This window comes from Actinomadura opuntiae, assembly GCF_030283205.1.
GTDB lineage: Bacteria > Actinomycetota > Actinomycetes > Streptosporangiales > Streptosporangiaceae > Spirillospora.
This window is the reverse complement of sequence record NZ_JASNWF010000024.1, coordinates 57,672-153,783: the sequence shown is the minus strand read 5'-3', so window position 1 is coordinate 153,783 and position 96,112 is coordinate 57,672. Positions and strand designations below refer to the sequence as shown.

Sequence of the window (96,112 nt, the reverse complement as noted above, 5' to 3'; positions counted from 1 at the left end):
GTGTTGGGGTTGGTCGTTCGGTGGTTATGGCGGAGGGGAAACACCCGGTCCCATTCCGAACCCGGAAGTTAAGCCCTTCAGCGCCGATGGTACTGCATGGGAGACTGTGTGGGAGAGTAGGACGCCGCCGGACTCATATTATGGAAGGCCCCGCCGTTTTCGGCGGGGCCTTCCGCATTTCTGGGCCATCATGCGCCGTGCGCGCGGTGAAGGCCGGCGCGATCCGTCATGTAGACGAGAGTGTTCGTTAGAGTAGGGTGGCTCTCCGACTCTTCCGACGTCCGCCTCCAGTGAGGACGACCGCCGACCATGACCCAGCCGCAGCAACCAGGTCAGCCGCAATGGACGACTCCGCCTCCGCAGCCGAGCCGGAACCCGCCGGCAGGACATCATGGGCGGCCGTTCGGCCCACCAGGAATGCCTCAGGGCGTGCCCCCGGGAACACAGTGGGGGCCGCAACCTGGAGGTCCGCCAGGGCCCGGGTACCCGGGAATTCCCTACCAGCACCCCGCTCCGTACGTGCCGGCGGGTGGTCAGGCGCCACGCGGGCGCGGGATGAGCTGGCTCGGCCTGGTGGTCGCGGGGGCGGCGGTTCTGCTGCTGGTCTCAGCGGTCCTGCCGTGGGTGAAGGTGACGTTGCAGGCGGACGGGCTCACCTCGGGGGCCGCCCACTCTCTGGACAGGTCGTTCAACGGTTTCGAAGGCGCCGTCGGCTGGGGTTACCTGACGCTGGTGTGCGCTCTGGCCGCCGGTGCCCTCGGTGTACTGGGCGCGGTTCTCCGGAATGGACGGCTCGTCGGTGCGGCGACGATTCCGGGATTGCTCGGCCTGCTTTCCGTGGGTCTCGCCGCCACGCGCCTCGACTCCGCCAAGTCCACGGTTCTCGACGGTCAGCCCCGCGCCCTTCCGCCCGTGGTCCGGGTTCTCCTCGGAAAGCAACTGCACGCCTCGTTGGACATCGGCTGGTTCGTGGCGCTGCTGATGACCCTGGTGATCATCGGCGTGGGCGTTGCGGCGTTCGCGGCCGCCGTTGGACGGTCGTCCGGCCCGGTGCGGCAGCCGCCATTGCCGCGGCAATGATCGAGGTCATTGTTTCTCGCTGATGTTTGCGTGACAATCGTGAGGCTCGGGGCGCTGGTGGAGTAGAGGCGCAGGATCGGGCGCGGGGGACGCCGGCCGGTGGTGATACGGGCCGGGTCGTGATCGGAGAGACATGCTCAGGCGTACTTTGGTCGGCGCGTCCGTCGCCGCGCTCGTCGTCGGGGGAACGGTGACCTATCTGGTCTCCGACGGGTCGGACGCCACGACGTCCGCGACCGTCCGGCCGGGCCCGGGCCCGGGACGCGTGAGCCAGCACGCGTTGCGGGACCTGACGGCCGGTACCGCGGCGAAGAAGGTGGCGGGTCTGCCCGCCGCGTCCACCGAGCGGTTCAGCCTGCTCGGCGTGACGTGGGATAAGCCGCGGTCGGAACTGCGCGGGACGGTCCGGGTCCGGACCCGGGACGCCGCGTCCGGACGCTGGTCGGGATGGCGCGACGTCGAGCCGGAGACCGAGGACGCCCCCGATTCCCGCGAGAGCGCGGGCCCGGGGAGCCGCGGCGGGACGAGCGGCCTGTGGGTCGGTCCCTCCAACGGCGTCGAGGTGCGGGTGACCGGGCATGGCCGCACCCTCCCGGCCGGGCTGCGCGTCGACCTCGTCGATCCCGGCGACGGATCGGGCGGGAGCGGGACGTCCCGTCCGCGAGCCGCGGGTGAGGGCGGCACCGATGTCCGGCTCGCGGCGGCAACCGAGCCGGTCGACTCGCCCGCGCCGGACGCCTCGTCGAGCCCGACTCCGGAACCGTCCGCCTCCACCAGCGCGGAACCGGCCGAACCTCCGTCGCCGTCGCCGTCAGCATCGACGAGCACGGCTCCGTCGCCGTCGCAGCGCGCGGCGGTCTCGGCCGCGGTCACCGCGCCGAAGCCGGCGATGGTGTCGCGGGCGGCGTGGGGAGCCGACGAGTCGCTGGTCAAGGAGCCGCCGGAGTACGACACGTCGGTGAAGGCGGTGTTCGTCCACCACTCCGACACCGGCAACTCCTACACGTGCGCGGAGTCGCCGTCGGTGGTGCGGTCGATCTTCCTGTACCACGTGAAGAGCGAGGGCTGGAACGACATCGGCTACAACTTCCTCGTGGACAAGTGCGGCACCGTGTACGAGGGCCGCGGGGGCGGCGTCGACCGTCCGGTGCACGGCGCCCACACCTACGGGTTCAACACGGACACGGCCGGGATCGCCGTGCTCGGCACTTACACGAACGCGAACGAGACCCCGGCGGGCGTCGCGCCGACCCAGGCGGCGCTGAACGGCGTCGCCAAGGTGGCGGCGTGGAAGCTCGGCCTGACGGGCGTCGACCCGACGGGGAAGACGACCCTGACGTCCGCGGCGCCGAACGGGACCGGCGGGAAGTACCCGTACGGGCAGAAGGTGTCGTTCAACACGATCTCCGGGCACCGTGACGGGTTCGCGACGGCCTGCCCGGGCGCGCAGCTGTACGCCAAGCTCGGCGACATCCGCACCGCCGCGAAGAAGCTCACGACTCCGGCGGTGGCCGTCACGCTGACCGGCGCGGCGAACGTGGGCGGGCGCTACTACACCAAGAGCGCGGTGACGGTCGGGTGGAAGCCGGTCGAGTCGGCGACGTACCAGGTCCGCGTGGACGGGACCGTCGCGGCGACGCCGGCGCCGGGCGCGTCGTCAGCGGCGCTGACACTGCAGCCGGGTACGCACAGCGTCGTGGTGCACGCCACGTACGGCGACGGCAGCACGGCCGACTCGCCGGCGTCCACGGTCGTCGCGGACGTCACCAAGCCCGTCTTCGCGACGCCGCCGGCGCTGTCGCTGCGGCGCGCGACGGTCAGCACGACCGCCGTTCCCGTCACGCTCGGCTGGAAGGCCACCGACAACGCGCTGCTCACCTCGGTCAAGGCGACGTCGCCGGCCGCCAAGACGTTCGCGGGCACCGCGACGAGCTGGGCGGCGACGGCGAAGCCGGGCGCGGCGCAGTCGTGGTCGCTGACGGCCGCCGACGCCGCCGGGAACACCGCGGCGTCCGGGATCTCCCGGAGCGCCGCCCTCATGCCGGAGGGCCAGTCGAAGCGCACCGGGACCTGGAAGAAGACGACGAACAGCTCCTACCTCGGCGGGTACGGGCTCTACAGCGCGAGCAAGGGTGCGAGCGCGAGCTGGACGTTCACCGGGCGGGAGGCGGGCCTGGTCGTCAAGCGGCAGTCGAACGTGGGCGCGGTCGTCGTCTACGTGGACGGCGTGAAGGCGGGCACCCTCGACACCCGCGCCTCCACGCTCGCGTACCGGCAGCTCGCCTGGACGCGGTCGTGGAAGAGCAGCGGCCAGCACACGATCAAGGTCGTCGTCGCGGGGACGTCCGGGCGGCCGACCGTCTGCATCGACGGGATCGCCTACCTCCGCTGACGGGGCGGACACCGAAGGGCCCGGCGTGCGCGACGCCGGGCCCTTCGGCTTCGGATCCCGGGCTCAGATCTCCTCGCCGGCCAGGACGGCGTCGGCGTCGACGATCCGGTACGCGTAGCCCTGCTCGGCGAGGAACCGCTGCCGGTGCGCGGCGTAGTCCTGGTCGAGGGTGTCGCGGGCCACGACGGCGTAGAAGCGGGCGCCCTTCCCGGACGCCTTGGGCCGCAGCAGCCGGCCGAGGCGCTGCGCCTCCTCCTGCCGCGACCCGTACGCGCCCGACACCTGGACGGCGACGGTGGCCTCCGGCAGGTCGATGGAGAAGTTCGCGACCTTGGAGACGACCAGCACGTTCAGCTCGCCGGACCGGAACGCGTCGAACAGCCGCTCGCGCTCGCGGACCCGCGTCTCGCCCTTGATGACCGGCGCGTCCAGCAGCGCGCCGAGCTCGTCGAGCTGGTCGATGTACTGGCCGATGACGAGGGTCTGCTCGCCCCGGTGCCGGTCGACGAGCGCCTGGATGAGCTTGGTCTTGGTGTCGGTGGTGGCGCAGAAGCGGTACCGCTCGTCGGGTTCGGCGGTGGCGTAGGCGAGCCGCTCGGAGTCGGTGAGGGTGACGCGGACCTCGACGCAGTCGGCGGGCGCGATCCAGCCCTGCGTCTCCATGTCCTTCCACGGCGCGTCGTAGCGCTTGGGGCCGATCAGGGAGAACACGTCGCCCTCGCGGTCGTCCTCGCGGACGAGGGTGGCGGTGAGGCCGAGGCGGCGGCGGGCCTGCAGGTCCGCGGTCATCCGGAAGATCGGCGCGGGCAGCAGGTGCACCTCGTCGTAGACGACCAGGCCCCAGTCGCGGGCGTCGAACAGCTCCAGGTGCGCGTAGGCGCCCTTCCGGCGCGTCGTCATGATCTGGTAGGTGGCGATGGTGACCGGCCGGATCTCCTTCTTCGTGCCGGTGTACTCGCCGATCTCGTCCTCGGTGAGCGAGGTGCGCCGGATCAGCTCCTGCTTCCACTGGTGCGCGGAGACGGTGTTGGTGACCAGGATCAGCGTGGTCGCCGCGGCGCGGGCCATCGCGGCGGCGCCGACGATGGTCTTGCCGGCGCCGCACGGCAGGACGACGACGCCGGACCCGCCGTGCCAGAACGCGTCGGCCGCGTCGCGCTGGTAGGAGCGCAGCTCCCAGCCGTCCTCGACCAGGGAGATCGGGTGGGCCTCGCCGTCGACGTAGCCGGCCAGGTCCTCGGCGGGCCAGCCGAGCTTGAGCAGCGCCTGCTTCAGCGAGCCGCGCTCGCTCGGGTGCACGACGACGGCGTCGTCGGAGACCCGGTCGCCGAGCATGCCCTTGATCTTCCTGGCGCGGAGCACCTCCTCCAGGACCGACCGGTCCGAGGAGGACAGCACCAGCCCGTGCACGGGGTGCTTCTCCAGCCGCAGCCGCCCGTACCGCGCCATCGTGTCGGCGACGTCCACCAGCAGCGCGTGCGGGACGGGGTAGCGGGAGTACTTGATCAGGGTGTCGACGACCTGCTCGGCGTCGTGCCCGGCGGCGCGGGCGTTCCACAGCGCCAGCGGCGTGACCCGGTAGGTGTGGACGTGCTCGGGCGCCCGTTCGAGCTCGGCGAACGGGGCGATGTCCTTGCGGCAGGCGTCGGCCAGGTCATGGTCGACCTCCAGCAGCAGGGTCTTGTCGGATTGGACGATGAGCGGACCGTCGGTCAATGCAGAAGCCCCCGTCGATGATGGCGATGGCTCGTCCGGACGCCGTGCACGCTACCCGAGGCGTGCCGGCGCGTCGCGCGTTCCGGGCGGGACCGCAGGGTTCAACGCCCGGACCGCCCCCGATATTGCGTCGGCCCCCTCCGGCGCGCCGGGCCGGCCGGCGCCGCGGCCGGTCAGACGCCGCCGGACGAGGTGTAACCCGGGTCGCTGGTGGCGATGATCGCGAAGTACACGACCGCGAGGATGATGCCGATCAGGATGGACGCGGCGAACAGCGACCAGCTCCAGATCGTCAGCCTCCGGGCGGACGCCGGGTCGGTGTTCACCCGGCCGAGCGCCAGAGCGCCGGTGATGATGCCGGGGATGGCGACGATGTTGCAGCACAGCACCGCCACGACGCAGTTGCACACGAGGGCCGCGATGGTGGAGCCGTTGCTCGGGCGCGCGTGCGGCACGCCGGGAGGCCCGTAGGGGTAGCCCTGCTGGCCGTACGGGGGTCCCTGCGGGCCGTAGGCGCCGGGGTCGTCCCAGCCCGGCGTGCCGCCGTAGCCGCCATAGCCGCCGTAAGGGTCCTCCCAGCCCGGCGGCCGCCCTCCGTATCCGCTCACCCGAAGCCTCCTCGTGCTCGAGGGCACGCTACCCGCCCGACACGACACTTGGTTGGACAGAACGGACGTCCCGCCGGTTCCGTCCGGACCGGAGCCGGGCCGGAGCCGGGCCGGAGCCGGGCCGGAGCCGGGCCGGAGCCGGGCGGGTCAGGACGCGCCGGGCTCCTCGTCGAGCTCGGCGACGCCGGTGATGCGGTGCAGGGCGAAGCGGTGCACCGCCGCGCGGGTCGCGTCGTAGCCGGTGAGGAACCCGCCCTCCACCCGGACCGGCTCGACGATCCGGCTGGACGCCTGGCCCTGCTGGTCGAGGTAGCCGATCCAGACCCGGCCGCCGCGGTCGACGGCGCCGCGCAGCCGCTCGATCGTCGCCATCGCCGGGGACCGGGGCGGCTCGCCGGACGGGGCGTCCGCGCGCAGCCGGGCCTGCTCGGCGCCGTGCCGGGACGCCTCGTCGCCGGCCCGCAGCGCGCGCACCGCCGCGGAGATCATCGAGGCGTCGGCGGTCTCGTCCGGCCGCAGCCGGACGATCTCGGCGGTCGGCGGCGGCTCGGCGCGCTGCGCGTCCGGCCGGGTCACGATCACCCCGCCGCCGGGCGACTCGGCGACCGGCGCCAGGCCCATCGCGCGCAGCCCGTCGAGCAGCTCGGCGCGGTGCAGGCCGGACGCCAGCACGGTCGGGGCGAGCCGGTGCAGCCGCAGCGCGTCCGAGCGCCGGTCGGCGAGGATCTCGTCGAGCGTGCCGGCGGAGTCCGTGCGCACGTAGGAGGCGAGGGACCCGACCCGCAGGTGCCCGTGCCGGCGCGCGACGTCCTCGATGAGGTAGGTGAGCGGCTGCGGCAGCGGCGTCGCCGAGTGCCGGGCCAGCAGGCCGGTGACGTCGGCGGCGGTGCGCCCGGCGTCCAGGGCGCGGCGGACCGACTCGGGCGTGAACCGGTACACGGTGGCGCCGCCGGTCGACTCGACGTCGGCGGCGAGCGCCAGCTCCCGGCTCAGCTCGGTGACCAGCGGGCCCGGCGCCACGGCGGTCAGGTCGGCCTGGATGAGGATCCGGTCGACCGGCTCGGGCAGGTACTTCTCCAGGCCCGGCTCGGGATCGTCGCCGGCGAGCAGGTCGCGGGCGAACGGCGCCAGCTCGCCGAACCCGGTGAGGCCGAGCACGGCGGCCTCCCGCAGCGTCCAGCCGGCGAGCCGGTCGCGGACCGGGCCGCCGCGGCGAGGACGCAGCCACGCCAGCCGGGCGCGCAGCGCGTCGGCGTCCACGGCCGCGCCGCGCTCCGCCCCAGCGAGGACCTCCAGCACGGCGCGGCGGGTGGCGGGCGCGCTGCCGCGCACCATCGCCTCGCTCAGCGCGTTGATCAGCCGGTCCCGGTCGTCGCGCTCGCCGGCGAGGCCCGCGGCCCGGTCCGACTTCAGCCAGCCGCGCGCCAGCTCCGTCCAGCGGCCGGCGGTGTCGCGCATCAGCCACAGGTCGTAGGCGGGGGTCGGCAGCCATTCGCCGTCCAGGTCGCCGCTGCGGGTCAGCAGGCCCGCCGCGTACGCGACCTCGACCAGCAGCGCCGCCTTCCATTCCGGGACGTCCAGCAGCGTCGCGGCGTTGCGCAGGTCGCGGACGGCCAGGCCGCCGCTGCGCAGCACCGGCGGCGGCTCCAGGCCCCAGCGCTCCAGCAGCTCCTCGGTGAGCCGGACGGCGTTGAACGCCTCCCCGGCGGCGGCGCGGACCACCATGTCCTCGCCGCGCGGGGTGCCGGACGGCCGCGCGCCGAGCGGCGGCGGCTCGGCGGACAGGTCCTGGAACAGCCGCCCGCCGCGCAGGTGCAGCGCGACCTCGCGCGGCAGGGTGACCGTCCGGTCGTCCTCGGCGGCGAGGAGGCCGCGCGCGAGGAGCCGCTCGATCGGGGTGGCGGCGGTGTCGATCCGGACGGGCCGGCGCGCGTCGGCGACCCGCCCGACCGGCGGGCCCCAGGCCAGCGCGTCCAGCGCGGCGCGCGCCTCGGGACCGGCGTCCTCGACCAGCGGCGCCGGGTCGGCCAGCAGCTCGGCGAGCCGGCGCAGCAGCCGCGCCGCGTCGGCGAACCCGCGAGGCGCCTCGCCCTGCAGGTCGGTGACGAGCGCGGTGAGCCGCTCGACGGGGTACCCGGCGAACACCTCCTGGACCGGCGGGCCGAGCCCGGCCGGATGCGGCAGGCCCTGCCGGACGCCCGGGGCCGCGGTCAGCGTGCCCTCGCCCTCTCCCGGGCCCGCGCCGCTGATCCACACCAGCCCGAACCGCAGGAGGAGGTCGACGGCGTCGCGGGCCTGCTCGGCGGTGGCGTCGAGCGCCGCGGCCAGGGTCTCCGGCAGCACCGGCGGCGGCAGCACCAGCACCGCCTCCAGCACCGCGAGCGTGAACCGGTCGAGCCGGTCGAGCGCGCGGGAGACCGCGGCGGGCGTGGCGGCGCGGGCGGCGAGCGCGGTCAGGTCGGCGGGGACGGGCGCGAGCAGCTCGGGACGCGCGGACAGCAGCGCGCGCAGCTCCTCGTCGCCTCGCGCGCGCAGCCAGTCCGCATACGAATCCATGCCGTTCGCCACCTTAGTGTCGCGTGCGCCCTGCCCCGCCGCGCCCCGGCGGCGGCGCGTCCGCGCACGTCGGACGCCGCGGGCGGGAGACCCTCCCAGCGTAGGAGGCGGCCTGCCGGGGCCGGTGCGGTGCCGCGGCCCGGGGAGGAACGCGCGCCGGACGGGCCGTCCGGCGCGATGAGGGGGCCGGCCGAGGCGCCGGTCAGGCTAGGTCGCCGGGGTGCGCTCCAGGTCGACCAGCCCGAGCCCGAGCCGGGCCCAGCTCTCCACGAACCGCTTCTCGTCGATCCGCGTGGGCGGCTCGTACATCGACTCGTTCGCCAGCCAGTAGTTGACCACCGCGCCGCCGAGGATGGAGGCGACGGCCGCCCAGTCCTCCTCGGCGCCCGCGTACTCCGGCTGCTGCGACAGCCAGGTCGCGATCCCGTCGTACAGCGGGTTGACGATGCCCTCGCGCATCTCGGCGACCAGGTGCGGGAACTGGTCGAGGTCGCGGAACAGCACCCGGATCAGGTCCTGCTCCTCGCGCATCTTGGCCAGGCCCGCCTGGCAGGTCATCCGCAGCCGCACCTCCAAGGGGCGGTCGGCGAACACCTCCGCCTGGTCCAGGACCGTGCTGATCTGCCGGCGGGTCCGCTCGATGTGCTCGCGGATGGCGGAGGCGAGCACCTCCTCCTTGGACCGGAAGTGCCGGTACAGGCCCCCCGCGCCGGGCGACAGCCCGGCCGCCGCCTCGATCTCGGCCACCGAGGTCGCCGCGTAGCCCCGGTCGGCGAACAGGCGGAGCGACTCGGCCACGATCCGCTCGCGCGTAGATGTCGTCATGGTGATGAATTCCTCCGCAAGAACAGTAAGGCATCCTGGACCTGCGGGGCCCTGCCGCGGCCCGGCGCGCCCGAATTCGTGACCCGTCTCGCCCCGCGCCGGGTGCGGCTAGAGTTCGTTGCCCCGCGCCCCTGTGCCGGAAGGGGCGTCCCCGGAAGGGTCGACATGTTCATGTCTCCGCGGAAGGCGGCCGACGGGGCCTTCCTCCCCGAGGACTTCGTGGTGCCCACTCTGGTCGCCGGACCCCGCTTCCAGATCCGCCCGATCACCGTGCACGACGTCGTGAAGGACTACGGCGCCGTGATCGGCAGCCTGGACCGGCTCGCCGGCCGGTTCGGGCCGGAGTGGGGCTGGCCGGACCGCGAGTTCACCTTCGAGCAGGCGCTGGTGGACGTGGCGTGGCTGCAGAAGGAGGGCCAGCTGCGCCGCTCCTTCAGCTACGTGGTGAACACCCCGGACGGGGAGCGCCAGCTCGGCCGCATCCACGTCGCGCCGTCCGACGACCCCGGCGTGGACGCGGTCGTGGTGTTCTGGGTGCGCGCCGACGAGGAGGACACGGCGCTGGAGAAGGACCTCGAGGACTTCGTCCGCGAATGGGTCACCACGGCGTGGCCGTTCGAGGTCGTCCGCTTCCCAGGCCGATAGCCCTCCCGCCGGCGGCGCCGGTTCAAACCGTGCCGGTTCAGGTCGAGCCGGTTCAGGTCGAGCCGGTTCAGTGCGTGCCGGTCAGGCCGCCGCGCGGCGGACGGCGCTCACGATGACCCGTCCGACGACGAGGTAGACCAGCGCGGCGAGACCGTAGTTGACGGCCACGTCGGCCTTGGCGTTGTCGGGCTGGAAGACGTCCTTGAACTGCCAGGCCAGATCGTCCGCGCGGGCGCCGAACCAGTGCACGATGTCGTTGCCGGTGTTCGCCTCGAACACCACGAACAGGATGTGCACCGCCAGGATCAGCACCACGACCGTCGTCACGACCGAGATCACGGTCGCGAGGAGGCCGACGGCGCGCTTGCGGGTCGCCGCGCCGGACCCGCCGAACCGCCGCCGGGCGCGGTGCTCGCCGGGGTCGACGCGGGTCCCGGTCATGGCGTGCCGCGCGGTCGCGCCCGTCCCGGCGGGTTCGGTCCGTCCGGGACCCGGGTTGTTCACCGTGCGGTCGTGCTCGTCCGCCCTGTCATCCGCCCTGTTTTCCGTCATGGGGGGCGCCCTCCTTCGCCGGGCCGGCCTGCGGCTGATCGTCCTTGGGGTGGGGGTGGCTCGTTCGAGCCCTACGTTTTTCCTGGTCAGAAGGTTTTCGGTAGGGGGTGCGGGCATAACCACGGCACGGGCGGCCGCCCGGGACCCGGCAGACCAGACCGGGCCGGGGCATCCAAGGCTCCCGCGCCAAGAGTTCCCGCGCTCTCCTACTCGGATCCCGTCGCATCGCCACTACCGGGAGAGCGCGGGTACTTGCGTCCGGGGCCGGTCCGAAGCCGGCCGACCCGGGACCGTCCCGCACGTTACGCGGCACTGGCGATCGCTCCATACCGGACCTTTACCCTGTTGGGCGTGCTGGACCTTGATTCGCCGAAGATTCCCCGTCCGGATGGTGCCGGATTCGCCGTCGGCTTCGACCTCGACCTGACGCTGGCCGACACGCGTGCCGCCATCGGGGCGGTGTACGCGGCGCTCGCGGCGGAGAGCGGCGTCCCCATCGACGTCGACACCGTGGTCAGGCGGCTCGGGCCGCCGTTGGAGGTGGAGCTGGCGTACTGGTTCCCGCCCGAGCGGATCCCCGCGATGGCGGACCGGTACCGGGCGCTCTACCCGGACGTCGCGCTCCCGGCGACCGAGGCGATGCCGGGCGCCGCCACGGCGCTGGCGGCCGTCCGGGCGGCGGGCGGACGGGTGGTCGTGGTGTCCGGCAAGAACCAGCGCGACACCGAGCGCACCGTCCGCTTCCTGGGCCTGGACGTGGACGCCGTCGTCGGCGGGCTGTTCGGTGCCGACAAGGGGACCGCGCTGCGCGCGCACGGTGCCGGCGCCTACATCGGCGACCACACCGGCGACGTGGACGCCGCCCGCGCCGCGTCCGCGGTGGCCGTCGGGGTCGCGACCGGCGCGTTCGACTCCGCCGCCCTCACCGCCTACGGCGCGGACGTGGTCCTGCCCGATCTGCACGCGTTCCCGGAGTGGCTGTCGGGGTTCCGGGCGGCCTGATATCGAGGTGCCGCGGGGCGGGGGTCCGGGATAGCTTCATCCCGTTGTCCCAAAGGGCTTCGCGGGCGTCCCGGCGTGTTCACCGGTCCCCGCCGAGGCACTAATCTTGGGGTCGATTCAGGACGATTACCGAACGAGGTCTCCCGTGCCGACTGGCAAGGTCAAGTGGTACGACTCCGACAAGGGATTCGGCTTCCTCACCCGCGACGACGGCGGTGAGGTCTTCGTGCACTCCTCGGCGCTGCCGGGCGGGGTGACGACGCTCAAGCCTGGCCAGCGCATCGAGTTCGGCGTGGTCGAGGGACGGCGCGGGCAGCAGGCGCTGCAGGTGCGCGTCCTGGAGAGCCTGCCGTCGGTCGAGCGGACCATCGCCAAGCAGCGGCGCAAGAAGCCGGACGAGATGGTCGTCATCACCGAGGACCTGATCAAGCTGCTGGACGGGATCTCCAACACCTACCGGCGCGGCAAGCACCCGGCCCCGGCGGAGGCCAAGAAGATCGCCACGGTGCTGCGCGCGGTCGCCGACGACATCAACCCGTAGCCGACGACGTCGACCCGTAGCCGCCCGCCTCCCGCCCGGGGCGGGCGGTCAGGCGCGCATCTCGGGGTGGGCGTCCTTGATCGGGGCGCTCGCGCGGGAGCGGACGCGGCGGTGCGCGCCCGCCCGGCGGGTCAGCAGCAGCGCCAGCGACAGCGCGAGCGCCGCCGCGACGATCGCCAGCGCGACCCGGCCGTCCGCGACGATCGACATGCCGAGGCCGAGCAGCCCGCCGACCACCCAGGACAGCTGGTGCAGCGTCTCGGTCACCGCGAACGTGGACGAGCGGACCTCCTCGCCGATCTCCCGCTGGACGACCGCGTCCATCGACAGCTTGCCGAGGACCTGGCCGAGCCCCGCGGCGAGCGAGACGGCGAGCGCGGCCCACAGCCCGAAGAACAGCGCGGACACGGCCGTGACGGCGGTGACGGCGGCGAGCGTCGCCGACACGATCAGCCGGGGCGCCCGCGCCTTCATCCAGGCGCCGAGCGCGGTGCCGGCCAGGCCGCCGGCGCCCGCGAACGCCGCGAGCAGGCCGAGCGCGACGTTGTGCGACACCGGGTCGAACCGCTCCTCGCGCAGCAGGAACGCCAGGTAGAGCACCAGGAAGCCGGACAGCGCGCGCAGCACCGCGTTGGCCTGCATCGCCTCGGCGACGACCGGGCCGACGCGCGGCAGCGTCCGCCAGTGCCGTCCGGCCGGTCCGGCGGGCGGCCGCGCCTCGTCGGCGGGCGCGCCGTCCGCCGTCTCCGGGGCGGGGACGGCCGGGGCCTCGCCGGTGTCGGGGACGTCCACCCGCTTGGGCAGCCGCATCGCGAACACGATCCCGAGCAGGAACATCGCCGTGCCGATCCGCAGCACCCAGCCGGGCCCGACCAGCACGGCCAGGCCCGCGCCGGCCGGGGCGGCGATCGACGAGCCGACCAGCCCGGCGAACGAGGCGCGCGCGTTCGCCGTCACCAGCGTGATCTCCTCGGGCAGCAGCTGCGGCGTCACCGCCGCCCGCAGCACCCCGTAGGCCTTGGACACCACCAGCACGGCGAAGGCGGCCGGCAGGAAGGTGATCGGATCGTTGTGCGCGACGGCGCCCGCCATCCCCCAGCACAGCAGCCCGCGGATCGCGAACGTGCTGGCCAGCGCGTACCGGCGGACGTGGCGCATCCGGTCCAGCGCCGGGCCGATCAGCGGCGCGACCAGCGCGAACGGCGCCATCGTCACCAGCAGGTACAGGGCGACCTGGCCGCGCGCCTGGTCGATGTCCAGGCCGAAGAACAGCGTCCCGGCGAGCGCGACGGTGACCATCGCGTCCCCGGCCGAGTTCAGCGCGGACGCCTCGATCAGGACGCCGAGCCCGCTGCGCCCGGCGCCGTGCGCGTGCGTGACGCGCCGGGTGAGCCGCCCGGCCCCGCACAGCGTGGAGCGCACGCCGCGCAGCGTCCGGCCCGCGCCGCCCACACCGGCGCGCACGGAGCGTCGCAGTCCCATCGCGCCCTGATCTTCTCCTCGCGGGGTCGTGGCCGTGGCCGCGGTCCCGGGCCCGCCTCGTCGCGGATCCGGCCGCCTGATTGAGGGTACGTTCCCTTCTGGCGGGCCGGATCACCTCGCGCCGGGCGGGAGCCCGTGTGTCGGGTCATCCCCCGTGATGCGCGAGAATCGAGATGTGAGCCCAACGCGTCAGTCCAGCCCCGCGCGTCCCGCCGCCGCGCGCGCCATCTCCGGGCCCGCCCGCCGGACCCGCCCGCCCGCCGTCGACGCCGCCTGCGCCGAGGCCGTCGACCTCGCGCGGACGGCCGCCGAGGAGACCGCCCATCCCGCGCCGGTCGGCGAGCACCTCGGCCTGCGCGCCGAGGGAGACCGGGTGGTCACGCACTATTTCGCCGCGCTGGACCCGGCCTACACCGGGTGGCGCTGGGCCGTCACGGTCGCCCGCGCCGCCCGCGCCAAGATCGTCACGGTGAGCGAGTGCGTGCTGCTGCCCGGCGACGACGCGCTGCTCGCGCCGCAGTGGGTGCCGTGGCTGGAGCGGCTGCGCCCCGGCGACCTCGGCCCCGGCGACCTGCTGCCGACCGCGCCCGACGACGTCCGGCTCGCGCCCGGCTACACGCAGATCGACGACACGGTCGAGCGCGAGGCGCAGTGGGAGCTCGGTCTCGGGCGGGTCCGGGTGCTGTCGCGCGAGGGCCGGGACGAGGCCGCGGCCCGCTGGTACGACGGCGTCGCGGGGCCCCGCGCGCCGATCGCCGCGTCCGCGCCCGCCCAGTGCTCGACCTGCGGGTTCTACGTCGCGCTGGCGGGTGAGCTGCGGCAGGTGTTCGGGGTGTGCGCCAACGAGTACGCGCCCGACGACGGGCGCGTGGTGTCGGCCGACCACGGCTGCGGCGCGCACTCCGAGGCCGTCGACATCCCGGCCGCGTCCGAGCACAACCCGCCGGTGATCGACGAGCTGGGCTACGACGTCGTCCCGTCCGCGGTCGAGGACGTCGAGCCGCTGGACGACGAGGCGCTCGGGCACAGCTGATCTACGAGGCGGCCGGTCCGGGGCGTCGGGGTGCTCCCTCGGCGGGCCCGGTCCGCGCGCGGCGAGGGTGGTGACGGCGGTGGTCGGTGACCCGTTCGGCACGGGGGTGCTGCGCGAGCGCGTCCTGCGGGCCTGGGGCGAGTCCCCGGCGCGATTCCGCGAGGACGCCAACACCGAAGAGGACCACGCTCTCGGCGGCTACCGCGACCGCGTGGTCATCGAGCTGGCGCAGAACGCCGCGGACGCCGCGCTGCGCGCCGGCGTCCCCGGTCGGCTGCGCCTCACCCAGGGCACGGGCACGGCGGTGCTGGCGGCCGCCAACACCGGCGCGCCGCTGGACGCCGCCGGAGTGGAGGCGCTGTCGACGCTCCGGGCGTCCGCCAAGCGCGACGACGCGGGCGCGGTGGGCCGGTTCGGTGTCGGTTTCGCCGCCGTGGTGGCCGTTACCGGCAATCCGTCCATCGCCTCCGCTACGGGCGGGGTGGAGTGGTCGGAGGAGCGGGCTCGGGAACTGGTTCGGGATCTTCCGGCCGTGGCGGGGGAGCTGGCGCGGCGGGAGCGGCGCGTTCCGCTGCTGCGGCTGCCGTTCGCGGTGGACGAGCCGCCGCAGATACCGGACGGGTTCGACACCGTCGTCCGGTTGCCGTTGCGGGCGGGCGCGGTCGAGTCGGTGCGGCGGCAGCTGGAGCAGGTCGACGCGGCGTTGATGCTGGCGCTGCCCGCGTTGGAATCCGTCGAGATCGACGTCGACGGTGACGTGCGGGTGCTGTCCGCCGGGCGGCGCGACCCCGGGACGGTCGTCGTCGACGGGCGGGTGTGGCAGACCGTCGAGGCGCATGGGGCGACGCCTGCGGAGCTGCTGGAGGACCGGCCCGTGGAGGAGCGGGCGCGGGCGTCCTGGCAGGTGCGGTGGGCGCTGCCGGAGGACGGGCTTCCGGAAGGGATGCCCGCCGTCGTGCATGCGCCGACGCCCAGTGACGAGCGGCTCGACTTTCCAGCCTTGCTCATAGCGTCGTTTCCGCTCGCGCCCGATAGGCGGCACGTCGCGCCCGGTCCGCTGACCGACTTCCTGGTGGAACGGGCCGCCGATGCCTATGTGGCCCTCCTGAAGGTGCGCCCGGCCGATCCGCGATTGCTCGACCTCGTGCCCGGCCCGGTGGGCGCCGGTGAGCTTGATGCGCGGCTGCGGCGGGCCGTCCGCGAGCGTCTTCCCGAAGCGGCACTGCTTCCCGTGCCGGACGACCCGGACGGCCACCGCATGCGCGGCCGCGACGCGGTGGCCTTGGACGCCCCGGCGGCGTTCCTGGACCTCCTCGCGGGACGCGCCGGCGAGGAGCCGGTGGTCGGCGGGCTGCTGCCGCCCGGCTGGCCCGCGCGCAGCCCCGCGCTCGGCGCGCTCGGCGTCCGCCGCGTCGAGCTCGCCGACGTCGTGGACGAGCTGGCCGCTGTCGACCGCGGACCGCGCTGGTGGCACCGGGTCTACGAGGCGCTCGCCGAGGCCGCCAGGGACGCTCTGGGGGCGCTTCCGGTGCCGCTGGCCGGCGAGACGGGCCGGACGGTGCGCGGCCCGCGCGGCCTGCTGGTCGCGGACGGCGTCGATCCCGCGGGCCTGGACGCGCTCGGGCTGCGGTTCGTCCACCCGGACGCCGTGCATTCGCTGCTGCTCAGGCTGGGCGCGGTCGAGGCGGGCCCGCGGGCGGTGCTCGCCGATCCGGCGGTGCGGGCGGCGGTGGAGAACTCCTTCGACGCCGACGACCCCGACGCGGTCGCCGAGGCCGTGCTGGGCCTGGTCGCGGCGGCGCGGCTCGATCCGGGGGAGGAGCCGTGGCTGGCGGAGCTGGCGCTCCCCGGCGACGACGGCGATCTCTACGCAGCCGGTGAGCTGCTCCTCCCCGACAGCCCGCTGCGGTCCGTGATGGCCGAGGACGCGCCGTTCGGCGTCGTCGCGTCCTCCACGCTGGAACGGTGGGGCGCAGAGACCCTCACGGCGGTGGGCGTCCTGGACGGCTTCGCCCTCGCGCGCGCGGAGGATGTGAACCTGTCGGGCTTGGTGGACGAGGCCGAGACCCTGCATCTCGACGACGAGGACCGCTGGGCCGACGACGTGCTCGAACGGATCGGCCCGCAGGAGCTTCCGCCGCTCGTGCCGGAGTTCCAAGCCGTCCGCGACCTGGAACTGGTGGACGACTGGCCCGCCGCGCTACGGCTGCTGGCCGCGCCGCCCTGGCGCGCTGCCATCGTGGAGCCCGCACATGTCGCCCTCTATACGGGACGCCGTGCGGTAGTGCCCTCGTACACGGCGTGGTGGCTGAGTCGGCGTCCCGTCCTGGACGGCCGCAGGCCAGGCGAGTTCCGGCTACAGGGCGACGACGCGCTCGCCGGGCTTTACGACATCGCGCCTGCGGGATTCGACGAGCAACTGTTGCTGGCCTTGGGCGTCCGCACGTCACTGGCCGACCTCCTGGACGAGCCCGGTGGCGCGCAAGAACTCCTCGACCGGATGGGCGATCCGGAACGCGCCGTCAGCCGCGCCCAGCTCGGCGGACTATGGACGGCCCTCGCCGACGCCGACGTCACGGTGGAACCACCCGAACACGTGCGCGCGGTCGTGGACGGCGCCGTCGAGGTGGTGGACGCCGCGGACGCCCTCGTCCTGGACAGTCCCGACCTTCTCCCGCTGCTCGCCGGGCAACCCCTCGTCATCGCCGCGCAAGGACGCGACGCCCGCCTCGCCGAACTGCTCGACCTGCCCCTGGCCGGTGACGAGGTGCCGGGCGTGGTCGAAACGGCGGGAGAGAAGCGGCCCGTACCGGACGCCGTCCGTGCCGTGCTGCCCGACGCCCCGGACACCTACCTCGCGCACGAGCGGCTCGTAGTGGACGGCCAGGAGATCCCGTGGTGGACGGGAGACGGCGAGATCCACGCCGACGGCACCGGCGGCCTCGCGCGCGCGCTCGCCTGGGCCTGCGGGGACTGGGCGGCCCGGCTCCTCGCCGAGGCCGTCCTGCGCGATCCCGATGCCCTGCCCGTCCTGCTGGCCGAGGACGACCTGGAGCCCTAGACGTCCGCTTCGGAGATCCTGGCGGCGTCCTCGCGCGTGACGCCCGGGGGTTCGGGCTCGGAGGGCTGCGCGGCGTCCTCGACGGCGGCGGTGCGGCGGGCCTCGCGGGCCGCCTCCTGCCGCTCCCGGCCCGCCTGGAGCCGCGGGATGTACCAGACCCCGAAAACGCCGGTCACGACGCCGGTGACGCACACCCACAGCCACCAGTGGTCCCCGGACGGAGTCCCGGCGACGAGCAGCACGACGAGCGCGACCGCCCACACCACGGTGCCCACGAGGGCCACCCGGACGTCGTTCGTCCGCATGGGCGGCGGATCCGGGCGGCGCGGAGGGGTCATGCGCTCAGGTTACGCGGCGGGTCGGGGAGAGGGACGTCACACCCTGGGCTGGGAGAAGCCGGAGGTGAGGACGGTGATGAGGCGCTCGTAGCTGGCCTCCAGGTCCTCGGGGAGGCCGAAGCCGCCGGCGGCCTCCAGGATGGCGAAGCCGTGCACCGCTGAGCGCAGGCAGCGGGCCGCGTGGACGAGCTCCGGGCCGTCGAGGCCGTAGCCGCGCAGCACCGCGTAGATGACGCCGAGGAGGCGTTCGGCGGCGGAGTCGCCCGCGTGTTCCCGTTCCGCGGCCTGCTCCATGGACGCGTAGCGGCTAGGGTGCTCCACGACGTAGCCGCGGTAGGCGCGCATCAGGGCCGCCACGGCGTCGTCGCGGGAGCGGCCCATGGCGGCGGTTCCGAGCCGGTCGGCCAGCTCGTCGAGGATTCTCTCCGTCACCAGGCGTCGCAACTCGGCCAGGTTGCGGACATGCTTGTAGAGGGAGGGGGTCGCGACCCCGGCCCGCCCGGCGACCGCCGCGAGCGTGAGGGCGCCGGGTCCGCCGGCGTCCACGACGGCGATGGCGGCGTCCACCACCGCGTCCGGTGACAGGCCCGCGCGCGGCATCCCGATCCCCTCACTGTCGACTACTTAATAGCCAGAAAGCTAATAGCATTAGCCGATCGTGTCAAGGAGCGGGCGTAGCAGCATGGGGCACCAGCACGGGAGACCGATGACGATGACGACGCCACCGGCCGGCGGCCGGACCACCGCGCCCCCGGGGCTGGCCGAGGAGCTGCGCATCTCGATCGCGCGGCTGTCGCGCCGGCTGCGGCACCTGCGCCCGCCGGCGCCCGACGGCGGGCCGAACCCGCTGTCGCTCACCCAGTTCGCCGCGCTCGCGGCCATCGAGCGGCACGGCGCCATGACGCCGCGCGAGCTGGCCGACCACGAGAAGGTGCAGCCGCCCTCGATGACGCGCGTCATCGCCTACCTGGAGGACCGCGGGCTCGTGGTGCGCAACCCGCACCCGACCGACGGGCGCCAGGTGGTGCTGAACGCCACCGAGGACGGCTCCTCGCTGCTGCGCGCCGAGCGCCGCCGCAAGGAGGCCTGGCTGTCCACGCGGCTCGGCGAACTGACCGAGGACGAGCGCGAGATCCTGCGCCGCGCAGCGCCCATCATCGACAAGCTCAGCCGCTCCTGACGCCCGCGCGGCGGCGGGTCCGGGGGCGGGTTCCGGGGCCGCGCGGGGGTGCGGTTGCCGGAATAGGGCCCGCGCGATTATCGTTAGCCTTGATAATGACTTCTGCTAACGATGGTCCTGATGAACCGGAGGGCGCCCCGGCGCGCGGGGCCCGCTCCGGACGGCCCGCCCGTCCCGGGGCCGCGCTGCCCGTCGTGCCCCGGGCGCGCCGTCGCCGCCCCGTCCCCCGCACATCGCCCCATTCCCCGCATTCCCCCTTCCATCCGGCAGGGCGCTCCGACGCCGCCGGGCCGCCGCCGCACGTCGAGGACGTCTCGCGTGGCCAGCGCGCCGGGACCCCGGCTGGAGCGGTCCAGAAGGCGGACGGCGAGACCCCGGCCGAGGCCGTCGCCGTAGCCCGCGAGACCGGCTCCGCCGTCGAGCCGCCGCAGGACGCCGCGCCGTCCGAAGAGGCTCCCGAAGAGGCATTTGAAGACGCCGAGGAGCAGGGACGCGGCGGGATGTTCCGCTCGTTGCGGACCCGCAACTACCGGCTGTACGCCACCGGCCAGGTCGTCTCCAACACCGGCACCTGGATGCAGCGCGTCGCGCAGGACTGGCTCGTCCTCGACCTCGCCCACAACAACGGCACCGCGCTCGGCATCACCACCGGCCTGCAGTTCCTGCCGCTGCTGCTGTTCGGCCTGTGGGGCGGAGTGATCGCCGACCGCTACCCCAAGCGCCGCGTCCTGATGATGACGCAGGTGTCGATGGGCGCGCTCGCGCTGATCCTCGGCGTCCTCACCGTCACCGGCAACGCGCAGGTGTGGCACGTGTACCTGCTGGCGTTCGGGCTCGGCCTCGCCACCGTCGTCGACAACCCGACCCGCCAGTCGTTCGTGGTCGAGATGGTCGGCAAGCGCGACCTGCCCAACGCCATCGCGCTCAACAGCGCCACCTTCAACGGCGCCCGGCTGCTCGGCCCCGCCGTCGCCGGCGTGCTGATCGCCGTCATCGGCACCGGCCCGGTGTTCCTGGTGAACGCGGCCTCGTTCGGCGCCGTCCTGCTCGGCCTGTACGCGATGCGAGAGAGCGAGCTGCACGCGGCGGGCACCGTCAAGCGCGCCAAGGGGCAGCTGCGCGAAGGGCTGCGCTACGTCCGCGGGCGCCGCGACCTGGTCCTCGTCCTGGTGATGGTCGGGTTCGTCGCGACGTTCGGCATGAACTTCCAGATGACGACCGCGCTGGTCGCCAAGGAGGTCTTCCACACCGGCGCGTCCTCGTTCGGCCTGGCGTCCAGCATGCTGGCGCTCGGCGCGCTGACCGGCGCGCTGCTGGCCGCGCGGCGGGTCGCCAGGCCCCGGCTGCGGCTGCTGATCCTCGCGGCGATGACGTTCGGCGTGATGGAGACCGCCGCCGGGCTCGCCCCGACGTACTGGTCGTTCCTGGTGCTGCTCGTGCCCGCCGGTATCGCGCTGATGACCTTCACGACCTCGGCGAACGCGACGATGCAGCTCGGCGTGGCGCCCGAGATGCGCGGCCGGGTGATGGGCCTGTACATGTTCGTGTTCATGGGGACGAACCCGCTCGGCGCGCCGACCGTCGGCTGGATGGCCGAGCAGTTCGGGCCCCGGCTCAGCATCGTGCTGGGCGGCCTGGTCTCGATGGCCACCGCGGTCGTCGTGGCGGCGCTGGCGGCGCCGCGCGGCTCGATCCGGCCCGCGCTGGCCCGGCTGCGCCGCGTCCCGGCCGCCGGCAGGTGACGCCCGGCCGCCGCGGCAACCGGCGCCGATGGCGCTGCGCAACCGCGTGACAACGGGTGCCGTCTGCTGGAAAGCTGTTGTGGTGGCTCTCCGGACGTTTCCATGAGGCTTTTCGTGGCGCTCGTACCGCCACCGGACATCCTGGACGAACTCGAGGAGGCCGTCCTTCCGCACAAGGACGACATTCCCGGGCTCAAATGGATCCGGCGGGAGCTGCTCCACGTCACGCTGGCCTTCCTCGGCGAATGCGACGACCGCACCGTCGACCGGCTGCTCCCCCGCATGGAGCGCGCCGCAGGGCGGCACGAGCGGATGACGCTGTCCCTCGCGGGCAGCGGAGCGTTCCCCGGCAACGGCGCGCACGCCCGCGTCCTGTGGACGGGCCTGTACGGCGACCGGCGCGACCTGGCAAGGCTCGCGGCGTCCGTCGCCGCCGCCGGACGCCGCGCCGGGACCCCGCCCGACAAGCACCGCTCGTTCCGCCCGCACATGACGCTCGCCCGGTCCCGGCAGCCGATCGACGTCCGGCCGCTCATGGAGGCGCTGTCGGCGTTCGCCACCGGCTCCTGGACGGCGGACGCCGTCCAGCTCATGTGCAGCCACCTGCCGGGCAAGCAGTACGACCAGCTGACCTACGAGCCGCTGAAGACCTGGTCGCTGCGTCAGAGCTCCGGCGGCGGAGGCGCGGGCAGGTCCGCGTCCGGCGGGCCCCAGGGGACGCCGTAGCGCTCGCAGGCGCGGCGCAGCTCGTCCAGGTCGGGCGGGAACGTCACCTGCCGCAGGACGCGCCCTGACGGACCCCAGACGACCAGCCGCGGCAACCGCTCGGACGCCTCGTCGATGCCGACGCCGCCGATGCGGTCGCGGGCCAGGTCCCATTCGACCCTGCCGCGCCGCGTGACGACCGCCAGCCCGGCCGGCGACACGCGCAGCTGCGGGCGGTTGCGGTCGTAGAGCCAGTACCCGGCGAGGCCGATCAGCAGGCCCGCCGGCACCGACCAGCTCGCCGTGGCGCCGAACCCGCCGAGGTCCGGCCCGAGCCAGACCGCGCCGATCAGCGCGACCGCCTCGCACAGCAGCACGCTCATCCCGTAGGTGCCGACGCGGGAGCGCCGCGTGGCGTCCAGCAGCGCACCCGGCGCGGTCACCGGGCTCGGCCGCTCCAGCGCCGGGAACGCGAACTCCGGCTCGCCGGACGGCCCGTCCGGCACCTGGGCCGCCTCCCGCGCGCCCTCCCGCCCGGGCTCCGGCCTCGGACCCGGCCCGGACTCGGGCGCGGTGCCCGGCGCGGGCAGCGACGCCGTCGCGCGGGTCTCCGGCTCCGGCGGCGCCGTCAGCGTCGACATCGCCGAATGGAAGGCGGCGCTGAGGTAGGCGTCGTACTCCGCGTCGTTCACCGGCAGGCCGGCCCGCCGCGCCGACTCCCGCAGGTCCGTGCGGGAGATCCGCAGCGCCGACAGCGGCGCGGCGAAGAACTCGTCGCCGTCGCCGTCGTAGAGCCGCACCCACGCGTGCCCGGCGATCGTCAGCAGCTCGATGCCGCCGATCCGGTCCTCCGGCATCTTCAGCACCACGTCGCCCGCCGCGTCCGCCCAGCCGAGCCCGCCGTCGGCGACGACCAGCCGGCCGCCCGGCACCTGCGCGAAGATCTCCGGCAGCCCCTCCAGGCCGTACTCCGGCCGGCGCGGCGCCCGCGCCCCCGGCGTGATCACGTGGTAGCCGTGCTCGTCCAGCGCGTGCGCGAGCTGGAACCCGTCCAGGCCGTGCGCGGGCAGCCGCGCGACCAGCTCCATCCGGTGCCCGAACGCCAGCGCCGCCAGCTCCGCCCGGCGCGGCTCCCCGCTCAGCGGATCCAGCCGCAGCCCCGGCCCCACCACGACCGCCGCCACCTTCTCCGACGGCAGGTCCTGCAGCCGGCGGCGGCCCGGCCGGGCCCGCACCAGCAGCCGGTCCGCGGTGATCGTCCAGCGCACCCGCGCCGCCCGCAGCAGCCGCCGCCGCGCCGCCAGCACCCCGGTGATCGCCGCCAGCGCCCAGCAGCCCGCGGCCAGCCGCGCCTCGAACCCGCCCGCGCCCTGCACCGCGATCCGCAGGATCATGACCGCGCCCAGCACGCCGGTGAGGGTGCCCAGCAGCGCCACGCGGCGCCGCCCCGGCAGCGGATCGGGCGTGTCGAGCCGGAACTCCCCGCGCCCCGCCTCGGCCCCGGCCGCCTCGCTCGCCCGCGGCGCCTCGTGCGCCGCCGCGAGCAGCGCCGCCTCCTGGTCCAGCAGCCGCTTCTCCGCAGCGTGGTCGCGCGGCAGCGGCCCCGCGGGGAACCCGCCGCCCGGCACGTCCCCGTCCCGGCCCGGCAGCCGCAGCGCCTCGTCCAGCGCGGGATCGAGCAGATCACCGGCCTCGCCGTCCAGGACGTGCATCGGGATGCCCAGCCGCCGCGCCGTCACGAACACAGCCAGCGGCTCCAGCCCCATCGCCGTCAGCCCGCCGACCGCCGTACGGCCGAACCGGTGGAACACCGTCAGCACGCCGTCGCCGGTCGTGATGGCCAGGCCGTCGATCCGCTCCCGCTCGTAGCGGACCATGCTCAGCCCGCCCTTGCCGATCCGCTCCAGCCCGGCCGCCGACAGCCGCCAGTACGGCCGCGGCCGCCGACGGCGCACCTCCGGCGCCGCGCCCAGCACCCACGGGAACACCGACACCACCGCGATCAGCAGCGCCCACAGCCACACCGGACGGATCGGCAGCAGCGCCAGCGCCACCGCCATCAACGCGAACGGCCCCGCCGCGACCGGCCGCCACCGCCCCCCGGCCCCCGAAAGCCCGACCAGCTCTGTGTTCATTGCAGTGCCCTTGGCGTCAGGCCCTGGAGGGCCTTCCTTCGGCGGGCACTGCGTGCGATCGCTGCATCGCTTCGACTCGGCCCTGGGGGCCTCGCTGCGCGATCAAGTTCTCGCAAGCTCGAACTTGGCTTCGCTCGCGATCGCGACGGGGCAGGTGTCGGGGGTTGGGGGTTTCGGGTGGTGGTAGTGGGTCTCGTGTCGGGGGAGGGGATGTCGTCACCCTTGGGCATTCGGTGCCCTCCTTCGGCGGGCGGCTGGGCGAACAGGGGGGACGCTTCGGCTCGCTTCGCGGTGGAATTCTCGCAAGCGGGATGCGGGCTTCGCAGACGTTCCGGGGGACGCGGAGGAGACCCTGGCGCCGCGGTCAGGTTTCGTGCCGTCACGGCTGTCACACGAGTCGCAGGAGTCATCCGCGTCTCCGGAACAGGCCGTATCCGACCAGGGCGGCGATGGCGAGCGCGATGATCAGGCCCGTGCGGGTGCTGCTGGGATCCCGGTGGCCCTGGTCGGCGTTGTCCTTCTTCTCGGCCTTCGTGGTGGCGGTGATCGACGGCGATGACGACGGCCCGGCCGTGCCCGGCACCGGGACCTTGTAGACGGGCTGGTCGTCGCCCTCCGACCCGGCGAGGAAGTACTTCCCGTCGGCCGTATAGGTGATCGACTCGCCCTGCGGCTGGAACGGCAGCGACACCGAGCCCAGCGACTTGCCGGGACGGCCGTCCGGCTTCACGGCGTACATGCGGGCGCCGAAGTAGGTGCGGATGACGCAGGTCCTGCCGTCCGGGGCGAACGCGCCGTCCGTCGCGATCGCGGGCGCCTTGCCGACCTTGTGCATGACGTTGTAGCCGGACGTGCGCAGGTGCTTCGGCCCCTCGTAGACCGCGCCGCCGAACAGCTTGCTGGCGATGTAGAGCCGGTTCGTCCGCGGGTTGATCATCATTGTCTCGGCGTTGCGCGGCCCGTCCGCGTACTTGATCCTGAATTTCGTGGCGCGGATGGTCTGGCTGCGGATCCGCGCGGGCTCGGGGATCTTGTAGACGGTGACATAGGGCCAGGCGCCGCCGAGGTTGTCGCCGATGTCGCCCACGTAGATCGCGGGACGGCCCCGCTCGTCCTTGCCGAGCGCCATCGCCTCCCAGTCGCGCGCGCCCGCGCCGCCGAGCGTCAGCACGGCGAGCACCCGACCGTCCGGGCCCAGCGCGTAGATCTTCGGGACGCCGCCGGAGTCGTTGTGGGTGTAGACGACGCCCGGGTGCGCGGTGCTGGCCGCGAGCCCGCTGGACTCGCTGATCCGCGGGTCGTCGATCTTGAAGGCGACGGTGTCGCCGGATGGTGCTGACGATCCGCCCGGTGCTGACGATCCGCCCGGTGCTGACGCGGCCGTCGCGGCGGGCGCCGGCCAGGCCGTGGCCGCGGCGCCGAGCGCCAGTGCGGCGGCCGCGCGGACGGCGGCACGCGCGGGCAGCGGACGCACTGACATCTCGTGATCAACCCCGTTCCCCCGCCCGGTCGATCATACGACGCGCCCCCGTTGCCGGGGCCGCTCCCGCGGTCAGCGCAGCAGTGCGCCGACGACCACGGCCAGGATCAGCGCGGTCAGCACGGTGGGGAGCAGCCATTGGGGCGCGCGGTTCACGCATCGAGCTTATGCGGCGTCGCGGGCGGCGCGAACCGGACGGCGATGATCTGCATCTCATCTGGCATGTGCGGTTTGTTCGGGGTGGTGCGCTCGCCCTTCGCCGACGATCCCGGCCGGGCGTCGGACGTGTTCGTGGCGCTGGGCGCGCTGGCCGAGGAGCGCGGCACCGACTCGGCCGGGGTGGCGCTCATCGGCGGCTGGCCGGGGCTCGGGAACGACGGCTGCCGGGTGGTGAAGGGCCGCGGCCGGTTCTCCGGCGTCTGGCGCAGCGAGCTGCTCGCCGAGCTGGACCGGGCGCCGGTCGCGATGGGCCACACCCGCTGGGCGACGCAGGGGTCCCCGGCGGAGGCGGCGAACGCGAGCCCGATGCTGGTCCCCGGCCCCGGGCCGAAGTCGGCGGGCCTGGTCGGGACGCACAACGGCGACGTCGACGCCCGCGGGCTGCGGGCGCGGTTCGCGCTGCCCGTGCCGTCCGGGACCACCGACAGCGAGGCGATCTTCCAGCTGCTCGCCGGGCGGCGCGGCCCGTCCGGCGTCACGGGCGTGCTGGAGGCGCTGGTAGGGCGCGCCGCGCTCGCCTGGGTTGACCGCGAGCACCCGACCCAGGTGCACCTGGCGCGCGCCGCGCTGAGCCCGCTGGCCGTCGCCGTCGACGCCGAGCAGAACATTTACTGGGCGTCGAACCCGCGCTGGTTCCGCGTGGCGCAGCGGTACACCCGGGTCCGGTTCGCGACGATCGTCATGGTCCGCGAGGGCACCTACATGCGGGTCGGGATGGAGCGGGCGCCCGGGCGCCGCGACCGGCCGCAGGTGCTCGCGGCCGCGTCCTTCGTCCCGACGGCCCGTCCCGCCGACCGCGACGACCGGGTCTGGACGGGCTTCACCGACGCCGACCGCCGCCAGGACCGCGCGACCCTCCGCCACCGCCTGACGACCCCGGACACACCCCCGGACCTGGCCCCCGTCGCCTGACCCCGGGGCCGAAGCCCCGGGGACGGGCCCACCTCAGTCAACGACCGAGGGCAATGCTCAGCCCATTCGCTCGACGACGTAGTCGATGCAGGTGGTGAGGGCCTCGACGTCGGCGGGGTCGATCGCGGGGAACATGCCGATCCGCAGTTGGTTGCGGCCGAGCTTGCGGTACGGCTCGGTGTCGACGATCCCGTTGGCGCGCAGCGCCTTGGCGACGGCCGCCGCGTCGACGTCGTCGTTGAAGTCGATCGTGCCGACGACCTGCGAGCGCTGCGCGGGGTCGGCCACGAACGGCGTCGTGTACGAGGTCTTCTCGGCCCAGGTGTACAGGCGCTGCGAGGAGTCGGCGGTGCGGGACGTCGTCCAGGCCAGGCCGCCCTGCGCGTTCATCCACTCGATCTGCTCGGCGAGCAGGATCAGCGTGGCGACGGCGGGGGTGTTGTAGGTCTGGTCCTTGGAGGAGTTGTCCCGGACGGTCTTCAGGTTGAAGAACTCCGGCACGTACCGGTCGGACGAGGCGATCTCGTCGATCCGCTCCAGCGCGGCGGGGGAGGCGAGCGCCACCCACAGGCCGCCGTCGGAGGCGAAGCACTTCTGCGGCGCGAAGTAGTAGACGTCGGTCTCGGTGACGTCGACGGGCAGGCCGCCCGCGCCGGACGTGGCGTCCACCAGGACGAGGCCGTCGCGCGCGGTGGTGCCGGCGGGACGCTTGATCGGCATGGCGACGCCGGTCGAGGTCTCGTTGTGGGTGAGCGCGTAGACGTCGACGTCCTCCTCGGCGGACGCCTCGGGGTGCGTGCCGGGCGGGCCGTCGATGACGGTGGGGTTCCCCAGCCACGGCGCGCCCGTGGTGACCTTGGCGAACTTGCTGGAGAACTCGCCGAACGTCAGGTGCTGCGAGCGCTGCCGGACGAGGCCGAACGCGGCGGCGTCCCAGAACGCGGTGGTGCCGCCGTTGCTGAGCAGCACCTCGTAGCCGTCGGGCAGGGAGAACAGCTGCGCCAGGCCCTCGCGGACCCGGCCGACCAGGGACTTGACCGGCTTCTGCCGGTGCGAGGTGCCCATGTACGTCGAGCCCGACTCGGCGAGCGCGGCGAGCTGCTCGGGACGGACCTTGGACGGCCCGCATCCGAAGCGGCCGTCCGCGGGCTTGATGTCGGCGGGAATGGCTATGGCTGGATTCGCGCTTTCGGTCACTCGCAGAAGGCTACTTGACCCGCCGTACGGCCCAGGTAAGCAGGGCCGCCAGCGTCACCGCGCAGGCGGCGGCGACGACCCCCGGCGGGTAGATCCAGTTGCGGCCGTGCGCGTGGTGGTCGATGGCCGCGCGGACGGCGTCGTAGGTCAGGTACGCCAGCAGCGCGGCGCACAGGACGGCGGCCACGCGCCCGGACAGGGCGTTGGTGCGGCGGCGGCGCTCCTCGCGCTCGGCGGCGTACCGGCGCATGTCCTCGGCCGGGTCGGTCTCCGGTCCGGCCGGGCGGACGGCGCCGGCGGCGGGGCCGATGTCGCCTTCCAGCGGCTCGTCTGGGTCCTCGGTCACGCGCCCATGATGGCAAACCCGTGCAGGTGAGGGCACATCGCCCGGACTTGAGAGGGCGCCGAATTACCGCGACCCGTCCGGGAATCTTGGAAATTTTCGATCCATTTCGCGGTACATGACGTCCAATGTCCAATAGGGCGCGTGCGGGAGGCGCGGCCGGAACGACGAGGCGCCGGGGGGACGAGGGCGAGAGCGAGGGGTTTTCCATGCCGGGCGACGGCGACCGGGTCCTGTCGGAGGATCGGCTCCGCGGGGTGCTCGACCTGTTCGAACGGCTGCGGGAGCGGCCGCCGTGGCGCTGGCGCGAGCGGCTGCGGCCGCTGCTGCTGCTGCTCGGCCCCCAGGCGGCCGCCGCGCACGTCGCGGAGATGTTCAAGAACCGGTGCGAGCAGGAGCGGGCGCCCGTCTCGCACATCGCCGCCGACACGCCCGCGACCGACGTCGCCGGGGTGCTGCGCGAGGCCAAGCGGGAGCTGTCGCAGCCGAGCAGCCGGGCGCGCGGCGAGCCGCCGCTGCGGTTCCCGCTGCTGGAGATGGCGCTGTGGCTGCGGGACCTGCGCGAGATCCGGCTCGCCGGCGACCAGTCGCCGCCCCGGTACGCCTCCTCGTCGGAGCGGGAGAACTTCCAGCTGGTCCGGCGGCTCACGCATCCGCCGGTCGGCGACAACGAGAACGCGCGGCGCCGCGAGCTGAACCGGGTGATCCGGCGGCGCGGCCGGGACGTGCTGCGCGACCTGGAGGAGCCGCCCAGCCGGACCTCGACCTTCCTGTCGTTCCTGGAGCAGATCGCGCCGATCGGCGTGGCGGTCGTCGCGCTGATCAGCGCCGGGACGGCCGCCGCGCTGGACCTGGCGTCCGCGGTGCTGGCCGCCGCCGTCGGGCTGGCGTTCGTGACGGTCCAGATCGTCGCGCGGACGCGCGGCTGGTACGGGGTGCGGCGGTTCGGCTGGTTCGTCGGCCAGCCCTACCTGCAGCGCGACTCCACCGGCTTCCTCGGGTTCGCGCTGAACGTGTTCGACCCGCGGCCCGTCGAGCCGGACGACCACGCCGAGCAGCTCGACCTGCTGCTGGTCGCGGCGTTCCTGGAGGACCTGCGGCGCAACTACCGGCGCGACTACCGGCGGGCGGCGTGGGCGCGGGTCCGCTACCCGGTGCTGATCTTCGAGCATCTGGCGCCCGGGCATCCCGGCGTGCGGGTGATCGAGTACATCGAGCACGTCCGCGCCGACAGCGGCGACGGCGCCGCGCCCCCCGGCTTCGACCCGCTGGTCGTCACCGCGGGCGTCGACCCGACCGCGCCCGCCGAGGGCGGGCCGGCCGGCGCGTCGGGGCCCCGGCTGGTGGACCGGCTGGCGCAGGCCGTCCGCGTCGACCTGTCGTCGGGGGAGCCGCAGAGCGTGTTCGCGGCGCGGGCGCTGTGGGACCGGTACTGGCGCGAGCAGCGGCGCGTCGGGGTCCTCGGGTCGCGGCGGGAGCTGCGCGTCGACATCACCCGCGACCCGGGCGGCGACATCCCGCCCGTCCGGCCGGTGCGGGGCCGTCCGCGGATCGCGCACCCGGCGCTGCCGTGGATCGTCATGGTCGCGGTCGCCGCGGCGTCGATCACGGTCATCTCCGTGCAGGTGGACCGGTACTGCTCGCCGTTCGGGATCAAGCGGACGGCGTCCGGCGAGTGCATCGGGATCACCGACGGGTCGTTCAAGTTCGGCGAGGTCAGCGACGGCGAGAACAACGACAACCGGCTGTCGCCGGTGCTGGGGCGGCTGAAGGAGCAGAACGACGCGGTCATGCGGTCGCGCAAGCCGTACGCCACGATCGTCTACCTCGGGCCGATCACCGCCGACCCCGCCATCCAGAACCGGCAGCTCGACCTGCTCGCCGGCGCGGAGGGCGAGCTGGTCGGGCTGGCGATGGCGCAGGAGGAGTTCAACGCCGCGAGCCAGAGCCTGCGGATGCGGGTGCTGGTGGCCAACGCGGGCGCCCGGTTCCAGCACGCCCGGCAGGTCGCCGGGCAGATCCGCGAGCTCGCGCTGAAGGACCGGTCGGTCGTCGCGGTCGTCGGGTTCGAGCAGAGCCGCGCCGAGACGCAGGTCGCGATCAAGGTGCTGTCGAAGTCGGCGCTGCCGATGGTCGGCACCGCCAACAGCTACAACGAGACGGGGATGCTCGACCGCAACGCGGGCTTCTCCCCGTACTACTTCCGCCTCGCGCCGCCCAACCGGCGGCTCGCGCAGCACGCCGCCTACTGGGCCAGCCACGGGCAGGCCGGCGGCAAGCGGGCCCGCACCGTGGACGTCATCTACAACGCCGACCCCCACGACCTGTACAGCAAGGACCTGGCCGCGTCCTTCACGAACGCCTTCACCGGGTACGTGAAGGGCGGGCGGGTCGTCGTCCGCGACTACGACAGCCCCGGGAACCTCGACAAGACGGTCCACGAGCTGTGCCAGAAGCCGCCGGACCTGTTCTACTACGCGGGCCGGTCGGACGAGTTCCGCACCTTCACCAACGTCCTGCAGCACACCTGCCCGAGCGGGCAGGTCGTCCTGGCCGACGACGAGATCGCCAAGTACGTCAGCGACAACGCCCCGCAGATCGGCCGCGTCGCCACCTTCCGGCTGTTCTACATGCCGCTCGCCGCGCACGAGGCGTGGACGGACGCCTGGGTCGGCGACCGCCGCAACGTGTTCTTCAACGCCTACCCCGGCGCGGTCGACTCGATCATCGGCGCGAAGGCGCCGCGGGACCTGCGGCCGTCGGAGACCCGGGCCGCGGTCAGCTACGACGCCGCCTCGATGATCGGGTTCGTGGCGAACCAGGTGTTCACCGCCCAGGCGGCGCCGCCGACCGCGGGCGGGGTGTTCGCGGCGCTGGACGACCCGGGCGAGGGCCCGCTGTGGAACGGCGCGAGCGGGGTCCTGCAGTTCACCGGCCGCGACGAGGGCCACGTGGTGCCGGACAAGCCCGTCCTGCTCGCCACCGTCCGCCCGGACGGCGCCGTCGAGGTCCAGGAGGTCTGCGGCCGCCTCGTCACCGGGCACCAGGCCCGCGCCGACTGCCCGCCCGGGGACGGCGCGGAGCCCGAGCCGTCCCGGTGAGGCCGCCCCGGTGAGGACGCACGAAGCCCCCGGTTCCCTGCGAACCGGGGGCCTCAGGCGCGTTCTCGGCGGGGCGGGCGCCGGCCGGCTCAGCCGGCCGGGCGGTCAGGCACCGCGCTTGAGGACCTCCGCCGCGCCCCGCACGTCCTCGATGGAACGGGTGCCGGGGCCGGTGTAGCGGGCGCTCGGCCGGACGAGGCGGCCGGTGCGCTTCTGCTCCAGGATGTGCGCGGCCCACCCGGCGGTGCGGCCGCAGGTGAACATCGCGGGCATCATCGCGGTCGGGACCTCGGCGAAGTCCAGGATGACCGCGGCCCAGAACTCCACGTTGGTCTCGATCGGACGGTCCGGGCGGCGCTCGCGCAGCTCGGCGAGGGCGGCGTCCTCCAGGGCCTTGGCGGCCTCGAAGCGCGGCGCGTTCAGCTCCCTGGCGGTGCGGCGCAGCACCCGGGCGCGCGGGTCCTCGGCGCGGTAGACGCGGTGGCCGAAGCCCATCAGCCGGTCGCCGGAGTCGAGGATGTCGGTGACGACCTTGCGGGCGTCGCCGAGCTGCTCGACCTTCTCGATCATCGGCAGGACGCGGGCCGGGGCGCCGCCGTGCAGCGGGCCGGACATCGCGCCGATCGCGCCGGAGATGGCGGCCGCCACGTCCGCGCCGGTGGAGGCGATGACGCGGGCGGTGAAGGTGGAGGCGTTCATGCCGTGCTCGGCGGCGGAGACCCAGTAGGCGTCGATGGCCGCGACGTGCTTGGGGTCGGGCTCGCCGCGCCAGCGGACCATGAACCGCTCGGTGATGGTGCCGCCCTCGTCGATCCGGCTCTGCGGGACCATCGGGACGCCGATGCCGCGCGCCGACTGGGCCACGAACGACAGCGCGGTCACCGACACCCGGGCGAGGTCGGCGCGGGCCTGCTCGTCGGAGATGTCCAGCAGCGGCTTCATCCCGTACGCGGGGGCGAGGGTGGGGAGCGCGCTCTGCACGTCCACCCGGACGTCGCCGGAGGTGACCGGCAGGACGTGCGGGTCGGCGGGGGCGAGGCCCGGATCGAAGCTGTCGTCGACCAGCAGGCCCCAGGCGTCGCCGAAGGAGACGCGGCCGACGAGCTCCTCGATGTCGACGCCCCGGTAGCGGAGGGCGCCGCCCTCCTTGTCCGGTTCGGCGATCTCGGTCTCGAAGGCCACGACCCCCTCAAGACCGGGTTTGAAGTCGGACATGTCGTCCTGCCTTTCGTCCCCAAGAGTGATAAGGCGGTGCCGTGCCATTGAACCCTGTCCGCCCTACTGACCAGTACCCAGGTCCATGTGAGATGCACAAACCCCAGGTGAGAGGCTCAGACGCTGTGGATTCCCCAACGCCCGACCCCGCACGGCTCCGCAGATCCTACGAGGGGGGCGAACTGGCGGAGTCGTCCGTCCCCGCCGATCCGCTGGCGCTGTTCGCCGCCTGGTTCGCCGACGTGCACGCGTTCGGGCTCCCGGAACCGAACGCGATGGTGCTGGCCACGGCGTCCGCCGACGGGATGCCGAGCGCGCGGACGGTGCTGCTCAAGGGGTACGGGCCGCACGGGTTCCGGTTCTTCACCAACTTCACCTCCGACAAGGGCCGCGACCTCGCGGAGAACCCGCGCGCGGCGCTCGTCTTCCCCTGGCATCCGATGCACCGGCAGGTGCGGGTCGCCGGGCCGGTGTTCCGGCTGCCGCCGGACGAGTCGGAGGCCTACTTCCGGACCCGGCCCTACGGGTCGCGGCTCGGTGCGTGGGCCAGCGAGCACCAGTCCGGTGTGATCCCGGACCGCTCGGTGCTGGAGCGGCGGTTCGCCGAACTCGCCGAGCGGTGGCCGGATCCGGCCGCCATGCCGGGCGGCGAGGCGGTGGCGGAGGCGGACGCGGTGCCGCTGCCCGACTTCTGGGGCGGGTACCGGGTCGTCCCCGCGACCATCGAGTTCTGGCAGGGCCGCCGCGACCGGCTGCACGACCGCATCCGGTACCGGCGGGCGGCGCTGGACGACCGGGGCATGCCGCTGGACGCGGACCCGGACGCGGCGGACCGGTGGGTGACGGAGAGACTGTCTCCGTGACACCGGAACAGCAGCCACCCCCCGCCTTCACTCCTGACACCCCCGAGACGAGCGCTCCCGAGACAGGCACCTCCGAGGCCGGCGCCTCCGAGACGGGCGCGTCCGAGACGGGCGCCGCCGAGGCAGCCGCCGACGAGCCCGAGCATCCCGAGCCGCCCCGGCGGCGGGGGCTCGTGCGCCGCCTGGCGATCGACACCCGGCCCCTGCGCCACCCGCCGTACCGGCGGCTGTGGCTAGGGCAGGGCGTGTCGTTCGTCGGTTTCCAGGTCACCGCCGTGGCCGTGCCCGTCCAGGTCTACGACATGACCGGGTCGTCGTTCTGGGTCGGCGTGCTCGGGCTGGTCAACCTCGTCCCGCTGATCGTGTTCGGGCTGTGGGGCGGCGCGGTCGCCGACCACATGGACCGGCGCCGGCTGCTGTTCTCCGCGTCCTGCGTGATGTGGTTCGCGACGCTGCTGCTGCTCGTCCAGGCGCTGCTGCACCTGGAGAGCCTGCTGCTGATCATGATCGTGGTGGCGGTGCAGGCGACCGGGTTCGCGGTGTCGTCGCCGACCCGCAGCGCGATCATCCCGCGGCTGGTCGACAAGCCGCTCGTCCCGGCGGCCAACACGCTGAACTTCACCGCCAGCCAGGTCGGGATGCTCGCCGGCCCGCTGTTCGCCGGCGTGATCCTGGCCCGCTGGAGCTACGGCGCCGCCTACGGGCTGGACGCGGCGCTGTTCACCGTCGGCCTGTACGCGGCGCTGCGGCTGCCCGCGATCCCGCCGCTCGGCGACATCACCGGCACGCCGGGCCTGCGGTCGGTGATCGACGGGCTGCGCTACCTCGGCACCCAGCCGGTGCTGCTGATGTCGTTCGTCGTCGACATCATCGCGATGGGCGTCGCGATGCCGCGCGCGCTGTTCCCCGAGCTGGCCGAGACGCGGTTCGGCGGCGAGGGCGCGGTCGGCTACCTGTTCGCCGCGATCGCGATCGGCGCGTTCCTCGGCGGCCTGATCTCCGGCTGGATCGGCCGCGTCCACCGGCAGGGGATCGCGCTGGTGGTGTCGATCGTCGTGTGGGGCCTGGCCGTGGCCGCCGCCGGGCTCGCCCACCAGCTGTGGCTGGCGGTCGTGCTGCTCGCCTTCGGCGGCGCCGCCGACCTGGTGTCGTCGGTGTTCCGGCAGACGATGCTCCAGACCTACGCGCCGGACGAGATGCGCGGCCGCCTCCAGGGCGTGTTCACCGTCGTCGTCGCGGGCGGCCCCCGCCTCGGCGACCTGCGCGCGGGCGCGGTCGCGAGCGTCGCCGGCGCCACCGCGTCCTGGGTCGGCGGCGGCATCGCCTGTGCCGTCCTGGTCGTCGTGGTCGCGCTCCTCGTCCCCGCCCTCCTCCGCTACGACAGCCGCACCGCCGAGACCGTCCCCACGGCCTGACCGAACCACGTTCACTTGCGGCGAGTCGTTGTTACGAGCCGCTTCATAACAACGACTCGCCGCATGTCAACGGAGGGCTTGGGCGGCGATCTTGAGGTCGTCGAGGAGGCCGGCGTACGCGGCGTCGCGGTCCTCGGCGCGCAGGACGGTGGACGGGTGGATCGTCGCGAGCAGCCGGGTGTCCGCCTCGCCCGGCGGGGTCTCGTCGATCTCGCGGCCGGCGGCCGGGGTGCCGATCGTCTCCAGGTCGGGCAACGCGAGCAGCCGCCCGCGCAGCTTCGTCACCCGGAACGAGGAGCCCAGCAGCGCCTTGCCGGCGGTCGCGCCCAGCGCGACGACCACGTCCGGGTCGAGGATCCGCAGCTCGGCCAGCAGCCACGGACGGCACGCGCGCATCTCGCCCGCGTTCGGCGCCTCGTGGATGCGCCGCTTGCCGCCCGCCGGCCGCTTGAACTTGAAGTGCTTGACGGCGTTGGTGATGTACACGTCGCCGCGGTCGATCCCGGCCTCCTCCAGCGCCCGGTCGAGGACGCGGCCGGCGGGGCCGACGAACGGGTGTCCCTGGCGGTCCTCCTGGTCGCCCGGCTGCTCGCCGACCAGCACGACGCGTCCGCCGGCGGAGCCCTCGCCGAACACCGTCTGCGTCGCGTTCTCGTAGAGGCCGCAGCCCTGGCAGCCCGCCGCGGCGTGGCGCAGCGCGTCCAGATCGGAGCGCTCCTTGGGGGAGTCCGGGAGGTACGGCTCGGCGCCCTGGGAAGTTTTCGCGTTCATCTCGCGTTCCCCCGTACCCGCCGTCCGGGGGATATTCGCGCGGTCCGGCGGCAGGGGCCCATAGCAAGTAGACTTCAAGGCCATAAGACTGGAGGGAGCTGTGACCTCACACGGCCTGATCGATACCACGGAGATGTATCTCCGGACGGTGTTCGAGCTCGAAGAGGAGGGGATCATCCCCCTCCGCGCGCGCATCGCCGAGCGGCTCTCCCAGAGCGGCCCGACGGTGAGCCAGACGGTCGCGCGGATGGAGCGGGACGGGCTGCTGCGGGTCGAGGGTGATCGGCACCTCGAACTGACCGACAGCGGCCGCGGCCTCGCCACCCGCGTGATGCGCAAGCACAGGCTCGCCGAGTGCCTGCTGGTCAACGTCATCGGACTGCCCTGGGAGGACGTCCACATCGAGGCGTGCCGGTGGGAGCACGTGATGTCGGAGGAGGTCGAGCGGCGGCTGGTCGCGCTGCTGGACAACCCGACCACCTGCCCGCACGGCAACCCGATCCCCGGCCTGGACGAGCTGGGCGGGCACGGCGACGCCGCCGCCTCCGCGCCGCTGTCGGTGATGACCGCGGTCGCCAGCGCCGCGGGCGCCGCCGCCGTCGTCCGGCGGATCAGCGAGCAGGTGCAGATGGACAGCGACCTGATGCTTAGACTCAAGCAAATAGGGATACAACCGGGACGAGAGGTGACTCTCCGGGCGACCGATGACGGGGTGCGGGTGACCTGTGACGACGAGGCCGACGGTGCTGCGACGGAGCTGCCGCGCGACATCGCCGAGCACGTCTTCGTCAGCAGGCGCTGACACGGTCGGCGTGCCGCCCCCCGCCCCCGGCTCGACGGTCTATACCGAAGATCTCCACACCATCGCGCCGTTAGGGCGTATCCCGGCGGCGGGTTCGTCGTTCAATACGACGAGGCAGACACGTACGCGGTCCGTGCCGCGACGCCCGGTGGTCCTCGCGGCGGGCGTCACCGGCCGGCCGCGCGGAGGCGAGGCGGTCACCGGCGGGACCGCGACTGTTATCGGGATGGGGAGATGAAGCGTTGGGGGGAAGCGTCCTTCGAGGCGCATCTGCCACCCGAGACCGTCCTCAACCAGATGGAGATGGCGGTCATCGTCTGTGACCGCTTCAGCAACGTCATCTACGGCAACGCGTTCGCGCGGCAGCTGTTCGGCTTCGGCGGCGACGAGATCATCGGGCACTCGGTGCTGTCCCTCGGCATCGCCGAGGAGGACCACGAGCAGGCCACCGAGCTCGCCAGGCACGTCCTGAAGGGCGGCGTCTGGGAGGGCACCTTCTGCAACCTGCGCGCCGACGGCACCACCGTCTACACGCGCGCGCACGCCGTCCCGCTGCGGCACCCGTCCGGCGCCGTCGACGGCGTGGTGATCTTCGCGCGGGAGGCGCTGCGCTCCAACCAGCGCGACCAGGAGCGCTACGGGCTGCTGGAGCGGATCGGCGAGCGGCTCGCCGGGTCCCTCGAACTGGAGGCGACGCTGCGGCGGGTCGCCGACACCCTCGTCCCGCAGTTCGCCGACCACTGCTTCATCGACCTCTACAGCGGCGACCGGCTGTACCGGCGGGTGTCCCGGCACGCCGGCGGCTGGGAGCCGCCGCCCGGCACCTGGGCCGAGGTCGGCGAGCCGGTCTCCTACCCGCCCGGCCACTTCAGCGCCAAGGCGATGGCGCGCCGCGACGCCGTCCTCGTCGAGGACATGGTGCAGCACCGGTTCTCCGCGCCGAGCGAGTCGTCGCTGCGGCTCGGCGAGTCCATGGGCGTCACCTCGGTGATCTCCGCGCCGCTGCTGGTGCGCGGCGAGATGCTCGGCGTGATGAGCCTGGCGCTGTCCAACCTGTCCAAGCGGCCCGACCCGCACTACGACGGCTTCGACCGCGACCTGCTCGGCGCCATCGCCAGCCGCGTCGCGCTCGCCGTCGACAACGCGATGCTGTTCGAGGAGGAGCGCGAGACCGCGCTGGCCTTCCAGAAGCACCTGCTGCCCGGCGACCGGCCGCCGCACCTGGACGGCCTGCAGATCGCCTGGCGGTACGAGCCGGCCCGCCCGCTGGAGGCGCACGGGCACGGCATCCAGACCCAGGTCGGCGGCGACTGGTACGACGTGATCCCGCTGTCGGCCGGCCGCGTCGGCCTCGTCATCGGCGACGTCGAGGGGCGCGGCGCCCGCGCCGCCGCCGTGATGGGCCAGCTGCGCGCCGCGCTGCGCGCCTTCGCCCAGGACGACAAGTCCCCGGCCGACATCCTGCGCAAGCTCGACGAGTGGGTCCGCACGATGACCCGGCCCGAGCGGATGCGGTCCGGCTGGAACAGCGACGACCTCGTCCGGCCGCCGCTGGTGTCGTGCACCTACTTCGTCTACGACGCGTGGTCGCGGGTGCTGGAGTTCGCCAACGCCGGCCACGACCCGCCGCTGCTCATCGTGGACGGCGAGGTCGTCGAGCTGGAGTTCGAGAGCGAGGGCGCCATGCTCGGCGTCCGCGCCCCCGGCATGGGCGGCGAGATCCTGTTCAACGAGGAGCGGACCGAGCTCAAGCCCGGCTCCACGCTGGTGCTGTACACCGACGGCCTCATCGACCGGCGGCCCAAGGACGACGGCGAGTACTACACGCGGGAGGAGTCCCGCGAGATGGTCCGCGCGGCCGTCCAGCGGGTCGCGCGCGGCGGCGTCGAGGCCATCGCCAACGCCGCCTACGACGCCGTCCCCGGCGACATCGACGACGACGTGGCGATCGTGGTGATCCGCACCGCCGGCGACGAGCTGGCCGTCGAGGAGCGCACCTTCCCCGCCGAGCCGATCATGGTGTCGGAGGCGCGCCGGATGGCGGCCGACGCGTTCGCGTCCTGGGGGATGCTCGACGAGCAGGCCGAGCTGGCCTGCCTGCTGGTGTCGGAGGTCGTCACCAACGTCGTCCTGCACGCGACCGCGACGCCGCAGCCGCGCCGCGAGATGGTCGTCCCGGTGCCCGCCGGGCCGCCCGGCCGCGGCGGCGAGCCGCTGAGCGCGCCGCCGCCCGTCCAGTTCAACACCGCGCAGGTCGGCGGCTCGTTCGACGCCGCCCTCGACCCCGCCGTCGACTCCGGCGCGTTCGACGAGGACGACTGGAACCTCGGCGCCGACCTCGGCCGCCGCGAGCCGCCCACCAAGGAGTTCCGGCTCCGGCTGCGGCGCGGCGCCGACGCGATCTGGGTCGAGGTGTTCGACTCCGACATGCGGCTGCCGCGCATCCGCAGCGCCGGCGAGACCGACGAGGGCGGCCGCGGCCTGTACCTGGTCGACCAGCTCGCCACCCGGTGGGGCGCCCGGCCGACCAACGACGGCAAGGCCGTCTGGTTCGAGCTGCCGCTCACGCCCTGATGCGGGCGTGGGCGGTGCGCGCGCCGGCTCCGATCGCGTCGGGGCCGCTGCGCCGCGCCGACCGTGACGTCCCGTCGCCGGGGCCCGGCGAGCTGCTGGTGCGCGTCCTCGCCTGCGGGGTCTGCCGGACGGACCTGCACGTCGCGGAGGGCGACCTGCCCGTCCACCTGCCCGGGGTGACGCCCGGCCACGAGATCGTCGGCGAGGTCGTCGAGGCGGGCGCGGGCGCGCTGCACGCCGCCGGCGACCGGGTCGGCGTCGCGTGGCTGCGCGGCACCTGCGGCGCCTGCCGGTTCTGCCGCCGCGGCGCCGAGAACCTGTGCCCGTACTCGGTCTACACCGGCTGGCACGCCCACGGCGGCTACGCCGAGTACGCCCTCGCCGTCGACGCCTACACCTACGCGCTGCCGTCCGAACTCGACGACGTCCGCGCGGCTCCGCTGCTGTGCGCGGGCATCATCGGGTACCGGGCGCTGCGCCGCGCCGACCTGCCGCCGGGCGGGCGCCTCGGCATCTGGGGGTTCGGCGGCTCGGCGCACCTCGCCGCGCAGATCGCGATCGCCGAGGGCGCCGACGTGCACGTGTTCACCCGCAGTCCCGCCGCCCGCGAGCTGGCCCGCGACCTCGGCGCCTCGTGGGCCGGCGACTCCTTCGACGCCTCGCCCGACCCGCTCGACTCCGCGATCGTCTTCGCACCGGCCGGCGGGCTCGTCCCCGCCGCGCTCGAACGCCTGGACCGCGGCGGCGTCCTCGCCATCGCGGGCATCCACCTGAGCGACGTCCCGTCCCTGGACTACCAGCGGCACCTGTTCCAGGAGCGCGAGGTCCGCTCGGTGACCGCCAACACCCGCGCCGACGGCGAGGAGTTCCTCCGCCTCGCCGCCCGCCTCGACGTCGCCGTCACGACCCGCCCCTATCCGCTGGACGAGGCGGACCGCGCCCTGGCCGACCTCGCCGCCGACCGCTTCACCGGCGCCGCGGTCCTGGTGACCGGATGACGCGTCCGCGGTAGCCGCGCCACGGCGCCGGCGAAGGCGTGCACGCGCGCGGTGGCGCGGTCCCGGTGCCAGACGAGCGTGAGCGCCGAGTCGGGCAGGCCGGTGAGCGGGACGAACACGACGTCGCCCCGCGCGTGACGTCGGGCGGTCGGGACGCACAGCGGCATCGCGCCGCGCCCCGACGCGACCATCGCCAGGGCCTCCTGGATCGTGCCGACGGCCGGGCCGGACGGGATCGCGCGGCCGCCGGGCGTCAGCCGCGGGGACTGCGCCTCGCGCCAGTACCGCGGGGCCGGGCCGGCGACCCTGATCAGCGGGTGCCCGGCCAGATCCTCGGCGGGGACGGACGGGCGGTCCGCGAGCGGATGGCGGGCCGGGACGGCGAGGCTCAGCGGCGCCTCGGAGAAGACCGGGCCCGAGGCCAGGGCGGGCTCCCGCACCGGTGCCAGCACGATCGCGGCGTCCACGGTCCCGTCCCGTACCGCCCCGAACGGGTCGGCCAGCGGGACCTCGACGGTCTGCACCTCGCAGCCCGGGTGGTCGTCCTGGAAGGCGCGGACGAGCCCGGTCAGATCCTCGTCCATTGATCCGAGGAAGCCGATCCGCAGCACTCCGGCGACGTCGCGGGCCCTCGCCCTGGCCGCGTCGACGACGTCGCGGAGGGCCGTGTAGGCGGGGCGCAGCTCGTCCCGCAGGCTCGCGCCGAGCGGTGTCAGCCGCACACGGCGGCTGGTGCGCTCCACGAGCCGGGCCCCGATCCGGGACTCCAGGGCCCGCAGCAGCTGGCTGACGCGGCTCTGGGAGAGGTAGAGGCGTTCCGCGGTCCGGCCGAAGTGCAGGTCCTCGCTGAGGACGAGGAAGCACTCCAGTTCCCGGGTCTCCAGGTCCGGCACGCCGCCCCTCCCGATGATCGATGAGCCTCGCTCATACAAGGATGCGATCTTCGCCGTTGTTCCCGGTACGCGACCGGCCCAGGGTCGGAGGCATGACCGTTTCTCCCGACTCCCCGCCGCGGGGCGGATGGCTGGCGGTGCTCGCGGTCGCCGCGGCCACGTTCCTCGTCGTCACCAGCGAGATGCTGCCGGTGGGCCTGCTGACCTCGATCGGTCCGGACCTCGACGTCTCCGCGGGGACGGCCGGGCTGGCGATGACCGTGCCCGGCCTGGTCGCCGCGGTCTGCGCGCCCGCGCTGTCGGCCGCCACGGCCCGGCTGGACCGCCGCGCGGTGCTGGCCGCGCTGGCGGCCCTGCTCGCCGCGGCCGACCTCGGCTCGGCCGTAGCGCCCAGCCTGCCGGCGCTGCTCGCCACACGGATCCTGGTCGGCGTGGCGATCGGCGGGGTGTGGGCGATCGCCGGCGGGCTGGCGGTACGGCTGGTCCCGGAACGCTCCGCCGGCGCCGCCACCTCGGTGGTCTTCGGCGGGATCTCGGTGGCGTCGGTGGCGGGCGTCCCGGTCGGCACGCTGATCGGCGATCTCGCGGGCTGGCGGGCCGCGTTCGCGGTGGCCGGCGCGCTCTCCCTGATCGCCTGCGCGGCGCTCGCCGTCCTGCTGCCACCGCTCCCCGGAACCGGCCCGACGGGCCTCCGGGGCGTGCCGCGCGTCCTGCGCGCACCGCGCGCCCGGGTCGGCCTGCTGGTGACGTTCCTCCTGGTCACCGGGCATTTCGCGGCATACACCTACGTGCGTCCGGTTCTGGAGCAGGTGTCCGGCGTGGACCCGGACCTGATCAGTACCTTGCTGCTGCTGTACGGCGTCGCGGGCGTCGCCGGGAACTTCGCTGCGGGGACGGCCGCCGCGCGCGGCCCGCGCCGCACCCTCATGGCGATCGCGATGCTGCTCGCACCGGTCGTGCTGCTGTTCCCGGTGGTCGGCCGGGCCCCGCTCCCGGCGGTCGTGCTGCTGGTGCTGTGGGGCGCCGCCTACGGCGGCGTGTCGGTCACCCTGCAGACCTGGCTGCTGCAGGCCGCACCACCGCGCGCCGCTGAACCGGCGTCGGCACTGTTCGTCGCCGCGTTCAACATCGCCATCTCGCTGGGCGCACTGGCAGGCGGCCGCGTAGCCGACACCGCAGGCGAGGAGGCCGCCATGTGGCTAGGCGGAACACTGAGCGCCGTAGCCCTAACCGCCGCCACCACCACACGAGGCCGCCGCACCGACACACTTAACAAAACCACCGCCCGACAACCAGCCCCCAGCACCGCCAACGACGCACCCTGACCCCCGCAACGACCTGAACCACCTCCCCGACCACGCAACGACCCGAACCGTCGCGATCGCGAGCGAAGCCAAGTTCGAGCTTGCGAGAACTTGATCGCGCAGCGAGGCCCCCAGGGCCGAGTCGGAGCGATGCAGCGATCGCACGATCGCCCGCCGAAGGAAGGCGCCCCAGCGCCTGACGCCAAGGGCGATCAAATCAAATAGGAACAGCGGCGACGTGGGCCCAGGATTGGGTGAACCAGAGTTCGCCGCCGATGACGCGGGGTTTGGCGCCGGTGCGGGGGCCGCCGTCGACCTCGGCGGTGAGGGCTTCGCGGATGATGTCGGCGGACGCCTCGTCGCGCGCGCCGGCCAGCCACGGCTCGACCGGGCGCTCGACGGCGAACACGTCGAGGCGGCGGATGCTGCCGCCCGCCGAGGTGATCATCTCGGTGAGGCGGGCGATGGACGGGGTGCCGGGGTGGTCCGGGTCGCGGAGCCGTTCGATGCGGTCCCGTTCGGGGCCGGCCAGGTTGCCGCGGACCAGGTCGGCGATGATCAGCCGGCCGCCGGGGCGGCACACCCGCAGCAGTTCGCGCAGCACCTGGTCGGGCTCGCCCAGCGTGTACAGCGAGAACCGGGCCGTGACCAGGGAGAACGTGTCGCTGCGGTAGGGCAGGGCGGTGGCGTCGGCCTTGACGGCGGGGTCGGCGGGCCGGGGGCGGGGGTCTTCGCGCGTCGCCAGGGCGGGCGGCCGGTCACCGTCGCCGTTGATGCGCACGGGGCCCGTCCCGAACTCGACCGTGGACATGCGGCCGCCCCGGCTCGGTTCGGCGGGCGCGGGCGCCGCGTCCACGGCGGTCAGGTGCCGGACGCGGGGGCCGAGCGCGGCGGGCATCGGCCCGTGCCCGCGCGCGACGTCCAGGCAGACGTCGTCGCGGTCGGGTTCGACGAACTCCAGCAGGCGCCGCAGGTGCGGGGCGATGCCGCCGGCGGTCTCCTGGACCGCGGTCGCCGGTTGCGGCACGGGTGTCTCCCTCGGCTCGGACCGGCTCCGCGGGGTACGGGGAACGGGCGTGGAGCCGGTTTCGCCAGTTATGACTCCCGGGCCGGGCGGGAAGTTCGGAGCCGGCGCCGGGCAATCGGCCCTGCGGGCGCGTCAGCCGCGGAGGTGCTCGCCGTACAGCGCGCCCACGACCAGCACGAACACGATGATCACCGCGCTGCGGGTGGGCATCGGCATGCGCAGCTTCACCGCGACCCAGCGCACGCAGAACGCGGCGAGCAGCGCCACGACCGCGAGGCCGAGGAGGCCCTCGTTCATGATCACCTTCAATCCGGGGGAGTGCCGCCATCTAGAACGATAGACGCGTAAGGCAAGGGTTACCTCGGCGTCGGGTCCCGGAGCGGTCCCCGATAACCTCGCGAATGTGGCAGATGCGAAGGAAGTAGACGGCCGGGACCGCCTGGACGGCCTCATGACCAACGTGGCGCGGGCGCGCGTGGCCCTCGGCCTCGCGGCGTTCGCCGCCCCCAAGCTGACCGTGAAGCTGATGACGTCGGTCGGCGGCACCGACCCCGGACGCGACTACATCGCCCGGATGTTCGCCGCCCGCGAGATCGCCCTCGGCGCCGGCTACCTGCTGAGCGACGAGTCCGGGCGGCGGCTGTGGGCCCGCGCCGGGCTGCTCGTCGACTCCCTCGACACCGTCGGCGGGCTGCGGACCCGCCGCGGCCTCCCGCTGTGGGTGACCGCCGGCGCCACCGCGATCGCCGGGGGCTCGGCCGCCCTCGGCGCCGCCAAGGTGGTCCGCGACATCCTGCACTGACCCGCGTCCTCGTCACGGGCCCCGGCATCCGCGCCGGGGCCCGTCCCGTCGCGCCCCGGGACGTCCGGCCGCGGGGCCCCGATTTGGGGTGATCTCCGTGGGTAGGCCTCCCTCGTCACGGCAGGTGAGGGGGGCGGCGGAATGACCGCTGACACGGTGGCGCGCGGCGAGGAGACCATGCCCAAGGGCCGGGACCTGTACGTCATCCTCGGCGCGCTGATGCTGGCCATGCTGCTCGCGGCGCTGGACCAGACGATCGTCTCCACCGCCCTGCCGACCATCGTCAGCGACCTCGGCGGCCTGAACCACCTGTCCTGGGTCGTCACCGCCTACCTGCTCGCCTCCACCGCCTCGACGCCGCTGTGGGGCAAGCTCGGCGACCAGTACGGCCGCAAGCGGCTGTTCCAGGGTTCGATCGTCATCTTCCTGATCGGGTCGGCGCTGTGCGGCATCGCGCAGGACATGACCGGGCTGATCTTCTTCCGCGCGCTGCAGGGCCTCGGCGGCGGCGGGCTGATGGTGCTCGTCGTCGCGATCGTCGGCGACGTCGTCCCGCCCCGCGACCGCGGCCGGTTCCAGGGCCTGTTCGGCGCCGTCTTCGGCGTGGCGAGCGTGTGCGGGCCGCTGCTCGGCGGCTGGTTCGTCGACAACCTGTCCTGGCGCTGGGTGTTCTACATCAACGTCCCGATCGGCATCGTGGCGCTGCTGGTCATCGCCGCCGTGCTGCACGCCTCGGGGGAGCGCGAGCGGCACCGCATCGACTACCTCGGCACGCTGCTGATCGTCGGCTGGTCGGTCGGCCTGGTGCTGATGACGACCTGGGGCGGCACCCGCTACGACTGGCTGTCCGCGCCGATCATCGTGCTCGCCGCGGTCTCGGTGGTGCTGATCGCGGTCTGGCTGCTGGTCGAGCGGCGCGCCGCCGAGCCGATCATGCCGCCGCACCTGCTGCGCCACTCGGTGTTCGCGCTGTCCTCGGCGATCAGCTTCGTGGTCGGGTTCGCGATGTTCGGCGCGCTGACCTTCCTGCCGATCTTCCTCCAGGTGGTGCACGGCGTCTCGCCGACGCTGTCGGGCGTCCACCTGCTGCCGATGATGATCGGGATGCTGGTCGCCTCGATCGGGTCCGGCCAGCTGATCAGCCGGACCGGCCGCTACAAGCTGTACCCGGTGGTCGGCACGCCGCTCATCGCGATCGCGCTGTACCTGCTGTCGCGGCTGGACGAGCACTCCTCCACGCTGTCGATGAGCCTGCGGTTCGCGCTGCTCGGCTTCGGCCTCGGCCTGGTGATGCAGGTGCTCGTCATCGCGGTGCAGAACGCCGTCTCCTACTCCGACCTCGGCTCCGCCACGTCGGGCGTGACCTTCTTCCGGCAGATCGGCGGCTCGTTCGGCGTCGCGGTGTTCGGCTCGATCTTCAGCAACGAGCTCGCGTCCCACGTCTCGGACCTCGCGAAGGGCCGGATGCTGCCGCCCGGCTTCGACCCGTCCGCCGTCCAGGGCAACCCCAAGCTGCTGGACAGGTTCCCGGGCTCGGTCAAGCAGAGCGTCCTGCACGCCTACGCGCAGTCGATCGACACGGTGTTCCTGTGGGCCGTCCCGTTCGCGGCGGTCGCGTTCGTCCTCACGTGGTTCCTGCGGGAGGTCCCGCTGCGCGCCACGTCCCAGACGCGCGACTACGGCGAGGGCTTCGGCGCGGCGCCGACCGTCCGGTCGTCCCGGTACGAGATCGAGCGCGCGCTCAGCGAGCTCATGCGGCGGGACGCGAAGGCCGCGGAGGCCTACAACCGGCTCGCCCGCCTCTGCGGCGTCGACATGCCCGCGGGCAGCATCTGGGCGCTGTGCCGGATCGCCAAGGACGGGACGGTCTCCGGCGCCGACCTGGCCGACCGCGCCGGCGTGCCCGTCGAGCACGGCCGCCCCTACGTCGACCGCCTCGTGGAGGCCGGGTACGTCCAGCGGTCCGACGGCGTCCTGACGGTCACCCCGTCCGGCGAGGCCACCGCCGAGCGGCTGTTCGCCGCCCGCCGCGAGGGCCTGGCGAAGCACGTCGAGGGATGGTCGCCCGAGGACCACCCCGAGCTGTCGGACGTCCTGACCCGCCTCGCCCGCGTCTCCCTCGGCGACGACGCCGACGGCGAGGTGCTCAAGCCCGGCCGGGGCGCCACGCCCGCCTCCTGACGCGCCCGCGCTGCGCCCGTGCCGGGCCCGCGCGGGCGGCCGGGGCCGAGACTCAGCTCACATGGCGTTGCGCTATGAGAGATGTAATCTCATACTGACTGACCGAATCTCACTCGGTTTCGGGACGGAACCCCAGAATTTGGAGGCGTAGTGGCCGAGGCGTACATCGTCGGCGCGGTCCGTACCCCCGTCGGTACCAAGAAGGGCGCCCTCAAGGACGTGCACCCCGCCGACCTCGGGGCGCACGTGCTCAAGGAACTCGTCAACCGCACGGGCGTCGACCCCTCCGCGGTCGAGGACGTGATCATGGGCTGCGTCATGCAGGCCGGCCCCCAGGCGCTGGACATCGCGCGCACCGCCTGGCTGTCGGCCGGGCTGCCCGAGAGCGTGCCCGGCGTCACCATCGACCGCCAGTGCGGCTCCTCCCAGCAGGCGATCCACTTCGCCGCGCAGGGCGTGCTGTCCGGCACGCAGGACCTGGTCGTCGCCTCCGGCGTCGAGCACATGGCCAAGGTGCCGATGGGCGCCACCATCGTCCAGGGCCTCGACTTCCCCTACGGCGAGGGCTGGGGCGAGCGCTACGGCCAGCAGGAGATCTCCCAGTTCCGCGGCGCCGAGCTGATGGCCGAGAAGTGGGGCTTCACCCGCGAGGACCTGGAGAAGTTCGCGCTCGAGAGCCACAAGCGCGCCGCCAAGGCCATCGAGGCCGGCTACTTCGACCGCGAGATCGCCCCGCTGGCCGGGCTGGCCAAGGACGAGGGCGCCCGCCCCGACACCACCCTGGAGAAGATGGCGGGCCTGAAGACCCTGCGCGAGGGCGGCGTCATCACCGCCGCGGTGTCCTCGCAGATCTCCATCGGCGCGTCGGCGCTGCTGCTGGCCTCCGAGGAGGCCGTCAAGCGGTACAACCTCACCCCCCGCGCCCGCATCCACACCCTCGCCATCACCGGCTCGGACCCCGTCTACATGCTGACCGGCCCGATCCCGGCGACCGAGAAGGCGCTGTCCAGGGCCGGCCTCAAGATCGACGACATCGACGTCTTCGAGGTCAACGAGGCGTTCGCCCCGGTCCCGATGGCGTGGGCGCACGACACCGGCGCCTCGCTGGAGAAGACCAACCCCAACGGCGGCGCCATCGCCACCGGCCACCCCCTGGGCGCGACCGGCGGCATCCTGATGACCAAGCTGCTGCACGAGCTGGAGCGCACCGGCGGCCGCTACGGCCTCCAGACGATGTGCGAGGGCGGCGGCCAGGCCAACGCCACCATCATCGAGCGTCTGTAGTTTTTCAATCCCGGCCCAGAGGGCTCGCCTAGCGGCTCGCCCTCTGACCGGTCTTGGGCGAGCGCGACCTCGCTTCGCGAGCTTCCCGGTGGGGGCTCGCCTCCGGCTTCGCCCCCACCGGTCAGATAACACGCTCGCGTGACGGCTGGGCATCTTGGCAAGGTGGTCCTCGTGGCCCATCCCCGTTCGGGGGTGGGCCGCGAGTGTTAGCGGCGGGCGGGACGACGGTCGGGTCGTGCCGGTGGGCCGCGGGGAGTGGAGCATGTACGAGACGATCCTTTACGAGGCCGCGGAGCGGGTCGCGCGGATCACGCTGAACCGGCCCGACGCCCGCAACGCGCTCAGCGACCGGATGATCGACGAGCTGCTCGACGCCTTCGAGCGGGCCAAGGCCGACGACGGGGTGCGCGTGATCGTGCTGACCGGCGCCGGTGACCGGGCGTTCTGCGCGGGCGCCGACCTCGGCGGGCTCGAGCAGGCCCAGGCGGACGGACGGTCCGTCGCCGACGCCGGCGCGATCCGCGAGAGCGCGCCGTTCCGGCTGTTCACCGCGTTCCCGAAGCTCGGCAAGCCGATCATCGCGCGGCTCGCCGGGCACGCGGTCGCCGGCGGCCTCGGCCTCGCCGCCGCCTGCGACCTGGTCGTGGCGGCCGACGACGTCAAGCTCGGCACCCCCGAGGTCAACGTGGGCCTGTGGCCGATGATGATCATGGCGATCATCAACCGGAACGTCGCGCCGAAGCACGCCTTCAGGCTGTACTACACCGGGCAGCGCGTCACCGCCGCCGAAGGCCGCGACATCGGGCTGGTCACCGAGGTCGTCCCGCGCGCCGGGCTGGACGCGCGGGTGGACGAACTGGCCCGCACCATCGCGTCCAAGAGCCCGCTCGGGCTGCGCCGGGGCCGCGACGCGTTCTTCGCGATCGAGGGGCGCCCGCTGGAGGACCAGGTGGAGCACCTGCTGTCCGAGCTGGTCGGGCTGGCCGCCACCGAGGACGCCAAGGAGGGCATCACCGCGTTCCTCGAGAACCGCCCGCCGGACTTCCAGGGCCGCTGAGGGCACGCGCCCGGCGGCGCCGGTATCAGGAGACGGCGGTCAGGGCGAGGGTCCGCTGGAGCTCGGCGGCGCGGGCGCGCATCCGGTCGGCGGACTTCTCGATCTTGGGGAGCTTGCCGGGGCGGCAGGAGATGGCGAGCGCGCCGACGGCGCCGCCGGTGGCGTCGGTGACCGGCACGGCGGCGCAGCCGGTGCCGAGGGCGTACTCCTCGCGGTCCAGCGAGAGCCCGTCCGGCGAGCGGAGCGCGCGGAGCAGCCGCGCGGGCTCGGTGATGGTGTGCGGCGTCAGGTCGACCAGCGGGTGCCGGGCCAGGTAGTCGCGGCGCCGCTCCTCGTCGAGCTGGCTCAGCATGCACTTGCCGAGCGCCGTGGCGTGCGCGGACTCGTCGAAGCCGACCCACACGTCGACGCGGGGCGCGCGCGGGCCGTCGGCGATGTCGATCAACCGGATCTCGTCGTCCACGTGCATGCCGAAGTAGCAGGCGACCCCCAGCTCGTCGCGGAGCGCGGCGAGGGTCGGGCGGACGTGCGCGAGCAGCTGCTGGGTCCGGCTGCGGCCGTGCAGCGACTGGACGCGGTCGCCGAGCACCCAGACGCCGTCCGGGAGCCGCATGGCGTAGCCCTCGTGGGCGAGGGTGCGGAGCAGGTGGTACGTCGTGGCGAGGGGCAGCCCGGACTCGCGTGCCAGCTGCTTGGCGGGCGCGCCGCTCGGATGCGAGGCCACCGCCTCCATGAGATGCAGGGCGCGCTGCACCGAGGCGATGAGCGTGGGTCTGCGTGTCTCATCCATCACGCACAGCGAACCCCTCCGGCCCGGCCAGGTCAAGGCCTTTACCGATACTCGGCCCATTGGATCACTTCGCGGGCGTGTTCGCAGGGGCTTTCCGAAGTCCCCCGCTAATGGCGATCTGATGGAACGGTCCCTGTTCGGGGGTGCCTTTCCGGTTGTCGGCGTCTTTCTCCCCCGCAGTCCCGCAAATCGCACGCGACACGCCTGGAGCGCGGGGGAGTGGGCGGCGCGCCGACCGGGGAGTAACTTCGGGTGGGTGCAACCTCCGGGGCCCGCCCCCGGAGCCCAGGGCGCCGCCCGTGAGGGCGGGAACAGCGGAAGCCGCTTTCCGAGGAGCCGGGCATGAGCCAGCCGAGTCGCAGCCAGACCCCCGTCGACGAGCGGACCGCCCGGCGGGTCGCCGAGGAGGCACGGGAGACCGAATGGCGCCTTCCGAGCTTCGGAAAGCAGCTGTTCCTCGGCGATTTCCGGCTCGATCTCGTGCACCCGCATCCCCGCCCGGACGACGACGCGCGCCGCCGCGGCGAGCAATTCCTCGAGCGGCTCACCGAGTTCTGCGCCACCCGGGTCGACGCCGCGCTGATCGAGCGCGAGTCCCGCATTCCGGACGAGGTGATCCAAGGGCTGCGGGAGATGGGCGCGCTCGGCATGAAGATTCCCGAGCGTTATGGCGGGCTCGGGCTCAGCCAGCTCTATTACGGCCGCGCGCTGATGGTCGTCGGATCGGTCAGCCCGGCGCTCGGCGCGCTGCTGTCGGCGCACCAGTCCATCGGCGTCCCGCAGCCGGTGAAGATGTTCGGGACGCAGGAGCAGAAGGATATCTGGCTGCCGCGCTGCGCCCGGCAGATCAGCGCGTTCCTGCTCACCGAGCCCGACGTCGGCTCCGACCCGGCCCGGCTGCGCGCCACCGCCGTCCCGGACGGCGACGACTACGTCCTCAACGGGGTCAAGCTGTGGACGACCAACGGCGTCGTCGCCGACCTCGTCGTCGTCATGGCGCGCGTCCCGAAGCCCGACGGACCCCGGCCGGACGGGCACCGGGGCGGCATCTCCGCGTTCATCGTGGACATGGCCACGCCCGGCATCACCGTCGAGAACCGCAACGCGTTCATGGGCCTGCGCGGCATCGAGAACGGCGTGACGCGCTTCCACGACGTGCGCGTCCCCAAGGCCAACCTGATCGGCGCGGAGGGCGCGGGCCTGAAGATCGCGCTGACCACGCTGAACACCGGCCGGCTCTCGCTGCCCGCGATCTGCGCGGCGAGCGGCAAGTGGGCCGCCAAGATCGCCCGCGAGTGGTCGAAGGAGCGGGTGCAGTGGGGGCGGCCGGTCGGCGAGCACGAGGCCGTGGCCCGCAAGGTCGCGTTCATCGCGGCCACCGCGTACGCGCTGGAGGCCATGCTCGACCTGTCGGGCCAGCTCGCCGACGACGAGCGCAACGACATCCGGATCGAGGCGGCGCTCGCCAAGCTGTGGTCGTCGGAGATGGCCTGCCGGATCGCCGACGAGCTGGTCCAGCTGCGCGGCGGGCGCGGCTTCGAGACGGCCGAGTCGCTGGCCGCGCGCGGCGAGCGCGGCGTGCCCGCCGAGCAGCTGCTGCGCGACCTGCGGATCAACCGGATCTTCGAGGGCTCCACCGAGATCATGCATCTGCTGATCGCACGGGAGGCGGTGGACGCGCACCTGTCCGTCGCGGGCGACATCATCGACCCCGACGCCTCCGCCGGGACGAAGGCGCGCGCGGCGGCGAAGGCGGGCGGCTTCTACGCGCGCTGGCTGCCGACGCTGGTGACGGGCGCGGGGCAGCGGCCGAACGCCTACGGCGAGTTCGGCGTGCTCGCCAAGCACCTGCGGTACGTGGAGCGCGCCTCGCGGAAGCTGGCCCGGTCCATCTTCTACGCGGCGGGCCGCTGGCAGGGCAAGCTGGAGTACAAGCAGGGATTCCTCGGCCGGATGGTCGACATCGGCGCCGAGCTGTACGCGATGAGCGCCGTCTGCGTCCGCGCCAACGCCGACTCCTCCGGCCTCGGCCCGCTCACCGGATCCATTGCGGACGGTGTGAGCGAGACCGATGTTCCCGGCGCCTCCGCCGTGCTGCTGGCCGACGCGTTCTGCCGCCAGGCGCGGGTCCGCGTCGAGGAACTGTTCGACGGGCTGTGGCGCAACACCGACGAGATGGACGTGAAACTCGCGCGCGCCGTCCTCGCCGGTGATTTCGCCTGGGTGGAGGAAGGCGTATTGGACCCCTCCATTCCCGGCCCCTGGATCGCGCCCGCCGAACCAGGCCCGAGCGACCGGCCCGGCGTGCACCGCACGATCGGCTGACATCGCCGTTCTGACCTGCGGTGCGTGACCGGGGGACTGCCGTGCGCTACGGTGACCTGGCCCGGTCACCGGTCAGCGCGATCGGTTGTGCCGGGGCCCACTGGTCGTCGACCCAGCGCACCGAATCCTGAACGCCGGGCAATGCGTTCGCGTACGGATGGGTAGACTGACCCGACCTTGCGCCAGAGATCAGACCATCCCGAGGGATCCGGTCCGTCGATCCGGCGAAAACAAGCCGAACGCCAACGCACCCAGCGAGCGGGAAGTATGCAGCAACCTGGTCAGAAGAAGTCCATCGCAGGAACCCTCCTCAATCTCATCGGCAGCGGTCCGAAGCCCGCCCCCACGACACCCACGGCGGGAGACGGAGAGGTCATCCAGCCCGCCGCCGGCGAGGGGGCCCTGGAGAACCATCTGGGCGGTGACGAGGCCCGCAACTACCGCAAGTACGAGTACGAGACCGTCGCGCCCCACGTCGGGCGCTCCCTGCTGGAGATCGGCTCGGGGCTCGGGCACTTCTCCGAGCAGTTCGCCGGACGGCTCGACTACCTCGTCGTCAGCGACAACGACCCCTACTGCGTCGGCGAGCTGCGCAAGCGCTACGACGGCAACGACGACGTCGAGGTCATCGACCTCGAACTTCCGGCCGAGATCCAGATCCGGCAGAAGGTCGACACGGTCGTGATGATGAACGTCCTGGAGCACATCAAGGACGACGTCCAGGCGCTGCGCGACCTCGCCTCCGTCACCCTGCCCGGCGGCCGGATCGTGATCTGGGTGCCCGGCTACATGCAGCTGTACGGCGACTTCGACCGCAAGGTCGGGCACGTCACCCGGTACACCCCGGCGACGCTGGAGGCCTCGGTGCGCGAGGCCGGGCTCCTCCCGGAGGTGCTCAAGCCGATCAACTTCCTGGGCGGGATCGCCTGGTGGTTCGCGGTGCGCCGCGGCGGCGCCGGCTACCCCGACCCGCGGCTGGTCAAGATCTACGACCGGACGGTCGTGCCGGTGACCCGCGCCATCGAGCGCGCGGTCCGGCCGCCGTTCGGGCAGACCGTCTTCTGCGTGGCCCGCGTCCCGCGCTAGCGGTCCGCGGCGGGCACGGCGGGCACGAGATCATCACCATGTGAACTCGTGCCCGCCGTTTTCGGTATGTCGCCCGTTACACGGCGCAATGGGCGGAGCACACTGGGCAGTGGCCGGAACGGTCGCGGGGCCGCCTCTCCGGGGGAGGAGCACCCTGAGCTTCCGCGGCGCGCGACCGCGAAGGCCGGCCACGTCAGTTCCCGTGTGGTCCGACGGTTCAGTGGCGGGAGTCCGGGAGGGGGGCTCCCGCCACCGAACCCTGCCTGCTCGAATCCTGCCTGCCAGAGCCCGACCCGTTCGCCGTGGAGCGCCCGGCGGAGCCGGCGAACAGCGCCAGCCGGTGCGCGGTCGCGGCGGCCTCGCCGCGGTTGGCGACCTCGAGCTTGCTCAGGATGTTCGACACGTGCACGCTGGCCGTCTTCACCGAGATGAACAGCGCCTCGGCGATGTCGCGGTTGCTGCGCCCCTCGGCGACGAGGCGCAGCACCTCGTACTCGCGCGGGGTCAGGCCGAGCGGGGCGGACGGCTCCGCGCCGGTGCGGCGCGGCGCCCGCGTGCGCCGCTGCAGGTCGGCGACCCGTTCCGCGAGCGGCGCGGCGCCGAGGTCAACGGCTATGCCGGCCGCGATCCGCAACCGCTCCGAGGCGGCGTCGTGGTCGCCGTCGGCCAGCGCCGCCTCGGCGGCGTGGACGAGGGACTGCGCGCGGGCGAACGGGTTGCCGAGCGCCTCCCACGCGGCGGCGACCTCGTCCCAGGCCGCCCGGTCGAGGACGCCCCGGGCGCGGGCCGCCTCGGCGTCGAATTCGAGCTTGTGGGCGCGCTGCAGCGGGCCGCTGATCGTCAGGCCGGCGGCGCGCTCCTCGATCCGGCGCAGCATCGGCGCGGCGGACGGGCCCAACTCGCCGCAGGCCGTGGCGCCCGCGATCAGCACCGGCAGGGCGTAGCGGGCGTCGTCCGGCAGGCCCGCCTCCTCGATCACGCCCTCGACGGCCGGCAGCACGTCCTGCGGGCGGCCCTGGGCCAGCGCCACCCGCGCCTCCAGCCAGAGGGTGGCGAAGTAGTCCTGCGTCTTCAGCCACTTCATCTTGAGCCGCATGATGTCGCGGGCGCCGTCGAGCCGCTCGCGGACGGTCGCCATGTCGCCGCGTGCGAGCGCGATACCGCCCGACAGGACCAGCAGCGAGGTCCGGATCGTCACCGACGGCTCCTGCTCCATGGCGTGGTTCATCACCGCCATGGCCTCGTCCCAGCGTCCGAGGGAGACGAGCGGCTCGGCCTGGTTGATGCACAGGAACGTGCCCTGGGTGCGCTCCACGCCGTACTCGCGTGCCAGCTCCTTGCCCTGCGCGGCGACGGCTGCGGCCTCCTCGTGCCGGCCCGCCCCCTCCAGGAAGTGCGACTTGATGACGTAGTACCGCAGCAGCACCCGGTGGTTGCCGCTGGCCGCCGCGGTCTGTTCCACCTCGGCGAGCGTGCTGCCCGAGACGCTCCCGGTGTAGTCGGAGTAGTCGATGTCGGCGCAGAACAGCGTGATGAGCGCCTGCGCCTCGGCGACGGGATCGGCGAGCTTGCGCGCGATGGCCAGCGACTCGGCCGCCGCGGCGCGCGCCTCGGGGATGTCGGTGGTGAAGCGCACGTAGGTCGCCAGGGCCGCCAGCGCGCGCGCCCGCAGGACCGTCGGGGGATCGGCGGGCAGCGCCTTCACCGCGGCGCGCAGGTCGTCGACGAAGCCGGGCCGGGCCATCTCGTAGCGCATGTGGCCGCGCAGCTCCAGCAGCGCGGCCCAGCGCTCGGTGCCCCTCGCGTCCTCGCCGGCGTCCTCGATCTCCTTCAGCGCGGCGGTGACGAACTTGATGCCCCGGTCGTACTCGCCGGCCAGGTCGGCGGCGGTCGCGGCGTCCTCCATCACCTTGATGTGGTCGGCGCCGATGCGCTCGGCCGCGTCGGGCACCCGGTCCCACAGGTGGAGCACCCGCGACAGCATCGTCAGGCACTCGGCGTAGGCGAGCGCCTTGCGCGCGTCGGCCGCCGCCCGCCACGACGCGACGAGCGCCCACGTGGCGTCGTTGGCGGCCTTCCAGTGGTGGCTGAGCTCCACCCAGAGCCGCCCGGACGGCACCAGCCCCGGGTCGTTCTCCAGGGCCTCGGCGTAACGGGTGTGCAGGCGCGTGTACTCGCCGGGCAGCAGGTCGTCGTGGACGGCCTCGCGGATCAGCGCGTGCCGGAACGCGTAGCCGTCGCCGTCCACGACCAGGACGTTCGCCGCGACGGCCGGCCGCAGCACCCGGGTCAGCGCGGCGTCGTCCAGCCCCGACACGGCGGCCAGCAGGGCGTGCTCGATGCGGGTGCCGCCGCCGCTGGCGTCCCGCAGCACGTCCTGGGTCTCCTCGGGCAGCCGCTGGACGCCCGCCAGCAGCAGGTCGCGCAGCGACTCGGGCAGCTCGCACGCCAGCGTGCCGTCGTCGTCGAGCAGCGCCTCGACGAACAGCGGGTTGCCCTCGCTGCGCGCGTCGATCCGGTCGACCAGGCCGGGCGGCGGCGCCTGCCCCAGCACCGCGGTGACCAGCGCTGCGACCTCCGAGCGGGCCAGCCGGGCGATCTCCAGCCGGGTGACCCGGTCGACCCGCTCCAGCCCGCCGAGCAGCGGGCGCAGCGGATGGGTGCGGTGCAGCTCGTCCGACCGGTACGTCACCACGATCAGGACCGGCGCGGCGCTCTGGTTGCGCACCAGGAACGACAGCAGGTCGCGGGTGGAGCGGTCCGCCCAGTGCGCGTCCTCGATGACCAGGACGACCGGCTCGCGCTCGGCGAGCCGCTCCAGCAGGGTGAGGACCACCTCGAACAGCCGGGCGCGCTCCTCGCCGGACGCGGCGTCGCTCTCCGGCTCGCCGAACTCGGGCAGCAGCCGGGCGAGGCCGCCGGTGTCGCCGCGCGGGACGAGCGCCGCGATCCCGTCGATGCCGATGTCGCGGACCAGCCCGCGCAGCACGGTGGTGAACGGCGCGAACGGCAGGCCGTCGGAGCCGAGCTCCAGGCAGCCGCCGACCAGCACGCGGGCCCGCCCGGCGCCGCCGACCGACGCCGCGAACTCGCGGATCAGCCGGGTCTTGCCGAGGCCCGCCTCGCCGCCGACCAGGACCGCGCCGGGGGCCGCGGCCAGCGCGTCCTCCAGCACGCCCAGCTCGGCCGACCTGCCGACCAGGACGGGACTCATCGCACGCGCGCTCACGTCACAAGAATGCCAAACGGATCCGACATTCCCACCTGAATATCAATCGGTGAGACTGTGCCAGCCCTGTCCGTGTTGCTCGTCGAGGCCGGCGACCGGGCCTCCGGGCAGCGGCGGATGGACGGTCGTGCGCACCGGGCCGGCGTCCAGCACGCCGCGCGCCCGGAAGTGGTCGAGCTCCAGCATCTCGGCGCCGGTCAGCAGCGGCGCCACCGGCGCCCCGGCGGCCGACAGCCGCTCCATGGCCTCGTCCCTGGTCAGCCGGCCGATCGCCGCCGCCACCTCGGCGTCCAGCTCGGCGACCCGGCCGAGCCGCTCGGCGAACGGCACGCCCGCCGCCTCGTCCAGGCCGAGCGCGCGGCAGGTCGCCGCCCAGAGCCGCTCCTCCGACACGACCCCGAGTGTGATCTTCGACCCGTCCTTGGTGGCGTACACCCCGTACCCGGGCACCGGCCCGGTGACGTGGGGCGCCGGGTCAGCGGGTCGCGGCGCAGCCTTCGCGGGCTCCCGCGGCCGGGTCGCCTCGGGGACGGTGCTCGTCCAGTGCGCCAGCACGTCCGCCATGCCCAGGTCGATCCGGTCGCCGACGCCGGTGGCGCGGGCCTTCAGGCACGCCGCGGTGATCGCGAACGCGGCCATCGTCGCGGCGGCCATGTCGGCGACGGGCAGCTCGTCCAGGCTCGGGGACACCGCGTCCGGCGGCAGCGTCGCCGCGTACGCGCGGTAGTTGACGTCGTGCCCGGGCACCTGCGCGAGCGGCCCGTCGGCCCCGTAACCGGAGATGGAGCAGTACACCAGCCGCGGATTGAGCGCGCGCACGGCGGCGTCGCCCACCCCGAGCCGGTCGGCGACGCCGGGACGGAACCCCTCCACGAACACCTCGGCGTCCGCCGCGAGCTCCAGGCACCGCTCCCGCCCGGCCTCGGACTTCAGGTCCAGCGCGATGCTCCGCTTGCGCCGGTTGAGCAGGTCGAAGTGCCCCTGGAACATCCGCATGGGCTCGCCGCCCGGCGGTTCCACCTTGATGACGTCGGCGCCGAGCTGGGCGAGCAGCTGCGTGGTGTACGGCCCGGGCCGCCACATCGTCAGGTCCAGCACCCGGAGTCCGTCCAGCGGCGCCATGCCCCTCCTCCACCTCGGCCCGCCCCTGACCGGGACGGACGTCCCGCCATGGTCGCCGCCCCCCATCCACCCAGTCAAGCGAGCGCTTGCTTCTTCGTCGCCTAGGAGCCGGTGCCGGCCGCGTCCGGGGCGGGTGGCCGTTCCAGCGTGAACACGAGGGTGGACGGGTCGACCCGGGCCGGCAGCACCGTGCCCTGTGCGACGCTCCCGACCCGGTAGCGCGGGAGCTCGTTGCTCGACTCGAACGAGGCGAATCCCGGCCCGCTGATCCGCATCAGGAGCCGGACCTGGAAGTGGTGGTCGTTGGTCGGCGGGGCGGAGGAGACCGCCAGGACGAGCGCGGTCGCCTCGACGCCGTGGGCGGCGAGCCGGATCGTGGCGCGCCGTTCCGCGCGGGCGGAGACGACGGTGGAAAGCCCGACGGAGGCGACGAACGCCGAGAACAGGGCCAGCCCGGCGGCCGCCCATGTCCAGCCGCCGCGAGTTCCGCCGATGCCCGTGGCGGCAAGGACCGCGCAGAACACGGCGGCGGCGCCCGCGCCGAGCATCAGGATCCCGCCCACGACGCAGGCGATCATCGTGATCACCGGGCCCTGGGGATCCAGCAGGACGGGCTCGCGCGTGCGGAAGGCGGGCACGGCGGCATGGTAGCCGCCGGGCCGGCGGGATGGGGGCCGCGGGCGGGCGCGTCCGTTGACGGGGCGTCCAATTCGGGTGATGCTGGCCGGGCAGGGCCGGGTTGCGCGCCTGTTTTCGCTGGTCACGCGAGTGGAGGTGGGGGAGATCCGTTTCTCGCTCTTCTATGAGCACCAGTTGCCCCGGCCGTGGGAGGACGGGCGGGAGCTGCGGCTCTATCAGGACGCGCTGGACCAGGTGGAGATCGCCGACCGGGTGGGGTTCGACGTCATCTGGGAGGTCGAGCACCACTTCCTGGAGGAGTACAGCCATTCGCCCGCGCCGGAGGTGTTCCTGGCGGCGGCGTCGCAGCGGACGCGGCGGGTGCGGCTCGGGCACGGGATCGTCCAGCTGCCGCCCGCCGTCAACCATCCCGCGCGGATCGCCGAGCGGATCGCGGCGCTCGACCTGGTGTCGAACGGCCGGGTGGAGTTCGGGACGGGCGAGTCGAGCTCCAGCGCCGAGCTGGGCGGGTTCGGGGTGCGGCGGACGGACAAGCGGGCGCAGTGGCAGGACGCGATCGACGCGATCACCCGGATGTTCGTCGAGGAGCCGTTCGCCGGGTGGCGGTCGCCGTACCTGCGGATGCCGCCGCGCAACGTCGTCCCGAAGCCGGTGCAGAAGCCGCATCCGCCGCTGTGGGTGGCGTGCTCGCGGCGGGAGACGATCCAGTTCGCGGCCCGGAACGGGATCGGGGCGCTGTCGTTCTCGTTCGTCGAGCCCGAGGACGCGCAGAAGTGGGTGGACGAGTACTACCGCATCCTGACCTCGGAGGAATGCGTCCCGGCGGGGTTCGCGGTGAACCCGAACGTGACCGTGGTGCTTCCCATGATGCTGCACGAGGACGAGGCCACCGCGATCGAGCGCGGTATCGACGGGGCGCACTTCTTCGCGTTCGCGCTGGCCCATTACTACGGGACGACGCCGCACGATCCGGGCCGCACCGATGTGTGGGCGGAGTTCCAGGAGCGCCGGGCGTCCCGGGGGCTGGACCGGGAGCAGATCATCGCCGGTGCCGGGCCGCTGAACGTGAACGTCGGTTCGCTGCGCGGTGCGGTCGGTACTCCCGAGCAGGTCATCGAACTGATCCGGCGGTACGAGGCGGCGGGCGTCGACCAGATCTCGTTCGTGCTCCAGTCCGGCCGGAACGAGCACGAGCACATCTGCGAGAGCCTGGAGCTGTTCGGCGCGTCGGTGCTGCCGCATTTCGTCGAGGGGCGGGAGGAGCGGGAGGCGGCCAAGGCGGAACGTCTCGCGCCCGCGATCGAAGCGGCCCTGGCGCGGCGGAAGCCGGCCCGGGAACTGCCGTCCGGTTACCGGATCGACGAGGACGCGGAGGTGGCCCGGGCGCAGCGCTCGTCCCGGCCCCGCCGCCCGGCGCGGGAGGAGATCCGCGCGACGGCCCGGCGGCGGGCCGCGCAGGGCTTCTACAAGCTGGTGCACGGCCGGACCGACGAGCAGATCGAGCGGCGGTTCGGGCCGGGCGCGCAGCGGGTGTTCTTCGCGGGGATGGCCCGCGCTTTCGATCCGTCAGCGGCGGCCGGGTTCGAGGGCGAGATCGAGTTCCGCCTGACGCCCGGGCGCGGGACCGCGACGGCCTGGACGATCCGGATCGCGGACGGACGGGCCCGCGCCCGCGCGCACGCGTCCACCAGGCCGGACGTCGCGCTCGTCCTGCGAACGGCCGACTTCCTGCGCATCCTCGCCGGGGACGCCAATCCGGCGTCGATGCTCATGGACGGCCGGCTGCGGATCGAGGGGAACTACGAACTGGCGCCGCGCCTCAGCGAGATGTTCGGCGGCCCTTCCCCGTACTGAGCCCGGAGTTCAGGGGTGGCCGTGGTCCCCCGATCACCACGGCCACCAGTACGTGTGATGCGGGATGTGCCGTCCGGGTTCGGGGAGGGTTCGGATGAATCTCGGAACTTTCGCCCGGGGTGTTGTGGGCGGCGGGCGTATGCTCTACAAGTAGTAGTACTACAGCCTGTCGTTGTTAGGGGCGGGGATGCGCATTCTCATCGTGGGCGCCGGGATCGGCGGGCTCGCGGCGGCGCTGGGGCTCCAGGCGGCCGGGCATCGGGTGACGGTGCTGGAGCGCGCGGAGCGGCTGCGCACCGAGGGCGGGGCGATCACGCTGTGGCCGAACGGCGTGACCGTGCTGCGCGACCTCGGCGTCGACCTGGCCGGGCTCGGCGCGCACCCGTCCGCGGTCGGGCTGCTGAGCGCGCGGGGCAGGCCGATCCTGACCATTCCGGCGCGCGAGCTGGAGGCCCGGCTGGGCGCGCCTCCCCTGTGCGTGGCGAGGATGGAGCTGCTCGTCCGGCTCTACGAAGGGCTGCCGGAGGGGACGGTGCGGTTCGGGGAGCGGTTCGCGCGGTACGTCCAGCGCGGCCGGGCCGTGCGCGTCGAGACCGAGTCGGGGACCGTCCATGGCGCCGACCTCCTGATCGGCGCGGACGGCGCGTGGTCCCGTGTGCGCGCGGCGGCGTTCGGCGCCAACGTCCCGAAGCCGACCGGAGTGGCGACCGTGCAGGGGCTCGTCCCGTCGAAGATCGATCTCGACGGGCGCTCGCTGATGCTCCTCGGACGCGAGGGCGACGCGGGGTTCGGACCGGCGGGCGACGGGCGCGTGTGGTTCTTCTTCGACGTCCCGTGGCCGCCGGACGGCCCGGCCGGTCGCCCGCTGGAGTTCCTCCGGCGGCGCTTCGGCGGCTGGGCCTGGCCCGCCCACGACCTCCTGGCCGAACTGACCGACGACGACGTGGAGGTCTTCCCGAACCACCGGCACGCGATCCCGCGCCGCTGGGGCCGGGGACGGTGCCTGCTGGTCGGCGACGCCATGCACGTCATGCCCCCGTTCTTCGCGCAGGGAACGAACCAGGCGCTAGAAGACGTCTCCACCCTGCTGCGCCTGCTCGGCCAGGGGGAAGACCAGCTGAAGCGCTACGGCCCGCTCCGCCTCCGGCAGGCCCGGCTCGCCGCGGCGCTCGCCACCAACGGCCGCTTCGTCAAGGAGCCGCTCAGCCTGGTGCAGTCCGAGCCCGTCCTGCGCCTCATGGCCGCCGCCCCCGGCGCGTCGGCGACGGCCGCCATCGTCGCGATCCTGCGCGCCACGAGCAACCGCCTCCCCTAACGTGGGGCGCGTGAGGACGTTCAGGGGCGCCGCCATCGGCGCGGTCATCGCGGTTCTCGGCGGGCTCGCCGTTCCGGCGCACGCGGCGGAGGGGCTGGCGCCGCTGGTCGACCTGGCGGCACGGCGGCTCGACGTCGCGGACATGGTCGCCGCCGCCAAGTGGGGGACGGGCAAGCCCATCGAGGACAAGGCGCGCGAGCAGCAGATCCTGGACTCGGTCGCCGAGCGCTCGGTGCGGATGGGCATCGACCCCGAGACGGCCAAGAGGATCTTCCGCGACCAGATCGAGGCGGGCAAGCTCGTCCAGCGCGGCCTGTTCGCGCGCTGGACGGTCCGCCCCGGCGAGGTCCCGGCGCACCGGCCCGACCTGGAGAAGGAGGTCCGGCCGCTGCTCGACCGGATCACCGACGAGCTGCTGGCCGACATCAAGGACACGCAGGGCGTCCGGCACGACCCGTCCTGCCGCACGGAACTGGTGAAGGCGGTCGGACGGGTCGAGGCCGCCCGGCACCCCGACGTCCTGCACCGCGTCGGCCTGGTCCGGGCGGTTCCATCGATCTGCTGACAGATCGATCTTCTGACAATGCCCCCTCGGGCTTTTGGACCCCGTGTCGACATGGTTATGTGCCCCTGTGACACGGGACGCGGGAAAAGTCGTGATCGGCCGGTACCGGCTCGCGGAGATGCTGGGCGAGGGCGGGATGGGCGCCGTCTGGCGCGCGCACGATGAGCGGATGCGCCGCGACGTGGCGCTCAAGCGGCTCAAGCCGCCCCCGGACCTGGAGCCGGGGCTGCGCGAGCAGATGGTGGCGCGCATGGAGCGGGAGGCCCGGTCGGTCGGGATGCTCAAGCACCCCGGCATCATCACCGTCCATGACCAGTTCCACGACGAGGACGGCCTGCCCTGGATCGTGATGGAGCTGGTGCGGGGCCGCTCCCTGGACGCCGCCATCCGCGAGGACGGCCCGCTGGACGAGGCGGAGGCCGCCCGGATCGGCGCGCGGATCGCCGAGGCGCTGGCGGCCGCGCACGAGGCGGGGGTCGTGCACCGCGACATCAAGCCGGCCAACATCCTGCTGGAGGGCGACCGGGTCGTGGTCTCCGACTTCGGGCTCGCCGCCGTCGCCGGGGAGACCGCCCTGACCGCCACCGGCGCCCTGCTGGGCACTCCCGCCTACCTCGCCCCCGAGCAGGTCGACGACCGCGAGGCCACGGCCGCCTCCGACGTCTGGGCCCTGGGCGTCACCCTGTACACCGCCGTCGAAGGGCGTCCCGCCTTCACCGGCGGCACCATGGCGGCGCTGCTCCTGGCCATCTCCCGGGGCGAACCCGCGCCGATGCAGCGGGCGCGGCTTCTGGCGCCCGTCCTGCGGGACCTGCTGCGCCGCGATCCGCGGCGGCGCCCCAGCGCCCGAGCCGCCGCCACCACCCTCAACGCGCTGGCCGGAACCCCGCCCGCCGAAACCCCGCCCATGCAGGCCCCAGCGGCCGATACCGTCCCGCCGCTGCCGTTCGCGGAGCCCTCCCGCCGCGCGTTCCTGCTCAGCGGGAGCGCCGCTGCCGTCGCCCTGGCCGTCCCCATCGGCTACGCCCTCACGCACGACGGGGGGTCGGGGCGCCCCCACGCGAGCAACACGCCTACCGCCTCGGGCCCACCTTCCCTGGGGAAGGTGCTGAGCGGCCATACGGGCCCGGTCACCGCGGTGGCGTTCAGCCCGGACGGGAAGACCCTCGCCAGCACGAGCGAGGATCGCACGGTGCGGCTGTGGGACCCCGCGACCCGCGCGCCCATCGGGCAGCCCCTCACCGGACACAAGGACGCGGTGCTCGCGGTGGCGTTCGATCCGCACGGGAAGACCCTGGTCACCGGGAGCAAGGACAAGACGGCGCGCGTGTGGGACGCCGCCACCCGCCTGCCGGTCGGCAAGCCTCTCACCGGCCAGTACGACGCCGTCTGGGCGGTCGCGTTCAGCCCCGACGGCAAGATCCTCGCCACCTCGGGCGGCGGTGACGTGCTGCTGCGGCACGCGGACACCCGCAAAGCCTTCGGTGATCCCGCCGTGCACCTGAACACCGTCAGCGCGATGGCGTTCAGCCCGGACGGGAAGACCCTGGTGACCGCGGCCGGCGACAACGTGTACGTGTGGGACCTGGCCGACCCCGCGCGCGCCCGCTGGCGGAACCTCAAGGAACGGGCCAGCGGTATCGCCGGGGTGGCGTTCAGTCCCGACGGCAAGATCCTCGCCACCGGAAGCGCGGCCGACGGCGAGATGCGGTTGTGGAAGGCGGCCACCCGCAAGCCCATCGGCAAGCCCTTCGGCGGCGGTGGCCGAGGGGTCGGCGGAGTGGCCTTCAGCCCCGACGGCAAGATCCTGGCCACCGGAGGCGACGACACCATGGTGCGGCTGTGGGACGTGGCCGCCCGCAAACTCCTCAGAGCGCCCCTCACGGGGCATACGGACAGCGTCGTCTCGGTGGCGTTCAGTCCCGACGGCAGGACCCTGGCCAGCGCGAGCACCGACCACACCCTGCGGTTGTGGGACATGGCGGCCCTGGGCGTGCGGGCACCGGCCTGACCCGGCGGATGGGCCGTTTGTGCCGGTGCGGGTCTTCGGCGATGCTGGGGGCGTGTCAACGGAGACTCTGCTCGGCGCCGCCGAGCTGCGCGCGTTCCTGGACGGGCTGCCGGGCGTCGACCAGGTCGGCGCGCAGGAGCGCGCCGCCCGGCTCGCCACGCGGTCGATCAAGACGTCCGCCAAGGCCGAGGCCATCGACCTGGCCATCGCGATGGTGGACCTGACCACCCTGGAGGGCGCCGACACCGCCGGGAAGGTGCGGGCGCTGTGCGCGAAGGCCGTCCGGCCCGACCCGTCGGACGCGACGGTGCCGAAGGTCGCGGCGGTGTGCGTCTACCCCGACATGGTGGAGACGGCCGTCGCGGCGCTGGACGGGTCCGGGATCGGCGTCGCGTCGGTGGCGACGGCGTTCCCGTCGGGGCGGGCGCCGCTGGAGGCCAAGCTCGCCGACACGCGGGCGGCGGTCGCGGCGGGCGCGTCCGAGATCGACATGGTGATCGACCGGGGCGCGTTCCTGTCCGGCGACGTGCTGAAGGTGTTCGAGGAGATCACCGCGGTCAAGCAGGCGTGCGGCGGCGCGCACCTGAAGGTGATCCTGGAGACGGGCGAGCTCGCGACGCTCGACAACGTGCGGCGCGCGTCGTGGCTGGCGATGCGGGCGGGCGCCGACTTCATCAAGACCTCCACCGGCAAGGTGTCGCCGGCGGCGACGCTGCCGGTGACGCTGGTGATGCTGGAGGCCGTCCGCGACTACCGGGCCGCGACCGGACGCCAGGTCGGGGTGAAGCCGGCGGGCGGGATCCGCACCACCAAGGACGCGATCAAGTACCTGGTGCTGGTGAACGAGACCGCCGGCCCGGACTGGCTGTCCCCGCAATGGTTCCGGCTCGGCGCGTCGTCGGTGCTGAACGACCTGCTGATGCAGCGCCGCAAGCTGTCCACCGGGGTGTACTCCGGTCCCGACTACTTCACCCTGGACTGATCATGGTGTTCGAGTACGCGCCCGCGCCCGAGTCCCGGTCGGTCGTCGACATCCGGCCGTCCTACGGGCTGTTCGTCGGCGGCGAGTTCGTCGACGGGCACGGCGAGCCGTTCAAGTCGATCAACCCGGCCGACGAGAGCGTGCTGGCCGACATCGCCTGCGCCGACGAGGCGGACGTCGACCGCGCCGTGCAGGCGGCCCGCACCGCCTACGACACGGTGTGGGGGCCGATGCCCGGCGCCGAGCGCGCCAAGTACCTGTACCGGATCGCCCGGATCATCCAGGAACGTTCCCGCGAGCTGGCCGTGCTGGAGTCGATCGACAACGGCAAGCCGATCCGCGAGTCGCGCGACGTCGACGTCCCGCTCGTCGCGGCGTGGTTCTTCTACTACGCGGGCTGGGCCGACAAGCTCGGCTACGCCGGGTTCGGCCCGGACCCGCGCCCGGTCGGCGTCGCGGGCCAGGTCATCCCGTGGAACTTCCCGCTGCTGATGCTCGCCTGGAAGATCGCGCCCGCGCTGGCCTGCGGCAACACCGTCGTGCTGAAGCCGGCGGAGACGACGCCGCTGACGGCCCTGCTGTTCGCCGACATCTGCCGCCAGGCCGACCTGCCACCCGGCGTCGTCAACATCATCACCGGCGCGGGCGAGACGGGCCGCGCGCTCGTCGCCCACCCCGGCATCGACAAGGTCGCCTTCACCGGCTCCACGGACGTCGGCCGCCAGATCGCCCGCACGCTCGCCGGGACGTCCAAGAAGCTGACGCTGGAGCTGGGCGGGAAGGCCGCCAACATCGTCTACGCGGACGCCGCGCTCGACCAGGCCGTCGAGGGCATCGTCAACGGGATCTTCTTCAACCAGGGGCACGTCTGCTGCGCCGGGTCGCGGCTGCTGGTGCAGGAATCGGTGGCCGACGAAGTCCTCGACCGGCTCAAGGCGCGGATGGCGACGCTGCGGGTCGGCGACCCGCTCGACAAGAACACCGACATCGGCGCGATCAACTCCGCCGAGCAGCTCGACCGGATCCGCGAGCTGTCGTCGGCCGGCGAGCACGAGGGCGCGACCCGCTGGTCACCGCCCTGCGACCTGCCCGACCGCGGGTTCTGGTTCGCGCCGACCGTCTTCACCGGCGTGGCGCAGTCGCACCGGATCGCGCAGGAGGAGATCTTCGGCCCCGTCCTGTCGGTGCTGACGTTCCGCACCCCCGACGAGGCCGTCACCAAGGCCAACAACACGCCCTACGGGCTCTCCGCCGGGATCTGGACGGAGAAGGGCTCGCAGATCCTGTGGACCGCGCAGCGGCTGCGCGCCGGGGTCGTGTGGGCCAACACCTTCAACAAGTTCGACCCGGCCTCCCCGTTCGGCGGCTACAAGGAATCGGGGTTCGGCCGCGAAGGCGGACGCCACGGGCTGGAGGGCTATCTCGATGTCTGACCGTCTCACCGTCCGCAAGACCTACAAGCTGTACATCGGCGGCGCGTTCCCGCGTTCGGAGTCAGGCAGGTCGTACCCCGTGACCGACGGCAAGGGACGGTTCGTCGCCAACGCGTCCCAGGCGTCCCGCAAGGACGTCCGCGACGCGGTCTCCGCCGCCCGCAAGGCGTTCGGCGGCTGGTCGGGACGCACCGCCTACAACCGCGCCCAGATCCTCTACCGCGTTGCCGAGATGCTGGAGGGACGCCGCGACCAGTTCGTCGACGAGGTCCGGCACGGCGGCGCGTCCAAGGCGCAGGCCGCCGCCGAGGTGGACGCGGCGGTCGACCGGTGGGTCTGGTACGCCGGATGGGCCGACAAGATCTCCGCCGTCGCGGGCGCCGCCAACCCCGTCTCCGGGCCGTTCTTCAACTTCTCCACGCCCGAGCCCACCGGCGTCGTCGGCATCGTCGCGCCCGACTCGCCGCTGCTCGGCCTGGTGTCGGTGGTCGCGCCCGCGATCGTCACCGGCAACACCGCCGTCGTCGTCGCGTCCGAGCCCGCGCCGCTGGCCGCCGTCACCCTCGCCGAGGTGCTCGCCACGTCCGACCTTCCCGGCGGCGTCGTCAACGTCCTCACGGGGCACCGAGCGGAACTCGCGCCGTGGCTCGCGTCCCACATGGACGTCAACGCCGTTGACCTCACCGGCGTCCCGGACGCCGACGTGCCCGGTCTCCAGGAGAAGGCGGCCGAGAACCTCAAGCGCGTCTTCCGCGCCCCCGGCGACTGGGCCGACGACCCCGGAACCGCGCGCCTGACGGCGTTTCTGGAGGTCAAGACGGTGTGGCACACCGTCGGTGTCTGAAAGTGGAAATGGCGCGGAGTGTGTAGAGCGTCACGAACGGTGGAATAGATCTCCCCGTAACTGATCATCACGGGGGGTAGATCAGTGCCTACCAAGACCGCATCGCGTACGACGAGCCGAGGTACGGCCGCTCGTACGAAGAGCACCACGACCAAGTCCACGGCCGCCAAGAAGACGGCCTCCAAGAGCACCTCGGCCGCCAAGTCGCCGTCGAGGTCCACGACCAGCCGCTCGACCGGGGCCAAGTCCCCGGCGAAGCGGACCGGCGCCGCGTCGGGCAAGGCGTCCACGGCGGCGTCGACGCGCGTCACCAAGGCCGCCGACCAGGCCAAGGCCGCCGCCACGCAGATGAAGTCGGTGGCGACCAAGGCGTCCTCGTCGGCCAAGGCCATGACCGCGATGACCAAGGCCATGACCACAGCCACCAAGGCGATGACCGACGCGGCCAAGGCGATGAACGCCGCGGCCAAGGACATGGCGAAGCAGCAGGCCACGCGTTCCACGGCCGCCAAGAGCAAGACCGGCACGACCGCGCGAAAGAGCCCGGCGTCCGGGACGGCCCGCAAGACCACTGCGGCGGCGAGCCGCTCACGGTCCACGGCGTCGGCGCGGGTGAGCTCGCCCAAGTCGACGGCGCGCAAGACCACGGCGTCCAAGACCCGGCCGTCCACCGCGAAGAAGACGACGGCGGCCAAGCCGCGGACGAGCGCCGCGCGCAAGACCACCGCGTCCTCGTCCCGGACGACCGCGAGCACCAGGAGCGGCACGGCGCGCAAGAGCACCGCGTCCCGCTCGTCCGGCACCGCCCGCAAGTCGAGCGCCTCGGGGACGGGCAAGGCCGCCTCGACCCGCCCGCGAGCGGGCGGCGCCACGGCCCGCCGCACCGCCGAGTCGGCCGCCGCGGCACCGCCGCCCGCCGGTCCCCTGGTCGAGCCGAAGACCTCCAACGGCCTGCAGCACTCGACCAGCACCGACGGCGGCTTCCTGACCGGCCTGACCAGCGCCGGGCAGCGCGACCGCTGACCGGCCTCACGGGTGCGGGGGTCTGGGGGTCCGCCCCCGGAGGGGACACGGTTCGGGCGGTAGCCCTGGGGGTCTGGGGGTCCGCCCCCGGAGGGGATGCCGCTCCGCCCGGCGCCCGGCGCCGCATCCCGCCCGCGGGCGGGGCCCTGCCGGGGCACGGGCGCGGGCGGAGCCGGCCGCGTCCGCGCACGCCGCGCACGCCGCCGGCCGGCGACTCACCACGGCCGCCTCACGGGAGGGCCCATTGGACGAGAAGGACATCCTGGCGCGCATCGACGACTACGTCGGCGAGGAGCAGCGGCTGCGCGACCGCTACCGGCGCGGCGACCTGGACCGCGACGAGGAGCACCGGCGGCTGGAGGAGCTGGAGGTGGCGCTGGACCAGTGCTGGGACCTGCTGCGCCGGCGCCGCGCCCGGATCGACGCGGGCGCGGATCCCGGCGACGCGGACAGCCATGTCCGCCCGCCGGACGAGGTCGAGGGCTACCTGCAGTGACGCTGCCCCTGAACCCGCCGTCCGGGCGGCGGACCCGGGGACCCGGGGGCCGGTCCACGGAGGCCGTGTGGCCCCTGCGGTTCGGCCTGGCGCTGGCGCCGGACGCGTCCGTGCCGCTGGTCCGCACCGCGCAGGACGCGGACCGGTACGGCCTCGACCTGCTCGGCATCCGCGACCGCCCGTACCTGCGCGACACCGCCGACGCGCTGACACTGATGGCGACCGCGCTGGCCGTCACGTCCCGGATCCGGGTGCTGCCCGCCGTGGCGTGCCTGCCGCTGCGGCCGCCCGCCCTGCTGGCCAAGGCGCTCGCCACGATGGACGCGCTGAGCGGCGGCCGCGTCGAGCTCGGCCTCGGCGCGGGCACGTCCTGGGACGGCGTCGAGGCCTACGGCGGCGCCCGGCTCGATACCGCCGCCGCGCGCCGCGCTCTCGAAGAGGCGGTGCAGATCGTCCGGCTGCACTGGAGCGACCAGAACGGGCTGCGCTTCCAGGGCGAGCACCACCGGTTCGCCGCCGCGCAGGCGGGCCCGGCGCCCGCCCACCAGATCGCGGTCTGGCTCGGCGTGACCGGGCCGCGCGCCCTGGACCTCGCGGGCCGCGTCGCCGACGGCTGGATCGCGCCGTCCTCGCTCGTCCCGCCCAAGCGGCTCGCCGACGGGCAGCGCCGGCTGGACGACGCCGCCGCCCGGGCCGGCCGCGCCCCGTCCGAGCTGCGCCGCGTCTACCTGCTCGAAGGCTCGGTGGACGGGCGCGACTCGCGCGGCTTCCTGCACGGCCCGCCGCAGCAGTGGGTCTACGAGATGACCGAGCTGGCCGTGGGCCACGGCGTCGACACGTTCCTGTTCGCCGGCGACCCGGAGCAGCTTCCGGTGTTCGCGCTGGAGGTCGTCCCCGCCGTCCGCGAGCAGGTCGCCCGCGAACGCAAGAACCTCAGCCCACCCTTCCGAGCCCCGACCCCGGCACGCTGACCCCGCCCCCGCGGTCCGTAGCCCGTGGTTTGAACCTCGACCACGTTCACGGGCGGGCACGCGGAGCGAGCGCAGCGAGCGGAGCGGGCCCGCCCGCCGACCGACAGGCCGTTCTCCCGCGGAGCGCCAGCGGAGCGGGAGAACAGCCTGTCGGTCGCAACGGGGGTTCCAGGGGGTCGCCCCCCTGGGCAAACACAGCCCTCCTGGACCGACCCACCTACATGCGTTCCGGGGTCGGGACGCCGAGGAGGGCGAGGCCGGTGGTCAGCGTGCGGAGGGTGGCGGCGCAGAGCGCGAGGCGCGAGGCCTTGGTCTCCTCGTCCGGCGCCTTCAGGACCGGGCAGTTCTCGTGGAAGGTCGTGTAGGCGTCGGCGACCGAGTACACGTAGGTCGCCAGCTTGTGCGGCTCGGCGGTCTCACCCGCCTGCTCCAGGGCTGCGCCGAACCCGAGCAGCTGGAGCGCCAGCGCGCGCTCGGCCGGGTCGGTGAGCCTGATCGGGCCGGTCGCCTCGTCCGGCGTGAGGCCGCCCTTGCGGAAGATCGACCGGATCCGGGCCGCCGCGTACTGCAGGTACGGGCCGGTCTTGCCGTTGAAGGAGATCATCCGGTCGAAGTCGAAGACGTACTCGCTGTCGCGCGCCACCGACAGGTCGGCGTATTTGATCGCGCCGATGCCGACGTCCTGGACGATCGCGGCGCGGGTGGCCGCGTCGAACGACTCGTCGTGCTGGACCTCGTCGTAGGCGGCGCCGGCCCGCTCGATGCCCTCGTCGATCAGTTCGGCGAGCTTGACGGTGCCGCCCGCGCGGGTCCGCAGGATCTTGCCGTCGGTGCCGAGGACGTTGCCGATCTGCGCGTGCTCGGCCCGGACGTCGTCGTTCAGCCAGCCGGCCATCCGGGCGACGGCGAACACCATCTGGAAGTGCAGCGCCTGCGGCGCGCCGACCACGTAGATCATCCGGTCGACGTGCTCGGTGTCGACCCGGTACCGGATGGTCGCGAGGTCGGTGGTGGAGTAGTTGTAGCCGCCGTCGCTCTTGCGGATGATCACCGGGAGGGGCTCGCCCTCGCGGCCGGTGAAGCCGGGCGGGAACGCGCACAGCGCCCCGTCGCTGACCACCGCGATGCCCTTGTCCTCCAGCTCTTGGACGGTCGGGGCGAGCAGGTCGTTGTAGAAGCTCTCGCCCTTGATGTCGTCGTCGGTGAGGGTGACGCCGAGCCGCCCGTAGACGGAGTTGAAGTAGTTCTTGGACACGTCCACGAGCACGTTCCACAGCCGCAGCGTCTCGGCGTCGCCCGCCTGCAGCGCCACGACCCGCCTGCGGGACCGGTCGGCGAACCCCTCGTCGCCGTCGAACTTCTGCCGCGCCGCCTGGTAGAAGGCCGTCAGGTCGCGGACGGACGAGTCGCCCCGCGCGGCGGCGTCCTCGCCGAGGTCGAGCAGGTGCTCGATCAGCATGCCGAACGGGGTGCCCCAGTCGCCGACGTGGTTGTCGCGCACCACGTCGTGGCCGAGGAAGTCCAGGATGCGGGCGATCGCGTCGCCGACGATCGTGGTCCGCAGGTGCCCGACGTGCATCTCCTTCGCCACGTTCGGCGAGGAGTACTCGACCACGACCTTCTGCGGGTGCCCGGTGGCGGGGACGCCGAGCCGCTCGTCCTCCAGGGCCCGCTGCGCCTCGCCGGCGATCCACACGTCGCTGAGCGTCAGGTTGATGAAGCCCGGCCCGCTGACCTGCACGTCCGACACGACGCCGGTGACGTCGAGGTTCTTGACGATCTCGTCGGCCACCTCGCGCGGCTTGCGGCCCAGCTTCTTGGCCAGCGGCAGCGCGACGTTGGCCTGAAGGTCGGCGAACTGCGACGGCCGGATGACCGGGTCGGCGTCCGCGTACGACGGTCCGAAGGCGGCGCTCAGCGCGTCCTGGACCCGGGCGGCGAGTACGAGTTGCGGATCGGGCATGTCCCAAGGTTATCGGCGCGCACGCACCTCCCGGCACAGGTTTTCGGCCGTGCGGAGCGGCGCGTCACGTCTTCCGGCGGCCGAGTCTCGCGGTGAGGGCCGGGACGTACCGGAGCACGGCGGTCAGCAGCGCCGCCGTGGCGACGGCGATTGCCAGCGCGACGGCGTCGTTGCGCGTCTGCCCGGTCTGGAGGGCGAAGAAGCGGCGCAGCGGCGGGACGCCCAGGACGGTGGCGAACGCCGCGCCCATCGCCGCGACCAGGCCCAGCCGCCACCGGTTCCAGGGCCGCGCGATCAGGGCCAGCACCCACAGGGTCAGCACGAACAGCGCGATGGAGGCCGTCGTGCTGTCGTCGGCGAAGTCGCCGGCCGGCCGCTCGGTGGCCAGGTGGTAGCCCGCGAACGTGGCGCCGCCGCAGGCGATCCCGGCGGGGACCGCGAACCGCAGCACGCGGGGCACGAACCCGGGCCGGGCCCGCTCGGCGTTCGGCGCGAGCGCCAGGAAGAACGCCGGGACGCCGATGGTGAGCGAGCTGATCAGCGTCAGGTGCCGGGGCAGGAAGGGGAACCGGACGTTCGCGAGCCCGACCAGCACCACCAGGATGATCGAGTACACGGTCTTGGTGAGGAACAGGTTCGCGACCCGCTCGATGTTGCCGAGGACGCGCCGCCCCTCGGCGACGACGTGCGGCAGCGTCGCGAAGCCGTCGTCCAGCAGCACGACCTGCGCGACGGCCCGGGTCGCGCCGCTGCCGGACCCCATCGCCACGCCGAGGTCGGCCTCCTTGAGCGCGAGGACGTCGTTGACGCCGTCGCCGGTCATCGCGACGGTGTGGCCCTTCGACCGCAGCGCGCGGACCATCGCCTGCTTCTGCCGCGGGCCGACCCGCCCGAACACCGAGTTCTCCTCCAGGACGCCGGCCATCGCGGCGGGTTCGCCGGGGAGCGTGCGGGCGTCGACGGGGTGCTCGGCGCCGTCCAGGCCGAGGGCGCGGGCGATCGCGCCGACCGAGACCGGGTCGTCGCCGGAGATGACCTTCACCGCGACGCCCTGCCCGGCGAAGTACCGCAGGGTCGGCTCCGCCTCCGGCCGCAGCCGCTGCCGCAGGACCGCGAGCGCGGCCGGTTCCGCGGTCGCCGCCGCGTCGAGCCGGTCCGGGTCGCCGAACGAGCCGTCCGGCACGCGGGCGAGCGCCAGCACCCGCAGCCCGGCGGCGCCCAGCTCGCGGGCGCGGCGGCGGGACGGGTCGCCGGGGCCGAGCAGCACGTCCGCCGCGCCGAGCACCCAGCAGCCGTGCCCGCCGAACGCCGCGCCGCTCCACTTGCGCGCCGAGGAGAACGGTACGGTCCCGGTCGCCGCCCACGGCTCGGCGGGCGCCGGGACGCCGTCGAGGACGGCCCGCATCGTCGCGTTCGGATCGGGATCGGACGCCGCGAGCGACGCGAGCGCCTCCCGCGCGGGCAGGTCGTCGCTGAGCACGATCACCTCGGCGAGGTCCATGCCGGGCTCGGTGAGCGTGCCGGTCTTGTCGACGCACAGCACGTCCACCCTGGCCAGGCCCTCGATCGCGGGCAGCTCCTGGACCAGGCAGCGCCGCCGCCCGAGCCGGACGACCCCGACCGCGAACGCGATGCTGGTCATCAGCACGAGCCCTTCGGGGATCATAGTGACGACGCCCGCGACGGCGCCGACCACCGCGTCGGAGGTGTTCCCGGCGGAGGAGAACTGGGTGGCGAACAGCAGGATCGCGGCCGGGACGATCAGCCAGGTCACGTACCTGAGGAACGCGTTGACGCCCGCCATCAGCTCCGAGTGCGCCAGCGAGAACCGGCTCGCCTCCTCGACCAGGCGCGCGGCGTAGGCGTCCCGGCCGACCTTCGCGGCGGTGAACGCGCCGCCGCCCGCCACCACGAAGCTGCCCGACCGCACCTGCTCCCCGGGCGGTTTGCGGACCGCGTCGGCCTCGCCGGTGAGCAGCGACTCGTCGACCTCCAGGCCGTCGGAGGACACCACGCCGCCGTCCACGACGATCCGGTCCCCGGGCCCGAGCACGACCAGGTCGTCCAGCACGATCTCCTGCTGCGCGACCTCGCGGACGGCGCCGTCCCGCCGCACCCGGACGGGCGTCTCGCCGATCACCGCGAGCCGGTCGAGGGTCCGCTTCGCGCGCAGCTCCTGGACGGCCCCGATCGCCGAGTTCGCCACGATGATCAGGCCGAACAGCGCGTCCTGCCACTGCCCGAAGATCAGCACGAGCACGAGCAGCGACCCGATCAGCGCGTTGAAGCGGGTCAGCACGTTCGCGCGGACGATCTCCGGCACCGACCGGGAGGAGCGGCGCGGCACGTCGTTGGCGCGGCCCGCCGCGACCTGTTCGCGCACCTCGGCGGCCGTCAGCCCCCGCCCGGCCGCCGCCGGCACCCCGTTCACACGGGCGATCTCCCCGGACCGTGCCGGACTATGTCGCGGCGGGCGGTTCGGTGCGGTCGGGCGGGGCGTGCTCGGGTGCGGGCTCCCGGGCGTCGCGCGGCGGTTCGGCGGGCCTCGGCGGCTCCGCCTGCCGGTCGGCGGGCCTGGACGCCCGGTCCCTGTCCTTGTCCTTGTCCCGGTCCCGGTCCTGCCCGTCGCGCTCGCCGTGCGTCCAGCGGCCGAACCGGGACGTCCGCGTCGCCGCGACCTGCTCGCGGATCCGCTCCACGATCCGCCCGGACGCCAGCCGGTGCGCCAGCTCGCACGCCGAGGCGATCGCGCGGGCGTGCGAGGCGCCGTGCGCGATGACGACCGTCGCGTTGAGGCCGAGCAGGACGCCGCCGCCGTAGGTGTCGGGGTCGAGGCGGTCGCGCAGCTCCTGGAGCCGGCGGCGCTGCAGCAGGGCGCCGACCCGGGCGGGGGCGCTGGCGGTCATCGCGCCCCGGATCTCCGCGAACGCGGTGCGGACCGTGCCCTCCATGGTCTTGAGCGCGACGTTGCCGGTGAACCCGTCGGTCACCACCACGTTCACCGCGCCGCGCAGCAGGTCGTGGCCCTCGATGTTCCCGGCGAACTCGATGCCGTGGCTGCCGCCGGACAGCAGCTCGTGCGCCCGCTTGGTGACCTTGTTGCCCTTGCCGGGCTCGGCCCCGATCGTCAGCAGCCCCACGGTCGGCCGCTCGACGCCCAGCAGGATCTGCGCGTACGCGGTGCCGAGCGCGGCGAACTGGACGAGCCCCTCCGGCTTGACGTCGACGGTGGCGCCCGCGTCCAGCAGGATCGTCGGGCGCGGCGTGGTGGGCAGCGCCACCGCGATGGCGGGCCGCATCACGCCCTGCTGGCCCTTCAGCCGCAGCCGGGACGTCGCGACGACCCCGGCGGTGCTGCCCGCCGACACCAGCGCCGACGCCCGGCCCTGCTTGATCAGGTGGCAGGCGATCGCGATCGAGGACTTCGGCTTGCGCCAGCTCGCGAGCGCGCCCTCGCCCATGTCGAGGGCCTCCTCGGCGTGCACGATCGGGATCTTCCCGGCGAACCCGTGCCGGTCCAGCTCGCGCTGGATCCGCGGCGCCTGCCCGACCAGCACCACCCGGACGCCGTGCTCGCGGACCGCGTCGACCGCGCCCTCGATGATCGCGCCGGGCGCGTGGTCGCCGCCCATCGTGTCGACCGCGATCGGCAGCGGCCGCACCGCCGCCGGCCGGCGGGCCGCCCGGCGCGACGGCTCGCCTTGACCGGTCATGGGGTCGCTCCAGAGGGGTGAGGGAGATGCGGCGCGCGGGAGATGCGCAGCTCATCGCATGGTAAGTCCTCGGTTCGGCTGCCTTGGCGGTGCCGGCCGGGAGGTGGTGAGCCTCACGTGCCCGCGGAGCGGGCGTCCGCGGCGCCGGAGGCCCCGGACGGCCGGGCAACGAATGCGCATGATCAGGGAAAAGTCCGGCACTCAGCGCATGTGATCCAGTACGGACGGTGATGAAGCTGACGTGGAAATGGTGATGAATCGCAAGAAGGCCCTGCTCCTGGGCTCCGCCGTGCTCCTCGTCCTGCTGGTCGCGGGCGGCGCCGCGTGGCTGATGGTGACGTCCGGCGGCGACCTGCAGTACAAGACGCAGGCCGCGCTGCGCAAGGCGCTGCCGACGAAGGCCGCCGACGAGCTGACCGTGCGCGGGCTCAAGCTGCAGTCGCCGCTGAAGTGCGCGAACCTGCCCGGCTGGACCAAGAAGAGCATGCGCGTGTCCTGCACCGGCACCACGGCCGACAACAAGCAGGTCAAGGTGCTCGGCAGCGGCGAGGAGGCGTCCAAGAAGAACTACTTCACGATCCTCGTGGACGGGCGCCCGGTCGTGGAGAACGCGCAGTGCCTCGGCGCCGCCTGCCACAAGGGCAACGGTTAGGCCGGGACCCCGGTGGTCAGGAGCAGCCGAGGCCGAGGCAGCCCTGGTCCAGGACCTGCCGCCCGGCGACGGTGACCGTGTACTCCTCGAGCGGGTGGGCGCTGTCGGCGTCGCGGGCCGTGCCGGTCACCACGACCGGCTGCCCCGCCTTCGTCCGCGCGGTGCACGACACGCGCACGACGTCGCCCGTCTTCGGCGTCTTGCAGGACGGACGATGCTCCAACGCGATGTCGCGCTTCTTCAGCTCGGCGACCACCCCGTCGGTGACGGCGTTGCGGTAGGACCCCTCGGAGATCCGCTGCATCACCTTGCAGCCGGACATGGTCACCGCCAGCACCACCGCGAGAAGCACCGCCCGAACGCGCCTCACGACATTTCCTCTGCCCGCAGCACTTCGGCGACCGCGTCGGCGACGGCGTCCGGACGGTCGAGCTGGACCATGTGCAGGGAGTCCGGCAGATCGACCTGGCTGCCGTACGGCGTCATCGCCGCCAGTTGCGCGTGCCCCTGCGACCATTTCCGCTTCTTGGCGTCGCCCCTGACGTCGCCGAGCGCTGTCAGCACGACCAGCGGCACGGCCGGGAACGGGCGGCGCTCGCGGAGCCGCGCCAGGTCGACGGCCTGCTCCCGGTAGGCCATGTCCTCCGCGATGACGGTGCCGAGGACGGTCCCGCGCCCGTACACCGAGCGGACGACCGTGTCCGGGACGGGCTCGTCGCGCCGGCTGGTGCACTTAAGGATCGTCCGGCGCCCGAACGGCCCGACGAGCTTCGACAGCCGCGTCGCGCCGAGGGCCACCCCGGTCGCCGTGGCCAGCGGCGTCGCCACCGCCGCGAACCGGACGAGCTCGCGCGGATCGGGTTCGTAGCTCGGGTCGACGAGGACCAGGCCGCGCACCAGCTCGGGACGGAGCCGGGCGAGCGCCTCGGCGTGGAACCCGGCCATCGAGTGCGCGACCACGACCACCGGCCGTCCCGCCCGCTCCGCCAGCGCCGCGAGGATCTCCGCCTCCCGGCGCAGCGTCGGGGCCGCGATCGCCGCCGGGCTGAGGCCCAGCCCGGGGCGGTCGAAGGCGATCACCCGGTTCCGGTCGCGCAGCAGGTCCGTGCTCGGCCGCCAGTCGAACCAGGCGCCGCCGAGCCCGGAGCTGAGCAGCAGCGGCGGGCCGTCCGCCGGCCCCTCCTCGACGACGTGGACCTGTTCGCGCCCCACGTTGACGATCTCGTCCACGGTGCCGGCGCTGTCCCGTGCGGGGCCGGCGCTCGCGCTCACCTGGTCGGCGTACTCGGTCATAGGGGCGTCTTCTCCCGTAGCGACGGCGGGGCGGCGAGGGCGCGCCGGGCGTTGCGGTGGTCGGCGTACAGCGCCCAGGCGATCAGCAGCAGCCCGACGCACAGCACGCCGATCTGCACGCGCTGGATGATGCCGAGCCACCGGCCCAGGTACATCGCCAGCACCGTGCCCAGCGCGAACACGGTCTCGGCCGCCGCGACCGCCCAGCCCCAGCGGGCCAGCACGGGCCACCACCCGTACCGGCGGGCGGCCATCGACAGCAGGAACAGCGCGATCACCCCGCAGGTGATCACGACGGTGCTGGTGACGGAGTGGAACTCGTGCGAGAACGACACGTGCTCCGAGCGCTCCCGCAGCGCGCACCACGTCTCCAGGTTGGGCGCGCAGTCCAGCGGGAACGAGGCGTCCCCGATCGCCCAGATCCCGAACAGGCCGAGGAACGCCCAGCCGGCGGTGGCCAGCGGGCGCCGCCGCAGCCGGCGCAGCGTGCCGATCGACACGAGGATCGCCATGACGCCGGTGATGAAGTCGCCGCCGCTGTAGACCAGGTGGAACGGCTGGTCGAGGGCCGACAGCTCGCTGACGTAGCCGTTGACGACGTCGAGGTCGGGGCTCAGCACGTTCTCCAGGACGAAGGACGCGTAGCAGACCGCCGCGAGGAAGGCCAGGACGATCACCGGGCGCGGGGCCGTCCCGGGCCCATCGGCGCCCGGCCCCGTACCGTCCGGCCCCGTACCGTCCGGCTCTGCGTCGCCCGGTCCGCCGGCGTCCGGTCCGGGGCCGCCGGGGAGCCCGTACTCGCCGCCGGTCGCCGACCCGGCCGCGCCGTCTGCGTCGTGGGAGTCCACACCAGCCCCCTCGCCCGTCCGCGGTTCCGCCCCGACCAGTATTTCCGAACCTCGTGTCAGCGGGTGACCTGGGGCGCGGTTTCCGGAGTATCCGCTGGCCGAAGCCTGGCCGCCGCATGACGGAGAGGTTGACGTCCCGTAGTCGTTGAACAAGGGGCGGGACGTCCACGATGATGCAGGGGCGATTTGTCGGGATCGGCGTTGACCAGCTTTTTCCCTACCCTGTAGGGGGTATCAATTCGGTATGAACCGGTCCCAAACGGTTGAATGGGGGTGTCCTGCGGCCTCCTGATCACCGTCCGTGACGACGCGCCCGGGGTGCGCTTCCCCCGCTGACATCAAGGAGTACCAACACGTGACACTGGTGAACGACGCGGCTCCCGCAATGCGATCCACCGGTCGCAAGTTCCGCGCCTTCACGGCGAAGCACCTGGACGAGCTCACCGCTCGCGCCGGGCTGTCGCCCGAGCAGCGGCTCGCGACCCGCGCGGTCGCGACGGTCCTGCCCTTCCGGACCAACGCCTACGTCATTGAGGAGCTCATCGACTGGTCGGCCGCGCCGGACGACCCGATCTACCGGTTGGTGTTCCCGCAGCCCGACATGCTCCCCGCCGGGGACGTCGCGCACCTGTCGGACCTGCTGCGCCGCGAGGCCCCCAAGGCGGAGATCGAGGCCGCCGCGCGCGCGGTGCGGATGCGGCTGAACCCGCACCCCGCCGGGCAGATGGAGCTCAACATCCCGAGCTTCGGGGACGGCAAGATCCCCGGCATGCAGCACAAGTACGGCGAGACGGTCCTGTACTTCCCCAAGCAGGGGCAGACCTGCCACGCGTACTGCACCTACTGCTTCCGCTGGGCCCAGTTCGTCGGCGAGCCCGACCTGAAGATGGCCGGCGACGAGCCCGCCGCCCTGCGCGACTACCTGCTCGCGCACCCCGAGGTCACCAACGTCCTGTTCACCGGCGGCGACGCCATGATCATGGGCGAGCCGGTGCTGCGCCGCTACGTCGAGCCGCTGCTGGAGCTGGAGCAGCTGGAGGCCATCCGGATCGGCACCAAGTCGCTGGCGTACTGGCCGCAGAAGTTCGTCACCGACCCCGACGCCGACGCCATGCTCCGGCTGTTCGAGCAGGTCGTGGAGTCCGGCAAGAACCTGGCCTTCATGGCGCACTTCTCGCATCCGCGCGAGCTCGAGCCGCTCATGGTCACCGAGGCGTGCCGCCGCATCCGCGACACCGGCGCGATCATCCGCACCCAGGCCCCGCTCATCCGGACCATCAACGACGACGCCGCCACCTGGGAGACCATGTGGCGGGCGCAGACGCGGATGGGCCTCGTCCCGTACTACATGTTCGTCGAGCGCGACACCGGGCCGCAGGACTACTTCGCCGTCCCGCTGGCCCGCGCCCACGAGATCTTCCGGGACGCCTACAAGAACGTCTCCGGCCTGTCCCGGACCGTCCGGGGCCCGTCCATGTCCGCCACCCCCGGCAAGGTCTGCGTGGACGGCGTCGTCGACCTGTTCGGCGAGAAGGTGTTCGCCCTGCACTTCATCCAGTGCCGCGACGCGGACCTGGTGGGCAAGCCCTTCTTCGCGCAGTACGACCCGGACGCCGCCTGGCTGGACGACCTCAAGCCCGCCTTCGCCGACCGCTTCCCCTGGGAGAAGTAGGGCAGGCACCCGGCGCCGCCTGAGTAGGGGTACTCAGGCGGCGCCACCAGGCCGCCGTGAGGATGGCGGCATGACCTCCGCCTTCGCCGGCCCGCCGGCCGCCGCCCGTCCGACCGGATCCGGATCGCCGTGGCCGCCGTGTACGGCGCTGCCATCCTCGTCACGACCGTGAGCGTCCTCGCCGTCCTGCCGCAGGCCCTCGACACCACGCTGTTCCTCCTCACGACAACGGGCGCCGGCGCCGTCCAGACCTGGCTCCTATGGCCCACCCCGCTCCGCCGCCACAAAACGACCCCGTAACCGGCGCACCACGACCAAACACCCCACCAAGGAACCGACACCGCACACCGCGATGACATACCCCGGCGCAAGCAGCCCGCCGAGGGCGCCCGCGCCGGCCATGGCGGCGGCCTGCCCCGTCACGATCCCCATGGTGGCCAGGCCGACCGCCTGTCCCTGGATGCGGTCCGGCACCACGTCCGCCACGCGCGCCTGGACGTTCAGGTCGTAACCCATCCCGAACGCCCCCGCCGCCATCAGCGCGCACGCCGCCGCGAGGCCCGGCCCGAACACGAACGCCACCAGCGGCGCACCGGTCAGCAGGGCCAGCGGCAATGTCAGCCGCTCCCGGACGGACGGCCGGACCCATCGTCCGAGCACGAGATTCCCGGCGAACATCCCGGTCGCGCTCGATGCCAGCAGCAGTCCGGCCGCGCCGGGTCGGCCGAGCCCGCTCCCGTAGGGGACCGCCATGGCCTCGCTGCCGACCGCCAGCGAGACGGGCAGCCACCACGCGAGCAGCAGGCCGCGCACCCTCCGGTCCGTGAGCAGCCTGCGGTTGACCTGCCACGTCTCCCGCACCGTGCCCGAGAACCGCGACGAGTCCCCGTCCGCCTGCGGCTGCGGCGCCTTGAGGCCGCACCAGGCGAGCGCGGCCGCCGTTCCACCGCTCGCCGCCGCGAGCAGCAGCGTCCCGGACGGTGCCAGCACCGCCAACAGCAGCCCGCCCACCGCCTGCCCGGCGATCTGCGCGACCGCCATCGTCATCGTGAACACCGACCGGCCCAGCACGTACCGGTCTCCGGACAGCAGCCCCGGCAGCCGTCCTCCCAGGCTCGCGCTGCCGACCGGCGCGAACACCCCGATCCCGGCGACCAGCGCGAGCATCCCCGGCACCGGCAGGCCGCCGAGGGCCAGGACGCCGTCGACCGCGCAGCGTGCCAGGAAGTAGCCGGTGAGGAGGCGGCGCGGCGGCACCCGGTCGGCGAGCGACAGCAGGAACATGCCCCCCACCACGTAGGGCAGCATGCCCGCGGAGAAGGCCAGGGCGGCGAACAGGGTAGAGCCCGTCCGCTCGAACACCAGCACCGATAGCGCGATCATCCGGATCGACTCCCCGGTCACCAGTAGCGTCTGCACGCCGAAGAGGGTCCGGAACTCGGGGACGCCGAAGACGTCGCGGTAGCGCGCGGACGGCGGTGGTGCGGTGGGGGCGGTCGACATGGTCATGGCGCCACTCTTGGGCGGGGTCGGGGTGGGCGGATAATGTTTCGGGGAGGGGCGAAACGTGCATCGGATCGTGGTGGGACCCGGGGACCTGGCGGCCAGCCGGTTCGGGATCGCGCCGCTGTACGAGACGCTCCATGTCGTCGGGCTCGTGTCCGGGCGGTTGCCCGCCGGGCCGGTGAGTCCGTGGCTGGAGCGCGTCCGGCCCGCGTATCGGGCGATCGCCGGGGACCCGGCGGTGCGGACGCTGGCATTCCTCGTCGGCCACACCAGTTATGTCGCCGACTTCATCTCACCGCCGCCGGCCCGTCCGAACCTGACGGTCGCCGAGCAGCTGGCCATCGCCCGTGCCACGCCGCTGGAGCAGGCCAGGGAGGAGATCGCCCGCAACGTCGAGGGCCTCCCGGAACCCGAGCCGGACGTCCGCGACGTCCTGGAGAGCACCGAGGTCGTGCGGCGGCTCACCGACGGCGTGGAGGCGGCGTGGACGGCCCTCATGGAGCCCGACTGGCCCGTCGTGCGCTCGATCCTCGAACAGGACATCGTGCACCGCGCGGGACGGCTCGCCGCCTACGGCTGGGCGCAGGCGCTGGACGGCCTGTCGCGCAGGGTCCGCTGGCGCGACGGCGTCATCGAGCTCGACATGCGGAGCAAGGGAACCACCCGCCTCGACGGCAGCGGGCTGATGTTCGTCCCGACCGCGTTCTCCGACGTCGGTGTCGCGCTCGAACGGAACTGGCCGTACACGCTGATGTACCGGGCCAGGGGAGTGGCGGCGCTCTGGGAGGGGCGGGAGCCGCAGGAGGGGGACGCGCTGGCGCGGCTGCTCGGGCGTACGCGCGCCGACCTGCTGCGCGCGCTGGCCGAGCCCGCGACGACGACGTGGCTCAGCGCCCGGTTGCGGGTGAGCCTCGGAGGGGTCGGCGATCACCTGGCGGTGTTGCGTGCGTCCGGTCTCGTCACCCGCGAGCGCAGCGGGCGTTCCGTGCTGTACCGGCGGACGGCCGTGGGGGACGTGCTGGTCGGCGCCTCGTGAGGCCGTCCCGAGACCTCAGCGTAGGTGCCGTACCAGCACCAGGCAGGACAGCAGCGACGCGGCGCCGCAGAGGGCGATGGCCTGCGGCGGCGTCAGCAGGTCGCCGAGTGCGCCCGCCGCGGCCATTCCGGCGGCCTGCCCGGTCATCATCCCCGTGTTGGCGAGGCCCATGGCCTGGCCGTGGATCCGCTCCGGCGTCGCGTCCACCAGCCGGCGCTGGAGCGGCAGGTCGTAGCCGAGGCCGAGGGTCCCCGCCAGCAGCAGCGCGCAGGCGACCGGGAGCGGTGGGTGGAGTGCGAACAGCAGCAGCGGCGCGCCCATCAGCAGCGCAAGCGGCAGCGTCAGGCGGTCGCGCAGGTCCGGGCGGATCCAGCGGCCGATGAGCAGGTTGCCCGCGAACATCCCCACCGCGCCCGAGGACAGCAGCAGGCCCGCCTCCCCGGCCCGGCCGAGCCCGCTCGCGTAGGGAACCATCAGGCCCTCCGCGCCGACCGACAGCGACAGCGGCAGCCAGAACGCCAGCAGCAGGCCCCGCGTCGTGCGGCCGCCCAGCAGCAGCCGGTTGACCCGCCAGGTCTCCCGCGCCACGCCGGACGACCCGAGGCCCGGCGCCGGCACGTCCGGCAGCCCGAACCGGGAGAGCGCGGCGGCCACGGCGGCGCTCCCGGCGGCCAGCCACAGCGTCCCCGCCGGGGTGAGCGCCGCCAGCAGCAGCCCGCCGATCGCCTGCCCGGCGATCTGCGCGCCGGCGGCCGTCATCGTGAACAGCGACCGGCCCAGCACGAAGCCGTCGCCGGGAAGCAGCGCGGGCAGCCGGCCCTGCACGGTCGCGCCGTTGACGGGCCCGAACAGCCCGAGCACCAGGATCAGCGCGATCATCACCGGCAGCGGGACCACATCGCACGCGAGGACGGCCGTGACCGCGAAGGACAGCAGGTAGAAGCCGGTGAGCAGCCGCCGCATCGGCACCCGGTCGGCCAGCGAGAGCAGGAACGCGCCGCCCACCACGTAGGGGAGCATCTCCGCGCAGAACACCAGCGCCGCGGTGAGCGAGGACCCGGTCCGCTCGAACGTCTGCACCGACAGCGCGATCATCCGGACCGAGTCCCCGGCCACCCGCAGGGTCTGCAGGGTGAAGAGGGTCCGGAACTCGGGGACGCCGAAGACGTCGCGGTAGCGCGCGGACGCCGCCGGCGCGGTGGTCGTGGTCATGGCGACCACCTTCGGGGGCCGCGCCGCGGGAGGATAATGTTTCGGAGAGGAGCGAAACGTGCACCAAGCGAGCGCAGCGGCCGTTCGGTCCTGTACCGGCGGACGGCGTGGGGGACGTGCTGGTCGGCGCCCCGTGAGGCCGTCCCGGGGCGGGACGGCCTCAGCGAGGGTGTCAGACGCCGTACTCGGGGACGATCGTCGCGCGGGCCAGGGTGTGGGCGGTGATGTTGAAGCCCACGACGGCAGGCGAGGTGTCGGAGTCCAGGCCGAGCGACTCCACGTCCAGGGCGTGGACGGTGAACACGTAGCGGTGCGGATCGCCGGGAGGCGGGGCGGCGCCGCCGAACTCCTTGGTGCCGTAGTCGTTGCGGGCGTGGACGCCGACCTTGGAGTCGGCGGTGCCCGCGCCGGTCGGCAGTTCGGTGACGTCCGCCGGGATGTCGAACAGCGACCAGTGCCAGAAGCCGCTGCCGGTCGGGGCGTCCGGGTCGTAGCAGGTGACGGCGAAGCTCCGGGTCTCCGCCGGGAACCCCGACCAGCGCAGGTGCGGGGACTGGTTGCCGCCGCTGAACCCCCAGTCGTTGAACACGTGCTTGTCGTCGAGTTGCTCGCCTTCGGTGACGTCGTCACTGGTCACGGTGAAGGACGGGACCTCGGGCAGGTGCTCGTGCGGAAGCGGTGGCCTGCCGGCCATGGCGACCTCCTCGTCAGGGATCGGGTTGTCACCCCATCTCTATCAGCCGTCGATCAGGTTTTGACGGCGCCCATCGTGAACCCGGTGACGAACCGGTCCAGGAACAGGTTGAACAGGAACGCGATCGGGACGGCGGTGACCACCGTGGCGGTCTGCAGCGACTGCCAGAAGAACACGTCGCCGCGCACCAGCTGGGTCGGCACGCCGGTGCTGACCACCATCTGCGGGCTCGCCGACACGAACGCCAGCGCGTACACGAACTCGCTGGCGGTGAGCGTGAAGCTGAACACCACCACCGCGACGATCCCGGGGAACACCAGCGGCAGGACGGCCCGGACGAACGCGCCGAGCCGGCTGTAGCCGTCCACCATCGCCTGCTCCTCGACGTCCTTGGGGACGGCCCGCAGGAACCCGATCAGCAGCCACACCGACACCGGGACGGTGATCGTCGGATAGACGACGATCATCGACCAGAGGGTGTCCTCCAGGTGCAGCCGGACGACGACGCGGGTCAGCGACAGGAACAGCAGCGACGGCGGCACCAGGTACACCATGAAGATCGCGATGCCCATGGGGGTGCCCCACGGGCGGTCCAGCCGCGCCAGCGAGTACGCGGCGGGCAGCGCGAGCAGCAGCGTGATCGCCACGACGGCGGCGCCGACGATCAGCGTGTTCGCCACGAACGTCAGGAACGGCGTGTCGTCGAACAGGAACGTCACATGGTCGGGCGTCGCGGGCTTGTTGAAGAAGAACGGGTTGCTCTCGGGGTTGTACAGGTCCTGGTTCTGCTTGAACGCGCTGACCAGGCTCCACAGGAACGGCAGCGCGCACACCAGCGCCGCCAGGACGGCCGACCCGTACACGCCGCCCCGCGCCGCGACGTGCCGGAGCGCGTACCGCCGCCGCAGCCTCTCGACCTCCTCGGCCCGATCGGTCATCCCGCCTCCAACCGGCGGACGGCGCGCAGGATCGCGATCGCGCCGGCGAGCAGCAGCGGGAACAGGAACAGCGCGATCGCGGCGCCCTGCCCGACGTCGCCGCCCTCGATCCCCCGGAAGTACGCCCACGACGCCAGCACGTCGGTGGCGTGCGTGGGGCCGCCCCGCGTCAGCACGTACGGGACGGTCATGTCGGTGAACGTCATGATCGCGCCGAACAGCCCGGCGACCGCGATCACCGGCAGCGTCAGCGGGATCGTCACCTCGAACATCCGCCGCCAGAACCCGGCGCCGTCGACCCGGGCCGCCTCGTCGATGTCGCGGGGGATCGCCACCAGCCCCGCCATCATGATCACCGCGGCCAGCGGCGTCAGCCGCCACGTCTGCACCGCGATCACCGAGCCCATCGCCGTCCACGGGCGGCCGAGCCACACCACGTTCCCGCTGATCAGCCCCGCGTGCCGGAGCACCCAGTCGACCGGGGAGTAGATCGAGTCGAGGAACCACAGCCACGAGATCGTGGACAGCGCGACCGGCGTCGTCCACGGCAGCAGCACCAGCAGCCGGACGAACCACTTGCCGTGGAAGTCGGCGACCAGGATGTTCGCGAGGATCTTCCCGAACACTACGATCAGCGCCATGCTGATCCCGGTGAACACCAGCGTGTTCACCAGCGCCCGCCAGAACACCCCGTCGTGGAAGACCTCGGTGAAGTTGCGGAACCCGACGAAGTCGAAGGACGGGTCGCCGGTCGTCACGTCGGAGAACGCGAACGCGATGGCCAGCAGGAACGGCACGCCGACCAGCGCGACGATGTAGACCACCGACGGCAGCAGCAGCGCCCACGCCAGGAACCCCTCCCGGTCGGCGAGCCCCGCCCTCCGGCGCGCCCGCACCGCGGACGCGGCGCCGCTCACCGCGCGCCCCCGATCGTCATCGGCTCCGCGCGGACGCCCTCCGCCGCGTCGAAGAACCGCAGCCGCTCCGGCTCCACCGCGAACGGGTGCGTCTCGCCCGCCGCGATCGGCGTCATCACCGTGGCGGGCAGCCGGGTGATCACCCGGGTGTCCTCGCCGAGGCCCGTCACCGTCCCGTACACGTGCCGGTCGCCGGACAGGTACTCCATCCGCTCCACCCGGAGCGGCATCGCCACCCGCCGGTCCGCCGGGACGACCTCCTCCGGCAGCAGGTGCTCCGGCCGGAACCCCACCAGCCGGTCGCCGCGCTTCACCAGGTTCATCGGCGGCGACCCGATGAACGTCGCCACGAACGTGTCGGCCGGATCGTCGTACACCTCCTGCGGCGTCCCGACCTGCCGCACCCGGCCGTGCTCCAGCACCGCGATCCGGTCCCCGAGCCCCATCGCCTCGGCCTGGTCGTGCGTCACGTAGATCGTCGTCGTCCCGACCCGCTGCTGGAACCGCTTCAGCTCGTCGCGCGCCGTCGCCCGCATCTTCGCGTCCAGGTTCGACAGCGGCTCGTCCAGCAGGAACACCGCCGGGTCGCGGACCAGCGCCCGCGCCAGCGCCACCCGCTGCCGCTCACCGCCCGACAGCTGCCGCGGCTTGCGGCCCAGCAGCGGCTCGATCTCCAGCAACTCGGCCGCCCACCGCGCCTTCTTCTCCCGCTCCGCCTTGTCCATCCGTTCGGCCCGCAACGGGAAGACGATGTTGTCCCGCACCGTCTTGTGCGGATACAGGGCGTACGACTGGAACACCATCGCGATCTGCCGGACCCGCGGCGGCAGCCCGTTCACCGGATGCCCGCCGATCAGCACCTCGCCCTCCGTCGGCTGCTCCAGCCCCGCGATCGTGCGCAGCAGCGTCGTCTTCCCGCACCCCGACGGCCCGAGCAGCACCAGATACTCGCCCGGCTCCGCCGCGAGGTCCACGCCGTCCAGCGCCCGCACCACGTCCCCGCGCCCGCGCCGCCGAGCCCGCACCCGCCCATCGAACGTCTTGACGAGCCCTCTGACCTCGACGGTGTTCAATTGCCTCGCCTCCGCTCGGCGGCTCGCGGGCCCTTCTCGCGCCGGCGTGTCGCCCCGACCAACCGACCCCGACCGACCTCCTCGGCCTCGTCGCTCCGGTCGCTCGTTCCTCGCTCCCTGCGCTCCTCAGTCCAGACGGCGCGGCCCACTCGCGTGTTCATCAGCGGTCAGCCGCCTACGAGGCCGCGGGCGCGCCAGTTCTTGAAGATGGCGTTGATCTGGCGTTCGGCGTCCGCGACGGCCTGCTTCGCGGAGGTCTGGCCGCGGGCGGCGCGGCCGAACATCGTCGGCAGCAGGTTGGTGTTGAAGATCTCGCCGATCGCCGGGTTCGACGGGCCCGGATAGCCGATGTTCGCGCTCCACGACGTCGCGTTCTTCAGCAGGCTCAGCTTGTTCGCGGGCTTCGCGCCGTACGGGTCGTTGTCGAGCCAGCCGTGCAGCTGCGGGACCAGCGACGGCCAGCCCGGCAGGTCGTACAGCTCCGAGTGGTACGTCACCGACGGGAAGTTCGCCGTGTAGTGCAGCAGGAACTCCTTGGCCGCCGCAGCGTTCGGCGAGTACTTCGGGACGATCCACTGCTGGATGACGTGCTGCGCCGCCAGCGCCGCCTTCGGGCCGCGCAGCGCCGGGGTGAAGAAGATGTCGTCGCCGATCGCCCGGTTGGTGCCCATCGCGGTGCGCCACGCCGAGATCGAGTTCAGGATGTAGGACGACCTGCCGGCGATCAGCGCCTGGTTGTTGGACGCCGGCACCCAGGAGAACACCTCGCTGGTCTCCGCCTGCTTGAACAGCCGGGCCATGTAGTCGACGGCCGCGACCGTGGCGTCGGAGTTGATCGCCACCCGCTCGTTCTCGTCCTGCACGGACCCGCCGTAGGACCACAGCAGCGCCCGCGCCGCCATGTTCGAGTCGGTCTCGGGGGACAGCCCGATCCCGCACGGCACCCCGGTCGTCCGCTTGATCTCCGCGGCGCCGCGCAGCAGGTCGTCCCAACTCGTCGGGCCGTTCGGCAGGCCGGCCTTCTGCCACATCGACTTGCGGTAGTCGCCGGGGTCGGGCGACCAGCCCGGGCAGTAGGCGTAGAAGTGCCGGGTGTTGGGGTTGTAGCTGGACCTGCGGCACAGCTCCAGCTGCTGCCCCCAGCGCCGGTTCGCCTCCTGCACGACGTCCGCCATGTCCAGCACGGACGGCTCGTACTGCGAGAACGGCGCGATGTGCTGGATCAGGTCGTGGCCCTTGCCCGCCTGGATCTCCGACGCGGCGCGGCGCGGCACGTCCACGGTGTTGATGTGGTCGACCCGGACGCCGACCCCGACCCGCTTGCCCCAGTCCGCGAGGAACTTGTCGAACCACTTGTCGTGCCGCGGGATGAAGTGGCTCCACATCAGGATGCTGAGCGAGCCGCCCAGCTTGGACGCGGGGGAGGTGAACACCTCCTTGGGCGCCTTGCCGGGGGCCTTCGCCTCCGGCCCGCTGCTCTCACTGGCGCACGCCGCCAGGACGCCGTAGGCGCCCGCCGCGAGCGCCGTGGAGGACAGGAAGCCGCGTCTGCTGAGCCCGTGTCCGCTGGGTTCGGGGATGTGGAGCCGGTCGGCCATCGGGGGTCTCCCTCGCCGCTGGAGGTCTCCCCTCGACGGTAGGTCCGCGAGGCCGTCTCATCCAGAGACGATCCGGTAACTCCCCGTAACTCTGACCGCGCCCGTCACAGCCGCCCCGGCTGTGACGGGAATCACTTCCCGGCGGCCTCGTTGTAGGCCGCGATGACCTCTTCGGGGTCGCCGTCCATCCGCATCCGGCCCTCGTCGATCCAGATGACGCGGTCGCACATCTCCTTGACCGTGTCGAGCTGGTGCGCGACGAGGAAGACCGCGCCGGCCTCCTTGCGCAGTTCCTCGATGCGCTTCTTGCTCTTGCGCTTGAACTTGGCGTCGCCGGTGGCGAGCGCCTCGTCGATCAGCAGCACGTCGTGGGTCTTGGCGGCGGCGATCGCGAACCGCAGCCGCGCCCCCATGCCGGACGAGTACGTCCGCATGGGGTACTGGATGAACCCCTCCTTGAGCCCCGCGAAGTCGACGATCTTCTGGTACTGGGCCTTGGTCTGCGCGGGCGTCATCCCCATGGCCAGGCAGCCGAGGACGATGTTGCGCTCGCCGGTCAGGTCCTTCATCAGCGCCGCGTTCACGCCGAGCAGGGACGGCTGGCCGTCGGTGTAGACCGCGCCGCTGTGCGGCGGCAGCAGTCCCGCGATCGCCTTCAGCAGCGTCGACTTGCCCGACCCGTTGGTGCCGATGATCCCGACCGCCTCGCCGCGGTAGGCGACGAACGACAGCCCCTTGATCGCGTGCACCTCCTTCATCGAAGGACGGGCCTTGCGGCGCAGGACGCGGGAGAACGCGCTGGCGGCGTTGCCCTTCCCGCCCGCGCCGTACACGCGGTAGATGATGTGCAGGTCGTCGACGACGACGATCGGCTCGCGCGTGGGGTCGATGTCGACGGCCGCCCCGCCGCGCACCCTGGTGTCAACCACGGCCGTAACGCTCCTCGGCGCTGTAGAAGATCATGAATCCGCCGACCACGGCGATCACGGCCCACGCCAGCGCGTAGATCCACAACTGGGTCGTGGAGTGCATGTCGAGCTTGGTGTGCACGTAGTCGCGGTACTCGCCGAGCATCGTGTGCCGGCTCAGCTCGACGTAGACGTAGGCCGGGTTGGCCTTGAGCATCTCGCCGAGCCACGGGTTGTCCTTCAGCACGTGGCTGCGCTGCAGGAGCTGCGGCAGGCTGAAGATCACGCCGGACAGGTAGAGCCACGTCCGCATGACGAACGGCAGCAGCTGGGTGATGTCCCGGTTGAAGGCGCCGAGCCGCGCCATCACCATGCTCATCCCGACGTTGAACAGCAGCTGCAGGACCAGCACCGGGACGAACAGCAGCATGTGGAAGCTGATCGGCTCGCCGAACCCGAACACGATCGCCAGCAGCACGACCAGGGACAGCAGCAGCTGCTGGAGCTCCACGGTCGCGATGGCGAGCGGCAGCGTCGCGCGCGGGAAGTGCAGCGCCCGGATCAGTGACAGGTTGTCACCGACCGACTTCGACCCCGACGTGATGGAGCGCTGGGTAAACCCGAACATGAACACGCCCGTCACAAGGAAGGGGATGAAGTCCGGAACACCGCGCTTGGTGCCGAGGAGGACGCCGAAGATCAGGTAGTAGACCGAGACGTTCAGGATCGGGGTCAGCAGCTGCCAGACCTGACCCAGTCGCGAGTCGGTGTACATCGAGATGTTCTTGGCCGACGCGAAGGCCCAGATGAAGTTGCGCCTGGACCACACGCTCCTGATGTAGCTGCGCAGCGGGGGGCGCGCCGCGCTCTGCCTCAGTCCGTACCGTGCGGCGTAGGCGGCCAGCGTCTCGTTCACGTGAGGAGACTCCGCGATCGTGCCGACCGACTCGCCACCCGGGGAACCGAGCCGTTGCGGGTGACTCATGCCGGGAAGCCTATTGCAGTCGATGATGTGTAGGTGACGTTCGCCCGCATGTGACCCCCGAACTGAGATCATTACGGAATCTTGTCGACGCCCCTGGGGATACCCGGGGGATGCGGTCCAACCATTCTCGGTCATCGACGATGCGGCGCTCACCCGGGTCCCGCGCCCCCGCCCCCTCCCCCCGTGCCGGCCGTGCCGGCCGTGCCGCCCGCCGCGGCCCGCGCCGGAGACTGCTGAGCCGGCTCGGACGGGCCGACCGGTGGGCGTTCGACCGGGTCGCGGCGGCCCGGCTGCCCGGCCTCGAGTACGTCCTGCCCCGGCTGTCGCGCACGGCCGACCACGGCGTCCTGTGGTTCGGCACGGCCACGGCCCTCGGGCTCACCCGGCGCCCACGCCTGCGCCGTGCCGCGCTGCGCGGCTCGATCGCGATCGCGGTGGCGAGCCCGGCCGTCAACGTCCTCGGCAAGCACGCGTTCCGCCGGGCGCGCCCCGTGGTGGACCTGGTGCCGCCGATCCGGATCCGGTGGAAGCTGCCGACCTCGCACGCCTTCCCGTCCGGCCACTCGGCGTCCGCCGCCGCGTTCGCGACCGGCGTGGCGCTGGAGGCGCCCGCCGCGGTGGCGGTGCCGGTCGCCGCGACCGCCGCGGCCGTCGCGTTCGCCCGCGTCTACACCGGCGCCCACTACCCCGGGGACGTGCTCGCCGGCCTCGGCATCGGCGCGCTGGCCGGGCTCGGCACGCGGCTGGTGTGGCCCGCGCGCCCTCCGGTGGCCCGCCTGACGCGGGCCGAGGGGGAGGACGTGCAGGTCACCGATGACGGGCGCGGCGTGGTCGCGGTCGTCAACCCCGCCTCGGGCGGCGGGGGCGAGGCCACCCGCGGCATCATGCCGAGCGGTGCGCAGGTGGCGGTCGGGGTGCTGCGGCGCGAACTGCCCGCGGCGGAGATCATCGCGCTGGAGGAGGGCCAGGACCTGGAGAAGGTCTGCGCGGAGGCCGCCGCGCGGGCCGACGTGCTGGCCGTCGTCGGCGGCGACGGCACCGTCAACGCCGCCGCCCGCGCCGCGCTCGACCACGACGTGCCGCTGCTGACCGTGCCCGGCGGCACGTTCGACCACTTCGCCCGCGCCCTCGGCATCGAGTCGCCCGCCGAGGCGATCGCCGCCTACCGGGCCGGACGGCTCGGCCGCGTGGACGTCGCCTACGCCGTGCCCGCGAAGGGCGGTACGGGGTCGCGCGACGAGCGGCTGTTCCTGAACACCGCGAGCTTCGGCGCCTACACCGAGCTGGTCGACCGGCGCGAGCGGCTGGAGAAGCGGCTCGGCAAGTGGCCCGCGCTGGCGATCGCCGCCGTCCGGACGCTGCGGCACTCCGAGCCCGTCGAGGCCGTGGTGGACGGGCACCGGCGGCACGTGTGGCTGGCGTTCGTCGGCAACGGCATGTTCGGCTCGCACGGCGCCGCGCCCACCTGGCGGGAACGCCTCGACGACGGGTGCCTCGACGTCCGGATGGTCGCCACCGGGCGGCGCATGCCGCGGGTCCGCGCGGTCGCCGCCGTCATGGCCGGGCACCTGCACATCACGCCCGGCTACCTGGCCTGGCGCGCCGGCGGGCTGGAGGTGCTGACGTCCTGCGACGAGCTGCGGCTCGCGCGCGACGGCGACGTGTCGGCGGTGCCGCCGTCGCTGCGGTTCGGCAAGCACGCCAAGGCCCTCGCCGTCTTCCGTCCAGACGCCTGACCGGCGCTGGGTGTTCGGCGAAGATTCGGGACGCTGTAACTTCCGGCCGGGGCGGTGCCCGGCCGGAAGCGGCGCCGGTTTCAGCCGAACGCGAGGCCGAGGCTGCGGAGCCCGACGACCACGGGCGAGCCGTTATATACCGGTTCGTCCGTCACTGTGATGGTCGTGTACCGAGTGCGTAGTTCCTCCAGGACGAGCCGCATCTCCATCCGCGCGAGCGCGGCGCCGAGGCAGAAGTGGGGGCCGTACCCGAACGCGAGTCCGGGCGCGTCCGGCCGTCTGGTGATGTCGAAACGGTCGGCATCAGGGCCGAAAGCCTCCGGATCGCGGTTCGCCGCCCCGTACAGGAGCATGACGTGGTCGCCGGCCGCCAGCTCGCGCCCCGCCAGGACGGCCGGGCGTGTCGCGGTCCGCAGGAAGTAGACGACCGGGGACGTCCAGCGCAGGATCTCCTCGATCGCCGTGGGCATCGCCTCCGGCCGCTTCATCGCCTCCCACTGGGCCGGGTTCTCCGCGAACGCCAGCAGCCCGCCGGAGATCGCGTGCCGGGTCGTCTCGTTGCCCGCGACGAGCAGCTGGATCAGGAACATCACCATCTCGATGTCGGTGAGCCGGTCCCCGTCCACCTCGGCCTGCGCGAGCTGCGAGATCACGTCGTCGCGCGGCACGGCCCGCCGCTCGTTGGAGACCTCCACCAGGTAGGTGCCGGCCTCCATCCGCAGCGCCGCCCGCTCCTCGTCGGACAGCTCCGGCGCCGCGCCCGGGATGATCGACTCCGACCAGCGGAAGAACCGCGGCCAGTCGTCCTCCGGGATGCCGAGCAGCAGGCAGATCACCTGCAGCGGCAGCGGGACGGCCAGCTCCGCGACGACGTCGAACGGCCGGCCTGTCTCGACCGGCTCCAGCAGCGCCCGGATCCGCTCGCGGACCGCGCCCTCCAGCCGCCGCATCGCCGACGGCCGGAACGCGGGCGCGACGAGCCCCCGGTACCGGCCGTGCTCGGGCGGGTCCGTGTGCATGATCGTCGGCGGCGTGTCGAAGGGCCGGTCGATCTCGTCGATCAGGATGCCGTCGCCCGACCGGTACGCCGCCGGGTCGCTCGCGGCCGCGTGCACCGCCGCGTGCGACCCGGCGACCCACAGCGGCAGTGCCGGGTGCCGGACGAGCCCGCCCTCCGCCCGGACCGCGTCGTACAGCCCGTACGGATGGCCCTGCGCGTAGCACCCGTCCGGGAAGCGGTCCGGGATCACGACAGGATGCCCTGCGGTCTCGCTATCCCCGCGTCGTCGCACATCGCGTAGTAGGCGTTGAGGGTGGACTCCCCGTCGGTGACGCCGGTGATGTTGCCGTCGGCGTCGTACTCGATGAAGGCGCCCTCGAGGATGAACAGGATGTCGCTGTCCTCCTCGATGGTGAGGGTGTGGATGGAGCCGGGCGGTTCGTAGATGAACGTCCCGGCGTGGTAGTCGATGCCGTACTCCTTGTAGCGCCACCGTCCGGAGAACGTGTAGGCGTGCACGCCGCCGGTGTGCTTGTGGGTGGGCAGTTGGAAGCCCGCCTCGAAGCGGTTGCGCACGACCCAGGTGTCCGGGGAGACCCGCAGGACCTGGAGGCCCACGGGGCCGATGGTGACCCAGGGGATGTCGCCGGAGTGGACGTGACCGACCAGGGGACCGTTCGACTCAGCCATGAAGCAAACGCTAGGTAGGTGACCGCCGGCGCGCAAGGCCCGGATTCGCCGCCCGGTGACCGGGTAGGAGACCGGCGCCCGTGAACCGCTGGAGGAGGCACGCACATGGCGATGGGAGTCAACCCCGCCGATCTCACCGACGAGGACCTGCTCCGTGAGCTGGGACATCTGTACGAGACCCGGATGGAGGCCCTGAGGCACGCCCCAGACCAGGCCTACGCCGAGCACACCCAGCGGACGGCTCAGATGGAGGCCGAGTACCTGCGACGGCGCCCGGCCCGGGAGATCGACCCGCAGCGCCTCCGCGAGGGCGCACGCGCCCGTTAGCGGCGCGGGGACGCCCGCCGTCACAGGCGCCGCACGCCCGGCCGGCTCCGCGCCACCGGCCGGGCGCTCGGCATGCCCGCCGCCGGGCCCCGCAAGGGGCTCCGTCGCCCTTCGGGCTCGGGTTCGTGTTGTTCCGGCAAAGGCGGGAGTGTCGCCCGGCAGAGGGGAGGAGGGTGCGGTGCCAGGATCCTGACGGGCGAGGAGGCCCGGGATCCTCGGGGGGTGTGATCTGTGGGGCGGACTCGGCGGGGGCGGTACGGGCGGGCATGCGCGCCCGAGCCCGGGCTGGGGGAGTGCGTCCGGCGCTGGTGGCCGTTCGCGGTCGGCGCGCTGGCCGCCACGGGGCTGCTGCTCGGCGCGTACCTGTGGGCGCCCCGCAAGTCGGGCGCGTCCGTCGCCACGCCCGGGACGGCCCCCCGCGACGCCGCGCGGCAGGGCGCCGGCGCAGCGTCCGGACGGCCGATGGCGTCCTATACGACCCGGTTCCAGCCGGGGCAGCCGCGCGTCCGCAACATCGAGCTCGCCGCGCGGCTGCTGAACGGGCAGGTCGTCCGGCCCGGCGCGACGTTCTCCTTCAATAGGGTCGTCGGGCCGCGGACGCGGCGCCTCGGCTACGTCCCGGCACCGGCGATCATGGGATCGCGGCTGGTGAAGGACGTGGGCGGCGGCATCTGCCAGGTGTCCACGACGCTGTTCAACGCGGTGTTCCGCGCCGGCCTCGACATCCGTAGGGCCCGCGCGCACACCATGTGGATGCCGGAGTACCCCGAGGGGCGCGAGGCGGCGGTGGCGTATCCGAACCTCGACTTCACCTGGAAGAACGACACGGACGCGCCGGTGCGCATCCAGGCCGGCTTCACGGGGGACTCGGTCACGGTGAGCCTGTGGGGGCACCGCAGGTACGAGGTCCGGTCGCGGACGTCGAAGCGGTACGGGGTCTCGCCGTACGGGACGGGCGTAGGGCACGGGCGCCGATGCGTCCCGATGGCGGGCCGGAAGGGCTTCGAGATCGACGTGTGGCGGACGCTGCTGTCCGCCGGCCGCCAGGTGCGCCGGGAGAAGTTCCACACCGAGTACCGGCCCCAGCCCGAGGTGACCTGCCTGTAACCCCTCGGCGGGTCCGTGCGGGCGGCGTGGCAGTGTGAAGGCATGACCGTTCAAGAGGGAACGTACGGGCTGGGGCCCGGTGACGGGCGGCTGCTGCTCCGGACGAGCCGCAGCGGCCTCGGCCGGCGCGCCGGCCACGACCTGACCATCGAGGCGACCCGCTGGACGGCGGAGGCGGTGGTCGGCGAGCCGCTGGAGGAGTCGTCCGGCACGGTGGTCGTCGTGGTGGACGGCCTGGAGGTGCGGGAGGGCGCCGGCGGCGTGAAGCCGCTGTCGGACAAGGACCGGCTGGACATCGCGGACAACCTCCGCAAGGTGCTCGAGGCCCGCCGGTATCCGGAGATCACCTTCACCGCGACCGCGATCGACGCCGGCGCCGGGGAGATCGAGGGCGACCTGACCATCATGGGCCGGACGAAACCGGTCCGGGTCCGGGCCGAGCTCGACGGGGACCGGCTGCGCGGCGGGCTGACCGTGCGGCAGACCCGGTGGGGGATCAAGCCGTTCTCGGCGTTCTTCGGCGCGCTCCGGCTCGCCGACGAGGTCGAGGTCGAGTTCGACCTGCGGCTCCGCGAGGCCGGGTTACCGCTCCCTCCAGAAGGTGATCAATGACAGCGGCAAGAAGGCGCATGAACACCTGGCACAACGGCAGCCTCGCCGGGACGAGCGCGCTGCTCGTCCGCCGCAACGACGGGCTCGCCTGGGCCGCGCTGTTCGACCAGCGGCAGGAGGGGAGCGCGCCGAGCTACGACGCCATCGACCCGGCGCTGCACAAGGCCGCGAACGCGGTGGAGACCTGGCCGACCGGGGACCTCACCTCGAAGTACTTCTAGGGCTTGCGGGCGCGGGCGGCGCGGGCGAACTGGTCGTCGAGGCTGCGCGGGAACGGCAGCATCCGGTGCCGGTCCCGCCAGGGCGCGAACTGCCGGACGGCGTTGAACCCGGCGGCGGTGACGATCCTCTCGACGCCCGGCCCGGGCGGGCAGGCGGGGTAGATGTCCAGGTGGGCGACCCCGGCCGGCAGCCCGTCCGGGCGGTGCGGCGAGACGAGGGTCAGCGGTGGGTCCGCGCCTTCCATGGCCGCCATGTCCTGTGCGTAGGCGAGGAGTTCGAGCGTCTCGGCCTCCGGACCGCTGTGGACGATGATCCAGCCGTGGACGTCCAGCGGCTCGGACGGGGGATCGGCCAGCGCCAGCGGCGCGATCTCGCCGGAGACGGCGCGCAGGTAGGTCTCGTGGGCTGTGTGGAGGGGTTCGAGGACGAACGTGCGGTCGAAGCGCGGCGGCCGCGCGGGCAGGAGCGGCCGGTAGGCGTCCCAGCGCAGCAGCCGCGCCAGCTGCGTCACGCGGATACCGGACGGTAATTGAGTGAGCTCGCCCTCGAGGCCGGCGGGGAAGGCGTCCACGACCAGCTCGTCCGGTGCGAGCGCGGCGAGGCCGGTAGAAGCGGGACGCACCGTCCAGCCGGACGAGACGCGCGGGTCGGCGGCGAACGGCGAGTCCGACAGGACGACGACCTCGTCGTCCAC

General features: G+C 73.4%; 81 protein-coding genes and 1 rRNA gene (1 of these 82 running past the window's edge). 43 read left to right on the top strand and 39 right to left on the bottom strand.

Going from position 1 to position 96,112, the window contains the following annotated elements:
* Window positions 1-16: 16 nt before the first annotated feature.
* From rrf to QP089_RS39970, 3 genes are all read left to right on the top strand, one after another.
* A 5S ribosomal RNA gene (gene rrf / locus QP089_RS39980) occupies window positions 17-133 on the top strand.
* Window positions 134-555: 422 nt separating this feature from the next.
* Complete coding sequence (locus tag QP089_RS39975; protein ID WP_285919287.1) at window positions 556-1,080, top strand: hypothetical protein; 525 nt, start codon at window positions 556-558, stop codon at window positions 1,078-1,080.
* A gap of 133 nt (window positions 1,081-1,213) precedes the next feature.
* Window positions 1,214-3,472 carry a peptidoglycan recognition protein family protein gene (locus QP089_RS39970; protein ID WP_285919285.1) on the top strand — a complete coding sequence of 753 codons (2,259 nt, stop codon included), beginning with the start codon at window positions 1,214-1,216 and terminating at the stop codon, window positions 3,470-3,472.
* A 63-nt stretch (window positions 3,473-3,535) separates the two neighbouring features.
* On the opposite strand, the gene QP089_RS39965 is transcribed toward QP089_RS39970, so the two are convergent.
* The 4 genes from QP089_RS39965 to QP089_RS39950 all read right to left on the bottom strand — a co-directional run bounded on the left by QP089_RS39965 (window position 3,536) and on the right by QP089_RS39950 (window position 9,177).
* Window positions 3,536-5,188 carry a DNA repair helicase XPB gene (locus tag QP089_RS39965; RefSeq protein WP_285919283.1) on the bottom strand — a complete coding sequence of 551 codons (1,653 nt, stop codon included), beginning with the start codon at window positions 5,186-5,188 and terminating at the stop codon, window positions 3,536-3,538.
* Window positions 5,189-5,361: 173 nt separating this feature from the next.
* Window positions 5,362-5,796, bottom strand: coding sequence for a hypothetical protein (locus QP089_RS39960; RefSeq protein WP_285919281.1), 435 nt, complete (start codon window positions 5,794-5,796; stop codon window positions 5,362-5,364).
* Window positions 5,797-5,943: 147 nt separating this feature from the next.
* Window positions 5,944-8,352, bottom strand: coding sequence for a helicase-associated domain-containing protein (locus QP089_RS39955; RefSeq protein WP_285919280.1), 2,409 nt, complete (start codon window positions 8,350-8,352; stop codon window positions 5,944-5,946).
* Window positions 8,353-8,559: 207 nt separating this feature from the next.
* Window positions 8,560-9,177: a TetR/AcrR family transcriptional regulator gene (locus tag QP089_RS39950; RefSeq protein ID WP_285919278.1), complete on the bottom strand. Its 618-nt coding sequence runs from the start codon at window positions 9,175-9,177 to the stop codon at window positions 8,560-8,562.
* 171 nt (window positions 9,178-9,348) lie between these two features.
* Between QP089_RS39950 and QP089_RS39945 the strand changes: the two genes are divergently transcribed.
* Entirely contained in the window at window positions 9,349-9,822 is a 474-nt protein-coding gene (locus tag QP089_RS39945) for a GNAT family N-acetyltransferase (protein WP_285919276.1), read from the top strand.
* A gap of 81 nt (window positions 9,823-9,903) precedes the next feature.
* Here QP089_RS39945 and QP089_RS39940 read toward each other — a convergent pair whose 3' ends face one another.
* Window positions 9,904-10,374 carry a hypothetical protein gene (locus QP089_RS39940; RefSeq protein WP_285919275.1) on the bottom strand — a complete coding sequence of 157 codons (471 nt, stop codon included), beginning with the start codon at window positions 10,372-10,374 and terminating at the stop codon, window positions 9,904-9,906.
* 351 nt (window positions 10,375-10,725) lie between these two features.
* On the opposite strand from QP089_RS39940, the gene QP089_RS39935 reads away from it, so the two are divergent.
* Both QP089_RS39935 and QP089_RS39930 read left to right on the top strand, forming a co-directional pair.
* A complete protein-coding gene (locus QP089_RS39935) occupies window positions 10,726-11,376 on the top strand; it encodes an HAD family hydrolase (protein ID WP_285919273.1) in 651 nt (216 codons plus the stop codon).
* A gap of 145 nt (window positions 11,377-11,521) precedes the next feature.
* Window positions 11,522-11,917, top strand: coding sequence for a cold-shock protein (locus QP089_RS39930; RefSeq protein WP_151546065.1), 396 nt, complete (start codon window positions 11,522-11,524; stop codon window positions 11,915-11,917).
* 48 nt (window positions 11,918-11,965) lie between these two features.
* Here the strand turns inward: QP089_RS39930 and QP089_RS39925 are convergent, their stop codons facing one another.
* Complete coding sequence (locus QP089_RS39925) at window positions 11,966-13,399, bottom strand: MFS transporter (protein WP_285919272.1); 1,434 nt, start codon at window positions 13,397-13,399, stop codon at window positions 11,966-11,968.
* Window positions 13,400-13,625: 226 nt separating this feature from the next.
* Here QP089_RS39925 and QP089_RS39920 point away from each other — a divergent pair, with 226 nt between their 5' ends.
* Both QP089_RS39920 and QP089_RS39915 read left to right on the top strand, forming a co-directional pair.
* On the top strand, window positions 13,626-14,432 hold the full coding sequence (locus QP089_RS39920) for a DUF3027 domain-containing protein (RefSeq protein WP_285919315.1): 807 nt from the start codon (window positions 13,626-13,628) through the stop codon (window positions 14,430-14,432).
* A 79-nt stretch (window positions 14,433-14,511) separates the two neighbouring features.
* The gene (locus QP089_RS39915) at window positions 14,512-17,493 is read left to right on the top strand and encodes a sacsin N-terminal ATP-binding-like domain-containing protein (protein ID WP_285919271.1); all 2,982 of its coding nucleotides are present in this window, start codon (window positions 14,512-14,514) and stop codon (window positions 17,491-17,493) included.
* On the opposite strand, the gene QP089_RS39910 is transcribed toward QP089_RS39915, so the two are convergent.
* Together QP089_RS39910 and QP089_RS39905 are read right to left on the bottom strand one after the other, a co-directional pair.
* Entirely contained in the window at window positions 17,490-17,831 is a 342-nt protein-coding gene (locus QP089_RS39910; protein ID WP_285919269.1) for a DUF2530 domain-containing protein, read from the bottom strand. The genes QP089_RS39915 and QP089_RS39910 overlap by 4 nt on opposite strands.
* A gap of 36 nt (window positions 17,832-17,867) precedes the next feature.
* Entirely contained in the window at window positions 17,868-18,431 is a 564-nt protein-coding gene (locus tag QP089_RS39905) for a TetR-like C-terminal domain-containing protein (RefSeq protein WP_285919267.1), read from the bottom strand.
* Between the two features lie 112 nt (window positions 18,432-18,543).
* Here QP089_RS39905 and QP089_RS39900 point away from each other — a divergent pair, with 112 nt between their 5' ends.
* From QP089_RS39900 to thpR, 3 genes are all read left to right on the top strand, one after another.
* Complete coding sequence (locus QP089_RS39900) at window positions 18,544-19,011, top strand: MarR family winged helix-turn-helix transcriptional regulator (RefSeq protein ID WP_285919265.1); 468 nt, start codon at window positions 18,544-18,546, stop codon at window positions 19,009-19,011.
* A gap of 500 nt (window positions 19,012-19,511) precedes the next feature.
* On the top strand, window positions 19,512-20,753 hold the full coding sequence (locus QP089_RS39895; RefSeq protein WP_285919313.1) for an MFS transporter: 1,242 nt from the start codon (window positions 19,512-19,514) through the stop codon (window positions 20,751-20,753).
* 102 nt (window positions 20,754-20,855) lie between these two features.
* Entirely contained in the window at window positions 20,856-21,479 is a 624-nt protein-coding gene (gene thpR / locus QP089_RS39890; RefSeq protein ID WP_285919264.1) for an RNA 2',3'-cyclic phosphodiesterase, read from the top strand.
* On the opposite strand, the gene QP089_RS39885 is transcribed toward thpR, so the two are convergent.
* Both QP089_RS39885 and QP089_RS39880 read right to left on the bottom strand, forming a co-directional pair.
* Window positions 21,416-23,593, bottom strand: coding sequence for a hypothetical protein (locus QP089_RS39885; RefSeq protein WP_285919262.1), 2,178 nt, complete (start codon window positions 23,591-23,593; stop codon window positions 21,416-21,418). The genes thpR and QP089_RS39885 overlap by 64 nt on opposite strands.
* A 406-nt stretch (window positions 23,594-23,999) precedes the next feature.
* Window positions 24,000-25,073, bottom strand: a complete 1,074-nt coding sequence (locus QP089_RS39880) for a YjiK family protein (RefSeq protein ID WP_285919260.1) — start codon at window positions 25,071-25,073, stop codon at window positions 24,000-24,002.
* Between the two features lie 222 nt (window positions 25,074-25,295).
* Here QP089_RS39880 and QP089_RS39875 point away from each other — a divergent pair, with 222 nt between their 5' ends.
* Window positions 25,296-26,204 carry a class II glutamine amidotransferase gene (locus QP089_RS39875; RefSeq protein WP_285919258.1) on the top strand — a complete coding sequence of 303 codons (909 nt, stop codon included), beginning with the start codon at window positions 25,296-25,298 and terminating at the stop codon, window positions 26,202-26,204.
* Window positions 26,205-26,261: 57 nt separating this feature from the next.
* On the opposite strand, the gene serC is transcribed toward QP089_RS39875, so the two are convergent.
* Both serC and QP089_RS39865 read right to left on the bottom strand, forming a co-directional pair.
* A complete protein-coding gene (gene serC, locus QP089_RS39870; RefSeq protein ID WP_285919256.1) occupies window positions 26,262-27,401 on the bottom strand; it encodes a phosphoserine transaminase in 1,140 nt (379 codons plus the stop codon).
* A 10-nt stretch (window positions 27,402-27,411) separates the two neighbouring features.
* Complete coding sequence (locus QP089_RS39865) at window positions 27,412-27,747, bottom strand: hypothetical protein (protein WP_285919255.1); 336 nt, start codon at window positions 27,745-27,747, stop codon at window positions 27,412-27,414.
* A 206-nt stretch (window positions 27,748-27,953) separates the two neighbouring features.
* Here QP089_RS39865 and QP089_RS39860 point away from each other — a divergent pair, with 206 nt between their 5' ends.
* Window positions 27,954-30,845, top strand: coding sequence for an ABC transporter substrate-binding protein (locus QP089_RS39860; RefSeq protein ID WP_285919253.1), 2,892 nt, complete (start codon window positions 27,954-27,956; stop codon window positions 30,843-30,845).
* Between the two features lie 105 nt (window positions 30,846-30,950).
* Here QP089_RS39860 and QP089_RS39855 read toward each other — a convergent pair whose 3' ends face one another.
* Window positions 30,951-32,060: a citrate synthase 2 gene (locus QP089_RS39855; protein WP_285919252.1), complete on the bottom strand. Its 1,110-nt coding sequence runs from the start codon at window positions 32,058-32,060 to the stop codon at window positions 30,951-30,953.
* Between the two features lie 92 nt (window positions 32,061-32,152).
* On the opposite strand from QP089_RS39855, the gene pdxH reads away from it, so the two are divergent.
* Together pdxH and QP089_RS39845 are read left to right on the top strand one after the other, a co-directional pair.
* Window positions 32,153-32,923, top strand: a complete 771-nt coding sequence (gene pdxH, locus QP089_RS39850; RefSeq protein ID WP_446474122.1) for a pyridoxamine 5'-phosphate oxidase — start codon at window positions 32,153-32,155, stop codon at window positions 32,921-32,923.
* Window positions 32,920-34,338 (top strand): MFS transporter, encoded by a 1,419-nt coding sequence (locus tag QP089_RS39845; RefSeq protein WP_285919250.1) that lies wholly within the window; start codon window positions 32,920-32,922, stop codon window positions 34,336-34,338. Before pdxH ends, QP089_RS39845 begins: the two co-directional genes overlap by 4 nt.
* Window positions 34,339-34,404: 66 nt before the next feature.
* Here the strand turns inward: QP089_RS39845 and QP089_RS39840 are convergent, their stop codons facing one another.
* Entirely contained in the window at window positions 34,405-35,109 is a 705-nt protein-coding gene (locus QP089_RS39840; RefSeq protein ID WP_285919248.1) for a UdgX family uracil-DNA binding protein, read from the bottom strand.
* 100 nt (window positions 35,110-35,209) lie between these two features.
* Between QP089_RS39840 and QP089_RS39835 the strand changes: the two genes are divergently transcribed.
* From QP089_RS39835 to QP089_RS39825, 3 genes are all read left to right on the top strand, one after another.
* On the top strand, window positions 35,210-35,911 hold the full coding sequence (locus QP089_RS39835) for an iron-dependent transcriptional repressor DtxR (protein ID WP_285919246.1): 702 nt from the start codon (window positions 35,210-35,212) through the stop codon (window positions 35,909-35,911).
* A gap of 234 nt (window positions 35,912-36,145) precedes the next feature.
* Window positions 36,146-38,485 carry a SpoIIE family protein phosphatase gene (locus QP089_RS39830; RefSeq protein ID WP_285919244.1) on the top strand — a complete coding sequence of 780 codons (2,340 nt, stop codon included), beginning with the start codon at window positions 36,146-36,148 and terminating at the stop codon, window positions 38,483-38,485.
* 14 nt (window positions 38,486-38,499) lie between these two features.
* Complete coding sequence (locus QP089_RS39825) at window positions 38,500-39,483, top strand: zinc-dependent alcohol dehydrogenase family protein (protein WP_353070673.1); 984 nt, start codon at window positions 38,500-38,502, stop codon at window positions 39,481-39,483.
* Here QP089_RS39825 and QP089_RS39820 read toward each other — a convergent pair.
* A complete protein-coding gene (locus QP089_RS39820) occupies window positions 39,399-40,376 on the bottom strand; it encodes a LysR family transcriptional regulator (protein WP_285919240.1) in 978 nt (325 codons plus the stop codon). The genes QP089_RS39825 and QP089_RS39820 overlap by 85 nt on opposite strands.
* A gap of 92 nt (window positions 40,377-40,468) precedes the next feature.
* Here QP089_RS39820 and QP089_RS39815 point away from each other — a divergent pair, with 92 nt between their 5' ends.
* Window positions 40,469-41,701, top strand: coding sequence for an MFS transporter (locus tag QP089_RS39815; protein ID WP_285919238.1), 1,233 nt, complete (start codon window positions 40,469-40,471; stop codon window positions 41,699-41,701).
* A gap of 196 nt (window positions 41,702-41,897) precedes the next feature.
* Here the strand turns inward: QP089_RS39815 and QP089_RS39810 are convergent, their stop codons facing one another.
* Together QP089_RS39810 and QP089_RS39805 are read right to left on the bottom strand one after the other, a co-directional pair.
* Entirely contained in the window at window positions 41,898-42,707 is an 810-nt protein-coding gene (locus QP089_RS39810) for a class I SAM-dependent methyltransferase (protein ID WP_285919236.1), read from the bottom strand.
* A gap of 132 nt (window positions 42,708-42,839) precedes the next feature.
* On the bottom strand, window positions 42,840-43,004 hold the full coding sequence (locus QP089_RS39805; protein ID WP_285919234.1) for a hypothetical protein: 165 nt from the start codon (window positions 43,002-43,004) through the stop codon (window positions 42,840-42,842).
* Window positions 43,005-43,110: 106 nt separating this feature from the next.
* On the opposite strand from QP089_RS39805, the gene QP089_RS39800 reads away from it, so the two are divergent.
* The 4 genes from QP089_RS39800 to QP089_RS39785 all read left to right on the top strand — a co-directional run bounded on the left by QP089_RS39800 (window position 43,111) and on the right by QP089_RS39785 (window position 48,031).
* Entirely contained in the window at window positions 43,111-43,509 is a 399-nt protein-coding gene (locus tag QP089_RS39800) for a hypothetical protein (protein ID WP_285919232.1), read from the top strand.
* 141 nt (window positions 43,510-43,650) lie between these two features.
* Window positions 43,651-45,690, top strand: coding sequence for an MFS transporter (locus tag QP089_RS39795; protein WP_285919230.1), 2,040 nt, complete (start codon window positions 43,651-43,653; stop codon window positions 45,688-45,690).
* A 150-nt stretch (window positions 45,691-45,840) separates the two neighbouring features.
* On the top strand, window positions 45,841-46,974 hold the full coding sequence (locus QP089_RS39790; protein WP_285919228.1) for an acetyl-CoA C-acetyltransferase: 1,134 nt from the start codon (window positions 45,841-45,843) through the stop codon (window positions 46,972-46,974).
* 262 nt (window positions 46,975-47,236) lie between these two features.
* Window positions 47,237-48,031 carry an enoyl-CoA hydratase-related protein gene (locus QP089_RS39785; protein ID WP_285919226.1) on the top strand — a complete coding sequence of 265 codons (795 nt, stop codon included), beginning with the start codon at window positions 47,237-47,239 and terminating at the stop codon, window positions 48,029-48,031.
* A gap of 25 nt (window positions 48,032-48,056) precedes the next feature.
* Here the strand turns inward: QP089_RS39785 and QP089_RS39780 are convergent, their stop codons facing one another.
* Entirely contained in the window at window positions 48,057-48,821 is a 765-nt protein-coding gene (locus tag QP089_RS39780) for an IclR family transcriptional regulator (protein ID WP_285919224.1), read from the bottom strand.
* 342 nt (window positions 48,822-49,163) lie between these two features.
* Here QP089_RS39780 and QP089_RS39775 point away from each other — a divergent pair, with 342 nt between their 5' ends.
* Together QP089_RS39775 and QP089_RS39770 are read left to right on the top strand one after the other, a co-directional pair.
* Window positions 49,164-51,146, top strand: coding sequence for an acyl-CoA dehydrogenase family protein (locus QP089_RS39775; protein ID WP_285919223.1), 1,983 nt, complete (start codon window positions 49,164-49,166; stop codon window positions 51,144-51,146).
* 267 nt (window positions 51,147-51,413) lie between these two features.
* Entirely contained in the window at window positions 51,414-52,232 is an 819-nt protein-coding gene (locus tag QP089_RS39770; protein WP_285919221.1) for a class I SAM-dependent methyltransferase, read from the top strand.
* A 217-nt stretch (window positions 52,233-52,449) separates the two neighbouring features.
* On the opposite strand, the gene QP089_RS39765 is transcribed toward QP089_RS39770, so the two are convergent.
* The 3 genes from QP089_RS39765 to QP089_RS39755 form a co-directional block, all read right to left on the bottom strand.
* Complete coding sequence (locus QP089_RS39765; protein WP_285919219.1) at window positions 52,450-55,461, bottom strand: helix-turn-helix transcriptional regulator; 3,012 nt, start codon at window positions 55,459-55,461, stop codon at window positions 52,450-52,452.
* 42 nt (window positions 55,462-55,503) lie between these two features.
* A complete protein-coding gene (locus tag QP089_RS39760; protein ID WP_285919218.1) occupies window positions 55,504-56,583 on the bottom strand; it encodes a CaiB/BaiF CoA transferase family protein in 1,080 nt (359 codons plus the stop codon).
* Window positions 56,584-56,684: 101 nt separating this feature from the next.
* Window positions 56,685-57,221, bottom strand: a complete 537-nt coding sequence (locus tag QP089_RS39755) for a hypothetical protein (RefSeq protein ID WP_285919216.1) — start codon at window positions 57,219-57,221, stop codon at window positions 56,685-56,687.
* 136 nt (window positions 57,222-57,357) lie between these two features.
* On the opposite strand from QP089_RS39755, the gene QP089_RS39750 reads away from it, so the two are divergent.
* The 10 genes from QP089_RS39750 to QP089_RS39705 all read left to right on the top strand — a co-directional run bounded on the left by QP089_RS39750 (window position 57,358) and on the right by QP089_RS39705 (window position 68,716).
* Window positions 57,358-59,076, top strand: a complete 1,719-nt coding sequence (locus QP089_RS39750; protein ID WP_285919215.1) for an LLM class flavin-dependent oxidoreductase — start codon at window positions 57,358-57,360, stop codon at window positions 59,074-59,076.
* 187 nt (window positions 59,077-59,263) lie between these two features.
* Window positions 59,264-60,391, top strand: a complete 1,128-nt coding sequence (locus QP089_RS39745; protein WP_285919213.1) for an FAD-dependent oxidoreductase — start codon at window positions 59,264-59,266, stop codon at window positions 60,389-60,391.
* 10 nt (window positions 60,392-60,401) lie between these two features.
* Window positions 60,402-60,956, top strand: coding sequence for a chorismate mutase (locus QP089_RS39740; protein WP_285919211.1), 555 nt, complete (start codon window positions 60,402-60,404; stop codon window positions 60,954-60,956).
* Between the two features lie 67 nt (window positions 60,957-61,023).
* Window positions 61,024-62,967 (top strand): WD40 repeat domain-containing serine/threonine protein kinase, encoded by a 1,944-nt coding sequence (locus QP089_RS39735; RefSeq protein WP_285919210.1) that lies wholly within the window; start codon window positions 61,024-61,026, stop codon window positions 62,965-62,967.
* A 52-nt stretch (window positions 62,968-63,019) separates the two neighbouring features.
* Window positions 63,020-63,949, top strand: coding sequence for a deoxyribose-phosphate aldolase (deoC, locus tag QP089_RS39730; RefSeq protein WP_285919208.1), 930 nt, complete (start codon window positions 63,020-63,022; stop codon window positions 63,947-63,949).
* Window positions 63,950-63,951: 2 nt separating this feature from the next.
* Window positions 63,952-65,382 (top strand): aldehyde dehydrogenase family protein, encoded by a 1,431-nt coding sequence (locus QP089_RS39725; RefSeq protein WP_285919206.1) that lies wholly within the window; start codon window positions 63,952-63,954, stop codon window positions 65,380-65,382.
* The gene (locus QP089_RS39720) at window positions 65,375-66,226 is read left to right on the top strand and encodes an aldehyde dehydrogenase family protein (RefSeq protein ID WP_285919204.1); all 852 of its coding nucleotides are present in this window, start codon (window positions 65,375-65,377) and stop codon (window positions 66,224-66,226) included. The genes QP089_RS39725 and QP089_RS39720 overlap by 8 nt, the downstream gene beginning before the upstream one ends.
* An 84-nt stretch (window positions 66,227-66,310) precedes the next feature.
* Complete coding sequence (locus QP089_RS39715; RefSeq protein ID WP_285919202.1) at window positions 66,311-67,249, top strand: hypothetical protein; 939 nt, start codon at window positions 66,311-66,313, stop codon at window positions 67,247-67,249.
* Between the two features lie 244 nt (window positions 67,250-67,493).
* Window positions 67,494-67,745: a DUF2630 family protein gene (locus QP089_RS39710; protein ID WP_285919200.1), complete on the top strand. Its 252-nt coding sequence runs from the start codon at window positions 67,494-67,496 to the stop codon at window positions 67,743-67,745.
* Window positions 67,746-67,810: 65 nt separating this feature from the next.
* Window positions 67,811-68,716: an LLM class flavin-dependent oxidoreductase gene (locus QP089_RS39705; protein WP_285919198.1), complete on the top strand. Its 906-nt coding sequence runs from the start codon at window positions 67,811-67,813 to the stop codon at window positions 68,714-68,716.
* Window positions 68,717-68,933: 217 nt separating this feature from the next.
* Here the strand turns inward: QP089_RS39705 and argS are convergent, their stop codons facing one another.
* From argS to plsX, 3 genes are all read right to left on the bottom strand, one after another.
* Window positions 68,934-70,679 (bottom strand): arginine--tRNA ligase, encoded by a 1,746-nt coding sequence (gene argS, locus QP089_RS39700; protein WP_285919196.1) that lies wholly within the window; start codon window positions 70,677-70,679, stop codon window positions 68,934-68,936.
* 64 nt (window positions 70,680-70,743) lie between these two features.
* A complete protein-coding gene (locus QP089_RS39695) occupies window positions 70,744-73,110 on the bottom strand; it encodes an HAD-IC family P-type ATPase (protein WP_285919195.1) in 2,367 nt (788 codons plus the stop codon).
* A 28-nt stretch (window positions 73,111-73,138) separates the two neighbouring features.
* The gene (gene plsX / locus QP089_RS39690) at window positions 73,139-74,392 is read right to left on the bottom strand and encodes a phosphate acyltransferase PlsX (RefSeq protein ID WP_285919193.1); all 1,254 of its coding nucleotides are present in this window, start codon (window positions 74,390-74,392) and stop codon (window positions 73,139-73,141) included.
* Window positions 74,393-74,645: 253 nt separating this feature from the next.
* Between plsX and QP089_RS39685 the strand changes: the two genes are divergently transcribed.
* Entirely contained in the window at window positions 74,646-75,044 is a 399-nt protein-coding gene (locus QP089_RS39685; RefSeq protein ID WP_285919191.1) for a hypothetical protein, read from the top strand.
* Window positions 75,045-75,060: 16 nt separating this feature from the next.
* On the opposite strand, the gene QP089_RS39680 is transcribed toward QP089_RS39685, so the two are convergent.
* Genes QP089_RS39680 through QP089_RS39670 form a run of 3 tightly spaced genes read right to left on the bottom strand, consistent with a single transcriptional unit; the run spans window position 75,061 to window position 77,185 of the window.
* On the bottom strand, window positions 75,061-75,414 hold the full coding sequence (locus tag QP089_RS39680; RefSeq protein WP_285919189.1) for a hypothetical protein: 354 nt from the start codon (window positions 75,412-75,414) through the stop codon (window positions 75,061-75,063).
* The gene (locus tag QP089_RS39675; RefSeq protein ID WP_285919187.1) at window positions 75,411-76,337 is read right to left on the bottom strand and encodes an alpha/beta fold hydrolase; all 927 of its coding nucleotides are present in this window, start codon (window positions 76,335-76,337) and stop codon (window positions 75,411-75,413) included. The genes QP089_RS39680 and QP089_RS39675 overlap by 4 nt, the downstream gene beginning before the upstream one ends.
* Complete coding sequence (locus tag QP089_RS39670; protein ID WP_285919186.1) at window positions 76,334-77,185, bottom strand: DUF998 domain-containing protein; 852 nt, start codon at window positions 77,183-77,185, stop codon at window positions 76,334-76,336. The genes QP089_RS39675 and QP089_RS39670 overlap by 4 nt, the downstream gene beginning before the upstream one ends.
* A 385-nt stretch (window positions 77,186-77,570) precedes the next feature.
* On the opposite strand from QP089_RS39670, the gene QP089_RS39665 reads away from it, so the two are divergent.
* Window positions 77,571-78,857: a KamA family radical SAM protein gene (locus QP089_RS39665; protein ID WP_446474124.1), complete on the top strand. Its 1,287-nt coding sequence runs from the start codon at window positions 77,571-77,573 to the stop codon at window positions 78,855-78,857.
* 258 nt (window positions 78,858-79,115) lie between these two features.
* Here QP089_RS39665 and QP089_RS39660 read toward each other — a convergent pair whose 3' ends face one another.
* On the bottom strand, window positions 79,116-80,366 hold the full coding sequence (locus tag QP089_RS39660; RefSeq protein WP_285919182.1) for an MFS transporter: 1,251 nt from the start codon (window positions 80,364-80,366) through the stop codon (window positions 79,116-79,118).
* Window positions 80,367-80,424: 58 nt separating this feature from the next.
* On the opposite strand from QP089_RS39660, the gene QP089_RS39655 reads away from it, so the two are divergent.
* On the top strand, window positions 80,425-81,399 hold the full coding sequence (locus tag QP089_RS39655; RefSeq protein WP_285919180.1) for an ArsR/SmtB family transcription factor: 975 nt from the start codon (window positions 80,425-80,427) through the stop codon (window positions 81,397-81,399).
* A gap of 15 nt (window positions 81,400-81,414) precedes the next feature.
* Here QP089_RS39655 and QP089_RS39650 read toward each other — a convergent pair whose 3' ends face one another.
* The 8 genes from QP089_RS39650 to QP089_RS39615 all read right to left on the bottom strand — a co-directional run bounded on the left by QP089_RS39650 (window position 81,415) and on the right by QP089_RS39615 (window position 89,724).
* The gene (locus QP089_RS39650) at window positions 81,415-82,611 is read right to left on the bottom strand and encodes an MFS transporter (RefSeq protein ID WP_285919178.1); all 1,197 of its coding nucleotides are present in this window, start codon (window positions 82,609-82,611) and stop codon (window positions 81,415-81,417) included.
* Window positions 82,612-82,783: 172 nt separating this feature from the next.
* Window positions 82,784-83,305, bottom strand: a complete 522-nt coding sequence (locus QP089_RS39645; RefSeq protein WP_285919177.1) for a YbhB/YbcL family Raf kinase inhibitor-like protein — start codon at window positions 83,303-83,305, stop codon at window positions 82,784-82,786.
* Between the two features lie 53 nt (window positions 83,306-83,358).
* Window positions 83,359-84,243 (bottom strand): carbohydrate ABC transporter permease, encoded by an 885-nt coding sequence (locus QP089_RS39640; RefSeq protein WP_285919175.1) that lies wholly within the window; start codon window positions 84,241-84,243, stop codon window positions 83,359-83,361.
* The gene (locus QP089_RS39635; protein ID WP_285919173.1) at window positions 84,240-85,160 is read right to left on the bottom strand and encodes a carbohydrate ABC transporter permease; all 921 of its coding nucleotides are present in this window, start codon (window positions 85,158-85,160) and stop codon (window positions 84,240-84,242) included. The genes QP089_RS39640 and QP089_RS39635 overlap by 4 nt, the downstream gene beginning before the upstream one ends.
* Window positions 85,157-86,233, bottom strand: a complete 1,077-nt coding sequence (locus QP089_RS39630; protein ID WP_285919172.1) for an ABC transporter ATP-binding protein — start codon at window positions 86,231-86,233, stop codon at window positions 85,157-85,159. The genes QP089_RS39635 and QP089_RS39630 overlap by 4 nt, the downstream gene beginning before the upstream one ends.
* A gap of 167 nt (window positions 86,234-86,400) precedes the next feature.
* Window positions 86,401-87,831: an ABC transporter substrate-binding protein gene (locus tag QP089_RS39625; protein ID WP_285919170.1), complete on the bottom strand. Its 1,431-nt coding sequence runs from the start codon at window positions 87,829-87,831 to the stop codon at window positions 86,401-86,403.
* A 131-nt stretch (window positions 87,832-87,962) separates the two neighbouring features.
* The gene (locus QP089_RS39620) at window positions 87,963-88,760 is read right to left on the bottom strand and encodes an ABC transporter ATP-binding protein (protein ID WP_285919168.1); all 798 of its coding nucleotides are present in this window, start codon (window positions 88,758-88,760) and stop codon (window positions 87,963-87,965) included.
* Window positions 88,753-89,724 carry an ABC transporter permease gene (locus QP089_RS39615; protein ID WP_285919166.1) on the bottom strand — a complete coding sequence of 324 codons (972 nt, stop codon included), beginning with the start codon at window positions 89,722-89,724 and terminating at the stop codon, window positions 88,753-88,755. The genes QP089_RS39620 and QP089_RS39615 overlap by 8 nt, the downstream gene beginning before the upstream one ends.
* A gap of 140 nt (window positions 89,725-89,864) precedes the next feature.
* Here QP089_RS39615 and QP089_RS39610 point away from each other — a divergent pair, with 140 nt between their 5' ends.
* Window positions 89,865-91,460, top strand: coding sequence for a bifunctional phosphatase PAP2/diacylglycerol kinase family protein (locus tag QP089_RS39610; RefSeq protein WP_285919164.1), 1,596 nt, complete (start codon window positions 89,865-89,867; stop codon window positions 91,458-91,460).
* Window positions 91,461-91,540: 80 nt separating this feature from the next.
* On the opposite strand, the gene QP089_RS39605 is transcribed toward QP089_RS39610, so the two are convergent.
* Both QP089_RS39605 and QP089_RS39600 read right to left on the bottom strand, forming a co-directional pair.
* On the bottom strand, window positions 91,541-92,710 hold the full coding sequence (locus QP089_RS39605; protein ID WP_285919163.1) for a cytochrome P450: 1,170 nt from the start codon (window positions 92,708-92,710) through the stop codon (window positions 91,541-91,543).
* On the bottom strand, window positions 92,707-93,150 hold the full coding sequence (locus QP089_RS39600; protein ID WP_285919161.1) for a 2,4'-dihydroxyacetophenone dioxygenase family protein: 444 nt from the start codon (window positions 93,148-93,150) through the stop codon (window positions 92,707-92,709). The genes QP089_RS39605 and QP089_RS39600 overlap by 4 nt, the downstream gene beginning before the upstream one ends.
* A gap of 105 nt (window positions 93,151-93,255) precedes the next feature.
* On the opposite strand from QP089_RS39600, the gene QP089_RS39595 reads away from it, so the two are divergent.
* The 4 genes from QP089_RS39595 to QP089_RS39580 all read left to right on the top strand — a co-directional run bounded on the left by QP089_RS39595 (window position 93,256) and on the right by QP089_RS39580 (window position 95,417).
* Window positions 93,256-93,477 (top strand): DUF6158 family protein, encoded by a 222-nt coding sequence (locus QP089_RS39595; RefSeq protein ID WP_285919159.1) that lies wholly within the window; start codon window positions 93,256-93,258, stop codon window positions 93,475-93,477.
* A gap of 231 nt (window positions 93,478-93,708) precedes the next feature.
* Complete coding sequence (locus QP089_RS39590) at window positions 93,709-94,584, top strand: VanW family protein (RefSeq protein ID WP_285919157.1); 876 nt, start codon at window positions 93,709-93,711, stop codon at window positions 94,582-94,584.
* A gap of 42 nt (window positions 94,585-94,626) precedes the next feature.
* Complete coding sequence (locus QP089_RS39585; RefSeq protein ID WP_285919155.1) at window positions 94,627-95,196, top strand: YceI family protein; 570 nt, start codon at window positions 94,627-94,629, stop codon at window positions 95,194-95,196.
* A 17-nt stretch (window positions 95,197-95,213) separates the two neighbouring features.
* Window positions 95,214-95,417: a hypothetical protein gene (locus QP089_RS39580; protein WP_285919152.1), complete on the top strand. Its 204-nt coding sequence runs from the start codon at window positions 95,214-95,216 to the stop codon at window positions 95,415-95,417.
* Here the strand turns inward: QP089_RS39580 and QP089_RS39575 are convergent.
* Window positions 95,414-96,112: the 3' portion of a hypothetical protein gene (locus QP089_RS39575; protein WP_285919150.1), read on the bottom strand. 75 nt of this gene lie beyond the right edge of the window; only the last 699 of its 774 coding nucleotides appear in the window; its start codon lies beyond the right edge, outside the window; its stop codon occupies window positions 95,414-95,416. The two genes, QP089_RS39580 and QP089_RS39575, sit on opposite strands and share 4 nt — an antisense overlap.

Excerpts from the sequence above, each read along its gene's own strand:
- QP089_RS39975 (WP_285919287.1), top strand. The coding sequence starts at position 556 with ATGAGCTGGCTCGGCCTGGTGGTCGCGGGGGCGGCGGTTCTGCTGCTG.
- QP089_RS39970 (WP_285919285.1), top strand. The coding sequence starts at position 1,214 with ATGCTCAGGCGTACTTTGGTCGGCGCGTCCGTCGCCGCGCTCGTCGTC.
- QP089_RS39955 (WP_285919280.1), bottom strand. The coding sequence starts at position 8,352 with ATGGATTCGTATGCGGACTGGCTGCGCGCGCGAGGCGACGAGGAGCTG.
- QP089_RS39950 (WP_285919278.1), bottom strand. The coding sequence starts at position 9,177 with ATGACGACATCTACGCGCGAGCGGATCGTGGCCGAGTCGCTCCGCCTG.
- QP089_RS39945 (WP_285919276.1), top strand. The coding sequence starts at position 9,349 with ATGTCTCCGCGGAAGGCGGCCGACGGGGCCTTCCTCCCCGAGGACTTC.
- QP089_RS39940 (WP_285919275.1), bottom strand. The coding sequence starts at position 10,374 with ATGACGGAAAACAGGGCGGATGACAGGGCGGACGAGCACGACCGCACG.
- QP089_RS39925 (WP_285919272.1), bottom strand. The coding sequence starts at position 13,399 with ATGGGACTGCGACGCTCCGTGCGCGCCGGTGTGGGCGGCGCGGGCCGG.
- QP089_RS39910 (WP_285919269.1), bottom strand. The coding sequence starts at position 17,831 with ATGACCCCTCCGCGCCGCCCGGATCCGCCGCCCATGCGGACGAACGAC.
- QP089_RS39905 (WP_285919267.1), bottom strand. The coding sequence starts at position 18,431 with ATGCCGCGCGCGGGCCTGTCACCGGACGCGGTGGTGGACGCCGCCATC.
- QP089_RS39900 (WP_285919265.1), top strand. The coding sequence starts at position 18,544 with ATGACGACGCCACCGGCCGGCGGCCGGACCACCGCGCCCCCGGGGCTG.
- QP089_RS39895 (WP_285919313.1), top strand. The coding sequence starts at position 19,512 with ATGTTCCGCTCGTTGCGGACCCGCAACTACCGGCTGTACGCCACCGGC.
- thpR (WP_285919264.1), top strand. The coding sequence starts at position 20,856 with ATGAGGCTTTTCGTGGCGCTCGTACCGCCACCGGACATCCTGGACGAA.
- QP089_RS39885 (WP_285919262.1), bottom strand. The coding sequence starts at position 23,593 with ATGAACACAGAGCTGGTCGGGCTTTCGGGGGCCGGGGGGCGGTGGCGG.
- QP089_RS39880 (WP_285919260.1), bottom strand. The coding sequence starts at position 25,073 with ATGTCAGTGCGTCCGCTGCCCGCGCGTGCCGCCGTCCGCGCGGCCGCC.
- QP089_RS39875 (WP_285919258.1), top strand. The coding sequence starts at position 25,296 with ATGTGCGGTTTGTTCGGGGTGGTGCGCTCGCCCTTCGCCGACGATCCC.
- QP089_RS39860 (WP_285919253.1), top strand. The coding sequence starts at position 27,954 with ATGCCGGGCGACGGCGACCGGGTCCTGTCGGAGGATCGGCTCCGCGGG.
- QP089_RS39855 (WP_285919252.1), bottom strand. The coding sequence starts at position 32,060 with ATGTCCGACTTCAAACCCGGTCTTGAGGGGGTCGTGGCCTTCGAGACC.
- pdxH (WP_446474122.1), top strand. The coding sequence starts at position 32,153 with ATGCACAAACCCCAGGTGAGAGGCTCAGACGCTGTGGATTCCCCAACG.
- QP089_RS39840 (WP_285919248.1), bottom strand. The coding sequence starts at position 35,109 with ATGAACGCGAAAACTTCCCAGGGCGCCGAGCCGTACCTCCCGGACTCC.
- QP089_RS39830 (WP_285919244.1), top strand. The coding sequence starts at position 36,146 with ATGAAGCGTTGGGGGGAAGCGTCCTTCGAGGCGCATCTGCCACCCGAG.
- QP089_RS39815 (WP_285919238.1), top strand. The coding sequence starts at position 40,469 with ATGACCGTTTCTCCCGACTCCCCGCCGCGGGGCGGATGGCTGGCGGTG.
- QP089_RS39805 (WP_285919234.1), bottom strand. The coding sequence starts at position 43,004 with ATGAACGAGGGCCTCCTCGGCCTCGCGGTCGTGGCGCTGCTCGCCGCG.
- QP089_RS39795 (WP_285919230.1), top strand. The coding sequence starts at position 43,651 with ATGACCGCTGACACGGTGGCGCGCGGCGAGGAGACCATGCCCAAGGGC.
- QP089_RS39785 (WP_285919226.1), top strand. The coding sequence starts at position 47,237 with ATGTACGAGACGATCCTTTACGAGGCCGCGGAGCGGGTCGCGCGGATC.
- QP089_RS39780 (WP_285919224.1), bottom strand. The coding sequence starts at position 48,821 with ATGGATGAGACACGCAGACCCACGCTCATCGCCTCGGTGCAGCGCGCC.
- QP089_RS39775 (WP_285919223.1), top strand. The coding sequence starts at position 49,164 with ATGAGCCAGCCGAGTCGCAGCCAGACCCCCGTCGACGAGCGGACCGCC.
- QP089_RS39770 (WP_285919221.1), top strand. The coding sequence starts at position 51,414 with ATGCAGCAACCTGGTCAGAAGAAGTCCATCGCAGGAACCCTCCTCAAT.
- QP089_RS39760 (WP_285919218.1), bottom strand. The coding sequence starts at position 56,583 with ATGGCGCCGCTGGACGGACTCCGGGTGCTGGACCTGACGATGTGGCGG.
- QP089_RS39745 (WP_285919213.1), top strand. The coding sequence starts at position 59,264 with ATGCGCATTCTCATCGTGGGCGCCGGGATCGGCGGGCTCGCGGCGGCG.
- QP089_RS39725 (WP_285919206.1), top strand. The coding sequence starts at position 63,952 with ATGGTGTTCGAGTACGCGCCCGCGCCCGAGTCCCGGTCGGTCGTCGAC.
- QP089_RS39720 (WP_285919204.1), top strand. The coding sequence starts at position 65,375 with ATGTCTGACCGTCTCACCGTCCGCAAGACCTACAAGCTGTACATCGGC.
- argS (WP_285919196.1), bottom strand. The coding sequence starts at position 70,679 with ATGCCCGATCCGCAACTCGTACTCGCCGCCCGGGTCCAGGACGCGCTG.
- plsX (WP_285919193.1), bottom strand. The coding sequence starts at position 74,392 with ATGACCGGTCAAGGCGAGCCGTCGCGCCGGGCGGCCCGCCGGCCGGCG.
- QP089_RS39685 (WP_285919191.1), top strand. The coding sequence starts at position 74,646 with ATGAATCGCAAGAAGGCCCTGCTCCTGGGCTCCGCCGTGCTCCTCGTC.
- QP089_RS39675 (WP_285919187.1), bottom strand. The coding sequence starts at position 76,337 with ATGACCGAGTACGCCGACCAGGTGAGCGCGAGCGCCGGCCCCGCACGG.
- QP089_RS39665 (WP_446474124.1), top strand. The coding sequence starts at position 77,571 with ATGCGATCCACCGGTCGCAAGTTCCGCGCCTTCACGGCGAAGCACCTG.
- QP089_RS39660 (WP_285919182.1), bottom strand. The coding sequence starts at position 80,366 with ATGACCATGTCGACCGCCCCCACCGCACCACCGCCGTCCGCGCGCTAC.
- QP089_RS39650 (WP_285919178.1), bottom strand. The coding sequence starts at position 82,611 with ATGACCACGACCACCGCGCCGGCGGCGTCCGCGCGCTACCGCGACGTC.
- QP089_RS39645 (WP_285919177.1), bottom strand. The coding sequence starts at position 83,305 with ATGGCCGGCAGGCCACCGCTTCCGCACGAGCACCTGCCCGAGGTCCCG.
- QP089_RS39640 (WP_285919175.1), bottom strand. The coding sequence starts at position 84,243 with ATGACCGATCGGGCCGAGGAGGTCGAGAGGCTGCGGCGGCGGTACGCG.
- QP089_RS39625 (WP_285919170.1), bottom strand. The coding sequence starts at position 87,831 with ATGGCCGACCGGCTCCACATCCCCGAACCCAGCGGACACGGGCTCAGC.
- QP089_RS39615 (WP_285919166.1), bottom strand. The coding sequence starts at position 89,724 with ATGAGTCACCCGCAACGGCTCGGTTCCCCGGGTGGCGAGTCGGTCGGC.
- QP089_RS39610 (WP_285919164.1), top strand. The coding sequence starts at position 89,865 with ATGCGGCGCTCACCCGGGTCCCGCGCCCCCGCCCCCTCCCCCCGTGCC.
- QP089_RS39600 (WP_285919161.1), bottom strand. The coding sequence starts at position 93,150 with ATGGCTGAGTCGAACGGTCCCCTGGTCGGTCACGTCCACTCCGGCGAC.
- QP089_RS39595 (WP_285919159.1), top strand. The coding sequence starts at position 93,256 with ATGGCGATGGGAGTCAACCCCGCCGATCTCACCGACGAGGACCTGCTC.
- QP089_RS39585 (WP_285919155.1), top strand. The coding sequence starts at position 94,627 with ATGACCGTTCAAGAGGGAACGTACGGGCTGGGGCCCGGTGACGGGCGG.
- QP089_RS39580 (WP_285919152.1), top strand. The coding sequence starts at position 95,214 with ATGAACACCTGGCACAACGGCAGCCTCGCCGGGACGAGCGCGCTGCTC.